The organism is Glycomyces sp. NPDC021274 (genome assembly GCF_040641195.1).
Classification (GTDB): domain Bacteria; phylum Actinomycetota; class Actinomycetes; order Mycobacteriales; family Micromonosporaceae; genus Glycomyces.
In genome coordinates, this window is the sequence record NZ_JBFADC010000007.1 from 1 (window position 1) to 112732 (window position 112732).

Below are 112732 nucleotides of genomic sequence, written 5' to 3' on the forward strand. Positions count from 1 at the left end.
CCCCACCCCCTCCCCCCCCCCCCCGCTGTACCTCTCCCCGCTCTCGTTTGGCTATTTATCGCCCCGGGGCGGCGGGCCCACCACCGCCCCCGCCCCCCCGCGCCTCGACCGGTCATCGCAAAGGGCGTTGAACTGCCCGAAGGGGAGGCCTTGAAAGAGCCCAGTTGAACAGGCGATCGGCCCTGGATTTGGCTCTGCATGCGAAAGCCCCGGCTCTATGGCCGGGGCGTTTTACGTGGTGGTCGATACTGGGATCGAACCAGTGACCCCTCGCGTGTGAAGCGAGTGCTCTCCCGCTGAGCTAATCGACCGGGACGAGGCATAACTGTACCGGAGTCTGTTGCGGGGGAGCCTTGTGGGGGGTCGGGCGTACCGGCGGTCACAGGGGGCGGGTTTGGGAAGCGCTTGACAGGCGGGGATGAGGTCGATAGTCTTCGATGCGTTAAATCGTTTCAATTGAGGTCTGAGCGCGTCCCCTCCAAGACTTCGACGCGTCTTCGCAGGCCTCACGCGCTTTCGAGGAGCCCCTTCATGAGTCCTCCCTCCATGTTTCGCAAGGTCGTAGCCGCCTCGCTCGTCGGCGTGCTCGCCGGGGCCGGGGTCACCGCCTCGGCGCAGGCGCACGGCGGCGGCCGCCATGACGACATCCAGCTCGAACGGCTCGACCGCGGCCTCGTCGCGGCCGTGACGGACGACGGCGTGTTCCTCAGCTGGCGCCTGCTCGCCGGTGAGGTGACCGGTTATAACGATTCAGGCCTGACCGGCGCGAACTTCAAGGTCTACCGGGACGGCAAGAAGATCGCCACCGTCACCGACTCGACCAACTTCCTCGACACCGGCGGCGACGCCGACGCCGAGTACCGGGTCGTCGCCGTCAAGCGCGGCTGGCCCACCGACATCTCCGACGAGGTCACGCCCTGGTCCGAGGGATACCTGGACATCCCGCTGCAGAAGCCCGCCGACGGGGTCACCCCCGCCGGCGAGGCGTACACCTACCGCGCCAACGACATCAGCCCCGGCGACCTCGACGGCGACGGCGACTACGAGTACATCGTCAAGTGGGACCCCTCGAACTCGAAGGACGTCTCCCAGGTCGGCTACACCGGCCCGGTGATGATCGACGCGTATACCCAGGAGGGCGAGCTCCTTTGGCGCATCGAACCCGGGGTCAACATCCGCGCCGGCGCCCACTACACGCAGTTCCAGGTGTACGACTACGACGGCGACGGCATCTCGGAGGTCATGCTCAAGACCGCCCCGGGCAGCAAGTCCACCTCTTACGTGCGCGACAAGGAACGCTTCATCACCCTCCCCAAGGACGATGTGGCAGCGGGCGTCACCCACCAGGACGACTACCGCCTCTCCGCCGCCGGGTACTACGACCACCTCGTGCAGATCTTCATGGACTGGCACGAGCACCCCGAGGTCGTCAACGGCGACTGGCCCGCGACCATCGAGGCCGCGCTCGGCGCCGACGAGCAGTTCGACTTCGCCTACCCGCTCGCGCAGGAGGACGCCGAAGCGCTCGCCGACCACTTCATCGACGTCTACGCGCCCTCCCGCTCCAGCCGGAACCAGCTGCGCAACTTCGCCGGATTCGTCCTCACCGGACCGGAGTACCTGACGGTGTTCAACGGCCGCACCGGACTCGAGATGGACACCATCGACTTCCCGGTGCAGCGCGGCGACGACGGCCTCGAATGGGGCGACTACGCCATGGGCCGCATCGAGCCGGGCAACCGCGTCGACCGGTTCCTCTCGGGCGTCGCCTACCTCGACGGCGAGCACCCCACGGCGATCTTCGCGCGCGGCTACTACACGCGCGCGACGATCACCGCGATCGACTGGGACGGCAGGAACCTGGAGCAGCGCTGGCTGGCCGACTCCGGCCACGCCCCGATGTCCAACCCGTTCAACGACGGTCCGCACGGCGTCGAAGGACCCGACCCTGAGTGGGGCACGCTGACCACGCAGGGCGACCACTCGCTGAGCGTGGCGGACGTGGACGGCGACGGCAAGCAGGAGATCGTCTACGGCGCTGCGACACTCGACGACGACGGCTCGCTGCTGTACTCCTCGTACGCGACGATGCCGCCGAACGCCAACAACCCGGGCACGCTCGCGAAGCTCGGCCACGGCGACGCCGAGCACGTGGGCGACTTCGACCCGGACCGCGAGGGCCTGGAGATCTTCACGGTCCACGAAGGCGGCGCGTGGGCGCCGTACGGGTACGCGATGCGCGACGCCGAAACCGGCGAGGTCTTGTGGGGCGGCTACACCGGCCGCGACACCGGACGCGGCATGGTCGGCGACATCGACCCGTCGGTCCCGGGCTTCGAGGCCTGGGCCTCGCTCCCGCCCGGCGGGGCCTCCGAAGGGGTGTTCACCGCGACCGGTCAGCCGTACGCGGGGCCGACCCCCGGCACCAACATGAGCATCCGCTGGGACGCCGACCTGACGACCCAGCTCGTGCACGGCGCCGACGCCGCCACGGTCGAGGAGACCACGATCCGCGACTACCAGGACGGGGTCGTCCTGGACGCGGCCGGGACCCTCACGAACAACTACACGAAGGGCAACCCGGGCCTGGTGGCCGACGTGCTCGGCGACTGGCGCGAGGAGCTGCTGGTGCGCACCGCCGACTCCAGCGCGATCCGCGTCTTCGTCTCCACCGAGGTGACCGACCACAAGCTGTTCACGCTCATGCACGACCCGCAGTACCGGGTCGGCGTGGCGAACCAGCAGACCACTTACAACCAGCCGCAGTACCCGAGCTTCTACCTGGGCTCGGACATGGACTTCGGCGATGTCGAGGTGCCGGACTACTACACCCCCCGCTACCGGGGCTGACCGGGACGGATCGGGACAGGGGGCGGGCCGCTTTTCGCGGCCCGCCCCCTTCGTCGCGTGGGACGATGGAACCCAGCGCCTTGTGGAGCGCTCCCACAGCCCTTCGTTGCCACTGGAGTCAACTTGCGACGTTCCGCCCCCTTGGCCGCCGCGGCGGCCCTGCTCAGTCTGACCGCCTGCGCCCCTAGCGAACCCGAGCCCGAGCCGGTGCCGGTCCTCGAACTCGTGGCCGACGGCCTCGCCTTCCCCAACGACCTCGCCGACCTCGGCGACGGCCGCCTCCTCATCGGCGACCAGGTCGGGCGCATCAACGTCCTGAAGGACGGCGAGATCCTGGCCGAGCCGTTCCTGGACCTCACCGATGTCGTCCAGCGGTCCGGCAGTCCCGAACTCGGCCTCTCGGGCTTCGCGCCCCACCCCGGTTTCGCCGAGAACGGCCGGGTGCTCGTGTACTACACCGTGGACGCGGATGCGGACGCCACCGAGCACACCGCCATCACCGGCGTACTCGCGGAGTTCACCGTGGACGCCACGGGGGCCGCGCTCGACCGCGCCTCCGAGCGGGTCATCCTGCGCCACCACGGGGGCAAGGAGCACGTCGGCGGCCACATGGCCTTCGACGACGAGGGCCTGCTCTACCTCGGGCTCGGTGCCCCCACCTTCAGCGACTTCGCCCAGGACCCGTTCGACCTGCGCGGCAGCGTGATCCGCATCGACGTCGACAGCGCCACCGGCGACCCGTACGCGATCCCCGCCGACAACCCCTTCGCCGACGGCACTGCGGGGGCCCCGGAGGTGTACACCTACGGGCACCGCAACCCCTGGCGGATCCACTGGGACGCTGAGGTCGGCCTGCTCATTCCCGAACCGATGTGGACGGACAAGTCCCAGGAGGTGAACCTCGCCGCCCCGGGCGCCAACTTCGGCTACCCGCAGGACATCGTCGAGGACAGCTGCTACGACAACGACGCCGCCGAGCCCCGGCCGATCTGCACCGAGCCCTTCACTCCGCCCGTCGTCGAGTACGGCACCGGAGCGATCTGCGCGGGGGCCGTGATCTACCGGGGGAGTGAGCTGCCGCAGTTCGCGGGGAAGGCGATCGTCATCGACTGGGCCGGTGCGGTCATGGTCGCCGAGCCGGGGGAGGGCCGCTGGAGCCATGAGGAACTGGACCTCCCCTTCCCCGACGAGGCACCGCTGCAAGGGCGGCTCTGGTCGATCGACGTGGACGCGGAAGGCGAGGTCTACCTGATGACTTCGGAGCTCGCGGCCGACGGCGCGGGAGCGGTCTACCGCCTCACGGCCGCATAGGGTCTCGCGGGGGACCGGCCGCCGCCGGTCCCCCTGGCGAAATAGACATGGGATGATACGAGGAATTCACTCTGAAGTCTTGCTTTCGACCCGCTGTTGCGGTTGAGTGAAGACCGCCCCCATCATTCGCCTCAGGCGCCCTCGCGCCGAGGTCCCGTTCGACAGCATTGGAGCCTTCCTGTGCGTTCCCTCAGACGTCGAGCCCGGCTCGCGGCGGCGGCCGCGGGCGCGGTCATCGTCGGCGCCTCCGGTTTCCTCTTCGCCTCATCCGCCTCCGCGCAGATCGACATCGTGCACATCGGTGCGGTCCAGGGCTCGATCGCCGACGGCGACACCGACTTCACCTCGCCCCTGGCCGGCCAGACGGTGTACGTCCAGGGCGTCGTCACGCAGCTGACCATGGAGGCCAACGGCAATCGGGGCTTCTTCATCCAGGAGCAGGCCGACGCGACGGACGGCGACCCGCTCTCCTCCGACGGCATCTACGTCTTCAACAACAAGTTCACCACCGTCCGCACGCTGAACGGCTCGCCCGCGCAGGCCGAGCTGGGCGCGAACTGGACGGTGAAGGCGGGCGACGAGATCGTCGTGCGCGCCGTGGTCGGCAACTACTTCGGGAACGTCCAGTTCAGCGGCGGCTCCACCTTCGTCTACGACGTGGTCGAGTCCGGTCTGGACCCGCTCGCCGAAGTCGAGCAGGTCGAGGTCGACCCGCCGAACGACGCGAAGGCCTCCACCGAGTACTTCCGCCGCCACCTGGGCATGCAGCTCACGGTTCCCGCCGACTCGGTGGTGACCGCCGGGCGCGACGTGTACTCCAGCGGCGGCGAGGTCTGGGCGATGCGCGGCGACAGCGAAGCGGCCCAGCAGGACGGCTACGCCTCCCGCGCCTACCGCGACGCGCACCCGCTCGACACCGTCGAAGGGCACTTCGACGACGGCAACGGCTACCTGTTCGTCATGGGCGACATGGGCATCCGCGCCACCGAGGGCACGAACGAGACGATCATCGCCCCGGCCAAGACCTACGATGTGATCACCGAGGCCAACACCGGCGGCGTGTACCTCTCGTTCGGCAAGTACGGCATCCAGGTCGCGAACGACTTGGCGCTCGAAGGCGGGCTCGAGCCGGCCGAGAACGAGCCGGTCGAGCCCGCGGGCCGGAACGAGGCCGTGATCGCCTCGTACAACATCGAGAACCTCTACGACTTCCGCGACAACCCGAACTCGGGCTGCGACTTCACCGGGAACGCCGGCTGCACCGACGCCGAGGACCCCGAGGGCAACGTCAGGCCGCCGTTCAACTACGTGCCGGCCTCCCATGAGGAGTACGAGGCGCAGCTGCTGCGCCAGGCCGGGCAGATCATGAACGACCTGCACAGCCCCGCGATCCTGATGACCCAGGAGGGCGAGGCCCAGGACGTCTGCTCGGTCAACCCCGCGTGGACGAAGCGCTCGGACCTCGACGCCGACCGGCTCGTGTGCGACCTGGTGAACACCGGCGACGCCAACACCGGCGGGGACGGCGCCCCGGACTCGATCCAGGAGCTCGCGCTCGTCATCGCCGAGAACGGCGGCCCCGTCTACACGGCCGTGGGCGACCTCGACTCGGCCGACACCCGCGGCATCATGACCGGCTTCCTGTACCAGCCCAAGCTGGCCGGGCTCTCGAAGGTGAAGAGCTGGGACCCGGTCTTCGGCGCGGCGCCGGCGATCGAGTACCCGACCGAGGCCGACGCGATCAACGCCGACGTGCAGAACCCGAAGGCCCTCAACGCGGCGCTGCCGCAGGAGGTCATCGACCAGTGCACGAGCTCGGGCGTCTACGCCTGCAACGGCTTCGACGTGTACAGCCGCCCGTCGCAGGTCGCGAAGTTCCACCTCAAGGACAAGTGGGGCTTCAAGGCCTCGGAGATCTTCCTGATCAACAACCACTTCTCCTCGGTCCCGAACACCCGCGTGCTGCACCGCACCGAGCAGGCGAACTACCTGGCCGCCATCAGCTCGGCGATCCTCGACCACGACCGCAAGGCGAAGGTCCTGGCCGGCGGCGACCTCAACGTCTTCCCGCGCCCGGACGACCCGTTCGCCGAGGGCCAGACGATCGCCGGGGACTGGGTGGGCCCGTCCGACCAGCTCGCGGCCCTCTATGAGGACTCCGGTCTCTCGAGCATGTACGACTACATGGTGGAGGAGCAGCCCGAGGCCGCGTACTCCTACACGTTCATGGGGCAGACGCAGACGCTCGACCAGATGTTCGTCTCGCCGCGGCTCATGCGCGAGGTCGAGTCGGCGGTGTCCGCGCACATCAACGCGGACTACCCGGCGGACGCCTACGAGTTCGGCGAGGAGCCCGCTTACGGCGACTACGGGGTCTCCGACCACGATCCCTCGGTGATCACGATCGACATCAGGTAGCACAGCGCACAACGAAGGGGCGGACCGAACGGTCCGCCCCTGCTCACTCTGCAGTCTTCAGTCGCGGGTCTCTAGGAGAGCTTCGCGGCGTTCTGGATCGCGGTGGCCAGGGCCTCGATGGAGGCGGCGGCGAGGCCGTAGCCGTACATCGGCTCGGCCTCCCAGCCCACGATCTGCCCTGCCTGGACGGCCGGGAGGGCGGCCCAGGTCGGGTACTCGGTGAGCTGGTCGGGCTGGAGCGACTGGACGCGGTTGTCGAGCAGCAGGACGTCCGCGGCGTACTTGTCGACGTTCTCCCACGAGAGGATCTCGTAGTAGCCGCCGCTGGCCTCGTCGAGCGCGTCCGGGATGATGAGGTCGACGCCGAGCTCGGTGAAGAACCGCAGGTCGTTGCCCATGAGGGGGCTGGAGGCGTAGAACGTCTCCGCGGCGGCGGCGCAGGCGAGCACCCGCACGGGGTTCGCGGCGGCCGCGGCCTTGAGGGCCTCCACGGCGGCGTCGTACCGCTCCTTGTTGGCGGCGTTGGACTCTGAGTCGAGGTCGGCCCCGAGGGATGCGGCGAGCTCGGCGTGGCGGGCGATGACCTGGTCCTGCGTGTTCGCGCCGTCGTCCACATTGAGGGCGGTGAGTTCGGTGAGGCCGGTGATCTCGGCCTGGCTCTCCGCGGGCACGTACCACAGGCTCGCGGGGTCGTAGTAGTAGTACGTCATGAGCACTTCGGGGCCGTAGGCGGCGAAGGCCTCGACGTCGAACTCGCCGTAGACGTTGCCGAAGACCTCGAGGTCGGCGACGGGGAGGTTCCCGGCCTGGGTGGTGGCGGAGCCGTCCTCGTTGGTGGTGGGGCCGAAGACGGCCGGGATCTCGATGCCGAAGTCGTACAGCGCGGCGGCCATGCCGGTGAACGCGACGATCTTGGTGGGCGTCTGGTCGAGCGCGACCGTGGCGGGCTGGTCGTCGGTGAACTCCCAGGGCTGCGACTCGGCCGCTTCGCCCGAGTCCGCGTCGTCGCCCGATCCGCAGGCGGCGAGCACGCCGGTCAGTCCGAGGGCGCTGCCGCCCGCGAGCAGGCCGCGGCGGCCGATCTTGACGCTGTCGGCATCGAAAGCCATGTGGTGTCTCCTTCGTGAAGGGGTGGTGAGGGCCGGACTGCGAACGGCTCGCGCACGCGGCCCGGCCGATCGAAGGTTAGGCTAACCTAATGCGATTCCGGTTCGCTGAGCTGGGGTCCTCACGTGGCGTCAGCCACTGGCCCCGCGGCTAGGGGGCTACGCGAGGGGCTGCGCCGCGGCGAGCCCTTCGGTGATCCGCTCCAGCTCGACCGCGCCGCCGATGTGCGAGTACACCGGCTCGCCGTTCCAGCCGTACACCTGCCCGGCCTGCACCGCAGGAAGCGCCGCCCAGGTCGGGTAGTCCGCGAGCAGCGTCTCCGGCGCGATGTTCCCGGTGCGGATGTCGAGGAAGATCGCGTCGGCCTCGTACTTGTCGATGTTCTCCCAGGACAGCAGTTCCCAGTAGTTGTTCTGGTCGGGGTTCTCGGGCACGACGAAGTCGACGCCGAGCTCGACGCATTTGGCGAGCACGTTGAAGGTGGGCGGGTTCGCGATGTACAGCCCGTCAGGCCACGCGCCGACCGCGACCGCCTTGAGCGGCTTGTCGGCGACCGCCGCGGCCACGCCGCCGGCGGCGCTGCCGAACCGCTCCACTCCGGACGCGTTCTGCTCCGACTCGAGGTCCGCGCCGAGCGCTTTCGCAAGGGCCGCATGGCGGTCGATGATCTCGTCGATGGTCGGCTCGGAGACCTCGATGCCGATGCCCGGCGCGAGCGCCTGGACCTCCTCAAGCCGCTCCTCGGGCACGAACCACAGGTCGAAGCCCTCGTAGTAGTGCGAGACGATGAGTTCGGGGTTCAGCTGCGCGAACTTCTCGACGTCGAACTCGCCCCAGGCGTTGCCGAGGACCTCGAGGCCTTCGACGGGCATGCGCCCGGCCTGGATGTCGGGGGAGCCGTCGGCGAGCGTCGTCGGCCCGAACACGGCCGCGACCTCCACGCCGTAGTCGTACAGGGCCGCAGCGAGACCGGTGAACGCGACCACTGTGGTCGGGACGCTCGCCAGCTCGACCTCGGCTTGGTCCCGCTCGTCGAGGAAGCTGAACGAGCCCGACGCGCCGTCGCCTTCGGTGGCCGGCTCCTCTTCGGAGCCGCACGCTGCGAGCAGCGAAGCGGCGCCGAGGCCGCCGCCGGCGGCGAAGAGGCCGCGGCGGCTGAGACCGGCGGGAACGAGCACGGGGCGGGCGCGGAGTGGCACGGGGAACTCCTTCAGAGGGAGAGCGACGATGGCAGGGGTGTCGGGGTTAGGTTAGCCTAAACAAAACCGCAGCCACTATCCCTCCGGAGACCGCACTTGTCAACCGCCCAAAGCGCCAGGGAGCAGGCTCCGGCGCTCGATTCGACACGGGACGAGGGCAGTGCCGCACCGCCCTCGCGCACCGCCCGCCGAGTCCTCGGCCTCCTCGTCCTCGTCGCGCTCCTGGCCGCCCTCGCGGTGCTGAGCGTCGCCGTCGGGTCCCGCGCGATGGACCTCGGCCAGGTCTGGGACGGCCTCACCGACTCCGGCTCCGAGTCCTACCCCGTGGTCACCGAGCTGCGCCTGCCCCGCACCGTGCTCGGCCTCGCCGCCGGTGCCGCCCTCGGCCTCGCCGGGGCGCTCATGCAGGCCATGACCCGCAACCCGCTCGCCGACCCCGGCCTCCTCGGCGTCAACACCGGCGCGGCCGCCGCCGTCGTCACCGCCTCCTTCTTCATCGGCTCCTTCGGTTTCGGGCAGACCATCGCCTTCGCGTTCCTCGGCGCGGCCGTCGCTTCCGTCGCCGTGTACCTCATCGCCGGAGCCGCGACCGCGACCCCCGCGCGGCTCGCGCTCGCCGGTGCCGCCGTGACCGCCGCCGGGTACGCGTACGTCTCGGCGGTCCAGCTCATGGACGCGGCCACGCTCGACCAGATGCGGTTCTGGTCGGTCGGTTCGCTCGTCAACGCGCACGTCGCGCCGATGCTGCCGGTCGTGCTGCTCATCGGCATCGCCGCCGCGGGCGGGGTGCTCCTCGCCCGGCCGCTCAACGCCCTCGCCCTCGGGGACGCGACCGCCACGGGGCTGGGCGTCGACCCGCGCGTGCTCCGCGTCGCCGGGATCCTGGCGATCACGGTCCTCGCCGGCACGGCGACGGCCGTGTGCGGCCCGATCGTCTTCGTCGGTCTGGTTGTGCCGCACGTGGTCCGGTCCTTCACCGGGCCCGACCAGAACTGGGTCCTGCCGTACTCGATGCTCTCGGGCGCGGTGTTCCTCCTCGCCGCGGACGTCCTCGGCCGCGTCGTCGCGCGCCCCGCTGAAGTGCAGGTGGGCATCGTGTGCGCCGTCGCGGGCGGCCCGTTCTTCCTCTACCTGGTCAGCCGCAGAAAGGTGGCCCGGCTGTGAGCACCCTGACTTCCGGATCGACGATCCTGCGCATCGGCGCAGCCTCGATCCGCCTGCGCCACCGCACGATCGCCGCGATCCTCGGCGCGCTCGCGATCCTCATCGCCGTGAGCCTGTGGTCGGCCGCGACCGGCTCGACCGCGCTCGGCCTCGACCGGACCTGGGCCGCCCTGATCGACCAGGGCACCAAGGGCGACGAGTTCATCCTGTGGGAACTGCGCCTCCCGCGCCTCGCCACGGGCCTCGCCGTGGGCGCGTGCATGGGCCTGTCCGGCGCGCTCTTCCAGAACCTCACCCGCAACCCCTTGGGCAGCCCCGACATCCTCGGCCTGACCCAGGGCGCGACCTCCGGGGCGCTCATCGCGATCATCCTCACCGACGCCACGCTCGAGCTCACCGCGGGATTCGCGGCGCTCGGCGCGCTCGCCACCGGCTTGGTCATCTGGTCGCTGACGCGCGGCGGCGATCCTTCGGGGTACCGGCTCGTGCTGGTGGGCATCGGGGTCGCGGCGATCCTCGCGGGCGTCAACGGCTATCTCCTCACCCGCACCACCATTGTGGACGCGTTCCGGGCGGTGTACTGGCTCACCGGCGACCTCTCTGGCCGCAACTGGGAGCAGGCCGCCGTCGTCGCCGTCGTGCTGTTCGCGGGCGCGGTGAACGTGGCGCTCCTGTCGCGCGGCCTCGACGCCCTGCGCCTTGGCGAAGCGAGCGCGACCGGGCTCGGGGTGCGCGTCACCGGGACCCGCGTCGCCGCGCTCGTCACCGCCTCGATCCTCACCGCCGGGGCCGTGGCCGTCGCCGGGCCGCTCGCGTTCGTCGCGCTCGCCGCGCCGCACATCGCGGCCCGCCTCACCGGCTCCACCAGGAGTTTCATGCTCTCCGCGATCATCGGCGCCCTCATCGTGACCGGTGCCGACATGGTCGCGGTCGCCGGGCTCGGCGACCGCCAACTGCCCACAGGGGTCGTCACCGGCGTCGTCGGCGGCGGCTACCTCATCTGGCTGCTCATCGCTCAACGCAAGAAGGGGGTCATGTCGTGACCGCAGGTCCACTGGTCGTAGAGGACGCCACCATCGGCTACGGCCGCATCGCCATCAGCGAAGGCCTCAGCGTGAACATCCCCGAGGGGGAGTTCACCGTCATCCTGGGCCCCAACGCCTGCGGCAAGTCCACCCTGCTCAAAGCCTTGGCGCGCATGCTGAAGCCCTCCGCCGGGCGCGTGCTGCTCGACGGCAAGGACATCCACTCCCAGCCCACGCGCGCCGTCGCGCGCCGCCTCGGCCTGCTCCCGCAGTCCCCGATCGCACCGGACGGCATCACCGTCGCCGACCTCGTCGCGCGCGGCCGCTACCCCCACCAGGGCATCCTCAAGCAGTGGTCGGCCGAGGACGAGCGCGTGGTCGCCGAGGCCATGGCCGCCACCGACATCAGCGAGCTCGCCGCGCGCGGCGTGGACGAGCTCTCCGGCGGCCAGCGCCAGCGCGTGTGGATCGCGATGGTCCTCGCCCAGCAGACGCCGCTGCTGCTGCTCGACGAGCCGACCACGTTCCTCGACATCACGCACCAGATCGAGGTCCTCGACTTGTGCGCGAAGCTCCACCACGAGGGCCGCACCCTCGTCGCGGTCCTCCACGACCTCAACCAGGCCGCCCGCTACGCGACGCACCTCATCGCGATGCGCGCGGGCGAAGTGGTCGCCGAGGGCGCACCGGCCGACATCGTGACCGCCGAGACCGTCAAGCAGGTCTTCGACCTGCCCTGCCGGATCATCGACGACCCCGAGTCCGGGACCCCGTTGGTGATCCCGAGCGCTCGCGCGAGGGACTTTGTGTAGAGCCCGGGTGCTCGCGCGAGGGACTTTGTGTAGAGCCCGGGCGCTCGCGCGAGGGACTGTGTAGAGCCCGAGCGCTCGCGTAAGGGACTCGGTGTAGACCCCGAGTGCTTTCTCCTGGGACAGGGGCCGGGGCGCTCGCGGGCTACTCGAGCCGCGCGATCGGCAGGCGTACCTCGATGGTGGTGCCTTGGCCGGGTTCGCTGTCGAGGCGGATCTCGCCGCCGTGCGCGGCCACTATGGACGACACGATGGAGAGTCCGAGCCCGGAGCCGCCGGTGGCGCGCGAGCGCGACGGGTCGGCCCGGTAGAACCGGTCGAAGACCTTCTGCCGGTGCTCGGCGGGGATGCCGGGGCCGTGGTCGTGGACGCGCAGGACGGCCCAGCCGGCGTTCTCGGCGACCGAGACCTCGATGGCGGTGCCGCGCGGGGTGTGGACGCGGGCGTTGGTCAGGAGGTTCACCAGCACTTGCCGCAGCTGGCCCTCGTTCGCGACGACCGTGAGCGGTTCGCGCGCGGTCAGGCTGATCGGGTGCGTCGAGTCGGCGACCTCGGCGTCGTCCACGGCGTCCTGCGCGAGCTGGGTGAGCTCGACCAGCTCGCGGTCGCCGCCCACCTCCTCGTCGAGTCGGGAGAGGACCATGAGGTCGTCCACGAGCTTCGCGAGGCGCGCGTTCTCGCTGCCGATGCGGCTCATGGCCCGGTCGAGCTTCTCGCCGGGGGGCGTGGCCCCGGATTCGTAGAGCTGGACGTAGCCGCCGATCGCGGTGAGCGGGGTGCGCAGTTCGTGGCCGGCGTCGGCCACGAACTGGCGCAGGCGTTCGTGCTGGCGGTCGCGCTGCGTGATGGCGTCGGTGAGGCGCGAGACCATCCGGTTGAGCGCCAAGGACAACCGGCCCATCTCGGTGCGCGGGTCGGCGGCGGTGATGCGGTGTTCGAGGTTGCCGGAGGCGACGTGCTCGGCGTCGGCCACCATGTGGTCGACCACGCGCAGGCCCCTGCGGGTGATGGCCCAGGCGATGAGGATGCCGAGCGCACCGACGACGAATCCGGTGATGAGGACGGTCTTGGTCAGGGTCGCGATCGTGGCCTCGACGCCTTCCATGGAGGTGGCGACGACGATCGTGTAGGTCCCGGGGATCCCGTTGTAGCTGAGTTTCTCGTCGGCCAGGGTCACGGCCCGGTAGGTCATGTCACCGTCGGTGCTGTCGACGATGGAGTACCCGCTCGCATCGGGCGGTGAGGTGATGCCCGGCAGCGGGTAGGGGCTGTCCTTGTAGCCGGCGGCCATGCCGTCGATGATCTGGCCGGACTCGTTGAAGACCAGGACCGCGAACTCGTTGTAGGGGACTGCGCCGGTCGCGGCGCTGCCGGGGGCCGAGCGGATGCCGCCCTGCTCCAGCACGCCGTGCAGCTTGTGGTCGAGCTGGTCGATCAGGTGGCCGGAGACGGTCTGCACGGTCACGAACCCGATGATGCTCACCGCGACGATGAGCAGGACCGCCATGGCCGCGGCGATCTTCGTTCTGATGGCCATGTCGGGCTAGGCCTGCGGCGGGCGCAGCATGTAGCCGACCCCGCGGACGGTGTGGATGAGCCGCGGGCCGAGCTTGTCGAGCTTGCGGCGCAGGTAGAACACGTACGTCTCGGCGAGGCTGGACTCAGTCTCAAAGTCGTAGCCCCAGACCTGCCGCAGCAGCTCCGATTTGGACACTACGCGGCCGGTGTTCGCCGCGAGGTAGCGCAGGAGCCGGAACTCGGTGGGGGACAGGTCGATCGTCTTGCCGTCGCGGGTCACCTGGTGGGCCGAGAGGTCGAGGATGAGGTCGGCGACGGCGACCGTGTCGCCGCCGCGCGTCGAGGCCGACTCCTTGCCGATGGTGCGGCGCAGGACGGCCGAGACGCGCAGGGACAGCTCTTCGAGCCGGAACGGCTTCATCAGGTAGTCGTCGCCGCCGGAGCCGAAGCCGTCGCGCAGGTCGCTGGGGGCGGTGCGGGCGGTCAGGAAGATGATCGGGGTCTCGTCGCCGGAGGCGCGCATCCGGTCGGCCACGCCGAACCCGTCGAGGCCGGGCATGTTGACGTCGAGGATGACCAGGTCCGGGCGCACCTTCTCGAGGGAGGCGAGCGCCTCGGTGCCCGAGCGGGCGGCGGTGACGTCGTACCCCTGGAAGGACAGGGCTTCGACCAGCAGGTCGGCCAGGCTCTCCTCGTCATCCACTACGAGAAGCCGCGCCGGGGACCCGTCGCCCCTGAGCGGCACCGCTGGCGGTGTAGCCCCGGCTGGCCCGCTGGTCGAAGTCATCCACCGCTCCTCAGTACTCGTGCCGGGCCCCGGTTGGTTGTCCGCGCACCCGCATCGTTCGGCCAGCTTATTGCACCCTCTGCGGCACTGAAAGGGTTCAGCGGCGTTTCCAGGGGAGTTCTGGACGCGCTCTCAGCTGGCGTTCAGCTATGGAACGGAGGTCCTTCGGAGTGTCGCGGCGAGCGGCCTTCCGCCTGAAGTTACTGACTAGTAGTATTCGGGTGACACCGAACACTTGGAGGCAGAGCAATGGAGCCAGCCATCACAGCGCCAGCAGAGACCACGCCGAACCTGAGCGGCCGGGCCGCGTTCGTCACCGGCGCCAGCCGCGGCATCGGCGCGGCCATCGCCGTCGCGCTCGGCGCGGCCGGGGCCAAAGTGGCGCTCTTCGCCAAGACCGGCGAACCCCACCCGAAACTCCCCGGCACCCTCTACGAGACCGCGAAGCTCATCGAGGACGCGGGCGGGCACGCCCTCCCGATCGTGGGCGACCTGCGCGACGCCGAATCCGTGGGCGAGGCCGTCGACACCGCCGCCGCCGCGTTCGGCGGACTCGACATCTGCGTGAACAACGCCTCCGCGCTCGACCTCACCGGCATCGGCGAGCTCAGCCTGAAGAAGTTCGACCTCATCACGGGCGTCAACATGCGCGGCACCTTCGCCACCATCAGCGCCGCCCTCCCGTACCTGCGCGGCTCCGACCACGCCCACCTGCTCACCATCAGCCCACCGCTGAACACCGACCCCAAGTGGTTCGCGGGCGGGCCGTACACGGCCACCAAGTACGGCATGACGATCATGACCCTCGGCGCGTCCGAGACCGAACCGGGCGTGGCCGCGAACTGCCTGTGGCCCAAGACGACCATCGCCACCGCTGCCGTCGCGTTCGCCCTCGGCGGGCAGCCGATGCTCGACCGCAGCCGCAAACCCGAGATCGTGGCCGACGCGGCGCTGGCGATCCTCGCGAAGGATCCGAAGGACTACACCGGCAACGCGGTGATGGTGGAGGACGTGCTCGCCGCCGAGGGCATCACGGACCTCTCCGGCTACGCGGTCGTACCGGGCCAGGAAGACTTCCAGCCCGACATCTACGTCGACTAGCGGGCCTGGCCCCGGTCCTCGTCGGACATGAACTCCCGCGCGGTCTCCTGCTCCTTGCGAGCGGCTCTGACCTGGGCGGGAACCCCGGCGAGGACCACGATCGCCAATGCCGCGAGCACGCCCGCCGCGATGGCGGCGGGCACGACCCAGCCCGTCTCGCGCGTTGCGAACTCGCCGAGCTCGGCACATGCGCCCTTGACGGGTTCGCCGTCGGGCCCGGTGGTCTCGCAGATCGCGGTGGCGCTGACCTCGTGGCCGTCGTAGACGAGCACCCGCTCTTCGCCCGGCAGGGCCACGATGAAGAGCACCACGGCGAGCGCCAAGGTGACGAGCGCAGTGAAGACTGCGACCCCGGGGGTGTCCGGGACGAGCCGGCGCTTGCGCTGCGCGCCGCCGCCGAGCCCGAGGTCGGCCTCCGAGAAATCACGATCACGCCCGAAACGTTTTGCCACGTACCTGATGGTACTGCTGCGGTTCGGCGCCGGGTGTTGCTCGGTACTGATGCGATCCGTTCGGCCTGCGGACCGCGGATGGCCCCGCGGCCAAAGCGGCGGCGAGGAGGCGGGGGCGGGGCAGTGCCACGGCATCGCGGTCTTGTCGGGTCGGCGTTCAGGCGGGCGGCGACGAGGAAGCGGGGGCGGGGCCGGATCGTCGGGTGGCGGGTCCGGATAGGGCGCGGTCTGGGGCATTGTCTTTGGGACGCAGCCTGATCGGGTAGGGGCGGCGCGGAAGATGAGTGTTCTCCACGCTTGTGGGTGATGACGATCGAGGTTGTAGCGCGGATAATTGAGGTACGTACAGGGATACGGAATCCGTGTAGGTGAACGAGATGGTGGTAAGCAGACTACGACATAAGCCTCTGGCCATCTGCCTGCATTGCACGGACGTCGAGACCGGTGCTGGAGCCGCAATGAGTTCCGGTGTCACTCGGCCACGGCCCTTGCGAGACCAGCCGGTGGGCTGTCCTGGTTTTGGAGGGCCACCGGGGTGCTGCTGGCCTGGGTAATGCCGGGTCGATAGCGGCTTCACGGTACGCGGCTTGCGCTCGCCTGCCCGCGAAGAGCCACCATGCGATACCAGTGGCCGTTGCGAGCAGTCCGGCGGTAATGCCGAGGGTGGTGAGGGCGGCCCAGCCGAGGGCCGCACCGAGCACCGCCAGTGAGAGGCGGGCTGTGGCGCTGTAGGTGGTCACGTGGATCGAGGTGACCCGGCCGCGGAACTCGGCCGGGACGGTCTCCAGCAGGATCGTCGTGTCCAGGGCGATGATGATGCCGCTGGCGAGGCGCATCACCGCCAGGCAGGACACGGCACCGGCCAGACCGGGGGCGGCGAAGAACCCCGCCCACGCGAGGCCTTGCACCGCATAGCAGAAAGCCCATATCGGGAGGTGCGCCGAGCGGCGCAGACGGCCCGCGAGGACGGTTCCGGCCAGGACCGCCAGGCCGTCGCAGACGAACACGGCAGCCACGGTCGCGGCGTCGCCGCCGAGGCCCTCGACCACATGGCCGCTGAGCATCACCGAGTAGCCGCCGCCGATGAACCCCCAGGCGATCCCGATCCAGATCACCGAGCGGGCGAGCGGATAGCGCCGGGTGGCGCCGAAGCCCTCGCGGAGACCGGCCGCGAAGGCGCGCACGCGGGTGTGCAGTCGCTCGCTTGTCGCTGCCGCTTTGACCGGGGCGGTCTCGCGGACTCCGGCCATGAGCACCGCGCCGCCGGCCATGAGGGCCGCAGATCCGCCGATCGCCGCGACCGGCGACCACGCCGAGACGAGACCGGCGGCGATCGCGCCGACGATCGTCATGATCCCGCCGATCGACCCGAACGCCGCGTTCGCGCGCTGGCGCGACTCCGGTGCGACGAGGCCGTACAGCCACTGCTGCCGGGCCGCGGGCCAGAACGCCATCGCGAAGCTCTGCGCCGCATAGCAGGCCGCGAGCGCCGCGATGCTCCCCGCCGCTGCCGCAACGGCCATGGCGGCGACCGCGGCCGTCTGCGCGGTCACGGCCCACAGCAGCAGGGGGCGCAGGCGCATCCGGTCCGCCGCCAGTCCCGCCACCGGCGTGAGCAGCAGCGCAGGGAGGACGCCGGCCAGTTGGACCGCGGCGAGGGCCGCGGTCCCGGCGACCGCGAGCACATGGAGGGCCACGCTGATCTGGAGCATCCAGAACGCACCTGAGAGGCAGGCCGTAGCCGTCCACAGGAGCCTGACGTCGCGGTCGCCGCGGTGCCGCTTGCACGGCCGGCCGCGCCTCATGCGATCAGATGGACGTCGCCGAACTCGTGCCACAGGTACCGGGCCTCGATCGCCGCGGCGTACGAGTCGCGCAGCAGGTCCGTGTCGACGATGGCCTCCAGCATCGAGAGGTGGGTCGAGCGCGGCTCGTGGAAGCCGGTGAGCAGGCCGTCGACGGCCTCGACCGGGTTCGCGGGGGAGATGATCCGATCCGTGTGGCCCGAGGCTGCGGCCACGCCGCCCTCGACCACCGCGCTCTCCAGCGCCCGCACCGCGGTCGTGCCGACCGCGATGACCCGGCCGCCGGACTCCTTGGCGGCGTTCACACTCCGGGCCGTGTAGGCGCTCACCTCGAACCACTCCGGGTACGGGTCCTCGTCGCTCTCCAGCGAGGCCACGCCCGTGTGGAGGGTCACCGGCGCGATCCCGACCCCGGCCGAGACCAGGCGCGTGACGATCTCCGTCGTGAAGGGCCTTGCCGCACTGGGCATCTCGGCCGAGCCGGGCACCGTCGCGAACACGGTCTGGTAGGCGTTCAGCGGCTGGTCACGGTCCACATAGGAGTACCTGATCGGCTTGCCGTACCGCGCGAGGTAGTCGGGCACCGACTCGATCGCGGGCCGGGTCACCCACAGCCGCTTGCCGAACCGCCGCTCCAGGCGCAGCGGCACCTTCCCGGGCAGGTCCACGATCCCGCCGGGGACCTCGGCGAGGAACGGCCGGTCCCGGTCGCGCAGCTCGACCAGCCACGAGCCGTCCGGCCGTGTGGACGAGAAGTGGACGCGCAGGCCCTGGCGGGTCGGCACGGCCGCCGGGAGGGTCGCGGAGTTGTTGACCACGAGCAGGTCGCCGGGGCGGACGAGCGCCGGGAGGTCCTCGAAGTGGTGGTGGCGGATATCGCCGTTCGCCTTGTCCGACACCAGGAGCCGCACGTCGGAGCGGGACGTGCCGCGCGCCTCGGCGGGCTGGACCGCCTCCAGGGCGGCGTCCAGGGCGAACTCGAACGGGGAGGTCAACGTCGTGCTCATGCCCTCGCCTCCTCATGGGTGTGCCGGTGCAGTTTGTCGAAGTCGCGGGCCGCGTACCGGCCGCTCTCAGGGGCCTGCCATTCGCAGGTGCACCAGCGGGCGCCCGCGAGCGAGTAGATCGCCGCGGCGGCCAGCGCGGGCGGGTCGGCCTCGGCGGCGTCGGCCTCGCCGACCGCGTCCGCGAGCATCGCCGTGGCCATCTCGCCGGGGTCGATCGCCCAGACCGCGACGGCCGGCTCCTCGGCGGCGAGCACGTTCGACAGCTGGTCGAGGGCGGCCTTCGTCGACCCGTACGGGCCCCATGTCGCGTACGGCCCGGTAGCGGCGTCGGAGGAGATGTTGACGATCGCCCCGCCGCGCTCGCGCAGCGCAGGCAGTGCCAGCTGCGCCAAGGCCATCGGGGCCCACACGTTCATCTCGAACAGGCGCGGCCACACGGTCAGGTCGGCTTCGGCCAGGTGCGGCAGCGGCACCTCGCCGAGTGTCGAGGCGTTGTTGACGAGGAGGTCGAGCCGGCCTCCGGCGAGCGCGACGAGCGCTTTGCGGTGCACGGCATCGGTCACGTCCCCGGCGAGGTAGCGGGCGTCGAGCCGTTCGGCGACGCGGGCCAGGCGCTCCTCGCCGCGGGCGGTCAGGATCAGGTTCCAGCCGGAGGCGGCGAGGCGTTCGGCCAGGGCTTCGCCGAGGCCCGCGGAGGCCCCGGTGACGATGGCGGTGCGGTCGTCGACTTGCGGCAGCGGTGCTTCACTCATGGCCCCACGCTATTTCCGGAGCGGGCCGGGCGCATCGGGCCGAGGTCGCGGTCGCGCCTGCGGCGCTGGTCCTAGGACCAGCGACCGAGGCCCGGACGGCGCCGGGTGGACTAGATTGGCAGCGTGACCGCCTCCGAGAACGCTGATCCCGCGCAAGCGGCGACCGCCCTGCTGCACGAGGTGTCGGCGGCCGTAGGCGCGATCACCCGGCACCTGTCCGTGCACCAGGTGCTCGAGGTGATCGTCTCCTCGGCCCGCCGCCTCGTGGGCGCGGACTACGCCGCCATCGGCATCCCCGACGACGAGGGCGGGTTCGCCGAGTTCATCACCGACGGCATCGGCGAAGAGCAGCGCCTCGCGATCGGCCCCCTTCCGCGCCAGCACGGGATGCTGGCCGCGATCCTCGCCGAGAGCGAGCCGATCCGCCTTGACGACCTGCGCCGGGACCCGCGCTTCCAGTGGTGGCCGAAGGCGCACCCGACCATGGCCGCACTGCTCGGCGTCCCGATCCGCGACTGCGCTCCGGATCTCGGCACCCGCACCGAATGCCTGCGCACGATCGGCATCGTCGTGCTCACCAACGACCTCGGCAAACCCGGGTTCAGCGAGTCCGACACGGAACTGATCGAACTGCTCGCCTCCCACGCGGCCATCGCGATCACCAACGCCCGCTTGTACGAACGCAGCCGCGAGCTCACCGTCGTCGAGGAGCGCAACAGGCTCGCCCGCGAACTCCACGACGCGGTCATGCAGCGACTCTTCTCCCTGCGGCTCTCCGCGCGGGCCGCCCGCAAACTCGCCCCCACCGACCCTGAGGCCGCCGCAGACCGCCTCGGCGAGGTCGAGACGCTCGCGGCCGAGGCCATCGCCGAACTGCGCGCCGTCATCGTCGAACTGCGCCCCGCCGACCTGGACGCGCACGGCCTGGTCGAGACCCTCCGGCGGCACGTCACGCTCCTGGACCGCCTGCACGACACCGAGGTCACCTTCGAAGTCCGGTCCCCAGTGGACCTCTCGCGCGACGGCGAGGTCGAGGTGCTCCGGCTCGTGCAGGAGGCCCTGAGCAACGCCTTCCGCCACGCCCGCGCCCGCCATGTCGCCGTCACCGTCGAAACCGAGCGCATCACCATCGCCGACGACGGCAGCGGCTTCGACGCGGCCGAGGCCGCCACCCGCGGCCTCGGACTCCTCTCGATGCGCGAACGCGCCAAGGCACTCGGCGGCGACCTCGTCCTGCAGACCGCCCCCGGCGAAGGCACCGTCGTCACCCTCGAACTCGAGGACCCCGCCGACCCCGAAGAGGCCGACCGTGACTGAGATCCGACTCCTCCTCGTCGACGACCACCCCGTGGTCCGCCGCGGCCTGCGCGGCTACCTCGAACTCGAAGCCGACTTCACCGTCGTCGGCGAAGCGGGCGACGGCGAGGAGGCCCTGCGCGCCATCGAGGAGACGCGCCCGGACGTGGTCCTCCTCGACCTCAAGATGCCGGGCCTCGACGGCCAGGGCGTGCTCGACCGCCTGGACCAGGACGACGCCCCCCGCGTGCTGGTCCTCACCTCGGCCACCGACGCCGAACGCGTCCCGAACGCCATCGCCGCCGGCGCGGCCGGGTTCGTGTACAAGGACATCGACCCCGACGCGCTGGCGAGCGCCATCCGCACCGTCCACGCCGGACAGCTCCTGTTGTCGCCGGTCGCCATGCGCGGCTTGATGAACGGCAACGGCAGCAGTCCGTCGGCGCCGTCCCTCACGCCGCGCGAGAGCCAGGTTCTCGGCCTCATCGCCAAGGGCCAGACCAACCGCCAGATCGCCCGCGCCCTCGGCGTCTCGGAGAAGACCGTGAAGACGCACGTCACGAACCTCCTGCGGCGCATCGGCGCCGCCGACCGCACGCAGGCCGCCTTGTGGGCGGTTCGCCATGGTATCGGCTGAATCGCAGATTGTGACCGTCTATTGAGTCATCACCAGAGGTAATCGTCTAGGGTCCCGGTGTGCCCCCATCACACAACAACACAATGAAACCCCTCATCGCACTGGCCGCATTGGCGCTCACCGCCACCGGATGCTCGGCCATCCCCTTCCTTGAGCGGACCGACGCACACGAGCTCGTCACCGGCGCCACCGACACCGCCTGGTGCGCCAACGGCGACGACTCCTGGCTTCTCGGCGGCGCGGCCGACCTCACCGGTCCGCACTTCGGGCTCTCGATCCTGTGCCACTTCGAGGGCACGACCATGCCCGAGGAGGCCGCAGATCACGCGACCGAGCTCGCGGAACTGCCGGAGCTCGCCGACGACACGGAGATCCTGGTCAACCAGATCGCCTTGGGCCCCAACTACGCCGCAGAGTTCGAGGACGACCCGTCCCAGGTCACCGCGTGGATCGAGTCCGGCGACGAGCGCTTCGACCTGGACGCCATACCCGCCCCCGGCGACTTCCTCGCGCTCACGGTCCCCGCCGGTGAGAGTGCGGTGCTGTGGATCGAGGACGACGGCCGCGCCCAGGGCCTCGACCTGCGCACGGGCGAGCAGGTCGAACCCGTCGCCGCCTACTACAACGGGCTTGCCACGAACGTGGTCCAAGGCGACAGCTTCGCCGCCGAGGTCACGGTGCTCAACGACGCCCAGGCCTGGGACCTCTCCTGCCACAGCGACTTCCTCGAAGGCGACCGGAGCGTCTGGCGCGAGGACCTGGGCTGGGCTGCGGAAGGGTCGGTCTTCCTGCAAGTGACGTTCAACTGGTGCACCTACGAGGACAATCTCATCTGGCACCTCGACCCGGACGCATCGCTGGCGGCGCAGCCGGACGGCGAGCCCCTCGCGCCGCTCTCCATGAGCGCCGAGGAACTTCCCGATACGGGCGGCACGCTCCGGTACACCGCCGTCTTCAGCGTCCCCGAGAACAGCGAATCCCTGAAGTTGATCCTGACCCCGGTCGGCGACCTGGAGAACATTGTCGACGGGGACGACTACGCCTTCCTCGACACCCCCGAACCCAGCGAACGGGAACTGACCTTCACCTGACCTGTCTCGACAGCTCGCCGTGCTCGGCGGTGTCCCCTGGACGCCGCCGAGCACCGTATCCCCAAAGGACCCCTCGCCGATGCCCCGCATACTCGCCCTCGCCGCACTGCCGCTCCTGGCAGCGGCTTCACTCACGGCCGCCGGCAGTGCCGACGCTGATTCCTTCCTGCGCACCGAGCCCTACGAGCTGATCGTCGGGAGCGGTGGCGATCCCTGGTGCGAGGAGGGCGGCGCCGCCGGCGACCTCGCCGCACCGGCGGACCTTCGCGGCGCCCACTTCTCGTTCTCGCTGGATTGCCTCTTCAGCGCGCCCAAGGTGCCGGCGGACCTGGCCGCCTCGATCCCCGCGCTGGAGCACGTGCCGCCCGCGCAGGACGGCTCCGAATTCCTCTTCGTACAGCTCGCACTCTCGAGCGAGTACAGCCCCGAGCACACCACCGAACCGTCGTTGCTCGCCTCCTGGATCGAGGTCGGCGAGGAGCGGATCAGCCTCGCGGCCGCACCGCGCTCGAGCGACCACTACGTGGTGAGTGCGCCCCGAGACGCCCGAGCGGTGCTGTGGGTGTCCGACGCGGACCGAGCCCAAGGCATCGACCTGCGCACCGGTGCGCAAGTCGAGCCGGTCGCCGCCTACTACAACGGCCTTGCTTTGCGCTCATACAATCTCGGCGGCTTCGAGGACGATGATCCCTTCCGCATCGTCAACGAGCGCCGCAGCGGGACGGCCACATGCTCGACCGAGTATGCAGAGGGGACCCGGGCGCTGTGGTTGGAGGACCGCGGTTGGGCGCCGGAAGGCACGGTGTTCATAGAGGTGAGGACCCGATGGTGCTCCAGGTACAACGACATCACTTGGGAGCTCGACCGGGAGCGGGCATTCACGATCGACGGCGAGGCGCCGATGTCCTGGACCGCGACTGAGCGCAACGCGTACTGGGACGATCTCGTCTTGGTCTTCACGATTCCTGCCGACGTCCGCGAGGCCACGATCGACTTCAGCCCGGTGGGCGACATCCGGTTCAAGGAGACCGGTGAGGAGCTCTTCACCGACGATCTCCCGAACTTCGCCTGGAAATTGGCCTTCTAGTCCGAGCTGCGTCGAAGCACTGGGCTTCGGCGCGCTGAACGGCCGGGGAACCGGCGGCACCTTGCGGTGCCGCCGGTTCACGTTCGCTAGTGCACTTCGAGGGGGTCGCCGCCCTGGCGGATGCCGGTGTCGAGGGCGTCGATCTCGGCGAGGTCCTTGTCGGACAGGGCGAAGTCGAGGACTTCCCAGTTCTCGCGGATGCGCTCGGGGGTGACCGACTTGGGGATGACGACGTTGCCGCGCTGGAGGTTCCAGCGGAGCACGACCTGTGCGGGCGTGCGGCCGTGGGCCTCGGCGACGGCCCGCACCGCGGGCTCGTCGAACAGGCCGCCCGCGCGGAGGCCGAGCGGTCCCCAGGACTCGGTGACGACGCCGTGCTCGTCGTGCCAGGCGCGCAGTTCCGGCTGGCTGAAGTACGGGTGGAGCTCGACCTGGTTGATCTCGGGGGCCGTGCCGGTCTCGGTCTCGCAGCGGTCGAGGTGATCGATGGTGAAGTTCGAGACGCCGGCCGAGCGGAGGAGGCCTTCCGAGCGGGCGTCCAGGAGCGCCCGCCAGGACTCGACGTACTTGCCGACCTGCGGGCGCGGCCAGTGGAGGAGGTACAGGTCGAGGTAGTCGGTGCCGAGCCGTTCGAGGGACTCCTCGAGGTTGCGGCGGACATCGTCGTAGCCGTGCTCCCAGGTCTTGCTGGTGAGGAAGATGTCGCCGCGGGCGACGCCGGACTCCTTGATCGCCTGGCCGACGCCGGCCTCGTTCTTGTAGCCGACCGCGGTGTCGATGAGCCGGTAGCCGGTCTCGATGGCGGTCGCGACCGCGGACCGCACGTCGGTGCCGTCGTCGATCCTGAAGGTGCCGTAGCCGTAGCGGGGGATCTGGGCGCCGCCGGACATGGTGATCGCTGTGCTCAGTTCGCTCATGCGCGCGAGCCTACTCACTTGGCACGCGATTGCACAGCATCGCAGCGCCGAAAACTTGCCGTTATGGAAAGTCTCGACTTGACGCGATGGAAAGTCGTGGGTTAGACTTTCCGCTATGGAAAGTCAACTGAGCCCCCAAGAAGCCCAGGCCGCCCTCGCCGCCGTGGACGAGTCCCGTTCCGACATCGCCGACCGCCTCGTCACCCCGTGGTGGTACCACCCGATCCTCGGCGTCCTCGTCGGCGGGCTCATCACCGTCGCGACGATCGGCGTCGCGTTCCCGACCCTGATAGGCGTGCTCGCGGTCTACGCGGTGGGCATCTACCTCCTGATGAGCGCCTACCGCCGCAAGACCGGCGTGTGGATGAACGGCTTCGGCGGCGGCCCCAGGGCCCGCCGCAGCCTGGCCCTCCTGTTCGCCGTCACCCTCGCGATCACTATTGCGGGCTCGGTGTTGAGCATGGGCCTGGAGATCCGCTGGGCCGCACTGCTCACCGGTCTCGCGGTCGCCCTGACCATGACGCTCTGGGGCCGCCACTACGACAACGTGCTCCGCGCCGAGTTGCGCGAGACCTCATGATCGAGCCCCGGTTCGACGAGATCGTCCACGCCCCCAACCGGTTGCGGATCTGCTCGATGCTCTCGGCGACGGACGAGGTCGAGTTCGCCGCACTGCGCGAATCCCTCGGCGTCAGCGACTCGGTCCTCAGCAAGCAGCTCAAGGCACTGGAGGACGCCGGGTACGTCACGGTCAAGAAGTCTCCTATGGACGGACGCACCCGCACCTGGGCCGCCCTCACCCCCGCGGGGAAGGCGGCCTTCAACGGCCATGTGGCCGAACTCCGGCGACTCGCGGCGGGCATCACGGTTGAACAGCCGGTCGAATAGCATCGCCGGCGAACAGCGAGTCGAACAGCACCGAGACGCGACGGGGCGGGTGGCCAGGCCACCCGCCCCGTCCACGATATTCAGCGTTCGTTGCTCCCCGGGTCGATGCCCTGGCGCACACCGGTCTCCAGCGCGTCGATGGCCGCCATCTCGTCCTCCGAGAGCGCGAAGCCGAACACGTCGAAGTTCTCGGCGATGCGGCTCGCCTTGGAGGACTTGGGGATGACGACGCAGCCGTGCTGCAGGTGCCAGCGGATCACGACCTGCCCCGGGGTCTTCCCGTGCGCCTCCGCAGCGGCCGTGACGGCGGGCTCGGCGAGCACCGAGCCGGTGCGCTGGCCCAGCGGCCCCCACGACTCAGTGGCGATGCCCCGCTCGGCCTGCCAGGCCCGCAGCTCGGGCTGGTTGAAGTACGGATGCAGCTCGACCTGGTTCACCGAGGGGTACACGCCCGTCGCCTCGTTGACCGCCTCGAGGTGCTCGGGCAGGAAGTTCGAGACGCCCGCCGAGCGGATCAGGCCCTCCTCCTTGGCCTTGAGCAGGGCCTCGAAGGTCTCGACGTACAGGCCCTGCTTGGGGGAGGGCCAGTGGATCAGGTACAGGTCGAGGTAGTCGGTGCCGAGGCGCTCCAGCGAGGCCTCGAGCGCGGCGCGGGCGGGCCCGGCGCCATGGTGGTCGTTCCAGACCTTCGTGGTGAGGAAGACCTCCTCGCGCGGGACGCCCGAGGCGGCGACCGCGCGGCCGACGCCGACCTCGTTGCCGTACATCTCGGCCGTGTCGATCAGGCGGTAGCCCGCGGCGAGCGCGGCCTCGACGGCCTGCTGGGCCTCGTCGTCGCCCACCTTGTAGGTGCCGTAGCCGATGCGCGGCATCGCGACGCCGTCGTTCAGTTCCATCTGGTCGGTCGGAGCGCTGGGATCTGTCATGCCCCGAGGGTAACCACTTCACAGGGCCTTGCGGTCGGCGTCGACCATGATCCGTGCCAGCTCGTCCCAGTGGACGCGGGCCTTCCAGCCGATCTCGCGCTCGATCTTGGCCGGGTCGCCGATGAGCGCCGGAACCTCCGCCGGGCGCTCGTAGCGCGCGTCGTGCTCGATGTGGTCGCGCCAGTCGAGCCCGGCGTGGCCGAACGCGGCCTCGGCGAACTCGCGCACCGTCGCGGGCCTGCCGGTGGCGAGCACGTAGTCGACCGGCTCGTCGTGCTGGAGCATGAGCCACATCGCCTCGACGTACTCGGGGGCGTAGCCCCAGTCGCGCACGGCGTCCATGTTCCCCAGGAAGACCTTCCGCTCCAGGCCCGCCGCGATCCGGGCCACCGCGCGCGTGATCTTGCGGGTCACGAACGTCTCGCCGCGGCGCGGGCTCTCGTGGTTGAAGGCGATGCCGTTGACGGCGAACATGCCGTAGGACTCGCGGTAGTTCACGGTGGCCCAGTGCGCGTAGACCTTCGCGACCCCGTAGGGGCTGCGCGGGTGGAAGGGCGTGGACTCGTCCTGCGGGGGCGCGGCGGTGCCGAACATCTCCGAAGTGGACGCCTGGTAGATCCGGGTGTCGATGCCGCTGGCGCGCACGGCCTCCAGCAGCCGGATCGCGCCGAGCGCGGTCACGTTCGCCGTGTACTCGGGCAGGTCGAAGCTGACGCGCACGTGGCTCTGGGCGGCGAGGTTGTAGATCTCGTCGGGGCGCACGTCCCGCACGAGGTTCACCATCATGCCCGCGTCCGTCAGGTCGCCCTTGTGCAGGAAGAGCTTTCGCTCGGTCTCGTGCGGGTCCTGGTAGACCGCTTCGAGCCGCGAGGTGTTGGCGATGAGGGACGACGCGTGCCGGACGATCCCGTGGACCGTGTAGCCCTTGGCGAGCAGCAGCTCGGCGAGGTACGAGCCGTCCTGCCCGGTGATCCCGGTGATCAGGGCGGTCTTGCCGGCGGTGCTCGTCATGCGCGGTCCTTCACTGTCGTACTCGGGAGGTGCTCGGAGCGGTCGATCCAGTCGGCGCACAGCCGCAGGCCCTGGACGCGGGCGGCGGCGAAGTCGCCGCACTCGGCCAGGCGCAGCACCCCGTCGGCGACGCCGGCCGAGTAGGCGACCGGGTCGACGACGGAAGTGTGCTCGAGGCGGGCCAGGATCACGCCCTCGACCAGGCCGAAGACGAGGTGCGCGCGCTGGGCGAGGCCGCCGGGCGGGTAGTCGCGGGCCGCGCCGGTGCGGCCGAGCAGTTCGCGGTAGGACTCGCGCAGGCGCTCGCGCATCTCGCGGAACGGCGCGAAGACCTCCTGCCGCACCTCGGGCAGCAGGTAGAGCGCGCCGAGGTTGTAGCGGGCCCCGGCGAGCTGCGCGGTGTCGATGCGGGCCAGCGCCCACAGCCGCGCCTCCGCGGAGGCGTCCTGCTCGGCCAGCGCCCATTCGGCGAACTCGAGCGAGGGGGCGACAGTGGTCTCGAGCAGGCTGCTGAGCAGCGCTTCCTTGCTGGGGAAGTGGTAGTACATGCTGGCCTGGCGCATCCCGGCGCTGGCGGCGATGGCGCGCGTGGAGGTGGCGGTGTAGCCCTGGACCGTGAAGAGCTCGGCCGCGGCGGCGAGGAGCTGGTCGCGGGGGTCGGCGGCGTGCGCGGTGCCATCGCCGGGCTCCGGGACGGCCCTGGGGCGGCCGACCCGCCGCTTGGGCCGGTCCGCCGGGGACTCCTTCGCTGCGGTGGGCATCGGTACGCCTTCCTGTCCTGTGTGCGCGCACCAGTCTAGTTCGCGGGCTTCTGATCCGGTCGGCGAGCGCGGTTCGCGGTGCGGGTCCCGCATTCGCGTGTTGCCGTTGTGCGGGGGTGTTCATGCCCGCGAAACGGTTGCTGTCAACTGATCGAAATACCCGGGCGGTTGATTTCTATCGACTGATAGAAATCAACTCGGAAGGTGCCCGATGATACTCCTCGGTGTAGGGCTCTCAATCGTCGTCGTCCTGGTCATCGGCCTCGTCGTCGCCAAGAAGGTGGACGGCGACTCCGGCCGCTACCTCGTCGCGGGCCGCACGCTCGGCATCCCGCTCGTCGCCGCCGGGCTCATGGCCCAGGCGGTCGACGCCAACGCCACCCTCGGCAACACGGACCTCGCCTACGGCTTCGGCTTCTGGGCCGGCGCCAGCCTCCCCATCGGGCTCGCCCTGTGCCTGCTCCTGACCGGCCTGTTCTTCGCCCGCCGCATGAACGCCGCCAAGCTCCTCACCCTCCCCGACTGGTACGCCCGCCGGTACGGCCGCCGGATCGAACTGGCCGCCTCGGTCGCGATGATCGCCGCGTACGTGCTGCTCCTCGCCGGGAACCTCGTCGCGGGCGGGTTCCTCTTCGAGCACTTCCTCGGCATCGACTACACGCTGGGCGTCCTGCTCATCGTCGCCGTGGTCATGACCTACACCGTGGCCGGAGGCATGTTCTCCGACTCCTACACCGCCGCCGCCCAGATGGTCATCACCATCATCGGCACCGCCTGCCTGTTCACGTGGGTCGCCGTCACGCACGGGATCACGGTGCCGGAAGGCATGGGCGCCTTCGACCTCGGCCAGCTGACCGACCCGGCCCAAGGCGCGCCCGTCAACTGGGCCACCCTCATCGCCCTGGGCGTCGGCGACATCGTGGCCATCGACTTCATGCAGCGGATCTTCTCCGCCAAGAGCCCCTCGGTCGCCCGCCGGGCCTGCTTCCTCGGCGCGGCAGGGACCCTTCTCATCGGCATCCCCTTCAGCTTCGTGGCCCTCTCCGCGGTCGACATCGTGGGCCCCGACGCCGGCTCCGCGGTCCTCTTCACACTGCTGGAGGACCACGCTCCGGCCTGGCTGGCCATGCTGGTGCTCGCCGCCGTCGTGGCCGCCTCCTGCTCGACCGCGAACGGCGCGATCCTCGGCACCGGCGCCGTGGCCGCCCGCAACATCGCGGGCATCCGCGAAACCGACGGCGGCAAGCTCCCCGAGCTGAAGGTCTTCGGCGCCGGCAAGGATCCGCTGCTGCGGGCCAGCCGGATCGCGATGTTCCCGATCGTGGGTCTCGCCGTCCTCGTGGCGGTGCGCGTGCCGCAGACCGGCATCCTCCTGACCCTCGCGTTCGACCTCATGCTCGCGGGCCTGGTCGTGCCGTTCGCCCTGGGGCTCTGGTGGAAGCGCGGCGGTGCGGTCGCCGCAGCCGCCGCGATCGCGGTGGGCTTCACCGTCCGCCTCGCGTTCTTCGTCGTCACCCCGACGGTGTACGGCGTCCCGAACGACCTCCTGTACATCGAGAACGACGTGGTCACCGCGTCCTTCGACGGCTGGACCACCTTCATCGCGTTCCTCGCCGGCACCTCGGCCTACATCGCGGCCGCGCTGCTGCGCCCGGCCAAGGCCTACCGGGCCGCCGCGCCCGCGCCCGACCTCGTGCGCGAACCGGTGGCCGCGCAGGCCTGATCACCCGGAAGGCTCCCGCGAACGACCGTTCGCGGGAGCCTTCGCGCCCCGGACCCGCACGCGCCCAAGCGGTTGTGCGCGCCATGCAACGAAGCCGAAACGCGGAGGTCACCGCTCCGAACACTCGCGGCGTTAATTTCTGTCAGTCGACAGAAATTGATCGGAGCGGAGGCCGCCATGACCGAAACCCCTGAACCGCAAGCCGAACCATCGGCCACCGGCAGCACCTACGCCGCCCGCGACCACGCCCGCGCCCAAGAGGCCGCCGCCACGGCCACCGAACGCGCCTGGATCCCCGCCACCGCCCACCCCGACACCCCCGCGGGCATCGACCCCGAAGCGCTCCTCTGGGCCGAGACCGTCGGCGCCGGCGGCTACGCCCACCAGGTCATCGCCCCCGGCACCATGGTCGAACTCACCGACCTCGACGGCGACGCCTGCGTCCACCTCGCCCTCGCCTGGGCCGGCACCCCCTGGGAACGCCTCTGCGTCCCCGACACCCTCAAGGTCCAGTGGAACGCCTACCTCGGCCAAGGCAGCCTCCTCCTCTCCGACCAGGGCCGCGCGCTGGCGAGCCTGGTCCTCGACGAGTCCGGCCGCCACGACGCGTTCTGCGGCGCGCCCACGGCCGCGCAGCACGAGGAGCGCTACGGCGACGGCACCCCGTGGGGCCCGACCCCGGCAGCCCGCGAACTGCTCAAACTGGCCGCCGCCAAGCACGACCTCACCGCCCGCGACCTGCCGCAGACCATCGCGCTCTTCAAGGGCCTCAAGGCGGACGCCGAGGGCCGCCTGCACTGGCTGGGCGGCGCCGGGCCCGGCCGCCGGGTGCGCCTCCTCGCCGAGGCCCCGCTCCTGGTCATGCTCGCCAACACCCCGCACCCGCTCGACCCGCGCGAGGCCTATACCGCCACCCCGGTCCGGGTCCTCGCCTGGCGCGAGCGCCCCACCGCACCCGGCGACGCCCGCTGGGACGCCACCCCCGAGGGCCGCCGCGCCCTCGCCAACACCGCCGCCCGGATCGGAGCCGCCGCATGACCGCCGCACACGAGCACCTCGTGGGCCCGCGCGGGCCCTGGTCCGGCCTCGTCGCCGCCGGGCAGACCCTCCGGATCACCGACCTCGAAGGCAACCAGGCCGTCGACTTCCTCCTCTTCGACGCCGCCGACACCACCCTGCGCTACAGCGCCCAGAACACCATCGCGGCCGCCGGAGCGCTGTTCCTCACCACCGGCTCGGTCCTGCGCGACGTCGAGCACCGTCCCCTTGCGACAGTGACCGCCGACAACTGCGGCCGCCACGACACCATCGGCGGCGCGTGCTCCAAGGAGTCCAACACCCTCCGCTACGGCCACCAGACCTGGGCCCAGCACGCGTGCGTGGAGAACTTCCTCCACGAGGGCGCCAAATGGGGCCTGGGCAAGCGCGACATGACCGGCAACATCAACTGGTTCATGAACGTGCCCGTCGAGGACGACGGCTGCCTCGGCATCGTGGACGGCATCTCCGCGCCCGGCCTGGAAGTCGCCCTCCGCGCCGAGCGGGACGTCATCGCCCTCATCTCGAACTGCCCCCAGATCAACAACCCCTGCAACGCGTTCAACCCGACTTCGATCCGCGTCACCGTCACCGCGCCGATCGAGGACTCGCAAGCTTCGTCGAGAGTGGAGTCCTGACGTGGCCTTCGACACCCTGCTCGTCGCCAACCGAGGCGAGATCGCCGTGCGCGTCATCGCCACCGCCAAGCGCATGGGCCTGCGGACCGTGGCCGTCTACTCCGACGCCGACCGGGCCGCGGCCCACGTGGACGCCGCCGACACCGCGGTGCGCATCGGCGGCCCGGCCCCCGCCGACTCCTACCTGCGGTCCGAGACGATCCTCGAGGCCGCCGCCGCGACCGGCGCGGGCGCGATCCACCCCGGGTACGGGTTCCTCTCCGAGAACGCCGCGTTCGCGCGGGCGGTCGAGGACGCCGGGATCGCCTTCGTCGGGCCCGCCCCCGAGCACCTGGAGCTGTTCGGCGCCAAGCACACCGCGCGGGACGCCGCCGAAGCCGCCGGTGTCCCGCTGCTGGCCGGGACCGGCCTCCTGGACGACGCGGCGCACGCCCTCGCCGAGGCCGAGCGGATCGGCTACCCCGTGATGCTCAAGGCGACCGGAGGCGGCGGCGGCATCGGGATGCGCCCCGCCGCGAACCCCGCCGAGCTGCGCGAGGCCTGGGGCAGCGTCAAGCGCCTCGCCGAGAGCGGTTTCGGCGACGCCGGGATCTTCCTGGAACGGCTCGTGCGCCGCGCCCGCCACGTCGAGGCGCAGGTCTTCGGCGACGGCCTCGGCGCGGTCACCGTCCTCGGCGACCGCGACTGCACCCTCCAGCGCCGCAACCAGAAGGTGATCGAAGAGGCCCCCGCGCCCGACGTCCCGGACCACCTGAGCGAGCGCTATCAGCAAGCGGCGCAAAGGCTCTGCGCCGACGTGCGCTACCGGTCCGCGGGCACCGTCGAGTTCCTCTACGACACCGAACGCGACGAGGTCGCGTTCCTCGAGGTGAACACCCGCCTCCAGGTCGAGCACCCCGTCACGGAAGCGGTCTACGGCGTGGACCTGGTGGAGTGGATGCTCCGCCTCGCCCAAGGCGACGCATCGCCGATGCGGCAGCCGTTGCGCGCCGGCGGCCACGCCGTGCAGACCCGCCTGTACGCCGAGGACCCCGCCCAGGGCCACCGGCCCTCCACCGGCACCGTCACCCACCTCACGCTGCCCGCGCACGTCCGCGTCGACACGTGGATCGAGGCCGGAGCCGAGGTCGGCCCCCACTACGACCCGATGATCGCCAAGGTCATCAGCCACGGCCCCACCCGCGCCGACGCCATCGCCATCGCTGCGAGCGCCTTGGGGGAGCTGCGGATCGCCGGTGTCGAGACCAACCAGGGCCAGCTCGCCGCCGCACTCGCCCACCCCGAGTTCACGGCCGCCCGCCACACCACCGCGACCCTCGCCGACGTGCGCGACCCGCGCCCCCGCATCGACGTCCTCACCGCCGGGACGCAGACGACCGTCCAGGACTGGCCCGGCCGCACCGGCTACTGGCAGGTGGGCCTGCCGCCCTCGGGCCCGATGGACGACCTGTCGTTCCGGCTCGGCAACCGTGCCCTCGGCAACCCCGAAGGCGCCCCGGGCCTCGAATGCGTCGCGCAGGGGCCGATCCTGCGGTTCAGCCACGACACCACCGTGTGCGTCACCGGCGCGCCCGCTCCGGTGACCCTGGACGGTGCGCCTGCGCCGCAATGGGAACCGTTCACCGTCCCCGCCGGGGCCGCGCTCGCGATCGGCGCGCCCGAGCACGTCGGCATCCGCACCTACCTGCTCGTGCACGGCGGCCTCGACGTGCCGCACTACCTCGGCTCGGCCGCCACCTTCACCCTCGGCGAGATCGGCGGCCTCACCGGAGGCGCGCTCAAACCGGGCGACGTGCTCCGCGCCGCCCCCACCGGATCCCGGTCGCCCACGCCGGTGCCCGCAGCGGACCGGCCGCAGTTCGCGAACCTCTGGGAACTCCCCGTGGTGGAGGGCCCGCACGCCGCCCCCGAGTTCTTCACCCGCGAGGACATGGACGACTTCTACAGCGCCCGTTGGGAAGTGCACTTCAACTCCGCCCGCACCGGGGTGCGCCTCACCGGACCGAAACCGCGCTGGGCCCGCCCCGACGGCGGCGAGGCCGGGCTCCACCCCTCGAACATCCACGACAACGCGTACGCGATCGGCGCGGTCGACTTCACCGGCGACATGCCCGTGGTGCTCGGCCCCGACGGGCCGAGCCTCGGCGGGTTCGTCTGCCCCGCAACGGTGATCGCGGCGCACCGCTGGCGGCTCGGGCAGCTGCGGCCCGGCGACACCGTGCGCTTCGTCCCTGTCAGCGACGCGGGCGTCCCGGCCGCCCGGCGGGGGCCCGCGCTAGCCCCGGCCCCCGACCGCGCTGCGGTCGCGGACGGCGGCGTCCTGGAGCGGCTCCCGGCCCGGCCCGACGCGCCGGCGGTGGCATACCGCCGCTCCGGCGACGACAACGTGCTGATCGAGTACGGCCCCAACCTGCTCGACCTGGCACTGCGGATGCGCGTGCACGCCCTCGCCGAAGCCGTCGTCTCCCGCCTGGGCGACGACGACGTGCTGCTCGACCTCACCCCGGGCGTGCGCAGCCTCCAGGTGCACTTCGACCCGGCCCGGATCGGCCAGTCCGCGCTCGTCGAGGCGCTGACCGACATCGAGTCCACGCTGCCGTCCACCGAAGCGCTCGCCGTGCCCAGCCGCGAGGTCTGGCTGCCGCTCTCCTGGGACGACCCGGCCACCCGCGAGGCCATCGACCGGTACATGAACGGCGTGCGCGACGACGCGCCCTGGTGCCCTTGGAACATCGAGTTCATCCGCCGCATGAACGGCCTGGACACAGTGGACGACGTGTACCGCACGGTCTTCGACGCCGAGTACATGGTGCTCGGCCTCGGCGACGTGTACCTCGGTGCGCCCGTGGCGACTCCGCTCGATCCGCGGCACCGGCTCGTCACCACCAAGTACAACCCGGCGCGCACCTGGACGCCGCAGAACGCGGTCGGCATCGGCGGCGCCTACCTCTGCATCTACGGCATGGAGGGCCCCGGCGGCTACCAGTTCGTCGGCCGCACCGTCCAGGTCTGGAACACCCACCGCCAGCGCGGGCCGTTCACCGGCGGCAAGCCGTGGCTGCTGCGGTTCTTCGACCGCATCCGCTGGTGCCCGGTCGGCACCGAGGAGCTGGCGGAGCTGCGCGCCGAGATGGACGCGGGCCGCTTCGTGCCGCGCACCGCCGAAGGCGAGTTCCGGTACGCCGACTACCGGCGCTTCCTCGGCGCGAACGCGGCCGGCATCGCGGCTTTCAAAGCGCGCCAAGCGGAGGCGTTCGCCGCCGAGCGGGCCGCCTGGGAGGCCTCGGGCGAGTTCGACCGCCAGCGGGCCGAGCCGCCCGCGGCTCCGATCGAGGACGTGGCCGCGCCGCCGGGCGGGGCCGTGGTGGCCGCGCCGCTGGCCGCGGCGGTGTGGAAGGCCCTGGTCGAGCCGGGTCAGGAGGTCGCGGCGGGCGACACGCTGTTCGTGCTGGAGGCGATGAAGATGGAGACGCCGGTCCTCTCGCCGCAGTCCGGGCGTGTCCTGAAAGTACTCGTCGGACCGGGCGATCTTGTGGCCCAGGGGAATCCGCTGGCGGTGCTGGAGCCGAGCTGATCCCGCGGTGCCGGCGGCGGGGCCGGAACGGGAGGGGTGTTCACGTCGCGGTCATCGAGACATCACCGATCCGTCCCGTCGAGTTGCCACGCCGAACGTCTCCGATTCCCTACGGTGTGTGGGCAAGCGATCCCCCCCCCCATCAGTTCGCCCGCAAAGGAACCGCTCATGCACCGACGCAACGTACTGCGAGCCGCCGTGGTCGGCACCGGCTCCGTCGCCTTCGGCTTCACCATGACCCGCCCCTCGTTCGCCGCCTACCCCGTCCAGACCGGACCGAGCCCCTACGGGTCGCTCCAGTCCGCCGACGCCAACGGGGTGATGCTCCCGCAGGGCTTCACCTCCCGCATCGTCGCCCGCTCCTCCCGGACCGTGCCCGGCACCTCCTACACCTGGCACGGCGCCCCCGACGGCGGCGCGTGCTTCGCCGACGGCAACGGCTGGATCTACGTGTCCAACGCCGAGCTCTCCACCGGCGGTGGCGCGGGCGCGCTGCGCTTCGACGCCTCCGGGAACATCGTGGACGCCTACCGCATCCTCAGCAACACCCGCACCAACTGCGCCGGCGGCGCGACCCCCTGGCACACCTGGCTCTCGTGCGAGGAGGTCGACCGCGGCTACGTGTACGAGACCGACCCGTTCGGCGTGAACGCCGCGACGCAGCGGCCCGCCATGGGCCGCTTCAAGCACGAGGCCGCCGCGTGCGACCCCGACCGGGGCGTCATCTACCTGACCGAGGACGTGTCGGACGGCGCGTTCTACCGCTTCAAGCCCACCACCTGGGGGAACCTCGCCTCCGGGCAGCTGCAGGTCCTCACCGAAGCGAGCGGGACGCTCACCTGGCGGAACGTGCCCGACCCGGACGGCTCGCCGACCGCCACCCGCAACCAGGTGTCGAACACCAAGCGCTTCAACGGCGGTGAGGGCTGCTACTACGCCGACGGCGTCTGCTTCTTCACCACCAAGGGCGACAACCGGGTCTGGGCCTACGACGCGGTGAACAACACGATCGCGATCGCCTACGACGACAACCTGACCTCCAGCGCGCCGCTCACCGGCGTCGACAACATCACCGGCGCCGCCGCCGGCGGCGACCTCTTCGTCGCCGAGGACGGCGGCAACATGGAGATCTGCATCATCACGCCCGACGACATCGTGGCGCCGTTCCTGCGCCTCTCCGGCCACGGCGCTTCCGAGATCTGCGGCCCCGCCTTCAACCCCGCCGGGAACCGGCTCTACTTCTCGTCCCAGCGGGGCACCACCGGCTCCAGCTCGGGCGGCATCACCTTCGAGGTGACCGGCCCGTTCCGCACGGCCTGAACCGAAGGGGCTTCGCGGCGGCCGGCCGCCGCGAAGCCCCACGGGGCCCGTCGCCTGGCTAGGATGTCGAGACGTGTCCCTACAACGGAGTCGGTGATCGTCCATGCCAGTCCTCACCGTCGACCTCGCGATCGTCGGCGCCGGCCCCACGGGTCTCTTCGCGGCCTACTACGCGGGCTTCCGCGGCCTGCGGACCGCGGTCATCGACGCGCTTCCCGAAGCGGGCGGCCAGATCACGGCCATGTACCCCGAGAAGCAGATCCTCGACGTCGCCGGATTCCCCTCGATCAAGGGCCGCGACCTCGTCGCCAATCTGCTGCGCCAGGCCGCCCCGTTCGCGCCGCAGTACCTCCTCGGCCGCCAGGCGAGCCGGCTCGAGCACCGCGACGGCATCCCGGTGCTGGAACTCGCCCCTGAGGACGGCGCCGCGGGCCGGCAGGTCGAGGCGCAGGCCGTGCTCATCACCGGCGGGCTCGGCAGCTTCGCGCCCCGGCCCCTGCCCGCGGCCGCCGACTTCCACGGCGCGGGCATCGTCTACTTCGTCCCCGAACTCGCCGCCCACGCCGGGCAGGACGTGGTGATCGTGGGCGGCGGCGACTCCGCGTTCGACTGGGCGATCGCTCTGCACGGCATCGCCGGCAGCATCACGATCGTGCACCGCCGCGAGAAGTTCCGCGCCCACCAGGCCACCGTGGATCGCGTGCGGGACCTCGGCGTGCCGGTGCTCGTCAACGCGCAGGTGACCGCCGTGCACGGCACCGAGGCGGTCAGCGGGGTCACCGTGGAGGTGAAGGACGAAGGGGCGCGGGAGCTCCCTGCCGACGCGATCGTGGCGGCCCTCGGCTTCACCGCCGACCTCGGGCCGCTGGGGGAGTGGGGCCTCGAACTCGACCGCCGCACCATCGCGGTGGACTCCACGATGGCCACCAACCTGCCGCGCGTCTACGCCGCCGGCGACATCGCCGCGTACCCGGGCAAGGTCAAGCTCATCGCCACCGGCTTCGGCGAGGCCGCCACGGCGGTGAACAACGCCGCGGTCGCGATCGACCCCGAAGCGCACCTCTTCCCTGGACACTCGAGCGAAAATCCCTGATTCCTTGCAGCACAAAGGATCTCGCCGATCCAAACGGGACTAACGTGACGTACTGACGGGTATCACGCCGGGGGCTCCGACCCGGGTCATACTATGCGGAGATGCTTGCCATGACCGTCGCCGACGGCCGCCTCACCGCCGCCCAGGTGTCCGAGCCCGCGCCCGGCCCCGATGAAGTCCTCATCGAGGTCGCCGCCGCCGGCGTCAACCGCGCCGACCTCCTCCAAGTCGCCGGCCACTATCCGAGCCCGCCCGGTGCGCCCGCCTGGCCGGGCCTCGAAGTCTCCGGCACGATCGTCCACGTCGGCAGCGACGACAACGCCTCGTTCCTCGGCGCCGAGGTCTGCGCGCTCCTCCCCGGCGGCGGCTACGCCCAGTACGTCACCGTCGACGCCGGACTCGTGCTCCCCAAGCCCGAGAACGTCACCCTCGTCGACGCCGCCGGACTGCCCGAAGTCGCCGCCACCGTCTACTCCAACCTCGGATACCTCCTCACCGCGGACGCCGACCGCAAGCGCCGCGTCCTCGTGCACGGCGGCGCGGGCGGCATCGGCACCTTCGCGATCCAGTTCGCGAAGAAGCTCGCCGCCGCCGAGACCTGGACGACCGCACGCGCCGAATGGACCCAGCGGCTGCAGGCACTCGGGGCCGACCGGGTCATCGACTACCGCAGCGAGGACTTCGCCGCGCTCGCCATGGAAGCCGGCGGCGCAGACGCCATCCTCGACGTCATCGGCGCCGCCTACTTCGAGCCGAACCTCAAGGCCCTCGCCCAGGACGGACGCCTCGCGATCATCGGCCTGCAGCAGGGCACCGCCGCCCAGATCCACCTCGGCGGCCTCCTCGCCAAACGCGCCCACATCACCGGCACCACCCTCAGGGCGCGCCCGCTCGAACAGCGCCGCCAGATCCTCGCCGAAGCCTTCGAACACGTCTGGCCCGCCCTCGACTCCGGCGAGATCGAACCGGTCGTCACCACCCGCATGCCGCTCACCGAAGCGGCAGAAGCCCACCGCCTCATGGGCGCGGGCGGCCACTTCGGCAAGATCGTCCTCACGGTGAAATAAGCAGCGGTCCGGGGTCCGGTCGGCCGGGCCTGTCGGACCCCTCGGGAACCCTTGAGTTCGGGGGCCCACCGAATGTCCGATACGCGCAGAACCGCCGAGACGCGCCCAGACGATCGGCGACGTGTCGGCCCCGGCTGCGACCCTTGACTCGGGGGCGCCTCGGGACGCCCGATTTGCGAAGACCCTCCGTGACACGCCGAAAAACGCGCTCGCCGCGGCCCCGAACCGGGACCGCGGCGAGCGCGGCTTTCCATTCCTTGGCCGCTACTTCTCGCAGCAGCCGTGGCAGCACGCCTCACCGGCGCACTGGCACGCACTGTCGTTGCAGCAGGTGCAGCATTCATCGGTCATCATCATTCGCACTCACCTCCATCGTCGATGTTCGGGGGACACCAGTTCTCGGGGAGCGGCGCGTCGCAGCTCCCCGCGTCGACCGCCCGCAGCATGTCCGTCAGCTGGCTCCGCAAGCCCTCCAACCGCACGATCTCGGCCGTGATCTCGCCGATCCGCCGCTCCAGGTGCTGCCCGGCCGGCTCGCACGGGCACGAGCCCGTGTCGCGCACGGCCAGCAGGTCCCCGATGTCGGCCAGGCGCAGCCCCGCGCGCTGGCACGCCCGGATGAACCTGGCCCGGTCCAGCGCCTCGGCCCCGTACCGGCGGTACCCGGCGGCGCTGCGCTCGGGCGCGGGGAACAGGCCCTCGCGCTCCCAGTGGCGGATGGCGTCGGTCGAGACGCCCACCGCTTCGGCGAGTCGTCCGACCGTGAAGGTGGTGGCGGTTGCTGCGGTCATGTACCGACCGTAAACCTTGGTGTCAGGACCAAGGTCAAGTCCGGACCCGAAGGAATTTCCACCACGCCTCCCGCGACCTAATGCGATGGAGTCCACAACGCCGCGGCTACTACCATGGACCCGTTATCCCGACATCGGAAACTCCGATGACCAGCACCGAACGAGGAGCACCGTGGCACCCGCAGCGCCGAACCACAGCAACCCAGCCGACGTCGTGAACGCGACCGAACCGCTGTGGGTGACTGCCGGCACCACGTGCGCTGCTGCGGTGGCCGAGGCCGGCCTCCCCGGCAACGGGCCGAACGCGATCGTCGTCGTCCGCGACGCCGAAGGACAGCTCCGCGACCTCTCCTGGGCGCCCGAGGCCGACACCAAGGTCGAGCCCGTCCCGCTGAACAGCCCCGACGGGCTCAACGTCATGCGCCACTCCGCCGCGCACGTCATGGCGCAGGCGGTGCAGGAGCTGCACGAGGCCAAGCTCGGCATCGGCCCGCCGATCACCGACGGCTTCTACTACGACTTCGACGTCGCGGAGCCGTTCAACCCCGACGACCTCAAGGCCGTCGAGAAGCGCATGCTCCAGATCATCAAGCAGGGGCAGACCTTCCACCGCCGCAAGTACGCGTCCCTCGACGAGGCCCGCGCCGAACTCGCGAACGAGCCCTACAAGCTCGAGCTCATCGAGACCAAGGGCGAGGGCACCGACGCCGACGAGGTCATGGAGGTCGGCGGCGGCGAGCTCACCGCGTACGACAACCACGACCGCAACGGCGAGCGCGTCTGGGGCGACCTCTGCCGCGGCCCGCACCTGCCCTCGACCAAGCTCATCGGCTCGGTCAAGATCATGCGCTCGGCCGCCGCGTACTGGATGGGCTCGGAGAAGAACCCGCAGCTCCAGCGCATCTACGGCACCGCCTGGCCGACCCTCCAGGATCAGAAGGACTACCTCGCGCGCCTCGCCGAGGCCGAGAAGCGCGACCACCGCAGGCTCGGGCAGCAGCTCGACCTCTTCTCGTTCCCCGACGAGCTCGGCTCCGGGCTCCCGGTGTTCCACCCCAAGGGCGCGATCATCCGGCACGAGATGGAGTCCTACCTGCGCGAACGCCAGCGCGAGGCCGGCTACGAGGTGGTGAACACCCCGCACATCACCAAAGAGGGACTGTTCCACACCTCGGGCCACCTGCCGTACTACGCGGACACCATGTTCCCGCCGATGGAGCTCGAGGGCGCGAACTACTACCTCAAGGCCATGAACTGCCCGATGCACAACCTGATCTTCCGCTCGCGCGGGCGCTCCTACCGCGAGCTGCCGCTGCGCCTGTCGGAGTTCGGGACCGTGTACCGGTACGAGAAGTCCGGGGTGGTCCACGGCCTGACCCGCGTGCGCGGCCTGACCCAGGACGACGCGCACATCTACTGCACCGAGGAGCAGGCCCCTGGCGAGATCAGGAGCCTCCTGGAGTTCGTGCTGCAGCTGCTGCGCGACTACGGGCTCAACGACTTCTACCTGGAGCTCTCCACCAAGGGCGACTCCGACAAGTTCATCGGCGACGACGACGTGTGGGAGTCCGCGACCGCGACCCTGCGCCAGGTCGCCGAGGAGTCGGGTCTCGACCTGGTCCCGGACCCGGGCGGCGCGGCCTTCTACGGTCCCAAGATCTCCGTCCAGGCCAAGGACGCGATCGGCCGCACCTGGCAGATGTCGACCATCCAGCTGGACTTCAACCAGCCCAACGGGTTCGGCCTCGAGTACTCGGCGGCCGACGGCACCCGCAAGCAGCCGGTCATGATCCACCGGGCGCTGTTCGGCTCGATCGAGCGGTTCTTCGGGGTGCTCACCGAGCACTACGCGGGCGCGTTCCCGGCGTGGCTGGCCCCGGTGCAGGCCGTCGGCATCCCGGTGCGCGACGAGAACGCCGACTACCTGGAGGCGTTCTTCACCCGGCTCCGCGCGGCGGGCATCCGCGGCGAGGTCGACCACTCGGACGACCGCATGCAGAAGAAGGTCCGCAACGCCCAGCTGCAGAAGATCCCGTTCATGATCATCGCCGGAGACGACGACCAGAACGCGGGCACCGTCTCGTTCCGCTACCGCGACGGCTCCCAGCGCAACGGCGTCCCGGCCGACGAGGCCATCGCCCACGTCGCGGACATCGTCAAGTCCCGGGTAAACGAAGGCCCTAGCGCCGCAACCGAAGAGGCCTAAGGCCCCAACCGCTCAGCGCTCGAAACGCCCGGTCAGGCATCGCCTGACCGGGCGAATTTCTTGTGCACACCGCGTGTCGCTGCTACGCTTGCCATGACTAAAACATTATGTTCTGAGGGTGCGATGGAAGATCAACATTCACCCCGAAGTCGCGGCGTGGCTTCGCCTGCTCGAAACCGACGAGCCTGTGAGTGCCGCCCTGATCCGGCAGGCGATCGACCAGCTTGCCGACGAAGGTCCGACCGCCAAGCGCCCGCTTGTCGATCGGGTAAAGGGCAGCCGCTACCACAACATGAAGGAACTGCGGCCAGGCTCGTCGGGCCGCTCGGAGGTTCGGATTCTGTTCGCCTTCGACCCGAAACGCGCGGCGATCCTCCTGATGGCAGGCGACAAGGCCGGACAGTGGCAAATCTGGTATCGAAAGGCGATCCGCATCGCGGATGATCGGTATGCCGAGCATCTTGAGTCGTTGGAAACGGAGGACGGCGATGTCTAAGTACGTGGACTGGGAGGACCTCAAGGCGGAGCTGAGGGCTAGTAGCCCCCTCAGCGATGCCGAGTACGAGGCGGCGGAAGCCATGGCGAAGGAACGGCACCAGGCGTACCTTCGTGGTTACCAGCTCGCCGAGATGCGCAAGACCGCGCAGATGACTCAGGCGGAGGTCGCCCGCATTCTGGGGGTTACCCAGGCGAGAATCTCAAAGATCGAGTCCGGCGAGATCTCGGGCATCGAGAACTACCGTGCGTATGTTGCGGCGCTCGGCGGCAAGGTCGAGACCGTGGCGACGATCGGCGATCATTCCTGGCGGGTCGCCTGATCGGCGAAGGGTTCGGCCCGTTGTTCGGTGCGTTCGACGGCTTTCGTGAGCGCTTGGCGCGCGTACTCGGATTTTGAGATCCCGAGGGCCTTGGCGAGCTCACCGACCTCTTGCCAAAGCTCCTCGGGAAACCGTGCGGTCACTCGTTTCATGCAACCTATCGTCCCACATGTAAGTCTTTGCCGGTTTCTCCGAGCCAGCGGGCGAGCCTTCCGGCCCTGGCCAATGCTGTTAGGCGCTGTTCGGTGGCCTCGCGCAGGGTCGGGGTGGTGACGACGAGGAGTTGGTCGCTCGAACGAAGGCGGTCGGCCTTGGCGGGGACGAACAGCCGGTCGCCTCTGACGACTCCGGCGATGGCGCTGCCTTCCGGCAGCCGCAGCTCGAAGATCCTGATGCCGGCCAGGCCCGAGCCCTTCTGCACGGTGACCGTCAGGACCTCGCCGTCCACGGCGTCGAGCGGCGCCGTCTCGATCTCCACCTCCTGGACGACCCGCTCCTGCGAGAGGCCCAGCTTCCTGGCCACCCACGGCAGGGTCGGCCCCTGGAGCAGGGTGAAGACCACCACGAGCACGAACACGATGTCCCAGAGCTGCTGCGCGCCAGGCAGGTTCGCGGCATGCGGAATGGTCGCCAGGACGATCGGGATGGCCCCGCGCAGGCCCGCCCAGGACAGGAGCACCTGTTCCTTCAGCGCGAACTTGAAGGGCAGCAGCGAGAGCCACACCGCGAGGGGCCGCGCCACCAGAGTCAGCACCACGCCGAGCACCAGGCCCGGCACGATCGCGTCGAGCAGGTTCGAGGGCGAGGCGAGCAGGCCGAGCATGACGAACATGCCGAGCTGCGCCATCCAGCCCAGGCCCGTCGCGAACGACTGCGTAGCCGCGCGGTGCGGCAGATGGGAGTTGCCGAGGACGAGCGCCGCCAGGTAGGCCGCGATGAAGCCGGAGGCGTGCAGGGTCCCGGCCGCCGCGAACGCCGCGAGGCCGAGGCTGAAGACCGCCAGCGGGTAGAGGCCCGAGACCGGCAGTGCCAAGCGCCGCAGGAGCCACGCCCCGCCGAAGCCGACCGCGACGCCGATGAGCGAGCCTGCCGCGAGCTCCCACACCAGCACGCCCAGCAGGTGCGCCGGGTCCGGGATGCCCGCCGCGGCCGAGAACGCGAGCACCAGGATCACCGCGGGCGCGTCGTTGAAACCCGACTCGGCCTCGAGGGTGCCGCTGAGCCGCTTGGGCAGGCCGATGCCGCGGAGCACGGAGAAGACCGCCGCCGCGTCGGTCGAGGCGACGACCGCGCCGATCGTGAGCGAGAGCTGCCAGTCGAAGCCGAGCAGGAAGTGGGCGCCGAGCGCGGTCACCGTGACCGAGACGCCGATGCCCACGGTCGCGAGCATCCCGGCCGGCGCCACCTGCTTGGCGATCGCCTGCCAGCGCGTCGAGAGGCCGCCCTCGATGAGGATGAGCGCCAACGCGAACGTGCCGAGCGCCTGGGCGAGGGCGAAGTCCTCGAACGGGATGCCCACGCCGTCCTCGCCGAGGACCAGGCCCGCGCCGAGGAACACCAGCAGCGCGGGGAGTCCGAGCCGCTGTGTCGCACGCAGGGCCGCGATGGAGAGCAGCACGGTGACGCAGCCGATCAGCACTACGAGGTACAGCTGGGGCAACGTCACGTCCGGAGCTTAACCGACACGGCGTGTCACGGTGTTTTCGTCGGGTTTCCGGCTCGCTCGCGCAGTGGCCTAGGATCGTTCCGTGGAAGAGCGCGAAGGCGAAGGCGTCGGCGTCCCCGACGGGTACGAGCGGCTGTGGACCCCGCACCGCATGTCCTACATCCAAGGCGAAGGCAAGCCCACGGGCGACGACGCGGACGTGGAGGGCTGCCCGTTCTGCGAGATCCCGAAGCTCGACGACGCGGACGGCAACATCGTCGCCCGCGCCGTGCACATGTACGTGGTCGTGAACAAGTACCCGTACAACAACGGCCACCTCATGGTCGTGCCCTTCCGGCACGTCCCCGACTACACCGACCTCGACGCCGACGAGATCGCCGAGATGGGCGCGCTCACCCAGCACGCCATGGCCGTGCTGCGCGCCGTGATGGGCGCGCACGGGTTCAACATCGGCATGAACCAGGGCCAGGTCGCGGGCGCAGGCATCGCCGGGCACCTGCACCAGCACATCGTCCCCCGCTGGGGCGGGGACGCGAACTTCATGCCGATCATCGGCCGCACCAAGACCCTCCCGCAGCTGCTGAAGGACACCCGTGCGGACCTCGCGGCCGCATGGGAGCGGGTGTGACCGGCCGGACCCCGTTAGAGTCAAGACAGCGCCCCTCCCGGCCCGATCGGGGGCGGGCACCGCACCCACGCCGCCCGAACACCCACCCGGGCCCGCCCAGAAAACAGGAGACCATGGCGAAGTTCCTTCGGACCTCCGGCCGAGCGGGCGTACGCCGTTACGTCGACGCCGCCGCGAAGGTCCTCATCCGCGCAGGCGTGTCCGCCAACGCCGTCACCGTGGCGGGCACCGCCGTGGTCGTCGGCGCCTCAGTGCTGCTGCTCGCGCCCGGCCACCTGCTGGCGGGCCTCCTCGTGGTCGCGGCCTCCGTCCTCACCGACATGCTCGACGGCGCGATCGCCCGCGTCAAGGGCACCGCCAGCCGCTTCGGCGCGCTCCTCGACTCCACTTGCGACCGCTTGGCGGACGGCGCGATCTTCGCGGGCCTGGCCTACTTCCTCCTCGCGGAGGACCGGGGCCTGGGCGGCGCGCTCGCGCTGTGGGCGCTCATCGCCTCGCAGATGGTCTCGTACGTGCGGGCGCGCGCCGAGTCGCTCGGCGCCGAATGCAATGTGGGCATCGCCGAGCGCCCCGAGCGGCTCATCATCGCCGCCGCCGCGGTGCTCGCCGAGGTCCTGGGCGTGCCGTGGGCGCTGGAGGCCGGCATGGGCCTGCTGGCCGTGCTCGCTTCGATCACCGTGGTGCAGCGCCTGTTCCACGCCCGCGCGGTGCTCGCCGCGAGTGAGGGGCGCGTCGATGTCTGAGCGCCTCACCGAGCTGGCCTACCTGGCCGCCTGGCGCGGCGTGCGGCTCCTCCCCGAGGGCGCCGCGCGCGCTCTGGGGAACCGCTTCGCCGACCGGGCCCTGCGCAAGAACGGCCGGGGCGTGCGCCAGCTGCGCAAGAACCTCGCCCGCGTCGTCGACGGCGAACCGGACGAGGCGCTGATGCGCCAGGCGATGCGCTCGTACGCCCGGTACTGGCTGGAGGCGTTCCGGCTCCCGTCGATGAGCACCGCGCAGCTCGAGCGGAAGTTCGAGATGAACGGCTACGAGCCGGTCCACGAGCGCGCCCGGCAGGGCCTGGGCTCGATCGTGGCGCTGCCGCACAGCGGGAACTGGGACTTCGCGGGCGCCTGGGTCGGCGCGGTCGCGAAGGACCGGCTCACCACCGTCGCCGAGCGGTTGAAGCCCGAAGGGGTCTACCGGCGCTTCCTGGAGTACCGCGAGTCCCTCGGCATGCAGATCATCCCGACCTCCGGCGGCGACCGCAATCCGCAAGCGGCCCTTGGTGAAGCACTCGACGCCGGGCACGTGGTCGCGCTCGTCGCCGACCGCGACCTCGGGCGCGGGGGCACCGAGGTGAAGTTCTTCGGCGAGGCCACCACCTTCCCCACCGGCCCTGCCCTGCTGGCCATCCGCAACAAGGTGGAGCTGTTCACCGCCGCCATCCACTACGAGGACGACCGCGCCGTCTGCCATATCTCGGGGCCGGTCGACCTCGGCTCCGGGTCCTTCCGCGAGCGCGTCGCCGGCGCGACCCAGCGGATGGCCGAGGCCTTCGAGGAGGGCATCCGCGCCCACCCCGCCGACTGGCACATGCTGCAGCGCTTCTGGTCCGCCGATTTCGACGCGCCGCGGGAAAGCGCCGACTGACATGGGGGACCTGCGGATCGGGATCGTCAGCCCGTACTCCTTCGACGTCCCCGGCGGGGTCCAGTTCCACATCCGCGACCTCGCCGAGACCCTCATCGACGCCGGGCACGACGTGTCGGTCCTCGCCCCCGCCACCGAGACCGCGAACCTGCCCGACTTCGTGGTCCCCGGCGGCAAGGCCGTGGCGGTGCCCTACAACGGGTCGATCGCGCGGCTCGCGTTCGGGCCCCGCTCGGCCGCGCGCGTGCGCAAGTGGTGCGCGGAAGGCGACTTCGACGTCATCCACGTGCACGAACCGCTCACTCCGAGCCTCGCGTGCCTGGCGGTGCTCAACGCCCGCTGCCCGGTCGTCGCCACGTTCCACACCGCGATGACCCGCTCGCGCATCCTCGCGGCCGGGAAGCACATGGCGCAGCTGGTGCTCGAGAGCCTCTCCGCGCGCATCGCCGTGAGCCCCTACGCCCGCAAGGTCCAGGTCGAGCACCTCGGCGGCGGCGCCGTCGAGATCCCCAACGGCGTCTCGGTCGCCTTCTACCGCAAGGCCGCTCCGCTCCTCGGCAAGCCCGACGGCCCCACGATCGGCTTCATGGGCCGCTACTCCGAGCCCCGCAAAGGCTTCCCGATCCTGCGCGACGCGTTCGCGTCGCTCGCCGCCGAACGCCCCGACCTGCACCTGCTCGTGGTCGGCCGCGGCGACCCCGAGGCTGCCGTCGCCGGGCTCGACCCCGCGATCGCCCGCCGCATCCGCTTCCTCGGCGCCGTCGACGACGAGGAGAAGGCCTCCATGCTCGCGGGCGTCGACCTCTACGTCGCCCCCAACACCGGCGGCGAGTCCTTCGGCATGATCCTCACCGAGGCCATGGCCGCCGGGACCTGCGTCCTCGCCTCTGACATCGAGGCGTTCAGCTCGGTCCTGGACGACGGCCGGGCAGGGGAGCTGTTCGCCGTCGGCGACAGCGCCGACCTCGCCGCGAAAGCCGGCCGCCTCCTCGACGACCAGCAACTCCGTACGGCGTACGTCGAGCGTGCGAACGAGTGGGTCAAGCGCTTCGACTGGCCCGAGGTCGCCGCGCGCCTCCTCGAGGTCTACCGCGCCGCCATCGAAGCGGGCACCGAGCGGCGCCGCTGAACCCTACAAAGAACGTGATCACCTCTTTACTCTGCGTGCGCAGCGGGTCCATAATGAGGCGAAGGGTCCGCGTAATCCCGTGCCGGAACCGCACGCGCGCGGACCGCACGGAGGGCAGTTCGATGGCCGAAATCTCTCACCGGGGCGAATCGATGACAGCGCACCCGGACGTCCACGAGATGCGGGCCCGGTACGACAAGATGCTCAGCCGGAGGGACGTGGCGTTCATCGACGCCCCCGTCTTCCTCGTCGGCCTGTACTGCATCATCTCCCCATGGGTGGTCGGATTCTCGGCCGCGCAGGCGGACTTCGCGACGCACAACCTGATCATGGGCATCGCGATCGGCCTGCTCGCGCTCGGATTCACCGTGGCCCCCGAGCGCATGTACGGCATGAGCTGGGGCCTGTGCGCCATCGGCGTCTGGCTCGCCGTCTCGCCGTGGGTCCTCATCACCGACCCGGGGACGAGTCTCGCCTGGAACAACATCATCGTCGGCGCCCTGACCTTCCTCCTCGGCCTCATGGCCGCCTGGCAGGTCCGCGGCACCCGCGAGACGACGACCCCGCCGGCAGGGGCCGAGATGTAAGCACCGAACCCGCACACCGCCCGCCACCGGAACACCGGTGGTGGGCGCTCCACCGTAAGATCAGCCCGATGTGGTGGTTGGCGGTGCTCGTGGCGATCGTGGCCGTCGTCGGCGCGTACGCGACGTGGACGGTCACCCGCGTCGAACGCCTGCACCGCCGCGCCCACGCCGCCGAAGGCGCCCTCCTCGCCAAGCTCGACGACCGCGCCGAGACCGTCCTCAAGTTCGTCGGCAACCCCGGCTTCGAAGAGGTCGTCGCCCTCGCCCTCTCCGTCGTCGCCGTCCCCGCCGACACCCAGCGCCAGCGCGAACTGCGCGAGTACGCCGAGAACGACCTCACCCGCGCCCTGCGCGAACTCGCCGCGAACCCCCTCTGGTCCGACGACCTCGAGGCCGCCAACCGCCGCGTCGCCCTCGCCCGCCAGATCCACACCGACTTCGTGCGCGACGCCGTCGCCTCGCGCTCCCTCCCGATGTCCGTCGTGCTCCGCCTGCACCACCGCCTGCCCCGCCCGGAGTACTGGGACATCGAGGACCCGGTGCACTGAGACGCCCCGATCACCCCCTTTGTATCAACAGGCTTGTGAGGCGGGTCGCGGCGTAGAATCGGCCAGGTCAGCACCCCTTATGGCGAAGCGTGCGAGCCATACATTTGCCCAGCAGTTGGCGACTACCTCAGATGGAGCCGGGAACCGTGTCACAGACCCAGAAGACCGAGGCCGAGATCGGGACCGCCCGCGTCAAGCGCGGCATGGCCGACATGCTCAAGGGCGGCGTCATCATGGACGTCGTCACCCCCGAGCAGGCCCGGATCGCCGAGGACGCCGGGGCCGTCGCGGTCATGGCGCTCGAGCGCGTCCCCGCCGACATCCGCCGCGAAGGCGGCGTCTCGCGCATGTCCGACCCCGACATGATCGACGGCATCATCGAGGCCGTCTCGATCCCCGTCATGGCCAAGGCCCGCATCGGCCACTTCACCGAAGCGGCCGTCCTGGAGTCCCTCGGCGTCGACTACGTGGACGAGTCCGAGGTCCTCACCCCCGCCGACGAGGCCAACCACATCGACAAGTGGCAGTACAACGTGCCGTTCGTGTGCGGCGCGACCAACCTCGGCGAGGCCCTGCGCCGCATCTCCGAGGGCGCGGCGATGATCCGCTCCAAGGGCGAGGCCGGCACCGGCAACGTCGTCGAGGCCACCCGCCACATGCGACAGATCCGCCAGGACATCGGCCGCCTCACCACCCTCGACTCCACCGAGCTGTACGCCGCCGCGAAGGAACTGCGCGCCCCGTACGAGCTCGTCGCCGAAGTGGCCCGGCTCGGCAAGCTCCCGGTGGTGCTCTTCACCGCCGGCGGCATCGCCACCCCGGCCGACGCCGCCATGATGATGCAGCTCGGCGCCGAAGGCGTGTTCGTCGGCTCCGGCATCTTCAAGTCCGGCGACCCGGCCAAGCGCGCCGCCGCCATCGTCAAGGCCACCGCCTTCCACGACGACCCGAAGGTCATCGCCGAGGTATCCCGCGGCCTGGGCGAGGCCATGGTCGGCATCAACGTCGACACCCTCGCCGAGGACCAGAAGCTCGCCAAGCGCGGCTGGTAAGTCCCGAATGCGAAAGGGGGCCCGGGCGTCATCGCCCGGGCCCCTTGTCGTCGGTCCGATCAGAAGTCGAGCAGGCTGCCGCCGGTGGCGAAGACCGCCTCGCAGTGGTTGCTGTACTGCTTCATGAAGAACTGGCCTTCGCCGTGCCAGTGCCCGGTCACGAGCACGCGCACCGGCGCGTACTCCTTGGTGCACATGCCGTCGGCGGGCGCGATCGCGCCGATCTGCCCGCGCGCCTCCTTGAGCTGGCCGCACACGGCGGCCGCGTTCGGGTGCTCGCTCCACTCCTGCGGGCACGACAGGGTGATCGAGTCGGTCCTGCCGTCGCCGGCGGTAACGCTGATGTCGAACGTGCTGTGCGGGCCGGAACCGTCGCCGATGCCGGGATCGACCGGGATCGGCTCGTACGGCTGGAACGCCGCTTGGGCCGGAACCGAACCAGCGGCGACGAATGCGGCGGCCGCGAAGGCGCCGACGATGAGCTTTCTCATGGCCCGATCCTAAGGAGCGGGACGCACCCGAGCGCGCTTCGACACTCCGCACCGGAGAGTGAGGGCCTGTCCCGGCCGCGCCCGGATCCGCGGCGCAGGCCCTAGGCTAGGAGCCATGGACGCAAGCGACCTCGACCGGTACTCGACCTCCGACCTCCAGCACCGCGCGTTCGCGCTGGCGCGCGAGCGCCGCGACTGGCGGTTCTTCATCGACCTGTTCCGGCACACCCCGACCGCGCTCGAAGCCGAGGACCTCGACCCGGACGTGTCCGAGATCGGGGTGGCGATCGACGACCTGCTGAGCATGTGGCGGGAGGGCACGAAGGGCGACTGGGGCTCGGCCGAACCGCTCGCGCGGGCGGCCTTCATCGACTACATCCAGCGGCACGGCGGCGAGGACGGGCCGACCGGCTAGTCCTCGGCGCCGCGCTTGGCGGACTTGTCCAGCCAGTGGCGGATGTCGCTGGAGAAGAGCCACCAGAGGGCGAGCACGGAGGCGAACACCCACGGCGCGACGATGATCCCGACGCCGGGGGACATGAGCATGCCGATGACGAAGAGGACCGCGGTGGCGGCGACCGCCGACCAGCGGACCACCTTGAGGCGGGACTTGAACCGGATCGCGGACAGGGCGGCGACGATCGCGGTGATGATCGTGATGCCCGCGATCGTCATGTACACGGCCAGATATTCGGTCGACTGGAAGTAGTCGAAGTCCCCCTGGGGCGTGCCGCTCGGGCTCAGGAAGTCGGGGTTCTCGTGCATCTCCTCGACCTCGGCCAGGCTCGCGGAGCGGGTGCTGATCGCGGCCATCGCCAGGAAGTTGCCGGCGAGCACGGCAGACGCCACCTGCACCCACATCGCGATCTGCAGCCGCAGGAGCTTCTTGCGGGGCATCTCGTCCTCGCCCTGCTCGTCCTTGGCGGGCTCTATCGGGCCCTTGTCGCGGCCGAAGTTCGGTTGCGGAAGCATTATGTGGCCTTTCAGCGGTGGCGGCTGGGTCGCCCGCCGGAGCGGCGTCCTAGTGGTTGAACCAGCGTCGGGCGAAGCGTTCGGTAAGCGTTCCCATGATCGTAATCGGCACGATGACGAGGCCGATGCACAGCGCCCAGTAGAGCCCGCCGGTGAACAGCAGCCAGGCGAGGCCGACGACCGCGGCGGCCTGCACGAGCAGGATCAGGATCCACAGGATGCGCCACTGGAAGTGCAGCAGGGCGATGGCGAGGACCAGGAACAGCGCGAGGCCGCCGAGGCCCACCGCGGCGCGGTAGACGTCGTGCACGGCCGCCGGGGGCACGAAGTCGTTCGCCTTGTGGTGCAGGAGCACGATGAGGCCGCCGGTGACGAGGGCGATCAGTGCTTCGATCCACATGGTGTTGCGTCCGGCCCGGACGGCACGGGGCATCGGGTTGCGCTTCGAGGTCTTGGCCATCTTGTTCTTACTCCCGGGCATGAAGGGGTGCGTCACGTTCGATCGCAGACTTTAACGGATCGTCGCCTGTCGGCCGAGTTCAGGCCGCTTTCGGTCACAGGGACGATCTGCAGGTAGGCACCGGAGGGAACCCGAATTACGCTTGTGGCGCCCGTAGACGCGAGACTTTTGGAGTTCTCTGATGACCGCTGTGCCCCAGATCGGTGTGCTCGCCCTGCAAGGCGACGTCGTCGACCACATGCGCGCGCTCGAGGCCGCCGGGGCCCGCGCTGTGCCGGTGCGCCGCGCCTCCGAGCTGGACGACGTGGCGGGCCTGGTGATCCCCGGCGGGGAGTCGACCACGATGAGCAAGCTCCTGGAGATCTTCGACCTGTTCGAGCCCGTCAAGAAGCGCCTCGACTCGGGGCTGCCGGTGTTCGGGTCGTGCGCGGGCATGATCATGCTCGCCGACGAGGTGCTCGACGGCCGCCCCGACCAGCGCTCCTTCGGCGCGATCCCGATGACGGTGCGCCGCAACGCGTTCGGCCGCCAAGTGGACTCGTTCGAGACGGAGATCGCGATCGAGGGCATCGCGGGCGACCCGTTCCGGGCGGTGTTCATCCGCGCCCCGTGGGTCGAGCGGGTCGGCGAGGGCGTCGAGGTCCTGGCCCGAGTGGACAGCGGTGCAGGGCCCGGTGGGGAGCAGGGCGGTAGGATCGTCGCCGTACGTGCGGGCGCCTGCCTGGCCACCTCCTTCCACCCGGAGGTGACTTCCGACGCGCGGGTGCACGAGTACTTCGTGGATATGGTCCGAGGCGCAGACGCCGGACCGGTCGAGTAGTAGGAACGAGGAACGCCGGTATGAGTGGCCACTCCAAGTGGGCGACGACCAAGCACAAGAAGGCCGCGATCGACGCCAAGCGGGGCAAGATCTTCGCGAAGCTCATCAAGAACATCGAGGTCGCGGCGCGCACCGGCGGTCCTGACCCGACCGGCAACCCGACGCTCTTCGACGCGATCCAGAAGGCCAAGAAGAGCTCGGTCCCCAACGACAACATCGACCGCGCGGTAAAGCGCGGCGGCGGCCTCGACGGCGGCGGCGTCGACTACGAGACCCTCATGTACGAGGGCTACGCACCGGGCGGGGTGGCGGTGCTCATCGAGTGCCTCACCGACAACCGCAACCGCGCCGCGGCCGAGGTCCGCGTGGCGCTGACGCGCAACGGCGGCTCCCTCGGCGAGGCGGGCTCGGTCGGCTACATGTTCTCCCGCAAGGGCACGATCATCGTCTCGCCCGACGAGAAGCTCACCGAGGACGACATCCTCATGGCGGTCCTCGACGCGGGCGCCGAAGAGGTCAACGACCTCGGCGAAGGCGGCTTCGAGGTGCTGTGCGAGCCCACCGACCTGGTCGCGGTGCGCACCGCGCTCCAGGAGGCCGGGATCGACTACGACTCGGCCGAGGCCGGCTTCCAGGCCTCCATGCACATCGCGGTCGACGTCGAGGGCGCCCGCAAGGTGCTCCGCGTGGTCGACGCCCTGGAGGACTCCGACGAGGTCCAGAACGTGTGGACCAACGCGGACATCAGCGACGAGGTCTTCGCGCAGCTCGACGCGGAGTAGCGCAGACGTGGAACGGGGCCCGGAGCGGATGCTCCGGGCCCCGTTCGCCTTGCCGTCTAAGCGATGCCGGGGACCGGGTTCTTGCGGTAGACCACGATCGTCCACGCCACCGCGGCGGCCGTCGCCAGTGCGTACACGCCGATGCCCAGCGTCATGCTCGCGAGCGTCACGCCGCCGACCGTGGCCAGCGCCGGCAGGACCCCGCCGGCCGCCATCTGGAGCGAGCCCATGAACGCGGAGGCGGTGCCGGCGATCTGCGGCGGCTGCGAGGACATCGCCGCGGCGCCCGCGTTCGGGAAGACCACGCCGCAGCCGAACATCATGAGGATGATCCCGGCCGGGACCGTCCACAGGTTCTCGGCGCCCGCGAACTGCACGCCCGCGAGCCAGGCGACGCCGGCCAGCGAGACGACCATGCCCGCGATCATGCGGCTGCTCGACTTGGAGCGGTCGATCAGGAGCATGTTGAGCTGGTTGCCGGCCAGGAGCGCGAGCGTGCCGAAGGCGAACAGCAGCGAGAAGAAGCCGGGGGAGGCCCCGAGCTCCTCCTGCGAGATGAAGCTGAACGTCGACACGTAGGTGAACAGCATCGAGAAGTTCATCAGGACCGCGATCGTCGGCGCGATGAAGTGGGCGTCGCGGACCAGCGTCACCAGGGCCGAGCCGAACTCGCGGCCGGTCATCGTGCGGCGGTCCTCCGCGGGCAGGCTCTCGGGGAGGAACTTCCACACCAGGAACGTCGACAGGGCGGACAGGACCGCCATGAACACGAACACGGTCTGCCAGGGGCCGAAGCGGATGAGCTGAGCGCCGACGATCGGGCCGAGCATCGGCGCGAGCATGGTGACGAACATCATCTTCGCCGTGAACCGGGTCATGTCGTCCCCGGAGAAGTGGTCGCGGATGACGGCGCGGGCCACGACCACGCCGGCCGCGCCGGAGAGGCCCTGGAGGAAGCGGAGGCCGACGAGCAGGTCGGCGCTGGTCGCCACCGCGCACAGCAGCGACGCGAGCGTGAAGACCGACATGCCGATGAGCAGCGGCTTGCGCCGTCCGAACCGGTCCGAGAGCGGGCCGATCACGGCCTGGCCGAGGCCCATGCCGATCATCATCGAGGTGAGGGTGAGCTGGATGCGGCTCTCGGGGGAGCCGAGGGCGTCGGCCATGGCCGGGAACGCGGGGAGGTAGAGGTCGATCGCGATCGGCGCGGTCGCCGAGAGCGCGCCGAGGACGAACACCATCGTGGCGATGAAGCGTCGTGAGTGTCCGGTCGCGGCGACGGGCGGCATGAAGGCAGCAGCAGACACAGTGATCCCAACAGGTTCGCAGAGCGGAGAAGGACAGCAGGGGAGCCGGGATCGCGCTCCGCACTGCTCGCCGATGGGAGGCGGGCGCGACCGGTCCGGCCTCATAACAGCCAAGCACGTTACTAGCCGACCGGCAAGTGGTTTATGGGCAAGGCCACCGGTCTGATTTCCGACTGCGCGCGATCGGTCGGCGGCGCCCCTGCGGACGTGCTTGGGACCGAACGTCGGTACGGCCGGATAAGCTGACGCGAACCGAGCGACAGGAGGAACGCGTGCGCGTCATGGGGATCGACCCGGGCCTGACCCGGTGCGGCGTCGGCATCGTCGACGGCCGCCCCGGAGCACCCGGCACCATGATCGCCGTCGGCGTCGTCCGCACCGATCCTGAAGCGCCCCTTGCCGAACGGCTCCTCGCACTCGACGACGGCCTCCGTGCCTACCTCGAAGAGCACCAGCCCGAGGCCGTGGCCGTCGAACGCGTCTTCAGCCAGCACAATGTGGCCAGTGTCATCGGCACCGCGCAGGCCTCCGGCATCGCGCTCCTCGCCGGCGCCCGCCTCGCCCTGCCCACCGCGACCTACACGCCGTCCGAAGTGAAGTCCGCGGTGTGCGGCAGCGGCACCGCCGACAAGCGCCAGGTCACCAGCATGGTCACCCGCATCCTGCGCCTCAAGGAGGCGCCCCGGCCCGCCGACGCGGCCGACGCCCTCGCCATCGCCATCTGCCACCTGTGGCGCGGCGGCGTCAAGGCCCGGATCGCCGCGGCCGTCAAGAAGGAGAGCGCCCGATGATCGCCCAGCTCACCGGCACCATCGCCTCCGTCAGCGAGTCCTACGCCGTAGTCGACGTGCAAGGCGTCGGCTACGCCGTCCACGCCGGCGCCCACACCCTCGCCAACCTCAAGGTCGGCTCGCAGGCCGTCCTCGCCATCTCCACCATCGTCCGCGAGGACTCGATCACCTTGCACGGCTTCAACACCGCCGAGGAACGCGACCTGTTCGAGCTGCTCCAGAACGCCCAGAAGATCGGCCCGCGCATCGCCCGCGACGCCGTCGAAGTGCTCCGGCCCGACGCGATCCGCCGCGCGATCGCCACCGGCGACACCGCGACCCTCACCCGCATCCCCGGCGTGGGCCAGAAGAGCGCCGAGCGCATCGTCCTCGACCTCGCCGACAAGATCGGCCCCGTCGACCTCGGCGGCGTCCCCAAGCAGTCCGGCAGCCGCCCCGGCGGCTGGAGAACCCAAGTCAGCCAAGGCCTCCAGGCCCTCGGCTGGTCCGCCAAGGAGGCCGAGACCGCCATCGAGAAGCTCGACGCCGAAGGCGCGGACGGCACCGACATGCCCTCGCTCCTCAAGCAGGCCATCCGCCTCCTCGGGAAGCGATAGGCGATGGAACGACCGGACGACTACTCCGCAGAGGAATGGACCGCGGCCCTCACCGCCGCCGAGGCCACCGAGCTCGACCGCCTCGCCGAAGAGGGCATCCGCCCCGGCAAGCTCGACGACGTCATCGGCCAGACCCGCGTCCGCGAGCAGATCAGCCTCCTCCTCGAAGGCGCCCGCCGCCGCGGCGCCTCACCGGACCACCTCCTGCTCTCGGGCCCGCCCGGCCTCGGCAAGACCACCCTCGCCATGATCGTCGCCGCCGAACTCGGCGTCGGCATGCGCCAGACCTCCGGCCCGGCCATCGAGCGCTCCGGCGACCTCGCCGCGATCCTCACCAGCCTCGGCCCGAACGAAGTGCTCTTCATCGACGAGATCCACCGCATCGCCCGGCCCGCCGAAGAACTCCTCTACACCGCCATGGAGGACTTCCGCGTCGACGTCATCGTCGGCAAGGGCCCCGGCGCGACCGCCATCCCGCTCGAACTCGAGCCGTTCACCCTCGTCGGCGCCACCACCCGCGCCGGGCTCCTCACCGGGCCGCTGCGCGACCGCTTCGGCTTCCTCGGCCAGCTCGAGTTCTACAACGACGCCGAACTCGAAGCGATCGTCACCCGCTCCGCCGGGATCCTCGACGTGGCCATCGACCCCGCCGGGGCCGTCGAGATCGCCGGCCGCTCCCGCGGCACCCCCCGCATCGCCAACCGCCTCCTGCGGCGCGTCCGCGACTTCGCCCAGGTGCGCGCCGACGGCGTCATCACCGCCAAGGTCGCCGCCGACGCGCTCGCCCTCTACGACGTCGACGAGCTCGGCCTCGACCGCCTCGACCGCGCCGTGCTCCGCGCCCTCTGCGGCACCTTCAACGGCGGCCCCGTCGGCCTGACGACCATCGCCGTCGCCGTGGGGGAGCAGCCCGACACCGTCGAAGAGGTCTGCGAGCCGTTCCTCGTGCGCGCCGGACTCCTCGCCCGCACCCCTCGGGGCCGCGTCGCCACCGCCGCCGCCTGGCACCACCTGGGACTCAACCCCCCGAGCGCCGAAGGGCTCTTCGGATCAGGCGACGCGTAGGGTGGGCCACGGGGACAGGCCGTCACGCCCATCGGGATAGACTCCGCCCACGTCACCTACCGAAACAGTGACCGAACGCGACGAAAGGCTCCACCGTGGAGAATTACACCTTCCTCATCATGATCGTCGGCTTCATCGCGCTGATGTACTTCGTGATGATCCGCCCGCAGAAGAAGCGGCAGAAGGAACAGCAGGACATGCAGTCCAACGTCGCCCCCGGCGCCCGCGTCATGACCATCGGCGGCCTCTACGGCACCGTCGTCGACTCCGACGACGAGACCGTCACCCTCGAAGCCAGCGACGACAACTTCCTGGTCTTCGCCCGCCAGGCCATCGCCAAGGTCATCACCCCCGCCGAGACCGCCGAGACCACCGAAGAGGCCCCCGCCGAGGAGATCGCCGAAGCGGACGCCACCCTCTCTGACGAGGACCTCGACAAGCTCCGCGCGACCGACGAGGCCACCGGCGAGGACGACAAGGACAAGCACGCGGGCAAGCCCGACCGCAAGGAGTACTAGGCCCCACCCCCGGGCCCTGCACCGCCTTTGAGGCACCCGTCCTAGAATGAGGCCCGCCGAGGGTACGTGTGCGAGAGCACAGCCGCGGCGCGCTCCCCGCGCGCCGGCGGCGTCCTCGCGCCCGCCCCTATTCGAGTTCTGAGGAAGAGACCGACCATTGGCTTCAGTAACGGGCGCTGACCGCCCACGGAAGAAGATCCAGCGCAAGCGCCTGCCAGTCGCCCCCTACTTCGTGGCGCTGTTCCTGGTGCTCGCGATCCTGTGGGTCGCCGCGCTGGCGGGCTCCGGATGGAAGTTCCCCACGCCGAAGCTCGGTCTCGACCTGCAAGGCGGCCTGTCGATGACGCTGTCGGCCTACCAGCAGGGGAGCGATGAGCCCCCTTCGCCGGAGACGATGGAGCAGGCCCGCCAGATCATCGAGGGCCGCGTCAACTCCACCGGCGTCTCCGAGCCCGAGGTGTACGTCGAGGGCGCCGAGAACATCGTCGTGAACGTCGCCGGCGACGACATCGACGAGCAGGCCCTGCGCGACGTCGGCGCCCCCGCCGAGCTCCGGTTCCGCATCGTCACCAACTCCGTCGCCGACACCTCCGCGCTCGAAGAGCAGCTCACCGAGGAGACCCCGACCGAGGAGCCCACCGACGGCGCCACTGAGGAGCCCACCGCCGAGACCACCGAGACGCCCGCCGAGGACGCCTCCGCGACGCCCAGCGAGGACGCCACCAGCGAAGCCGGTTCGGGCCAGGCGCCCACCACCGACGAGGTGGCCACCTCGCTCGAGGAGGTGCTGGCCAAGGTCGGCCCCGACGCGGCCGCGGCCGCGCAGGCGCTCACCGCCGCCCCCGACGAGGCCACCAGCGCCATCCTGGAGCCCTTCGGCGCGCTCGAGCCCGAAGAGGTCGCCTTCCTGCCGGCGGAGGCCCAGTTCTACATCCCGCAGATCACCTGCGAGACCCTCGACTCGCGTCCGCCCGGCTCGGTCCAGAAGGCCGAGGACCCGGTCACCGCGTGCTCGGCTCCCGAGGCCGCCGCCGCCGACGACCCGTCGCTGACCTTCCAGTACAAGTACCTGCTGCAGCCCGCGACCGTGCTCGGCTCGGACGTCACCTCCGCCGACGTCGGCACCGACCAGGCGAACCTCAACCAGTTCGTGGTCAACGTGCAGTTCTCCACCGCAGGCGCCGAGAAGTGGAGCGCCCTCACCACCCAGAACCTGCAGTCGCAGGTCGCGATCGTCCTCGACAACGAGGTCGTCAGCGCCCCGACCATCCAGGAGGTCTCGTCGAACTCGACGCAGATCTCCGGCGACTTCACGGCGGCCGAGGCCAACCAGCTGGCCGACCAGCTCAACTTCGGCTCGCTGCCCACGAACTTCGTGGTCGAGACCGTCAACGAGGTCACCGCGACCCTCGGCGTCGACCAGCTCGAGGCCGGCGTGTTCGCGATGGCCATCGGTCTGCTCCTGGTCGTCGTCTTCTGCTTCGCCTACTACCGCGTGATCGGGTTCGTCGTCCTCGGCAGCCTCGTCGTCGCGGCCGCGATCCTGTATCCGACCGTGGCGCTCCTGGGCTCCCAGATCGGGTTCACCATGACCCTCGCGGGCATCGCGGGCTTCGTGCTCGCGGTCGGCATCACCGCCGACTCGTTCGTCGTCTACTTCGAACGGATCAAGGAGGAGATGGCCGGAGGCCGGTCCGTGCGCTCGGCCGTGCCGCGCGCCTGGGTCCGCTCGCGGCGCACCATCCTCTCCGCCAGCGCCGTCTCGATGATCTCCGCCGTGGTCCTGTACATCCTGGCCATCGGCCCGGTCCGGGGCTTCGCCTTCACGCTCGGCCTGTCCACGCTCGTCGACCTCCTGGTCGTGTTCGTGTTCACCCACCCGATCGCCGAATGGCTGGCCCGCGGCAGGATCCTCAGCAACCACCACCTCTCGGGGCTCCACTCCAAAGCGACCCCGGCCACCGCCGATGCGGCCGCGAAGGCATAGGGAGATCCGATGAGCAACAAGCAGACCGAGCGCGGCGAGAAGCGCCTCAACGTCTTCAGCCGGCTGTACCGCGGCGAGACGGACTTCCAGTTCGTCGCGCACCGCAAGAAGTTCTACATCGCCTCCGCCGTGGTCATCGCGGCCCTCGCGGTCGTCATGCTCACCAAGGGCTTCGTCCTCGGCATCGACTTCGCCGGCGGCGTCCAGTACAACGTCCCCGCCGGTGAGACCTCCGCGTCCCTCGAGGACGTGGAGGGCGCGGCCGCCTCCGCCGGGGCCGACGTGGCCTCCGGCCAGGTCGTGGGTTCGGGCGAGGACCAGTCCTACATCGTCCGCATCGGGGAGCTCTCCACCGACGAGGCCGCCTCCATCCGCGACGCCATCGCGGCCGAGGCCGGGATCGGCGCCGACGCCATCTCGGTCTCCGAGGTCTCGGCGACCTGGGGCGAGTCGGTCTCGCGGCAGGCCCTGATCGCCCTCGCGGTCTTCCTGGTCCTGGTGGCGGCGTTCATCTGGATCCGGTTCGAGCGGCGCATGGCCATCGCGGCCATCGCGGCGCTGCTCCACGACCTGGTGCTGACCGCGGGCGTCTACGCCCTGGTCGGCTTCGAGATCACGCCGTCGACCATCGTCGGCATGCTGACGATCCTCGGCTACTCGCTGTACGACACGGTGGTGGTGTTCGACAAGGTCCAGGAGAACACGGCGCAGCTGCTCCAAACGCGGAGCAAGACCTTCGCCGAGGGCGTCAACGACGCGATCAACCAGACGCTCATGCGTTCGATCAACACGTCCATCATCGGTGTCCTGCCGGTGGCGGCCCTGCTGTTCGTCGGCGTGGGCCTCCTCGGCGTCGGCACGCTGAAGGACCTGGCGCTGGTGCTGTTCGTCGGCATGCTCGTGGGCGCCTACTCCTCGATCTTCCTGGCCGCGCCCTGGGTGGTCGACATGGCCGAGCGCGGCGCCGTGGTGCGCCGCCACAACCAGAAGGTCGCCAGCAAGCGCGCCGGGACCGACGACGAGAAGCCCGCCCGCAAGGCCGCGAAGCCCGACGAGGACGACGACCGGCTCGTGCTCGCCAAGAGCGACGACCTCCCGCTGGAGCTGCTGGAGGAGCCTGAGAAGGCTTCGAGCGGCTCGGGCGGGGGCAACCGCTCCGGCGGCGCGAAGAAGCGCAAGCGCCGCTGAGGCTGCACAGCACACGAATCGGCGGGCGGACCTGGTAGGTCCGCCCGCCGATTCGCGCTGGTGGCTCTTCGTGAACCGGCGGCGCGAGGCCGCGTGCGTCAGGGCCCGCCCTTACTCGGGGCGGTCGCCCTTCATCTTGCCGCGCATGCCTTGCGCCTTCTCTTTCGCCTTGTCGGCGTATTCGTCCATCTTATCGCCCATGGGCGATTCCTTGGCCTTGTTGTACAGATCCTCGGCCTTGTCTTTCATGTCGTCCTTGTTCTCCGAGAGCTTGTCCTTGGCTTCGTTGAACTTGTCCTGCATCCCCACGATGAACCCCTCCTGTGTGAGTCGGTTTCACTATAGGGGCGGTTGAGGCGGCTCGCCGGGATTCGCGATACATCCCAGGTCGATGCCCGAACGCTACCGGAGGATGACGCGGCGCGGGCCGCATGCGCCGTACGGTCGGCCCATGAACGACATGGAACGCACCGGGCGGGCCCGCACCGCGATCGTCATCGGCGGCGGCGTGGCCGGTCCCGTGGCCGCGCTGGCCCTGCTCAAGGCCGGTATCGAAGCCACCGTGTTCGAGGCTCACCATCCCGGGTCGGGCTCGCGCGGAGGGCCCCTCACACTCGCCTCCAACGGCCTGAGCGCCCTGCGCGTGGTCGGCGCGGACCAGGTCCTGGCCGGGGAGGGCATCCCCACGCCTCGGATGACGATCCACTCCGGGTCGGGCAAGGTCCTCGGCACGATCGAGTCGGCCCCCGGCCTCCCGGCCAACACGACCCTGCCGCGCGGGCGGATGTCCGAACTGCTGCAAGCGCACGCGGCGGCGGCCGGGATTCCGTTCGTGCACGGCAAGCGGTTCGTGGACGCCGTGGACACCGGGCGCAGCGTCATCGCCCAGTTCGACGACCACACCACCCACGAGGCGGACCTCCTGATCGGCTGCGACGGCATCCGCTCGACGGTGCGGGGGCTCATCGACCCCGCCTCGCCGAAGCCGCGCTACACGGGCCTCATCGGCCTGGGCGGGTTCGACGACGCGCCGCTCGGCGTCAGCGACACCGGAGGGTCGTTCCACATGGTCTTCGGCCGCAGGGCGTTCTTCGGGCACGTGTCGGACGGCGAGCGCGTCGGCTGGTTCGCGAACCTGCCGTACAAGTCCTTCACCCGGGAGCGGTTGCAGGGCACCACCTTCGAAGAGTGGATCGCGTTGATGCGCGCGCTGTTCGCGGACGACCGGAGCGCGGCGCTCCGGATCCTCGACCATGTGACGCCCGAGGCGTTCATCCCGGCGTCGCCCCTTGAGGACCTGCCGCACGTGCCGGTCTGGTCGAAGGGCCGGATGGTGCTCATCGGCGACGCCGCGCACGCCACCTCGCCCTCCTCGGGCCAGGGCGCGAGCCTCGCGGCCGAATCGGCGGTGGAGTTGGCGCGGTGCCTGCGCGACCTGCCCGTGCCGCAGGCGTTCGCGGCCTACGAGCGGGCCCGCAGGGGCCGGGTGGAGCGGGTCATCGCTGCGGCGGCGCGCACGAACCAGTCGAAGGCCGCCGGTCCGGTCGCGGCCCGCTTCAGGGACGCGCTCATGCCGTTCTTCATGGCGCGCTTCACGACTCCGGAGAAGACGGCGTGGCAGTACGGCCACACCATCGACTGGGACGAGCCGGTGCCCGCGCGCTAGCGGCCGAGCGCCTGCGCGAGCTGCTCGAGGAAGACCCGCTCGCCTTCGGAGATCGCGACCTTCTTGCTGAAGAAGCCGCCCTCCTTGGTCTTCACGGACTCGGCGATCACGGTGGCGATCCGCAGGAGCCAGTCGGCGTACGCCTCGGCGTCGTCCGCGTCGGCCCGCTCCCGCAGGAGCGCGGTGGCGTCCTCGGCCTGCTTGAGCGCCTGGGTCATCGCCTCGTCGTCGAACGGCAGCTCGCGGTCGTCCTCGGCGGGGTCGGTGCCGCGTTCGCGCAGCTTGGTGGCGACGGCCTTCACGAAGGCGTTCTCGTGGCGCTGCGCGGCACGGAACTCCTTGGCGCCGGCGGTCACCTCTTTGAGGAACACGAGGGCGTTCTTGTGGCCGTCGGCGACGATCGCGCCCTTCATGACCACGCCCGGGGTGTCGAGGAGCAGGTCGAGGTCGTCACCGGCGAAGGCCGAGAGCTCTGTCATGTCAACGCTTTCCGTTGGGGTCGATACGTGAACGGCCTCAACCTACCGCTCGGTCCCGAAGCGCGCTCAGGAGCGTTCGGAGCCGGTGAGGCGGTACGCGTCGTACACGCCGTCGACCTTGCGGATCACCTTGATGATGTGGTCGAGGTGCTCCGGGTTGGCCATCTCGAACGTGAAGCGCGACAAGGCGACCCGGTCGCGCGTCGTGGTCACCGTGGCCGAGAGGATCGAGACCCGCTCGCCCGAGAGGACCTGCGAGACGTCCGCGAGCAGCCGGTGCCGGTCGAGCGCCTCGACCTGCACGGTCGCGACGAACGTCGCCTGGTCGTCCTCATGGGACCAGTGCACCTCGAGCACCCGGTCGGGCTGCAGCTCGATGCGCTCCTCGGCGTTCTCGCAGTCCCTGCGGTGCACGGAGATCACGTGGTAGCGGGTGGCGAAGCCGATGATCGGGTCGCCCGGGATCGGGTTGCAGCAGTGGGCGAGGCGCACCGGCATCTCGCCCTCCTCCATGCCCGCCACGGTGACGGCGGCGTGGATGTCGCCGTGCGCCTCGGGCACGATCCGGGCCGGCTGCGTGGGCGCGGTGGCCTCGGCCATGTCCTCGGCGGCGCCCTCGGCCCCGCCCTGGACGTCCAGGAGCCGCTGCACGACCTGCGTGGGCGAGACGTGGTGCTCGCCCAGGGCCGCGTACAGCGCCTCGACGTCCTTGAGGTTGAGGTCCTTCGCGAGCGACGTGAGGTTGTCGTGGGTGAGCATGCGCTGCAGCGGGAGCCGGCGCTTGCGCATGGCCCGCGTCAGCTCGTCCTTGCCCAGCTCGATCGCCTCTTCGCGGCGCTCGCGCTTGAAGTGCTGCTTGATCTTGGTGCGGGCGCGCGGGCTCTTGACGAAGCCCAGCCAGTCCTCGCTCGGGGAGGCGTTCTCGGAGTTCGAGGTGAAGACCTCGACCACGTCGCCGTTCGACAGGGTCGACTCCAGCGGCACGATCTTGCCGTTGACCTGCGCGCCGATGCAGCGGTTGCCGACCTCGGTGTGCACGGCGTACGCGAAGTCGACCGGGGTCGAGCCCGCCGGGAGGGCGACCACGTCGCCCTTGGGCGTGAACACGTACGCCTCGGAGGAGGCCAGGTCGAAGCGGAGCGCGTCCAGGAACTCGGACGGGTCGGCGGCCTCGCGCTGCCAGTCCAGGAGCTGGCGCAGCCAGGCCATGTCGTCGATGTGCGCCGGGGGACCGGCCACAGTGGAGTTCTTGGTCTCCTTGTACTTCCAGTGCGCGGCGATGCCGTACTCGGCGGTGCGGTGCATCGCCCACGTGCGGATCTGGATCTCCACGGGCTTGCCGTTCGGACCGATCACCGTGGTGTGCAGCGACTGGTACATGTTGAACTTCGGCATCGCGATGTAGTCCTTGAAGCGTCCCGGCACCGGCTGCCAGTTCGCGTGGATCACACCGAGGGCCGCGTAGCAGTCCCGTTCGCTCTCGACGAGGATGCGCAGGCCCACCAGGTCGTAGATGTCGTTGAAGTCGCGGCCGCGAACGATCATCTTCTGGTAGATCGAGTACAGGTGCTTCGGCCTGCCCGAGACCTCGGCCTTGATGCGCGAGTTCTTCAGGTGGTCCTTGACCTGCGCGATGACCTGCTGCAGCAGCATCTCCCGCTGCGGGGAGTGCTCCGAGACCAGGCGCGCGATCTCGGAGTACCGCTTCTTGTACAGCGTCGCGAAGGAGAGGTCCTCCAGCTCCCACTTGATGGTGTTCATGCCCAGGCGGTGGGCGAGCGGGGCGAGGATCTCGAGCGTCTCGCGGGCCTTCTGCTCCTGCTTCTCGGGCGGCAGGAACGTCAGGGTCCGCATGTTGTGCAGGCGGTCGGCGAGCTTGATGACGAGCACCCGCGGGTCCTTGGCCATCGCCACGACCATCTTGCGGATCGTCTCGGCCTTCGCCGCGTCGCCGAGCTTCACCTTGTCGAGCTTGGTGACGCCGTCGACGAGCAGCGCGACCTCGCCGCCGAACTCCTCCGACAGCTCCTCGAGCCGGTAGTCGGTGTCCTCCACCGTGTCGTGCAGCAGCGCGGCCACCAGCGTGTTCGTGTCCATGCCCAGTTCGGCCAGGATCGAGGACACCGCGAGCGGGTGCGTGATGTACGGGTCGCCGGACTTGCGGAACTGCCCGTTGTGCAGCTCCTCGGCCCGCGTGTACGCCTGCTGGAGCAGCCGCACGTCGGCGCGCGGGTGCGCGGCCCGGTGGGCGGCCACCAGCGGCTCGAGGACCTCGGGGAGCTGCGCGGACTGCCAGGGCGCGTTGAAGCGCGCCAGCCGGGCCCGCATCCGCCGCCCGGTCGGGGGCCCGATCGGGCCGCCCGAGGTGGGCGCGGCGTCAGCGGACTTGCCGGACGCGGCTCGCTCGGTCACCACGCACGCCTCCTCGGTGTCAGCACGGTTCGACGACTTCGCAAATGATCAACAAAGCCTCGAGCTCCATCCTAGCCGCGCCGGGTGGTGTGATCGGCCGCCGATGCCCGGAGTGAGACCCGCCCGGCGTGCTACATGCCCGGAACGGTCACCTCCATGGCGCCGGCGGCGGCCACCTGCTCGACGATGTCGAGGCCGGCGGTCACCTGGCCCAGGATGGTGTAGTCGGCCGGAAGCTGCGTGTCCTTGTACACGATGAAGAACTGGCTGCCCGTGGTGCCGGGGCCGGCGTTCGCCATCGCGATGGTCCCGGCCGGGTAGTTGCCCGCGGCCTCGACCGGCAGGTTCTCCTCACCGTACGAGTAGCCCGGGGAGCCCTGGCCCGCCATCTCGGGGGTGCCGGCCTCGATCGCGGCGCGCGCGTCGGGGTCGCCGCACTGGAGGACCCAGATGCCGTCGATGACCAGGCGGTGGCACTGCTGGCCGTCGAAGTACCCCGCCTGGGCGAGGTGCGTGAAGGACCCGGCGGTGCACGGGGCTTCCGCGGTGTCGATGTCAGCGGTGATCGTGCCCAGGTTGGTCACGATCGTCATCTCCTGCTTGCCCGCGGCGGGCTCGGTCCCCGCCGGGGTCGGGCTGGTGCCGTCCGCCGAGGTGTACATGCAGTCCTCGGTCGCGGAGCCGTCGGGCGTGCTCATCTGCACGCACTCGAGGTAGACGTCCTGGGCGGGCTGCCCGTCCGTGACGCCCTCAGTGGGGGTGCCCAGGGCTCCCTCACCGCTGGGCTCGACGCCGGCGCAGCGGGTCGAGGCGGCCTCGGCGTCGTCCAGGAGCGCCGCGATGTCGGCGTCGGGCGAACCGCCGCCGTCGTTGCCGTCACCGCCGAACACGGCGACGGCGCCCCAGGCGGCCAGCGCCAGGGCGACGAGGGCGGCCACGCCGCCGACGCTCCACGCGACGGTCCGCCTGCGGGCCTCTTCCTCGGCCTTGACGGACATGCGCTGCTGCAACTGCTGGCGGGCGGCCAGGCGCTGGGCTTGTTTCGACGCCACCGTCGATCTCCTTCGTCGCGCGTACGGGGGTACTTACTCGGTCGTTTCGGAGGGGCTCTCGGAAGGGGCTTCGGACGGCTCGGTGCTCGCGGTCGGGTCCACCGACGCGCTCGGGTCGACCGGGGCGTCGGTGACCTCGGAGGTGGGGGTCTCCTCGGCCGCGGGCTCCTCGTCCTCGAAGAACCCCGACTGCCACAGGTAGGCGAGGGTCAGCACCGCGGCGATCGCGAGGAGTCCGCCCAGCGCCTGCAACTGCCGGCGGCGGCGCAGCTTGGTCGCGAGGCGCGCGTTCTTCTTCGCGTTCGCGATGCGCTGCTTGCGCTGCTCCATGTGCTTGGACTTGGCGGGCACCTGGCCTCCTACGTATGACCGGTCTCGGCGATGCCTGCGAACCGTAAGTACGCACACCGCCCGTTTCAGGGGTTACGAGTTCCGCAGTTTAGCCGGGTCACGTCAGACGCGTCACCGCAGGATGCCCGGTGTATCCTGACCCGGCGAAGGGAGGGGGAGCGGTTGCTCATCGAGACGCTGGTGGCGGATGCGTTCGGCACGAACTGCTATGTGCTGTCGGCCGGTCCCGGATCCGAGTGCGTGGTCGTCGACCCCGGCATCGGCATCGCGCCCCGCCTGGAGGACCTGCTGGCCGAGCGCGGCCTCAAGCCCGTCGCCGTGGTCCTCACCCACGGGCACCTCGACCACACCTTCTCCGTGACCCCGGTGTGCGGCGCGAGCGACATCCCCGCCTACATCCACACCGCGGACCGCCACCTCCTCGCCGACCCCGCCCAGGGCTTCAGCGCCAACATGATGTCGCTCGTGGGCACCGGCCTCGAATGGACCGAACCCGACGACGTGCAGGCCCTCGCCGACGGCGGCGTCTTCGACCTCGCCGGGATGCGCTTCACCGTCGACCACGCCCCCGGCCACACCGCCGGCTCGGCCATGTTCCACACCGGCGACGACGAAGGCCGCTACACGATCACCGGCGACGTCCTCTTCCGCGGCGCGATCGGCCGCACCGACCTGCCCGGCGGCAGCGACGCGGCCATGCAGCAGACCCTGCGCGACAAGGTCCTCCCGCTCGACGACACGACGATCGTCCTCCCCGGGCACGGCCCCAGCACCACCATCGCGGCCGAACGCGCCCGCAACCCGTACCTCAAGCGCGCGGCGCAGCTCGACCATTAGCCGCGCCCTCGCGCGCGCATTCCGCTCCACTGAACAACGCCTTCACCGGACAACGCTAGGAGACCGCCATGTCACGACCCCAGCCGCTCTCGGGGTTCCCCGAACTGCTGCCCCGGCAGCGGATCGTCGAGCAGCAGGTCGTCGACCACCTCCGCCGCGCCTTCGAACTCCACGGCTTCGCCAACCTCCAGACCCGCGCCGTCGAACCCATGGACCAGCTGCTGCGCAAGGGCGAGACCTCCAAAGAGGTGTACGTGCTGCGCCGCCTCCAGGCCGACGACACCGCGACCACCGGCGACGACGCACTCGGCCTGCACTTCGACCTGACGGTGCCCTTCGCCCGCTACGTCCTGGAGAACGCCGGGAAGCTCAACTTCCCGTTCCGCCGCTACCAGATCCAGCCGGTCTGGCGCGGCGAGCGCCCCCAGAGCGGGCGCTACCGCGAGTTCTGGCAGGCCGACATCGACATCGTCGACCTCGGCGAACTGCCCGCGCACTACGAGGTCGAGGTCGCCCTCGTCGTCGCCGACGCGCTTCGCGGGCTGCCGCTGCCGAAGCTGCGCATGCACGTCAACAACCGCAAGCTCTCCCAGGGCTTCTACCAGGGCCTCGGCATCAGCGACACCGAAGAGGCGCTGCGGATCATCGACAAGCTCGACAAGATCGGGCACGACGCGGTCGCCAAGCTCCTCATCGACACCGTTGACGCGACCCCCGAGCAGGCCGAGGCCTGCCTCAAGCTCGCCTCGATCAGCACCGCGGACACCTCGTTCGTGGAGGAGATCCGCGCGATGGGCGTCAGCGACCCGCTCCTCGAAGAGGGCCTGACCGAACTCGCCGCCGTCGTCTCGGCCGTCGCCGCGGAGGCCCCCGGCTTCGTCGTCGCGGACATGAAGATCGCACGCGGCCTCGACTACTACACGGGCACCGTGTACGAGGTCTTCATCGAAGGCCAGGAGCACCTCGGCTCGGTCTGCTCGGGCGGGCGCTACGACAAGCTCGCCTCCGACGGCAAGCACACCTATCCCGGTGTGGGCCTTTCCATCGGCGTCTCGCGCCTGCTGGTCCCGCTGCTCCAGACCGGCGCGCTCGACGCGACCCGCGAGGTGCCCACCTGCGTCCTGGTCGCGCTGGCCAACGAGGACGAGCGCCCCGCCGCGAACGCGCTGGCCCAGCGCCTGCGCGCCCGCGGCGTCCCGACCCAGGTCTCGCCCTCGGCCGCGAAGTTCGGCAAGCAGATCAAGTTCGCCGACAAGCGCGGCATCCCGTTCGTGCTCTTCAGGAACGAGGAGGGCACCCAGATCAAGGACATCCGCTCGGGCGAGCAGACCACTGTGGACGTCGACACCTGGGAGCCCCCGGCCGAGGACCTCCACCCGCGCATCGTTTCCGCCTAGCGAGTGACGACGAGGCCGTGCCGGTCGCCGGCCCGGCCCCGTCGCCTACGCTGCCACGGCGACCCGGCCTGGCCTGCCCGCGGGCAGGTCGCGGGCGAAGCTCCACACCGCGATCCGGCACAGCGCCTCCTTGTAGCGCGCGGCGGCCGCGCCGGTCAGATAGCCGCGCCTGGGCCGGTCGTCGGCCGTCACGAACTGCACGACCGCGTTCCGGCGGCCGAGGCTGATCGCCTGGTGGAAGTACCGCACCCGCAGCGCAGGCGGACGCCGCCCGGCGACCGCGGCGGCGAGGTGCCCGGCGGCCAGCCAGCCCGTCGGCATCCCCGACGAGCACGACATCCGCAGGGGCCGCCCGCCGGGCCCCGCCGCGAAGGCCGTGTCGCCGATCGCGAAGACCTCGCGGTGCGAGACCGAGCGCATCGCCGCGTCCACGACCACCTGCCCCCGCGCGTCCACCTCCAGGCCGGCGTGCGCCGCGATCGGATGCGGCGCGAACCCGGTCGCGCCGATCACGATGTCGGCCCCGAGCGACGTCCCGTCCTCGGCGACCGCGCCCGCTTCGACGAGCCGCCGGACTCGGACGCCTTCGCGCACTTCGACACCGAGTGCGGCGAACCCTCGGCGCAGGTGCGCCCGCGCCCCCGGGACGAGCCGGTCCCCGAGCGCACCCGAGGTGGCCAGCGCGACGGACAGGTCCGGCCGCGCTTCGGCGACCTCCGCGGCGACCTCCAGACCGGTCAGGCCGCCGCCGACCACGAGGACCCGTTCGCCTTCCACCGCGCGGGCGAGCCTGCCGCGCAACCGCATCGCGGCGGCGGGGGAGGCGGCGCTCCAGGCCTCCGCACCGCCCGGCAGCGGCACGCCCGCGCTGCCCAGGGCGAGGACGAGCGAGTCGTACCCGATGCGCTCGCCGTCGGCGACGACGGTGCGGTTCCCGGCGTCCACCGCTTCGACCCGCGCGCAGTGGAGCCGCACGCCGGTCCCGCGCAGCAGGTCGGCCAGCTCGTAGCGGGGCAGGTCCTGCCCGGCGGCGACTTGATGCAGGCGCAGGCGTTCGACGAAATCGGTCCGTTCGTTGACCAGGACGATCTCGGCGTCCTCGCCTCGCAGCAGGGTTCCGAGTCTGCGTGCGGCGGTCATGCCGGCGTACCCGGCTCCCAGGATGACGATGCGGTGCGGCATGTCGGTGCTTCCTCTCCGTGGTCGGTGATGCGACTTGACGAAGTGGGAGGGCCGGTTCCTGACAGCCGGGGTCCGATCGAGACCGGCCTCACAACGGGGTTTCACCAGGCGTTGATCAGCGGCTCGCTGTGCGGCTGCTCCTGCCACTGCTCGGTCAGGCGTGCCAGGCGGTCGGGCGCGGCGTAGCTGCGAAGGGCGGTGATCCTGCCGTCGTCGCCGTGCGCGATGGTCATGACGCCGACGACGCGGCCGTCGAGGACTGCGACGGCCGCCGGAGCGCCGTCGACGAGCGCCGCATAGACGGCGGGCGCGCCGCCGAGGAGCCGGTGCTTGGCGGGCGTCGGCTTGTACGCGGCCCGCAGGTACGCCGCGACCGCCGCCGCGCCCACGTGCCGGATCGGCTCGGCGAGCAGCCCGGCGGTGTCGGAGACCGCGGTCGCGTCGTCGGCCAGCAGCGCCACCAGCGGCTCGGTGCGGCCGGTCGCGGCGGCCTCCAGGAAGGCCTCGACCATGCGGCGCGCGTCGTCCCGGTCGGCCGCGAGCCTCGGCGCCCCGGACATGCGCGCCTTCGCACGGTGGAAATGCTGCTGGCTCGCGGCCTCGGAGACACCGATCATCTCGGCGATCTCCTTGTGCGCGTAGCCGAATGCCTCGCGCAGCACGTACACGGCCCGTTCGGTCGGCGTCAGCCGCTCCATGAGCCGCAGCATCGCCAGTGACACGGACTCGCGCTGCTGGGCGGTCTCGGCGGGACCGAGTACCGGGTCGCCGTTGAAGACGGGTTCGGGCAACCGCTCGAACGACCGCTCCCGCCGGACCCGCGCCGAGCCGAGCCGGTCCATGCACAGGTTCGCCAGGGTCGTCGTCAGCCACGCCTCCGGCACCTCGATGCCTGCTCGGTCGGCTCCCTGCCAGCGCAGGAATGCGTCCTGCACGGCGTCCTCGGCATCGGCCGCCGACCCGAGCAGCCGGTACGCGATCGCGGTCAGCCGCGGCCTGCAGGCCTCGAACCTGTCCGCAGCGGCGGCATCCATAGGCACTCCGATGGTGTTGGCGGACGTCACCTCCACCGCGCGTCGCCGTGGCAGAGGTGACGTCGTTGGCGCTCTAGGCGATCGCGTTCACGGTCGTTTCGTCTGCAGTTGCGGTCTCGGCGAGGTGCTTGCGGCGCACCGGGAGTCCGATCGTCGGGTGGGCCGTGCCCCAGGCCGCGCCCTTGCAGATGAACTCCTTGTAGAGCGCGGCGGTGCGGCCGCGCAGCGAGGTGCTCTTGGCGCGGTCGTCGGCGGTGACGAACTGGATCAGGCCCTCCCTGCGGCCCAACGAGATGCACTGCTGCGCATAGGCGAGCGGCACTCTGCCGCGCTTGCCGCCGGTGAGGCGGGCCGCGATCGCGTCGGCGGCGATCCAGGCCATCGGGATGCCCGAGGCGCATGACATGCGCAGGGGCTTGCCGGTGTCGCCCATGGCGAAGCCCGCGTCGCCGACGGCGTACACGTCGGGGTGCGAGACCGACCGCATGTCGCCGTCCACGACGATCTGGCCCCGGTCCGTGACCTCCATAGTGGTCGCTGCGGCGATCGGGTGGACCGCGAAGCCGGTGGTCCACACGGTGACCGCGGCCGGGATGGTCGCGGTCTCGGTCACGACCGCGTCGGCGCGGACCGCCGTGACGGCCGCGTGCTCGTGGACGGTGATGCCGAGCTTTGCCGCGACGGCGCGCAGGTGCTCGCGGCCCTTGGGCGAGAGCCAGTCGCCGAAGCCGCCGCGGACGGCGATCGACACGTCCAGGTCGGGCCGGGCCTCGGCGATCTCGGTGACCGCTTCCACACCGGTGAGGCCGCCGCCGACGATGACGACGCGCTGCCCGGCGTCCATGCGGGCCAAGCGCTCCCGGAGTCTCAGGGCGCCGGGGCGGCTCGCGATCTCGTAGGCGTGCTCGGCGGTGCCGGGGACGCCCATGTCGTTCCAGGCGCTGCCGAGCGCGTAGACGAGGGTGTCGTACTCGAGCTCGGCAGCGCCGTCCGCGTCGGTGACGGCGACGGTCTTGCGGTCGGCGTCCACCGCGGTCACCTTCGCGAGGCGCAGCTCGACGCCGGTGCCCGCCAGCATGTCCGCGAGCGGGCGCACCTTGAGGTCCTGGCCGGCGGCGACCTGGTGCATGCGGACCCGCTCCACGAAGTCGGGCTCGGCGTTGACGAGGGTGATGGCGACGTCCTCGGGGTGCAGTCGGCGGGCGAGGCGGCCGGCGGCGGTGGCCCCGGTGTAGCCGGCGCCGAGGACGAGGATGCGGTGCTGCATGTTGTGCTTCTGGCCATGGAACATGGCGTGCTCCTGTCTGGTTCGGGTTCGCCACTTGAACCGGGCGGCCCCGCGATTCCTGACAGGAGTCGGCGGTGAAGTGCTTCACACGGGGTTAGAAGGCGGCCACCACGAGCGGCTCGCCGTGGTCGAGCAGGGCCCACTGCGCCGTCGCGCGCTCGAGCTTGTCCGGGTTGACCTGGTTGCGGAACGCGAGGATGCCGTCCGCGCCCACTTCGATGCACATGACGCCGACGACCCGGCCGTCGAGGACCGCGACCGCCGCGGGCTCCCCGTTGGCGGTCCAGGCGTAGACCTCCGGGGAGCCGCCGAGCAGGGTGCGCTTGGCCTGGGCGGGCCGGAACAGGCCCCACAGGAACTTCGCGACCGCGGTCGCGCCCTGGAACGGCTTGGTGCGGGCGGGGATCTTCCCGCCGCCGTCGCCGATCGCCGTGGCGTCCTCGGTGAGCAGCCGCACCAGCGGCGCGACCGAGCCGCCCGTGGCGGCGGCCAGGAACTCCTCGACGATCCGGCGGGCGTCCGCCTCGTCGATCTGCTTGCGGGACCTGCCGTCCGCGAGGTGCTTCTTGGCGCGGTGGAAGATCTGCTGGCTCGCCGCCTCGGTGAGGTCCAGGAACTCGGCGATCTCGCGGTGCGGGTAGTCGAACGCCTCGCGCAGCACGTACACGCCGCGCTCCACCGGAGTCAGCCGCTCCATGAGGGTGAGCACCGCGTAGGACACCGATTCGCGCTGCTCGGCGGTGTCGGCCGGGCCGAGCATCGGGTCGCCCGCGAACAGCGGCTCCGGCAGCCATTCGCCCACATAGGTCTCCCGCCGCGCCCGCGCGGAGGTGAGCTGGTTGAGGCACAGGTTGGTGAGCACCTTCGTCAGCCACGCCTCGGGCACCTCGATGCGGTCGCGCTCGGCCGCCTGCCAGCGCAGGAAGGCCTCCTGGACGGCGTCCTCGGCCTCGCCCGCCGAACCGAGGAGGCGGTAGGCGATGGCCTCCAGGCGGGGCCTGGAGGCCTCGAACCGGTCGAGTTCGGTCGCGGTGACGGACATGGTCCGATCGTAACCCGCAGGAGGGCGCGCCGGTCGAGACCGGCTGCGGCCCTAGACCTCCTTCACGCAGTAGACCGCGGTGATCGAGTCGAGCTCGGGGTCCCAGTCGCGGCCGGCCGTGAGCGCGGTGTCCACGTAGTAGTAGTTGGTGTTGCCGCTGCCCTCGCAGGCGTCGGTGGCGGCGACCGAGTGGGCCGGGTCGGTCGGTTCGGGGTCCTCGGGGCTGTGGACGACCCGCAGGACCTCCCAGTAGGCCAGGTCGGAGTCGCAGTCGACGACGTAGAAACCTGCGGGGTTGTTCTCGATGCACTCGCCTTCGGCCGGAGCGCGGTAGACCGATTCGCCCTCGGTGGTCGCCTCCTCGGTCGGCTCGGCGGCGCTGGTCTCCTCGACCGCTTCGCTCGTCTCCGCCGCGGCGGAGGTGGAGGGCTCGGTCGGATCGGGGTCGTCGTCGCCGCTCATGCTGAGGCCCAGCATGATCCCGCCGCCGATGACGGCGATGACGACCACGACGAGGGTGATGATGAGCGGGGTGTTCGAGTTCCCGCCGGGCGGCGGGGGCGCGGCCTGGCCGGGCTGGAACGCGCCTCCGGGCGGGCCCACCGGGGGCTGCTGGTAGCCGGCGGTCTGCGGGTACGCGGGACCGGGGGAGTAGGGCTGCCCGGGCGGGGCGCTGCCGGGGTGGCTCGGGGCGGTCTGGTAGCCGGCGCCGGGACCGTACGGGTCGGGGCGGGAGTACGGGTCGGCGTCGGTCGTGTAGTGCTGGGGTGCGGGCGAGGGCTGGCCGTATCCAGGCGACTGGTTGGGGTCGTAGGGGTTCGGCGGGGGGTAGGTCATGGGGTTCTCCGTCGCGTGGCCGGGCTCGAGCGTCAGGGATGCGCTTGGGTTCCATCATATTGCTCGCTTGCGACGCACTGCTCACTTACATCTCCGCAAGCGTTCGACGAGGGTGCACGGCGAAAGGGCCGCCCCCGATCGGGGGCGGCCCTTTCGCCGAACGCGAATCGACCGGGTGAGGCTAGTACGAGTAAGCGCCGCAGAGGATGCCGGTGACGGGCTCGGTGCCGGTGGCCGTGGTGGCCGTCGGGTCCGTGACCTGGTACAGCGTCCAGTAGTAGTCCTCGGCGCCGCACTGGCCGTCGAGCTGGGCGAGGATCTCGTCCTCGGTCATCGCGGCGGGCGGGTCGATCGGAATGGTCTTGGTGACCTCGTAGGAGGCCGAGGCGCAGTCCGTGACGTACCAGCCGCTGATGGGCTCGTTGAAGCACTCGCCGACGTCGGGCATGCGCGGGGTGCTGCCGGTCGAGTCGGGCTTGTCGAGCGACTCGACGCAGATCAGGTAGTCGAGCATGCCGCCGGTGGAGTCGACGACGTAGTTGAAGTCCTTCCAGGTCTGGCCGAACTGGTAGCTGAGGACCTCCTCGCCGCAGATCGCGGTGATCGGGGCGAGGTCTTCGGCGTAGCCGCTGCCGTCGGCGCGGATGTCGTCGACGTCCTCGTGCACCGAGGTGACCGACCAGAGGGCGTCAGCGGAGTCGCACTCGACCTTGAGGTCCGCGAGGGGGTCCGCGGAGGTCGCGAACGAGAACTCCCACGACGAGAGGCAGTCGCCCTGAGCGACGCCCGCCGAGGTGTCGTCGTCGCCCATGTCCTGGAGCGCCTGGCCCGCGTCGCCGTCGGCGCCGGCGAGCCGGACGAGGAAGTAGATGCCGAGGCCGATGACGGCCAGGACCGCGGGAATGATCTTCCACAGGAGGCCCTTGCCGGTCTCCTTGGCGAAGTTGCCGAAGCCGCCTCCGCCGCCCGCGCCGGGCGGCAGCGGGGGCGGGCCGTAAGGGTTGCCCGGCTGCTGGGGCGGGTAACCGGGCTGGGACGGCTGGCCGTAGGGCTGCTGCGGCGCGCCGTAACCAGGCTGGGACGGCTGGCCGTAGGGCTGCTGCGCCGGCGGGGGGGCGTACCCGCCCGGCTGCTGCGGCGGGTAGCCCGGCTGCTGCGGCTGCTGTCCGTAGCCAGGGGGCGGGGGATAGCTCATTGGTGCATTGCTCCTTGCGAACGTACTGTGGAAGGGGTGTCCCTGCGCGGGGGATGGGCACCGCGCGAAATATCGGTTCACTCTAACGACCGGCCGCCACCGGTTCGCGCCGCCTGCCCCGCGTGCGCGAAGGCGTTACGCGCCCATTACGAAGCGGTTGCGCGGTTCCGGCCGTACACGTGAGAAAAACCGCTCGACCTGCTCGGATCGTAGGACGATGGTGTCCATCAGATGAGCGATGCATTACACTCGTCTGACACTTTGCATTCTCTCGGGCCGACGTCGTCCCGTATGAAACACCGTAGTGCTCCGCGCCCCCACCTGCTGCTGGAGCCCTCGACGACGAAGGAGGCCACGGTTGCGTTCTGCCCTGAACTCAGAGCCCGGTCTTTACCGCCCCGCTTGGGAACACGACGCCTGCGGTGTCGCGTTCGTCGCGGACATGCAAGGCAGGCCGGCCCATAGCGTCATCGAGCAGGGTCTCTCCGCGCTCGTGCGCATGGAGCACCGCGGTGCGACCGCCCCCGACCCCGATTCGGGCGACGGCGCGGGCATCATGCTGCAGATCCCCGACGCCTACTACCGCGCCGTGGTCGGCTTCAGCCTCCCCGCGGCCGGGCACTACGCCGCCGGCCTGGTCTTCACTCCCGAAGACGACGACGCGACCGCGCGCGCCCGCGCGATCGTGGAGAAGTACGCCGTCGCCGAAGGCTGCACGGTCCTCGGCTGGCGCGACGTGCCCACCGACGCCTCCGGCCTCGGCGCCGCCGCCCTGGCCTCCAAGCCGCGCGTCTCCCAGGTCTTCCTCGCCGCCGAGGACGGGGCCGCCGCCGGACTCGACCTCGACCGCCTCGCGTACGCCGTGCGCAAGCAGGCCGAGCGCGAACTGCGCGAACGCCACCTCGACGGCTCCGCGATCGTCGGCCTCTCGGCCCGCACCATCGTGTACAAGGGCATGCTCACGCCCGCGCAGGTCCCGCAGTTCTACCCCGAGCTGGCCGACGAGCGCCTCCAGAGCGCCATCGCGCTCGTCCACTCCCGGTTCTCCACCAACACGTTCCCGTCCTGGCCGCTCGCCCACCCGTTCCGGATGGTCGCGCACAACGGCGAGATCAACACCATCCGCGGCAACCGCAACTGGATGACCGCGCGCCAGGCCGAGCTCGCCACCGAGGCCCTGCCCGGCCGCCTGCGCCGCCTCTTCCCGATCAACACCCCGGGCGGCTCGGACTCCCTGAACTTCGACGAGGTCGTCGAGCTCCTGCACCTGGGCGGGCGCAGCCTGCCCCACGCGATGCTCATGATGATGCCGGAGGCCTGGGAGCACAACGCGACCATGGACCCCAAGCGCCGCGACTTCTACCGCTACCACGCCTCGATCATGGAGCCGTGGGACGGCCCCGCCGCGGTCTGCTTCACCGACGGCGTCCAGATCGGCGCGGTCCTCGACCGCAACGGCCTGCGCCCCGCCCGCTGGTGGCGCACCACCGACGACCTCGTCGTGCTCGCCTCCGAGTCCGGCGTGGTCGACATCGAGCCCTCCAAGGTCGCCCAGAAGGGCCGCCTCGAGCCGGGCCGCATGTTCCTCGTCGACACCGGCGCCGGCCGCATCCTCGACGACGAAGAGGTGAAGGACGCCCTCGCCAAGGAGCACCCGTACGGGGACTGGCTCCACGCCGGGCTCATCCGCCTCGAAGAACTGCCCGAACGCGAGCCCGTCGCGCACGACCCCGAGTCCGTGCGCCGCCGCCAGCTCACCTTCGGCTACACCGACGAGGAGCTGCGACTCATCCTGGCGCCCATGGCGTCCAAGGGCGAAGAGCCGCTCGTCTCCATGGGTACGGACACGCCCATCGCGGGCCTCTCCAAGCGGCCCAAGCTCCTGTTCGACTACTTCACGCAGCTGTTCGCGCAGGTCACCAACCCGCCGCTGGACGCCATCCGCGAGAAGCTCGTCACCGCGCTCGGCACCACCGTCGGCCCCGAGGGCAACCTGCTCGAGCCCGGCCCGCACTCGTGCCGCCAGATCGAGCTCGCCCGCCCGATCCTCGGCAACGAGGAGCTCGCGAAGATCCTCCACATCGACGAGGACGGCGACATGCCCGGCTTCAAAGCCGTGCGCGTCTCCGGCGTCTACAAGGCCCGCCACGGCTCGCGCGGCCTCAAGGACCGCCTGGTCGAGATCTGCCGCCACGTCTCCGAGGCCATCGAGGACGGCGTGCGCATCCTCGTGCTCTCCGACCGCGACTCCACCGCCGACCTCGCGCCGATCCCGTCGCTCCTGCTCACCGCCGCCGTGCACCAGCACCTCGTGCGCGAGCAGACCCGCACCAAGGTGGCGCTCCTGGTCGAGACCGGCGACTGCCGCACCGTGCACCACGCCGCGGTGCTCCTCGGCTACGGCGCCGCCGCCATCAACCCGTACCTCGCCTTCGACTCCATCGAAGAGCTGTGCGCCGAAGGCGTCGTCGACCTCGACCCGGCCCAGGCCGTCGAGAACTACATCAAGGGCCTGTGCAGCGGCGTGCTCAAGGTGATGTCGAAGATCGGCATCTCCACCGTCGCCTCCTACACCGGAGCGCAGATCTTCGAGGCCGTCGGCCTCGACGCGGACTTCGTCGACCGGTACTTCACCGGCACCGACTCCGCGATCGGCGGCATCGGCCTCCAGACCCTCGCCAAAGAGGTCGCCGAACGCCACCGCGCCGCCTACGAGCGCAGGATCGAGACGTCCGAGCCGCTGCCCCCGGGCGGCGACTTCCAGTGGCGCCGCGAAGGCGAGGTGCACCTGTTCAACCCTGAAACGGTGTTCCTCCTCCAGCACGCCACCCGCTCGGGCCAGTACGACGTGTTCAAGCGCTACACCGAGAAGGTCAACGCCATCGCCGCCGACTCCGGTCTGCTGCGCGGCATGCTCGGCTTCGACGACGCCCGCGAGGCCGTCCCGCTGGACGAGGTCGAGCCGGTCGCGTCGATCGTCAAGCGCTTCCACACCGGCGCGATGTCCTACGGCGCGCTCTCTGCGGAGTCCCACGAGACCCTCGCGATCGCCATGAACCGCCTCGGCGGACGCTCCAACTCCGGTGAAGGCGGCGAAGACGTCGACCGCCTCTACGACCCGCTGCGGCGCAGCGCCATCAAGCAGGTCGCCTCCGGCCGCTTCGGCGTCACCTCCGAGTACCTCGCCACCGCCGACGCCATCCAGATCAAGATGGCCCAGGGCGCCAAGCCCGGCGAAGGCGGCCAGCTGCCCGGCTACAAGGTCCACCCGTGGATCGCCGAGACCCGCAACGCCACGCCCGGCGTGGGCCTCATCAGCCCGCCCCCGCACCACGACATCTACTCCATCGAGGACCTCGCCCAGCTCATCCACGACCTCAAGCACGCCGGCGGCGGCGACGCCGAGGTCCACGTGAAGCTCGTCTCCGAGACCGGCGTCGGCACCGTCGCCGCCGGCGTCTCCAAGGCCAAAGCGGACACCATCCTCATCTCCGGCTACGACGGCGGCACCGGCGCCTCCCCGTCCAACTCGATCAAGCACGCGGGCACCCCGTGGGAGATCGGCCTCGCCGAGGCCCAGCAGACCCTCATCCGCAACGGCCTGCGCGACCGCGTCAAGCTCGAAGTGGACGGCGCCATGAAGACCGGCCGCGACGTCGTCGTCGCCGCCCTCCTCGGCGCCGAGGGCTACGGCTTCGCCACGGCCCCGCTCGTCGTCACCGGCTGCGTCATGATGCGCGTCTGCCACCTCGACACGTGTCCCGTCGGTGTCGCCACCCAGGACCCGCGCCTGCGCGAGCGCTACACCGGCGAACCCGAATTCGTCGAGAACTTCTTCCGCTACATCGCCGAAGAGGTCCGCGAGCTCCTCGCCGCACTCGGCTACCGGTCCCTCGACGAGGCGATCGGCGCGGTCGAGCGCCTCAAGCAGATCCCCGGACCCGGCCGCAAGGCCTCCCGTGTGGACCTGTCGAACGTCATCGCCGCCCCGGTCGCGGGCCCGCGCACGCAGGCCACCGTCCAGGACCACGGCGTCGAGTCGACGCTCGGCGCCCGCATCGTCGACATCGCCCGCCCCGCCATCGAGCAGGGCGAGCGGGTCACGGCCGAGCTCGAGATCCGCAACACCGACCGCTCCGTCGGCGCCCTCCTCGGCGCCGCGGTCTCCCGCGCGCACCGCGAAGGCCTCGCCGACGACACGGTGAACCTCACCTTCCGCGGCACCGCCGGGCAGTCCTTCGGCGCGTTCCTCACCCGCGGCGCGAGCTTCAAGCTCGTGGGCGACGCCAACGACTACGTCGGCAAGGGCCTCTCGGGCGGGCGCCTCGTGCTCACCCCCGACGCCGGAGCCCCGTTCAAGGCCGAGGAGAACGTCATCGCCGGCAACACGCTCCTCTATGGAGCGACCTCCGGCGAGGTCTTCATCCGCGGCAAGGTCGGCGAGCGCTTCGCCGTCCGCAACTCCGGCGCGGTCGCCGTCGTCGAAGGCGTGGGCGACCACGGCTGCGAGTACATGACCGGCGGCACCGTCCTCGTCCTCGGACCCACCGGCCGCAACTTCGCCGCGGGCATGTCCGGCGGCGTCGCCTACGTGTGGCGCCTGGACGAGTCCCGCACCAACACCGCGCTGGCGGACCTGGACCCGCTGTCGGCCTCCGACATCGACCTGGTCCACTCGCTGCTGCTGCGCCACGGCCGGGCCACCGGCTCCACCGTGGCCGCGGACCTGCTGGCCGAGTGGCCGCGGGCCGCGAGCGGCTTCACGAAGGTCATCCCCCGCGAGTACAAGGCCGTCCTCGCCCGTCAAGCCATTGACACGATCACGACCCGCACGCTCGTCCTGACCGAGAAGGAGGCCGCCAATGCCTGATCCGAGCGGATTCCTCGAGCACGGCCGCGCGGTGCCGAAGAAGCGCCCCGTGCCGGTGCGCATCCTCGACAACCGCGAGGTGTACACCCGCGCCACCAAGGAACTGGTGACGGCGCAGGCCTCGCGCTGCATGGACTGCGGCATCCCGTTCTGCCACAACGGCTGCCCGCTGGGGAACCGGATTCCCGAGTGGAACGACCTGGCCCGCACGGGCCGGTGGGGCGCGGCGATCGAGCAGCTGCACGCGACGAACAACTTCCCGGAGTTCACCGGGCGGCTCTGCCCCGCCCCGTGCGAGGCGGCGTGCGTGCTGGGCATCGGGGACGACCCGGTGACCATCAAGAACATCGAGGTCGAGATCATCGACCGCGCGTTCGACGACGCGAACGTCCGGCCGCAGCCGGCCGAGGGCTCCAGCGGCAAGTCCGTCGCGGTGGTCGGCTCGGGCCCGGCGGGCCTGGCCGCGGCCCAGCAGCTGGCCCGCGCGGGCCACGCGGTCACGGTCTACGAGCGCGACGACGCCCCCGGCGGCCTGCTGCGCTACGGCATCCCGGACTTCAAGCTGGAGAAGCACCAGATCGACCGCCGCGTCGAGCAGATGGCGGCCGAGGGCGTCGAGTTCGCGTGCAACGTCAACGTCGGCGTGGACATCACCGCCGAGGACCTGCGCGAACGCCACGACGCGGTGATCCTGGCCGTGGGCGCGCTCGAAGGGCGCGAGACCGAGCAGCCGGGCCGCGAGCTCGCCGGCATCCACCAGGCGATGGAGCACCTCGTGGGCGCCAACCAGGTGGTCGCGGGCAAGGCCCCGTTCGCCCCGATCGACGCCAAGGGCAAGCACGTCGTCATCATCGGCGGCGGCGACACCGGCGCGGACTGCCTGGGCGTGGCCCACCGGCAGGGCGCGGCCTCGGTGCGCCAGCTCGACCTGTACCCGACCCCGCCCGAGATCCGCGACGCCGGCCGCGACCCGTGGCCGACCTGGCCGGTCATCGTGCGCAACTACCCGGCGCATGAAGAGGGCGGGGAGCGCAACTACGCGTCCGCGGCCGCGGAGTTCGTCGGCGACGAGCACGGGCACGTGCGCCAGATGCGCTTCAGCGAGGTCCGGGTCGACAAGTCCCAGGGCCGCCGCGACATCATCCCGGTCGAGGGCACCGAGCAGGTCGTCCCCGCCGACCTCGTCCTGCTGGCCATCGGCTTCGCGGGCACCGAGGACCAGCCGCTGCTGCGGCAGTTCGGGATCGAGCGCTCGCGCCGCAACGTGATCGACTGCGGCGAGGACTGGCAGACGGACGCGCCCGGCGTGTTCGTCGCGGGCGACGCGCACCGCGGCGCCTCGCTCATCGTGTGGGCGATCGCCGAGGGCCGCGCCGCGGCCGCGGCCGCGCACAAGTTCCTCGGCGGGCAGACCGCGCTTCCGGCGCCGGTCGAATCGAACGCACAGGCACTCGTCGCGTAAGTGCGAATAGGCGGAATTGAGCGCAGTGAATCTGTGCTTTTCGGCACGGCTCGCAAGCGTCGCCGTGGCGAGCTGCGCTCAATTCCGCCTATGCTCGTATTGCATTCCGGCAGCGGTGAATTCCACCTCTCAACTGCGGAGACCCTGCGAGTGCGAGTAGGCGTCCGATATAAGCTCGCAGGGTGACTCGTAGAGCAAAAATCGTCTGCACCATCGGGCCTGCAACGGCCACGCCCGAGCGTATGGCCGGCCTGATCGACGCCGGCATGAACGTCGCCCGCATGAACTTCTCCCATGGCGCCCAGTCCGACCACGAGGCCGTCTACCAGATGGTCCGCGAGGCCGCCGACGCCGCCGGCAAGCCCGTCGCGATCCTCGCCGACATGCAGGGCCCCAAGATCCGCCTGGGCACCTTCGCCAACGGCTCCGAGCAGTGGGACGCGGGCGACCGCATCCGGATCACCTCGGAGGACGTCGAGGGCACCCACGACCGCGTCTCCTGCACTTACAAGAAGCTGCCGGCCGAGGTCACCAAGGGCGACCGCCTCCTGGTCGACGACGGCAAGCTGGCGCTCGAAGTGCTCAGCGCCGACGACACCGACGTCGAGTGCCTCGTCGTCGAGGGCGGCCCGGTCTCCAACAACAAGGGCCTGTCGCTGCCGAACGTGAACATCTCGGTCCCGGCGCTGTCGGAGAAGGACATCTCCGACATGAAGTTCGCGCTGAACCTCGGCGTCGACCTCATCGCGATGTCGTTCGTGCGCAGCCCCGACGACGTCCGCCTGGGCCACAAGGTGATGGACGAGGTCGGCGTGCGCCGCCCGATCATCGCCAAGGTCGAGAAGCCCGAGGCCGTCGCGCGCCTCGAGGAGATCGTCCGGGCCTTCGACGGCGTCATGGTCGCCCGCGGCGACCTGGGCGTCGAGATGCCCCTCGACGAGGTCCCGATCGTGCAGAAGGAGATCGTGCGCCTCTGCCGCGAGAACGCGAAGCCCGTCATCGTGGCGACCCAGATGCTCGACTCGATGATCGAGAACGCCCGGCCCACCCGCGCCGAGGTCTCCGACGTCGCCAACGCCGTCCTCGACGGCACCGACGCCGTGATGCTCTCCGGTGAGACCTCGGTCGGCAAGTACCCGATCGGCACCGTCCGCACCATGGCCAAGATCGTGGAGACCACCGAGTGCGGCCCCATCGGCCTGCGCGAGCTGCTGCACGACCCGAAGACCAAGTCCGGCGCGGTGACCCACGCCGCCGCCGACATCGCCGACGCGATCGGCGCGAAGGCCCTCGTCGCGTTCACCCAGACCGGTGACACCGTCAAGCGCCTGGCCCGCCTCAAGCCGAACCGCCCGATCTACGGGCTCACCCCCATCGAGAGCGTCCGCAACCAGATGGCGCTGTCCTGGGGCACCGACTCCTACCTGGTCGAGCACGTGGACCACACCGACCAGATGTTCCAGCTGGTCGACAAGACCATGCAGGAGCACCACCTGGCGGAGCCGGGCGACCTCGTCGTCATCGTGGCGGGCACCCCGGCCGGGACCCCCGGCTCGACGAACACCGTCCGGGTCCACAAGATCGGTTCTTGATCCCTTGCACACCTCAGGGCGGGAAGTCCTCGTAGGCCAGGACGCCGTGGACTCGCTCCTCGGCGTCCTCGACCTGGAGGAGATCGACAAGGGGCTCTTCCGGGGGCCGCGCGCCGAGGCGGGCCTCCAGCGGGTCTTCGGCGGCCAGGTCGCCGGGCAGGCGCTCGTGGCGGCCGGCCGCACCGTGCCGGGCGACCGGCGCGTGCACTCGCTGCACGGCTACTTCGTGCGGCCCGGCGACTCGCAGAAGCCGATCGCCTACCAGGTGGAGCAGATCCGCGACGGCCGCTCGTTCTCCGTACGGCGTACGGTGGCGTTGCAGAACGGTCAGCCGATCTTCTTCATGTCGGCCTCGTTCCATATCGGCGAGCAGGGTCTGGAGCACGCTGAGGCCGCGCCGACCGATGTCCCCGCCCCCGAGGACGTGCCGTCGATCGCCGAACGGCTCAAGGCCGACCCGGACCGGCTCAGCATGTGGGCCCGCATTCCCAGGCCGATCGATGTGCGCTACCTCGGCGGCTCCGGCTACCTCCGCTCAGGCGAGCGCACGGCCGAGCCGCGTCAGCGGGTCTGGATGAAGGCCGACGGGAAGCTCCCCGACGATCCGCTCATCCACGTCTGCGTCCTCACCTACGCCTCCGACCTGACGCTGCTCGACACGGTCCTGTCCGCGCACGGCGCGGTGTGGGGCCCCGGCGGCTACCTGGGCACGAGCCTCGACCACGCCCTGTGGTTCCACCGGCCGTTCCGCGCCGACGAATGGATCCTCTACGACGCCGAGTCCCCGACCGCCTCCGGCGGGCGCGGGCTCGCGCAGGGCCAGTTCTTCGACCGTGACGGACGCCTCATCGCATCGGCCACCCAGGAGGGCCTGCTCCGCCAGACCCCTGAGACCCCGGGCATTCCCTAGGGGTACGGACTCATGCGAAGAGGGCGCACCCGCATTGCGGGCGCGCCCTCTTCGCGTTCCGCGTGATGCAACCACTCCACTACGCGGCGATTGAGTGGTATATCACCGGATTAGAGGGGGTAGATCCCATTGAGCGGGCAATGTTATGGTCGGCCTCGTCCCCGGTAAGACCCCGACCCCCAGTCAGCCCAGCCGTGCCCGGCTGGGAGTCCGATGCCCGGTGAACCGTTCGGAGACCGATCACTCATGCGTCTGACCAACGCGACAACACCGGCGAAGACGTCTGCGGACGCCGCCGCCCGCATAGCACCAGAGCGGGATCCCGAAACCGTCCAGATCCAGCGGATCGGCCGGCGGGACCAGGAGAACCAGCAGCCGACCAGTGCGCGCCCCAGCCATTGGCGGCCCGACATCGAAGGCCTCAGGGCCCTGGCCGTGGGCGTCGTCATCGCCGCCCATATCGGCTTCCCTTACATGGCAGGGGGATTCGTCGGCGTCGACGTCTTCTTCGTCATCTCCGGCTTCCTCATCACCTCGCTGCTCCTGCGCGAGATCGACAAGACGGGCACCGTGTCCATCGCGGGCTTCTACGCCCGCCGCGCCGTGCGGCTCCTGCCCGCAGCCGCCACGGTCCTGCTCGCGACGCTCGTCGCCTCCTGGATCTGGCTGCCGCGCACCAGACTCGGCGACATCTCGGCCGACGCGGCCACCGCCGCGCTCAACGTCATCAACATCCGCCTCGCGCAAGAGGGCACCGACTACCTCAACGCCACAGTCGACCCCTCACCACTGCAGCACTTCTGGTCGCTCGCGGTCGAGGAGCAGTTCTACATCGTCTGGCCGCTCGTGCTCCTCGCGATCGCCTTCCTGGGCACAAAGTTCGGCAGGCCCGGCAAGTTCACCGCCGCCCGCCACCGCCACAGGGGACCGGGCCGCACTGCGGCCATCACGGCGTTCCTCGTCATCGCCGCCGGCGTCTCGTTCTGGATGAGCGCCAGCTGGACCCAGTCGGACCCGGTCTGGTCCTACTTCGGCATCCACACGCGCGCGTGGGAACTCGCCGTCGGCGCGCTCATCGCCGTCGCCGCCGGGAGCATCCGCGCGTTCGCTCCCAAGTGGGCCGCCGCACTCGCCTCCTGGGCCGGGCTCGCGCTTATCACCGCCTCCGTGTTCCTCCTCGACGAGCGCACCGTCTTCCCCGGCACCGCAGCGCTGCTGCCCGTCGCCGGCACCGCCCTCGTGATCGCCGCCGGGTGCGCCCCGCACCGCTTCGGCGCGACGATGCTCCTGGGCGTCAGGCCCGCCCAGTTCATCGGCAAGATCTCGTACGGCCTCTACCTCTGGCACTGGCCGCTCATCATGATCGGCCCCGCCGTGTGGGGCCTCGACGACGTGCGCGTGCGCCACTACCTCGTCCTCATGGGCGTCGCGTTCCTGCTCACGATCGCCACGTTCTACCTCGTCGAGAACCCGATCCGCACCCGCCGGCCCCTCGTCCAGGTGCCCTCCCGGGCGCTCGCCATGGGCGGGGGCCTCATCGCCACCGCCCTCGCGGCCTCGCTGTTCATGGCCGCGCAGCCGCTGCCGGAGCAGTCGAACGAAGAGGCCGCCGAGATCACCGGCAACGACACCACCGTCTGGGAGCTCCTCGGCGAATCCTCCGACGTGAACACCGTCCCGGCAAACCTCACGCCCACACTGGACGGCGCCGCGGACGACGTGCCGGCGCTCAACGACGACGGGTGCCAGGTCGACCGCGACGACCCGGACATCAACAAGGACTGCTGGTACGGCGACCCCGAGGGGGACAAGACCGTCGTCCTCTACGGCGACTCCCATGCCGGCCAATGGTTCCCGGCCCTCAGGCAGACCGCCGAAGCCTCCGGCTGGCGGCTGCTCGTGATGACCAAGGCGAACTGCTCCGTCGCCGACGTCCGCGAACACGACTCGGTGCTCGGCCGCGAGTACACCGAGTGCCGGGAGTGGAAGGACGACGTCATCGACTACCTCGGCGAAGTCGAACCCGACGTGGTCGTCGCCGCCGCATTCGACAAGAAGGACGTCATCGCCGACGACCCCGACAAGGCCTGGATCGACGGCTGGGTCGACACCGTGGACCGGCTCCAGGACGTGGCCGGCGAGGTCTACTACATGGCCGACAACCCCGACATCGGTGAAGACGTGCCCGGCTGCCTGGCCGAGAACCCGCACGACGCCAGCGTCTGCGTCGGCGACCTCGAGGACTCGGTCGTCGAACCCGAACGGCGGGAGCAGCTCATCGAGGCCGTCACCGACGCGGGCGCCAACGTCGTCGACTCGACCCCGTGGATCTGCGACGTCGACCAGGGCACCTGCCCCGTCGTCGTCGGCAACCTCCTCGTCTACCGCGACGGCAACCACCTGTCCGCGAGGTTCGTCGCCGAACTCGCCCCGCAGATCGCCGCCGCGATCCCGCTCGAGGTGCAGCCTACTGAGCGGTAGTTCCACGACACACTGGACCGCACTGAGGTGGGCCCGCATTCGCACCTGAATGTAGGCTCACCTCAATTCTCAAGCGGGACAAAAGGAGTGGTCGGGTTGGAACGGGTCTCACCCTGGCTCAAGGCCGTCAACAGCGTGCTCACCCCCGCGATCGCCGGACGCCGGAAGAAGATCGACCGCCTCCTCGACCGCGCCGTGCGCGAAGCCGAGCACCGCACCGGCTCCACCGCCCACGGCGAGGAGGCCTTCGTCGAGGACATGCGCGTCCTCCTCGCCGGCTACGCCGACATCGACGGGCTCACCCTCACCGGCTGGGTCGGCGTCCAGCAGGAGGTCACCGACCGCCTCGAGAACCGCCTGCGCATCCGCAAACTCCACGCCCTCAGCCCCGAGATCGCCGACGAGCCCATCAGCCGGCCCATCGTCGTCACCGGCGTCCCGCGCACCGGCACCACCATGCTCCAGCGCCTCCTCGCCGTCCCCGCGACCCACCGCTCCCCGCTCATGCACGAGCTCATGCACGCCGACCTCGCCCACGCCGACCACGTGCGCCGCGCCGAACGCGCCACCGACTTCCTCGGCAGGGCCGTCCCCACCTTCGGCGCCGTCTACGACATGCACCCGCAGAAACCCGACGCCGACGTCTGGGTCCTCCCGCACGGCATCGGCCACCTCGTGCGCGCCCAACCGCCCGGGTACGTCCAGTGGATGCTCGAACGCGACTACACCCCCGACTACCGCTACCTCAAGCAGACCCTCCAGGTGCTCCAGCACGGCCGCCCGCGCCACCGCTGGGTCCTGCGCGCACCCGCGCACCTCTGGAACCTGGGAGCGCTCATCAAGGCCTTCCCCGACGCCCAGATCCTGTGGACCCACCGCGACCCGGCAACCGCCCTCGCCTCGCTCTGCTCCATGACCGAGACCGCCACCGGCATGAACAGCGCCCACACCGACCCGGCCGAGATCGGCCGGACTTGGCTGGGGCTCTTCGTCACGGGCATCGAACGCGCCCGCGCCGCCCGTGAACGCCTGCCCGCCTACGCTGTCGTCGACGTGCCCTACCGCGACCTCACCGACGACGCCCGCGAGCGCCTGCCGCAGCTCTTCGACCACCTCGGCGCGCCGTGGGGGCGCGCCCAAGCGGACGCGCTCGATGCGGCCCTGGCGAGCCGGCCGACGGAGCACAAGTACGACCTGGCCCGGTACGGCCTCAACGAGGGCGAGGTCGACCGGGCGCTCGCCGACTACAAGCGGGCGTACGGCGCCCTGCTCTAGAGCTCGAGGCGAAAGCCCCACAGGCGCACGTCCGGCAGCGGGAACCAGTCGAGGTCGGGCGCGCGCTCGAACCCCAGGCGCGCATAGAGGCGGTGCGCGGTCGTCATGGCCTCCTGGGAGCAGAGGACGACCCGCTTGACGCCGGGCTCGGCACGGGCCCGCTCGACGCACGCGGCCGCGAGCGCCGAACCGACGCCGCGGCCCTGCGCGGCGGGATCGACGGCGAGCATCCGGACCTCGGCCTCGCCCGGCCCGGCCAGCTGCGCCATGGCACTGCCGTGGAACGCGAGCGTGACACCGCCGAGCAGCACCGGGCCGCCTTGGCGCGCTTGCTCATTCGCGCCGGAACGCTGCTCACGGCTCGCGCTGGCGCGCTCGCCTCCATCGTCCTGCCCCGTCACGCCGGCACGCTCCCCGCTACCGCCCTGCGCATTCGCGCCGGCGCGCGCCTCGACGGCGACGAGCACCGTAGCGGCGGCCGCCCGGACGGCCACGTCGCGCAGATTCGGCGCGTACGGGTCGTCGAGGCCGCCGAGCAGCAGCCCGCCGTCGAGGTAGGTGCGGACCGACAGCTCGCCGAGCGCGTCGTGCTCGGCGGGGAGGACGGGGCGGATCTGGAAGTCGCTGGAAGTCACCACAGGATTGTGCCTCGCGCCCTCCGAAGGCGCCTCGCACGCCCGTCGCCCCCATCCTCACGGGTGACGTCGCAGTCGACTCAGGCCGGACCGAATTCGCTTCCGCCGCATGCGGAATCGACGGCCGCTACCGACCGTCCCCGGACCGGGACAGGTCCCGAGGGTGAACGATATCGTCTAGGATCGATGCCACACCTCACGACGACGTGACATCCCTGCCTCACCCCAGGCCACCCCGAAGGGAACCCCCATGCCTTCAGCGACCCTTGAGGACGAATTCGAGAAGGTCAAAGCACTCCTCGGCCGCCCCTCGGCCCCCGCCGAGCACTACGTGGAACTCTCGGCATCGGCCCCCGCCGACCTCCTCGACCGCATCGCCGCCGCCCTCGACGGCCGGGCGCCGCACGTCGTCATCGACTGCGGGGAGTTCTCCGACGAGAACCTCCCCAAACTGCTCGCCGCCGCAAAAGCCCGCCTCGCGATGCCCTGCCCGAACTACCCGCGACTGTGGTTCCGCCGCCTCGAAGTGGGCCTCGTGGTCATCGAGCGGCGCATCGACGAGACACCGCAGATCGCCTACACCAAGGCGTTCAAGGAAGCGGCACGGAACATCATCGCGCCGCCCGCGACCGCGAAGCGCCGGGCCCAGGGATTCGTGGCACTCCTGGCCCAGATCGGCCCGAGGATCGCCCTGATGGGCGCGATCGGCGCATGGCTGTTCGAGCGCCGCTACCCCTCGCTGTACGAGTTCTACAAGTGGTACGGGCACCGCGACCGGCCCGGGCCGCGCCACGTGCCCGAATCCCGCCTCGGCGAACTCAACAACTGGGCCCATCCCGCCGGCGAGCACGGCACACCCAAGCGCCGCCTCCGCGACCGCCAGCTCATCGAGGCCATGCTCGCCGACCTGCGCCACGCCTACAACCGCGGACGCCTGTCCAAACACGACTGGTACCGCAGCGTCATCCTCCTGCGGAACTCCCACACCCGGGCCGGCGCGGTCTTCCGCGAGCGCCTGCGATCCGAACTCGCCGAACTCGAGCGGCTCGGCGTCCCGCCGCCCCCGCTGCTGGTCGTGGCGGACGGACGCACCTCGACCAGCGACGCAGGAGACGACGAATGACCTCGACATCGACAGGCGACCGCGCCGGCAGCGGCGCGGCCCTCTACCTCCCGCCCAGCGACGGCGCGCTCCGCTGGGCCCGCAAGCGGCGCCGCATGCGCCGCCTCTCGCTCCTGACGGCCGCCGCCGTCCTCATCGCCGCCGTCGCCTACCTCGGCCCCATCGGCTGGTCGAACTTCCAATGCGGCGGCCTCCGCAGCATCGGCTCCGACATCCGCGAGATCGACGGCGAATGCGTCGGCGTCACCGACGGCTCCTTCGTCTTCCAGGACCAGTTCGCCCACGTCCAAGAGAACATCAGGGCCGAGAACGAATGGGCCGCAGCGCAGGCCGCGGCCGAAGGCCTCCCGCTCGTGCGGATCGCCATGCTCACCACCATGACCACCACCGCCGACAGCGCCATGAGCGCCGACAAGATCCAGAGCGCCCTCGAAGGCGCCTACGTCGCCCTCCACCGCGCCAACCGCACCCCCGAACTCGGCGACCGCACCCGCTACGTCCAACTCCACCTCGCCAACGAAGGCGCGCGCCAGACCCACTGGGAGTACACCGTCGGCCGGCTCGAGGCCATGGAGGACGACGACGTGCCCCTCGTCGCCGTCATGGGCCAGGGCATCAGCAGCGACCGCACGGTCGCCGCCGCCGAACGGCTCTCCGCCGCCGGCATCCCCATGGTCACCGGCGTCACCACCGCCGACGGCATCGACCACGACCACATCGACGGCCTCATCCGCGCCGCCCCCAGCAACACCGACTTCGCCGTCGCCCTGCGCCGCCACCTCGACGCCCGCGGCGACATCGGCTCGGCGATGCTCGTCTACGACAGCACCGCCGAAGACCGGTACACGACCACCCTCCGCACCGCCTACGAAGCCGAACTCGGCGAGTACATCGCCGGCTCGCACCAGCCGTTCCCCGGCCGGTCCATCGCCACCGGCGGACCCGAGGTCTTCGACCCCATCACCCGCAACATCTGCGCGGCCGCATCCGAAGCGGTCCTCTTCGCCGGGCGCGAACCCGACCTCAGGGTCTTCCTCGACGCGCTCAGCGTCCGCGCCTGCGTCGACCGGCCCCTCACGGTCCTGTTCGGCGTCACCGGCACCGACATGCAGCAGGACGAGGAGCTGGGCGAGCGCATCGGCGCCGCCAACCTCGACGTCCGGTACGCCGCCGGCTCCGACCCCGGCTGGGCCACCGGCGCGACCGAGGCCCCCGCCGACTTCGCGGCCTTCCACGCCCACTACTCCCGGCTGGTGGACCCCGACCCCGCGGGCCTGTCCGACGGCTACGCCGTGACCTACCACGACGCGCTGGCGACGGCGATCGGCGCGGTGCGGATCACCAACCCCTGGGAGGTGGAGGCGCCGCTGCCCGAGGACGTGCGCGAGCATCTGCTGCTGCTCAACAGCGAGCAGGTGGTGCGCGGCGCGACCGGTTCGCTGAGCTTCGCGAGCAACCGCGGCGGCAATCCGGGCGGCAAATGGGTGCCGGTCGTGTCGCTGCCGTACCCGCAGGACCCGCCCGCGGAGGCCACGTACGTCACGCCCGTGGAGTGACCCGGCCCTGACCTGGGGAAGGTGTGGCCGGGCCCCGAATGGGTACACCCATGGAGCCAATCACCGTTCGAGAAAGGACGGATAGTCATGGGTGGTTTTGACAAGGCGAAGGACAAGGCCGAACAGCTCATCGGGAGCGCCAAGGAGAAACTCGGCGACGCGACCGACAACGAGAAGCTCGCGAACGAGGGCCGCGGTGAAGAGCTGAAGGGCAAGGCGAAGGAGGAGTGGCACGACCTCAGCGAGAAGGGGGACGACAAGCTCCACGACGCCAAGGAACGCCTCACCGACGATGACGAGGGCCGGCGCTAGACCGTTCGGCACCCAGAACCAACGGGGCCGGGCCGCTGCAAGCGGCCCGGCCCCGAAACGTGTGCGTCCCTGTCCTCGGTGTCAGTTTCGGCGCGGCGGCGGGGCGACGCTCTCCCGCACCACGATGTGGGTGCCGAGGACGACCTGGTCGGGCGCGGACGCCTCGCGGCGCAGCCCCAGCCGTACCGCCTCGCGACCCAGTTCCTCATGCGGCACATGCACGGTGGTGAGCGCCGGGGTGAGGTCCGAGGCCAGCGGGATGTCGTCGAAGCCGACCACCGACATGTCCTTCGGGACGTCGATCCCGGCGTCGCGCAGCGCCTTGAGGACGCCCGCGGCGACCATGTCGGTCGCGGCGAAGATCGCCGTCACGTCGTCGCGTTTCGCCAGGAGCCCGCGGGTCATGTCGATGCCGCTCTGCTTGGAGAATTCGCCGGGGATCAGCAGGGACTCGTCGACGTCGATGCCGTAGTCGGCGTGCGCACGCCGGAAGCCCCGCAGCCGTTCGTCGGTGGTGGAGTGGCCGATGCCCGTGCCCATGTACGTGATGGTCCGGTGCCCGGCCGACAGGAGGTGCGAGGTCATGGCGTACGACCCGCCCTCGTTGTCGTAGTGGACCACGGTGGCCGGGACGTCCTCGCCGAGCGAGGGCCGGCCGCACAGCACCAGCCGCGAGCCCGAGCGGTCCAGGGCCGAGGCGAAGTAGCGCATCCGCTCGTTGTACTTCCCGTCGTCCCAGGCGCCGCCGACGACGATCACGGCCTCGGCGTGCTGCTCGCGCATGAGCTCCACGACCGCCAGCTCGCGCTCGGGGTCGCCGTGCGTGGTGCACAGCAGGCAGAGCCGCCCCTCGGAGGCGGCCTGCTGCTCGACGCCGCGCGCGATGTACGCGTAGAACGGCCCCGTCACGTCGTCGACCACGAACGCCACGGTCTTCGTCGTCGCCCCGGCCAGCGCGCGTGCGTGCGCGTTGACCACGTAGTCGAGTTCGCGCATGGCGCGCAGCACCTTCGCGCGGGTCGCGGGGGCCACCGGGTAGTTCCCGGCGAGGACCCGCGAGACCGTCGGCACCGACACGCCGGCGCGGGCGGCCACGTCCCTGATCGTGGGGCGCTTGCCGGTCTCCGCATTCGACTTCTTGGGCACTGGGGCCTTCTCTCACCGTTTCTCGGGGGATGCGACGGGTCCGCACCCAGGGTAGTGCACGCTCGCGTACTCCTTTGTGAGCACGTCATTGTGCGCGAACCCGTCGCATGGTGCTCACTCGGTCGCTTCGAATCCCAGTGTGAACGCCGTTGCCGCGGGCAGCAGCCGGTGCTCGGGCAGGACGCCCGGGCCGCACGCGGCCGAGCCCATGCCGTGGAGTCCGGCGTCGAGGTTGACGTAGAGGCGCTCGCCCTCGACCAGGTCGTACGTGTGCCTTGCCGCTTCGAGCTGCTCGCTCGTCCACGGCCGCACGGTGAACGCGAACTCCGGCGCGCCGATCATCGTGAGCGACCGGCCGCCGCCGGAGAGGCGGGCCCAGCGCACGTCGATGCGGGAGCCGTTCTCCTGCGGGAACACGTACGGGGTCTGCATCCGGGCCGCGGTCGACTGGAAGCGGCCGATGCGGGCGGCCGCGCGGGTGTCGGCGTAGGCCTCGCCGGGCCCGCCGCCGAACCACTCGACCTCGTTGAGCGCCTTCGGCACTGAGGCTCGTACGCCCAGGCGCGGCAGCGGGAGGTCCCACGTGCCTTCGGGGTTCACTTCGACGGTGAGCCACAACCGGTCGCCGTCGCGCCGCCACCGGTAGACGGCGCCCATCGCGATCTCGGCGCCGCCGGCGCCCACGCGGGTGGCCACGGTGAGGCCGTCCGCAGTGGACTCGATGTCGAGGACCTTGTGCTCCAGGCGGTCGAGGCCCGCGTTGCGGTCCTTCCACTTGGCCGCCACCTGGGCGTAGGCGTGCCAGCCGAGCAGGTCGTTGTCGACGGGGGCCCGCCACAGGTCGAGGCGGGGGCCTTCGATGTCCAGCCCGCCGATGGCGGTGAGGCGGCCGAGTGCGTCGAAGACGGCGTCGCCGAGGCGGTAGCCGCCGCTTTCGGCGACGGGCGCGGTGCGCCCGCTGGTGCCCGTCTGCGTGCCGGCGGCGAGTTGCGCTTGGCCCCAGGCGATCTCGTGGCCGGCTTCGGCCCACGCCTCGTCCTTGGCGAGGACGGCGCGGACGGTCAGCCAGCGTTCGCCGTCCGCCTGCCCGAGGGCGGCGATGTCGGCGGGGAAGGCGACGATCGCGGATTCGCCGGCGGCGACGGCGCGGACGTCGAGGTCGCCTTCGGCCACGGTCCGTCCTTCGTCCTCGACGGTCCAGGTGAACGCGAGGTCGCCGGTGTCGGCGAAGTCGCGGAGGTTCGCCACGCTGATGGCGCGCGAGCCGGGCTGGACGGTGATGCGGACGGGTTCGACGACCTTCTTGAACTCGACGAGGCCGGGGGAGGGCTCGCGGTCGGGGAAGACCAGGCCGTCGACGACGAAGTTGCCGTCGTGGAGGGGCTCGCCGAAGTCGCCGCCGTAGGCGAACCACTCGCGGCCGTCCTCGGTGTGCATGCGCACGCCGTGGTCGATCCACTCCCAGATGAACCCGCCCTGGCAGCGCTCGTGCTGCTCGAAGAGGCGCTGGTACTCGCTGAGGCCGCCGGGGCCGTTGCCCATGGCGTGCGCGTACTCGCACAGGATGAAGGGGAGGTTGCGGCGGTGCTCGTCGAGCGCGGGGTCCTTGGTGGGCTCTTCGGCCTGCTGGCCGATGCGGTCGGTCTCGGCGGTGTCGGCGTACATGCGGCTGTACACGTCGACGTAGCCGGAGTCCCAGTCGCCTTCGTAGTGGACGGGGCGGCCGGGGTCGCGCTGCTTGGCCCATTGGGACATGGCGGCGAGGTTCTCGCCGGTGTGGCTCTCGTTGCCGAGGGACCACATGATGACCGAGGCGTGGTTCTTGTCGCGTTCGACCATGCGGGCCATGCGGTCGAGGTAGGCGTCCTTCCACATGGGAACGTCGCTGGGGTTGTTCCGCCACTCGTGGTGGACGAAGCCGTGGGTCTCGAGGTCGCATTCGTCGATGACCCAGACGCCGAGCTCGTCGCAGAGGCCGAGGAAGCGCCGGTCGGGCGGGTAGTGGCTGGTGCGGACGGCGTTGACGTTGTGCCGCTTCATGATCTCGAGGTCGCGGCGCATGGTCTCGACGGTGAGGGTGCGCCCGTTGTCGGGGTCCCACTCGTGGCGGTTGACGCCGCGCAGGAGGATCCGCTTGCCGTTGACCTTGAGGAGGCCGTCCTCGATCGCGACGGTGCGGAAGCCGATGCGCAAGGACACGCGCTCGGCGTCGGTGGCGACGACCGCGTCGTAGAGGCGCGGGGTCTCGGCGGTCCACGGCTCGACCGGCACGGTCGCGGTCTCGCCGGCGGCGATGTCGATGCCCAGTTCGGGGACGGTGACGCGGGCGCCCTCGGGGGCCTCGACGCGGAGGGTCCCCGCGCCGGTGGCGTGGTCGTAGCCGGCGTGGGCGAACACGTCCTCGATGCCGCCTTCGGGGCGGTGCACGAGCGCGACGGGCCGGAAGATGCCCGAGAGCCACCACATGTCCTGGTCCTCCAGATAGGACGCGGCGGACCACTGGTGGACGCGGACGGCGACGGTGTTCTCGCCGGGGACGAGGTGTGCGGTGGCGTCGAACTCGGTGGGGAGGCGCGAGCCCTTGCCGTCGCCCAGGAGGGTGCCGTTGACCCACACGGCGAACGCGGAGTCGACGCCTTCGAAGCGCAGGACCGTGCGGCCGGTGGCGGGCCAGTCAGCGGGGAGGGTGAAGGTGCGGCGGTACTCGCCGGTGGGGTTCGCGTCGGGGACCCGGGGCGGGTCGACCGGGAACGGGTAGTACGTGTTGGTGTAGGCGGGCTTGCCATAGGGGGCGTCGCCGTCGAGGTCGTGCATCTGCCACATCGAGGGGACGGCGAGGGTGTCCCAGTCCGCCGCGTCGAAGCCCGGGTTCTCGAAGCCCTCGGTGGTGTCGTGGAGGCCGGCGGCCAGGTTGAAGCGCCACTCGCCGTCGAGGCTGAGCGCGGCGGCGTCGGAGGCCAGCGCCGCCCGCGGATCGCGCCGCCCGCTGCCTGGGCTAACGCTTTCCACATAGGTGTAGTCGGTTCGGCTCATCGCCAGGTTCCCTTTCCGGTGTGCGATCGGTCCGGTCGGCGCAGGGGCCGGCCGGACTGCTGGCCCGCGCCCGCCGAGCTGCCGCGCGTTCGCGCGGCCGCCTCGTCTCGGTTCGGCGGTGCGGGCTCGATCATTGTCCGCCATGGCGCGGACGCCGCTACCGCGCCCGGCCCGCCGTCGCAAACGGCAGGCCGACGGATAGATACCGGTTTCTATCTTAGGGGCGGCCGCTGAGGAGTCAATACCCGGGAGGCATTCATGTTCAAGGAGTGAACATAGATGTCGGACCCCCGGAGTACTTTTGCGCCAGGGGTCCCTAAGGGTGGAAATATCACCTTAAAATGCGATACGTCCCTATTCCAACGGCTTCAGCATCGACGAGAACGCCACCGTGTCCGCCGGGTAGTGCTCGGCCGCGTACGCCTCCAGCTCCGGCGTCACCAGCAGCGCGTCGATGAGCGCGACGCCGTTCTGCTCGTCGGCCCAGCCGCCGTAGACGTACCGCGGGAACTCCGCGGTGATCTCGTCCGCGATCGCCTGCAGCTCCGCCGCATTCAGGTCCTCGGCCGGGTCGCCGATCTCAGGCTCCTGGTACTGGAGGTGCGGGTAGTCGGCCATGTCGATCGCCGACGTCGGCACCGGGTCCTCAGTGAGCACGAACGACTTCCCGTCGAACGTCCCCGTCACCAGGTACGAGCCCCACCGGACCCCTGACGCCTCCTCGTGCTCGACCGCGCCCCAGTCCCAGCCCGTCACCGGCAGGCCCCCGCACTGCGGCGGATACGACTCCGCCACCGCGCCGCACAGCTCCGCCGCGTCCCGCTCGACGCCCTGGAGCACCGTCAGCGCCCCCTGGTAGACCCCCCCGCCGGACGGCACCGTCGGCGCCTCCGACTGCGTGTCCCCCGACTGCGAGGTGTCCGCGGCCGAGCCGGCCCCGTCCGAGCCCGCGTCGCCCGTGCCCTGACCGCACGCCGCCAGCACCAGCAGCGCCGCGACCGGGATGAACCGTTGCATAGTCTTGTGTCCCATCATGTCCCTTCGACGCCGCCCGCCCCGATCGGGTTCCCGGCGCGAGGCATTCGGAACCCCGAGAACACGGCCCGCAACGACCTCGGCTCGGGGCAGCGCAACCCACGTCCTAGAAGGACCCCGCCGGAGAACACCGTCGAATAACGGATAACCGGAACCGCACCTCCGATGTTAGGTTTACCCCCGGCGCCACCAGCGCCCCAGGCCGGAGCCGCCCGCCCACCTAAGGCGCTCCGCCCGCCCCACCGTGAGGAGCCACCGCCCGTGAGCGACAAGTTCAACCCCCGCGCCGCCATCGCCATCGGCATCACCGTCCTGTGCTGGGCCTCGGCGTTCGTCTCCATCCGCGACGCCGGCCGCCACCTCGACCCCGGCCCGCTGACCCTCGGCCGCGCCGGCATCGCCGCCGTCATCCTCCTCGCCGTCTGGGCCATCCGCCGCGAAGGCCTGCCCAAACGCGCCGCCTGGCCCGGCATCCTCACCGCGGGCATCCTCTGGTTCGGCCTCTACATGATCGCCCTCAACTGGGGCGAGCAGCTCGTCGACGCCGGCACCGCCGCCCTCATCGTCAACATCGGACCCATCCTCATCGCCCTCCTCGGCGGCTGGCTCCTCAAAGAGGGCTTCCCGCCCCGCCTGTTCCTCGGCATGGCCGTCTCCTTCGCCGGCGTCGCAGTCGTGAGCCTCTCCATGTCCCGCGACGGCGCCGCCTCAGTCCTCGGCGTCCTGCTCTGCCTGGTCTCGGCCATCACCTACGCCATCAGCGTCGTCGTCCAGAAGCCGACCCTGAAGCACTGCACCTCGCTCCAGTTCACCGCCTTCGGCAACGCCATCGCCGCAGTGCTCTGCCTGCCGTTCGCCCCGCGCCTGTTCGCCGAACTCGACGCGGCCCCGACCTCGGCGACGCTCCACGTGCTCTACCTCGGCCTGTTCCCGACCGCGCTGGCATTCCTCACCTGGGGTTACGCCCTCCGCTTCACCACCGCCGGAAAGCTCGGCGCGACGACCTACGTGGTCCCGGCGATCGTGGTCGGCCTCTCCTGGATCTTCCTGGACGAGATCCCGACCTGGCTGACCCTCGCGGGCGGCGCACTGGCGCTGGTCGGCGTCGGCATCTCGCGATCGAGAGGCCGCAAGCAGTCGAACCGGGCCCCGAAACCGCCGGTCGAGGCGACCGACGCCGCCGCCCCGGCGGCGAAGTCCTAGTCGGGAAGTACTGGTCGCGAAGCCCTAGCCGGCCAGGCGCTCCGCCAGCCGTTCGAGCCGGGTCTTCCAGTCGACCTTCGCAGCCGCGATCTCCTCGGCCGAGCCGAGCTTGGCGATCTCGACCTGCACGGCGGTCTTGCCCTCGCCCTTCGCGCTGAGGTTCGCGAGGACGCGCGTGCCGTCCGAAGCGTCGAACCGCACCGACTTCGGCGGGGACGCGCTGCGCTGCGTCAGCTCGATGTCGCCGAGCCAACCGGCCTGCGCGGCCGGGTCGGCGAGCTGCTCGAAGACGTCGGTGATCGAGGCGGCCACGGTCTTGGACGCGTTGGCGCTGAACGTGCCGTCAGGCCGCTGCCCAGGCTCGCGCATGCCGCGCTCCTGCTCGTAGCCGACGGTGATGGACTGGGCCCACCAGCCGTCGACCTCGAACTCCTGCACCAGCATCCGCGCGATGGCGGTGTGGTCGAGCGCTGCCGCTCCGCGCTCGTCGAGGAGCGCCAGCCAGGTCTTCCAGTCTGCACCGGTGCCCTCGATCAGGGCCTGGTCGGACATGGTCTGGCGGCGCGGCGACGTCGATGCACCCATGGCTCCAGCGTAGGGGAGGACCGGGACGCCGGCGCCCCAACCGGCGGAAGGACCCGCCACAACACCCGGCTGCGCAACAGCCCACGCGTCGGGTCTCTGACAGTTTCGCCGTTTCCAGCGGTTTCCGCCCGGAATGCGGCTGTTCGGGCGCTACCGTTCCTCGACTGACCCGATCGGAACGGAGTCCGCATGATCCCTGCCCGCCTCGCGGCCGCGGTCCTCGCCGCCGCCACCGCCTTCCTCGTCCTGCCCGCCGCTTCGGCCCAGGCCCGGTACGAGCCGACTCGCTATGCGGCCCTGGGGGACTCGTACTCCTCAGGGACCGGCACCGGTGACTACTTCGACCAGGCGTGCCTGCGTTCGAGCAAGGCCTACCCCCAGCTCCTCGCCGACAGCCTCGGCGCCGAGCTCGCCTTCGCCGCCTGCTCGGGGGCGACGACCAGCGACCTCCTCTCCGAGCAGCTCGGCGCACTCGACGCCGAGACCGACCTCGTCACGGTCACCATCGGCGGCAACGACATCGGCTGGGCCAAGGCCGTCAAAGCCTGCATCACGCCCCTCACGAACTGCCTTGACGAGATCGAGGACTCCGAAGCACTCGTCCAGGACCGGCTGCCCGGCCTACTCGACGGCGCGTACAGCGCGATCGCGAACCGCGCACCGAACGCCGCCGTCTACGTGCTCGGCTACCCGCGCCTGTTCAACGGCGAGCGCACCTGCGGCGCACTCAAGCAGCCCAGCGTCGCCGAGCAGGTGCGGATGAACGCGGCGGCCGACCGGCTCGCCGGGGTCGTCCGGAACAAGGCCGAAGAGTACGAATTCACCTATGTGGACGTACGCGACGCGTTCAAGGGCCACGCGATCTGCGACGACGTCGCCTACCTGAACGGCCTGGCGTACCCGCCGGCCGAGTCGTACCACCCGAACGCCATGGGCCACCTCAACGGCTACTACCCGGCGCTGGCCCGAATGATCGACTGACCCGAGTCGGCGACGCACCACGAGACGAAGACGGGCCCGGTGGTGATTCGCCGGGCCCCTCGCACGGGCAGGCGTTCCGGCTGTCGGAGAGCGCGCGGCGGCACGGGCACGTCCGCCGCCGCGGGCACTCAGGCCTGCAGGGCGAGCGCGAGCGGGTACACGGCCGTCGCGCCGGCCTCGCGCAGCCGCATGGCCGCCACGGTCATCGACCAGCCGCTGTCGCGCACGTCGTCCACCAGGAGCACGCTCGCCGCGGGCACCGGGAAGTCCACAGTGAACGCGTGCAGCACCTGCTGGAGGCGCTGCGCGCTGTTGGCGCGGTGCGCTCCACCGCCGGTGTCGTTCGCGCGGCCGAGGGCGCCCAGGTACTCCATGCGGCCCAGTTGCGCCAGGCGCTGGGCGAGCCCGTCGACCAGCCTCGGGCGCGAGAGCGACCCCATCGAGACGACCGCGGCGGGCCGCTGCGCCCAGTCCCAGGACGCCAGGACCTGCACCACCGCCTTGAACACGTCCTCCGGGACCTCCCGGTCGGCACCGTCGGCGAGCAGCTCGCGCAGCGGGCCGCCCCAGCCGATGTCCGACAGGCGCGCCAGCGCCCGGCCCGGCTCGGCGCCCGACTCCACCGGGATCTTCCCCTTCAGGTCGATCCCGATGGCCTGCAACCCGGTGGGCCACATGCGCTTCGGGTCGAACGGCACCCCCGGCTTCGACAGCGCCGCCGCCGCGCCCGCGGCCGCTTCGGCCGAGACGCCCGCCTCGGTGCGGGTGCCGGTGCAGTTGTCGCAGCGCCCGCACGGCGCGGCCTCGGCGTCGTCGAGCTCCTTGCGCAGGAACTCGAGCCGGCAATCTGTTGTGGCCTCGTAGGCGAGCATCCGCCGCTGCTCGTGCGTGCGGGCCGCGGCGACCTTCGCGTACCGGTCGGCGTCGTAGACCCACGGCTTGCCGGTGGCCTCCCAGCCGCCCTTCACCCGGCGCACCGCACCGTCCACATCGAGCACTTTGAGCATCATCTCGAGCCTGGTGCGGCGCAGGTCGACCCGCGTCTCCAATGCGGCGGTCGAGAGTGCGCGGCCTTCGGCGGCGAGCACGTCGAGGGTGCGGCGCACCGCCTCTTCTGCCGGGAACGAGAGCGACCCGAAGTACTCCCAGATCGCCCGGTCCTCGCTGCCGGGCAGGAGCACCACCTCGGCGCGGTCGCGGGCGCGGCCGGCGCGGCCGATCTGCTGGTAGTACGCGACGGGGGAGGACGGCGCTCCCAAGTGGACGACGAAGCCGAGGTCGGGCTTGTCGAAGCCCATGCCGAGCGCGCTGGTGGCGACGAGCGCCTTGATGCGGTTGCCGAGCAGTTCCTCTTCGCGCTCAAGGCGTTCGGCGTTGTCGGTGCGGCCGGTGTAGGAGCCGACGGCGTGGCCGCGTGAGGCGAGGTAGTCGCTGACCTCTTCGGCGGCGGCCACGGTGAGCGTGTAGACGATCCCGGAGCCGTCCATGCGGGGGAGCTGCTCGTCGAGCCAGGCGAGGCGGTGGGCGTTGTCAGGCATGTCCACTACGGACAGTCGCAGGGATTCGCGGTCGAGGCTGCCGCGGAGCACGAGCGTGGCGGCGTCCCGCTTGTCCAGTTGCTCGGCGATGTCGTCGGAGACGCGGGCGTTCGCGGTGGCGGTGGTCGCCAGGACCGGGACGCTGTCGGGCAGGTCCTCGATGAAGGTGGCGATGCGCCGGTAGTCGGGCCGGAAGTCGTGGCCCCAGTCGGAGATGCAGTGGGCCTCGTCGACGACGAGCATGCCGCACCCGGCGGCGAGTTTGGGCAGCTGGTAGTCGCGGAACGCGGGGTTGTTGAGGCGCTCGGGGCTGATGAGCAGCACGTCGACCGCGTCTTCGGCGATGGCCTCGGCGATCGCGTCCCAGTCCTCGGGGTTGGCCGAGTTGATGGTGCGGGCGCGCACCCCGGCGCGCTCGGCGGCCTCGATCTGATTGCGCATGAGCGCGAGCAGGGGCGAGACGATCACCGTGGGGCCGGCGCCGCGGCGGCGCAGGAGCGAGGTGGCCGTGAAGTACACCGCGGACTTGCCGAATCCGGTGCGCTGCACCAGGAGTACGCGGCGGCCGCTGTCGCCCGGTTCCTTGTCGCAGAGCGCCTCGATCGCCCGCCATTGGTCTTCGCGGAGCCGCGCGTGCTCGCCCGCGAGGGCGCGCAGCAGTGTCTCGGCTTCGTCTCTGAGCGTCGCTGTTCCTGCCATAGGGACCGTTGTACCGCACTGGTGTGACGGCCCGTGACGACAGTAGGCTCGGAGCGATGGACGATGTGGCACTGATCGACAATCCGGCGGCTGCGAAGCTCGCGGGTCGTGAACTGGCGTGGAAGTCCGGCGCGTGGACGACGCTGCCGGTCGCGGCGCAGGAGTCCGAGGGCGGACTGCTGGTCACCGCGGCCGAGGGCAGCGACGCGTGGCGGCACACCGGGTACGGGTTCGTCCATGAGGACGAGCACGCGCTCCTGGACGACTGGGACCGCGGCAGCGCGGTCGAGGTGCGTTTCGTCGCGGCGTTCGAGGCGCAGTTCGACCAGGCCGGCCTGATGGTCCGCGTCGACGCCGAGCACTGGATCAAGGCCGGGGTCGAGTTCGCCGACGGCGCGCCGCAAGTGGGCGCCGTGGTCACCTCGGGGAAGTCCGACTGGTCGGTCGCGCCGGTGCCCGACTGGGCCGGCCGCGAGGTCACCATCCGGGCCAGCCGCCTCGAGGACGCGGTCGTCATCCGCGCCCGCGTCGACGAGGAGCCCTGGCGACTCGTGCGCCTCGCCCCGCTCGATCCCGCCGCCGCGGCGAAGGCGGGACCCTACTGCTGCGCGCCGAGCCGCGCCGGCCTCACCGTGGCCTTCACGTCATGGCGACTCACGGAAGCGGACGCGGCGCTGCACTGAAGCTGAGCTTCGTTCTCATCTTGTTCGAGGGATCGATGGTCACACCCGCCCGGTACTTTTGCGCCAGGGGTCCCTAAGACCGGAAATATCACGATATAGGGGTTATTTCCAGTCTTCCTCATCGTCTGGTGTCGGCTCGTCCTCGTCGAGTTCGGTCGCGAGGAGCTTCAGGTCGTAGACCGACATGCGCTGGGAGCGGTCGGCGCGGCCCTTCGCGCTCACCGTCACGCCGTCCGACCGCAGGAGGTCGGGCACATCACGGCCGCTGCGGCCGTCGGCCCAGCGGAAGCCCTCCGAGACCGTGCCGCCCGCCGTGAGGACCCGGTACGCCTGCGGCACATCACCGTCCCGCATGTACGCCCCGACCTGCCGGGGGCCCGTGCCGATCAGCTCCGCGAGATCACCGTACGAAGTCCAGGTGCCCTCCGGCAGCGCCGCCACGACCCGCCGCACCCGCTCCCAATCCCGTTCAGTCGTCACCACGGCAATCTACCCAGCCCGGCCGACGCCCCCGCCCCCGATCTCGCCCGGGCGGCGGGCGCCACCTGTCGGGATCGCCTCGGGTCACGAACCGTCGCCTGGTGTTAACGTCGGAAGCGACAGGGGAGCCGATTGGCTGAGAGTGCGGAACCGACCGCAGACCCTCACACCTGATCCGGGTAATACCGGCGTAGGAAGTCGTCGCCGCTGTCGCGCAATGCCCGCATACCTCGAAAGGCAAGCCCATGCCCGACAGCACTGCCCTCGCCCACCCCGGCCGCTGGCGCACCGTCGACATCCTCACCTGCGCCGTCCTCGCCGTCGCCTTCGGCGTCGTCTTCTGGGCCTGGGGATTCGTCTGGAACGGCCTGGACCCCGTCCTCGCGTTCTACCCGCCCCTCAAGTCGATCCTCAACGGCGTCTGGCTCATCCCCGCCGTGCTCGCCCCCCTGATCGTCCGCCGCGCCGGCGCCGGACTCCTCACCGAAGCCCTGGCCGCCACCGTCTCGGCGCTCCTCGGCTCCTTCTGGGGCGTCGCCGTCATCCTCCAAGGCCTCCTCCAAGGCCTCGGCGGCGAACTCGCCTTCGCCGCGACCCGCTACCGCCGCTTCGGCACCCCCGTCGCCCTCGCCGGCGGCGCCCTCGCTGCCGTCGCACTCGCCTGGTTCGACGTCCGCAACTACTACCCCGGCGCCGACCTGTGGGCGTTCAAGGTCCCGTACTTCGCGCTCGCCATGCTCTCAGGCGCCCTCGTCGCCGGCCTCGGCTCCAAAGCCCTCGTCAAAGCCATGCTCCCCACCGGCGTCCTCGACCGCTTCCCCGCCGGCCGCGAACGCCAGCGGATCTGACCCCGCCATGATCCCGGTCGAATTCCGCGGCTTCGCCTGGCGCCACGCAGGCCGCCGCGCCCAGGCGGTCGCGGACGTCGACCTCCGTGTCGAACCCGGCGAGCGGGTCCTCCTGCTCGGCCCCTCCGGGTCCGGCAAGTCCACCCTGCTCGCCGCGCTCGCCGGACTCCTCACCGAGGACTCCGGCGAGCAGGACGGCGACGTCCTCATCGCGGGCTTGCCCGCCGCAGAGCAGCGCGACCGCGTCGGCATCCTCTTCCAGGACCCCGAAACGCAACTCGTCATGGCCCGCAGCGGCGACGACGTCGCCTTCGGCCTCGAGAACCAGGCCGTGCCCCGCGACCAGATCTGGCCCCGCGTCCACGAAGCCCTCGCAGCCGTCGGCTTCCCCTACGGCCCCGACCGGGCCACCCACGCCCTCTCCGGCGGCGAGCAGCAGCGCCTCGCCCTCGCCGGCGTCCTCGCCCGCCGCCCCGACCTCATCCTCCTCGACGAGCCCACCGCGAACCTCGACCCTGAAGGCGCCCAAGACGTCCGCGAAGCACTGCGGTCCGCGCTGGCCGAAAGCCAGGCCACCTTGATCGTGGTCGAGCACCGCGTCGCCGAGATCCTCGACCTGGTCGACCGCGTCATCGCCCTCGGCCCCGGCGGCACCCTCCTCGCCGACGGCCCCGCCGCGGCCGTCCTCGCTGAGCACGGCGATCACCTTGCCGCCCAAGGCGTCTGGGTCCCCGGCGTACCGCTGCCGACCCGACCGGCCCGCGCCGCCGGAGACCCGGCGCTCCGCGGCGACGCCCTGGCGTACGTGCACCCGGGCGCGGATCGGCCTGCCCTCGACGACGTCTTCTTCGAACTGCGCCAAGGCGAACTGCTCGCCGTCACCGGATCCAACGGCTCCGGCAAGTCCACCCTGGCGCTCCTCGCAGGCGGCCTCGCGAAGCCCACCCGCGGCGCCGCCACCGTGCCCGGTGAACCCCGGCCCCTGCACAAACTGCCCGCCCGGCGCCTGGCGACCCGCGTCGGCTCGGTCTTCCAGGACCCCGAGCACCAGTTCGTGACCGCGAGCGTCCGCGACGAACTCGCCTTCGGACCCCGCCAAGCGGGCTGGCCCAAGGACCGCATCGAAGCCCGCGTCGCCGAACTGCTCGAACGGCTCCGCCTCGCGCCCCTGGCCGACGCCAACCCCCACACCCTCTCCGGCGGCGAGGCCCGCCGCCTCTCCGTCGCCGGCGCACTCGCCGCCGCACCCGGCGTGCTCCTGCTCGACGAGCCCACCTTCGGCCAGGACCGGCGGACCTGGGGCGAACTCGTCGACCTCACCGCCGACATCCGCGACGAAGGCACCGCGCTCCTCGCCGTCACCCACGACCGCGACTTCGCCGCCGCCCTCGCCGGGCGCGAACTCGTCCTCGAACGCGGCCGCGTCGCCCAGGAGCGCCGCCGATGAGTCTGACCCTCGCGCCCGTCTGCGACGCCCAAGCGCCCATCGCCCGCGTCAACCCGGTGGCGAAACTCGCCGCCGCCACCGTCATATCGATCACCGCTCTCGTCGCCGCCGACTGGCTCACCCCGCTGCTCCTGCTCGCCGCGCTCATCGCGGCGGTCCCGTTCACCGGCATCCGCATCGCCGAACTCGCCCGCCGACTGCGCTGGCTCTGGTTCGCGGCCGCAGCGGTCGTTATCGTCAACGCGGTCTTCGCCGCCGAGCAGACCGGCCGCATCCTGATCGACTTCGGCCCCTTGACGATCAGCACCGGCGCGCTCCTCGACGGCACGGCCATCGGCCTGCGCGTCTGCGTCGCCGCCACCGCGGGCGTCCTCGGCTTCGCGACCACCGACCCGACCGATCTCGCGGACGCTCTGACGCAGCAGCTCCGCGCCCCCGCCCGGTTCACGCTCGGCGCGCTCGCCGCCCTGCGGCTGCTGCCGCTGCTCGGCGCAGAGTGGCAACAGATCACCGGCGCCCGCCGCGCGCGCGGCCTGGAAGGCGGCTGGAATCCGGTGCGGCGCGTGCGGCTCTTCGCCTCGACGATGTTCGCGCTCCTGGTCGGCGCGATCCGCCGGGCGGGCCGCCTCGCGGCCGCGATGGACGCGCGCGGATTCGACTCGGAGATCCCCAGAACCCATGCGCGCGAACAGCGAATGCGCCCGGCGGACTGGGTCGTCCTCGCGGGGGCGCTGCTCGTGTGCGGGGCGGCGATCGGTGTCAGCGCCGCCTACGGCGTCTTCACGGTCTTCAACTGAGCATCGCCGCAGCGTGAGTGCCGACATGGTCGTGAAGATCGTGGTCTGGGCCGCCGGCCGGGTCCGCTCCTGGTGCTCCGGGGAGGGGCTGCAAAGTCCTAAAGGGACACAAGTCGGTGCTGCGCGCGGGTGTCGCGGGCGATGCGTTCTCTTCGGGCCGGTGTCGGCTCGGCTGGAGGGCACGCCGCAAGTCGACCTGAGCCGGATTTTCGGGCCCCCGATGACAAGGGTGGGACGGGGGTACGACATCGCGGAGCGGTCCGACCTGGGTTACGTGTCGAACCGCCGGGTCCGGGGTCTCAGATGGTGACCGTCTCGCCGTCGGTGAGGCGCTGGAACGGGTCGCCGATGAGGTTGGTGAGCATGCGGTCGACGAGGACCATGCCGTCCTTGCTGAGGATCGCGTCGTGGATGGGGTGCACGACCGGGGCGTCGACCGTCCGGATGAAGTCGATGGCCTCGGAGAGCTTCATCCAGGTCGCGGCGACCGGCGCGAGCAGGACCCGGACGGGTTCGTCGGGGACCGTGAAGGCGTCGCCCGGGTGGAAGATTCCGTCCGCGAGGTAGCCGACGTTCGCCACCGCCGGAAGGTCCGGGTGGATCACTGCGTGCTGCCGACCGATGACCTTGACCTCGGTGCCCGCCACGGGGATCGTGTCGCCCTCGCTCACCACCGTGAACGGAAGCCTGCCGAGCACCTCGTTGAGGGATCCGGGCCCGTAGATCGTGGTCTCGGGCTGATCATCGAGGAGCCGACGCAGCTCCGGGTCGTTGCAGTGGTCCGGGTGCTGGTGGGTGATGAACACGGCCTCCGCGCCGTCGAGCGCCGCGGGATCGGAGAAGACGCCCGGATCGATCACGAAGGCACCGCCGTCGGTGTCGAATCGGACGCAGGAATGGCCGAACTTGGTGAGTCGCATGCCCTCACCGTAAAACGCCTGCGAGCGGTGAACCGCTCCTCTCGGAAAAATGCGACCGCTAATCCGGTTCTTTGCACTGGGAGCGTTTGCGATGCTGCGTCGCGTGAGCCGTGAGCCGTGAGCCGTGAGCCGTGAGCCGTGAGCCGTGAGCCGTGAGCCGTGAGCCGTGAGCCGTGAGCCGTGAGCCGTGAGCCGTGAGTTTGCGGGCGTCGTGGGCCGTGGCCGGTCGGCTGGACTTTCGCCCCGCCCGACCGGCCACGCCTCCTGGTTTCCTCGCCTTTCGCCGTTGCCTCGGCGAGCGCGCAGGTTACTTGCCGGCCGGCTCCTCCTCGATCGCGGGCTGCGCGAACTGGGCCTCGTAGAGGCGGGCGTACGCGCCGCCGGAAGCGAGGAGTTCGTCGTGGTCGCCTTGCTCGACGACGCGGCCATGCTCCATCACCACGATCACGTCGGCGTCGCGGATGGTCGAGAGCCGGTGGGCGATCACGAAACTCGTGCGGCCCTGCCGCAACGCGACCATGCCCTGCTGGACGAGCATCTCGGTGCGGGTGTCCACCGAGCTCGTGGCCTCATCCAGGATCAGGATCGACGGGTCAATGAGGAACGCCCGCGCGATCGTCACCAGCTGGCGTTCACCCGCACTCAGGCTGCCCTCCTCGGCGCCGACCACCGTGTCGTAGCCCTCAGGAAGGGTCCGGATGAAGTGGTCCGCGTGCGCCGCCGAAGCGGCCGCGACCACCTCCTCGCGGGTGGCCTCGGGCCTGCCGTAGGCGATGTTCTCGGCGATGGTGCCGTCGAACAGCCAGGTGTCCTGCAGGACCATGCCGATGCGCCGCCGCATCCGCTCGCGCTCGACCGTGGAGACGTCGATCCCGTCGACGGTGATCCGGCCCGCGTCGAGGTCGTAGAAGCGCATGAGCAGGTTGACGAGGGTGGTCTTCCCCGCGCCGGTCGGACCGACGATCGCCACGGTCTGACCCGGTTCGGCCGAGAGCCACAAGTGCTCGATGAGCGGCTCGTCCTCCAAGTAGCGGAACGAGACGTCCTCGAACGCGACCCTGCCGTGCACCGTGTCCAGCGCGGTGCCGGTGCCGACCGGGTCGGGCTGCTGCTCCTCGGCGTCGAGGAACTCGAAGACCCGCTCGCCCGAGGCGACCGCGGACTGGATCTGGCCGAACATGCCCGCGAGCATGTTCAGCGGGTTCGAAAACTGCCCGGTGTACTGGATGAACGCCTGGATCTGCCCGAAGGTGAGCACCGCCGCGGCCACCTGGAGCCCGCCGACCACGGCCACGAGCACGTACGTGACCGAGCCGAGGAAGCCCATCGCCGGGCCGAGCAGGCCCGCCACCCACTGGGCGCGCACGGTGTTCTCGTACAGCTCCTCGTTGTGCTCCTTGAACCGGGCCGCACCCTGGGCCTGACGGCCGAAGAGGGTCACGAGCTGATGCCCGGTGATCATCTCCTCCACGTGCCCGTTGAGCTTCCCGGTCGTCGCCCACTGCTTCGCGAACCGCGGCTGGCTGCGCTTGCCGATGACCCTCGCCGCGATCACCGTGAGCGGCATCGTCAGGAGCACCACGAGGGTGAGCAGCGGCGAGATCGTGAGCATCATGATCGGCACGCCGATGAGGAACAGCAGGCCCTGCACGACCCGCTGGGTCACCTGCCCCACGGTCTGCGTCAGGTTGTCGATGTCGTTGGTGACCCGCGAGAGCACCTCACCGCGCGAGCGGGAGTCGAAGTATCGCAACGGGAGCGCCGAGATCTTCCGATCGGCCTCCGCACGCAGCTCGAACGCCATCTCCTGCGCGAGCTTCGCGATCGTGCGGCCGTTGAGGACCGTGATTGCGAAGGTCGCCAGGGCCAGCACCACCGCGAGCCCGAGCAGCCGGGCCAGGCCCGTGAAGTCGAGGCCGGCGCCCGAGGTCGCGCCTTGGATCACGAGGTCAGTGGCGCGTCCGAGCACCGTGGGGATCGACAGCATTCCGGCGACCATGAGGACGCCGAAGCAGATCACCGAGGCGAGTCGCAGCGGGTTGCGCCGCAGGAGGTCGAGGATGCGGCGGACGGTGCCGCGGAAGTCCTCCGCCTTGGTCGAGCCCGGTGCGCCGGGCCTGGCTCCCATCATGGTCACAGCGCCTCCTGAAGGGTGAGTTGGGAGTTGACGATCTCGGCGTACACCGCATTGCCGGCGAGCAGTTCCTCGTGGGTGCCGGTCCCGGCCACGCGCCCGGCGTCGAGCACGACGATGCGGTCCGCGTCGCGGATGGTCGAGACCCGCTGGGCCACGATGACCTGCGCGGCGTCGGCGATGTCGGTGGCGAGCGCGGCCCGCAGCGCCGCGTCCGTGGCGGTGTCGAGTGCGGAGAACGAGTCGTCGAAGAGGTACACCTTGGGCCGCGCCACCAGGGTGCGGGCGATGGCCAGGCGCTGGCGCTGGCCGCCGGAGACGGTCGTGCCGCCCTGGCCGATGACGGTGTCGAGCCCGTCGGGCATGGCGCGCACGAACTCGGCCGCCTGAGCGGTCTCGAGCGCGCGCCAGAGGGCCTCGTCGCTCGCGTCCGGGTCGCCGTAGCGCAGGTTGGAGGCGACGGTGCCGGAGAACAGGTAGGCGCGCTGGGGGACGAGCCCGATGGTGCGGGCGATGAGGGCCCGGTCCATGTCGCGGACGTCGACGCCGTCGACGCGGACGTGCCCGGCGTCGACGTCGAAGAGGCGGGGGATGAGGTGGAGCAGGGTGGTCTTGCCCGCTCCGGTGGAGCCGATGACGGCGGTGGTCTGGCCGGGGCGGGCGATGAGGTCGACGCCGCGGAGGACGGCCTCTTCGGCTCCGGCGTACCGGAAGGTGACGCCCTCGAGTTCGAGTTCGCCGAGTCCGGCGAGTTCGGTGACTGGTTCGGCCGGGTTGGCGATGCTCGGGTCGGTGTCGAGGACTTCGCGGATGCGGCCGGCGGCGACTTTGGCGCGCGGGGCCATCATGAAGACGCCCATGGACATCATGACCGCGCCGAGGATCATCCCGGCGTAGGTGAGGAAGGCGATGAGGTCGCCGATCTGCATGGTGCCGTCCGCGATGCGGCCGGCGCCGATCCAGACGATGGCGATCGAGGTGAGGTTCCCGAACATCATTGCGGTGGCGCCGAAGAACGCTTGGACCCGGCCGACTTTGAGGGAGGCCGCGGTGAGTTCGGCGTTGGCCTCGCTGAAGCGCTGCTGCTCGTGGCCGTCGCGCACGAAGGCGCGGATGACGCGGATGCCGGTGATGTGCTCGCGCATGACGCGGTTGATGCCGTCGATGCACCGCTGCATGACGCGGCTGGCCGGGATCATGGCGATGACGATGAAGGCGATGGCGACGGCGACCACGGGGATGGCGGCGAGGAGCACGCCGGTCATGGGCACGTCGAGGCTCAGCGCCAGCGCGAGGCCGCCGAAGGCGGCGATGGGCGCGGTCAGGAGCAGGGTGAGGGCCATGACGAGCATGGTGACGATCTGGGTGATGTCGTTGGTGGCGCGGGTGATGAGGGAGGGGGCGCCGAAGCGGTCCATCTCGGTGGCCGAGAAGCGCTGGACCTGGGCGAAGAGGTCGGCGCGGAGGTCGCGGCCGAGGCCCATGGCGGTGCGGGCGCCGAAGTAGACGGCGAAGCCGGAGGCGGCGATCTGGACGACGGTGACGGCGAGCATGAACGCGCCGTGGCGCAGGACGTAGGCCGTGTCGCCGGTGGCGACGCCGTGGTTCACGAGGTCGGCGTTGAGGGTCGGCACGTAGAGGGACGCGATGGTGCCGAGGATCTGGAGCACGACGGTGAAAGCGAGGGTGCGGCGGTGGGGCCGGAGGTATTCGGCGAGGAGCCGGACGATCGAGCCCTCCGGTGCGGCCTCCTCGCCGTCGGCCGCCTTCGGGGCCGGGGGTGCGGGTGGTTTTCCTGTCATGTGGTCGAGGATAGCAGTGGAATTTGACCCGGTACAAGTTTTTTCCAAGTGTATTTTTTGGCTCAGTAGATTTTGATCTGGTACAGTTCAGGGGTGGAGCACAAGGCGGGACTGCGTGAGCGCAAGAAGAACGCGACCTGGGAGCTGTTGAAGAAGACCGCGCTCGAACTGTTCGAGGAGAGCGGCTTCGAAGACGTGTCCGTGGTCGAGATCGCCGCCGCGGCCGAGGTCTCCAAGGCCACGGTGTTCAACTACTTCCCGTCGAAGGAAGACCTCGTCATCGGCGGCATGAAGCACCACACCGGCGACGCCGCCCGGATTGTGCGCGAACGCCCCGCCGGGCAGACCCCGCACGAGGCCCTGTGCGGCCACTACCGCCGCCTGCTGGAGCGCCGCGCGCCCCAGGTCGGCCTCTCGGACAACCCGGTGTTCCTGCGGGTGCAGCGCCTCCTCATCGCCACGCCGTCCCTGCTCATCAGGGCCATGGACTACCGCCGCCAGTCGGCGGTGCTGCTGGCCGAGGCGCTCATGGAGGAGGGGAACGCCCCGCTCACCTCGCGGCTCGTCGCCTCGCAGCTGCTGCACACCCAGCACATCCTCGTCGAGGACAACGTCCGGCGGCTCCTGGCCGGCGATTCGGTCGACGAGATCCACGCGGCCGCCGTCGAGGCCGCCGAGCACGCGTTCGGGCTGCTCGAGCACGGCATCGGTGACCTCATGCGCCGCGAGACCCCGCCGCCCCCGCCCGACGCCGCGTACGGCCCGGACGGCTGCCGCGTCGACTACCTGCATCATGTGGAGACGGCGGAGGAAGAGGTCGAGAAGGCCGCGGCGAAGGTCCTGGCCGAGCCCGTGGACGACATGCTGCAGACGCTCACCGATCCGGGGCGCCGCTGAGGCGCGAGGTGTGCGACACCGGTTACGCGAGTGGCGTTCAGTGACTAAACTGCGGCCTATGTCGTCACTCGACCATCTTGTCTTGGCCACGCCCGATCTTGCCGCCACGGTCGCTGAAGTCGCGCGCCTCACCGGGACCCGACCGGTCCCCGGCGGGGCTCATACCGGCCTGGGCACCAGGAACTTCCTGCTCGGCCTCGGCGAGGGCGGCTATCTCGAGATCATCGGCCCCGATCCCGAGCAGGGCGCGCCGGAAGCGCCGCGCCCCTTCGGGATCGACGGCCTCAGCGAAGCCCGCCTGGCGACCTGGGCCGTGCGCGTCGACGGCATCGACGCCGCGGTCGCGGCCTCCCGCGAGGCCGGCTACGACCCGGGCGAACCGCACGTGATGTCGCGGCAGGGACACGGCGGGGAGCAGCTCTCCTGGAAGCTCACGCTCGACGTCGAGCGCGGCCAGACCGGCCTCGTCCCCTTCCTCATCGACTGGGGCCGGGCAGCGCACCCGTCCGCGAACCTGCCGGTCGTGCCGCTGGTGGGCCTCGAAGGCGTGCACCCGCACCCCGAGCGGATCGAGCCGCACCTCGCGGCCGTCGGCGCGAAACTGCCGGTCAAGGCCGGGAACCGGCCCTCACTGGCGGCCACCGTCTTCGGCGAGACCGGACTCGTCGTCCTGCACTGAGATACGCGAAAGGCCGCTCCCGTCGCGGGAGCGGCCTTTCGCGTCCTAGCCGTCGTTCGCGGGCGGCTCTCCGGAGGGCATCCCGCCCGAAGGCGGCTCGCCCCCGACACCGGACTGCGCGCTACCGCCACCGCCGCCTACCTCGGTCGCGGTGTCCACGCCCACCGCCAGCGCGACGGTGTAGCCGCTCGCGACGTCGCCGGACACGGTCCCCAGCTGGGACTCGCCGCCGTCGTCGCTGAAGATGCCGTCGGTGTCGAGCGAGACGGCCGCGAGGTTCGCCACCGAGTCCTCGTAGCCGCTTTCGGCGTACACCGTCTCGCAGACGTCCTGGGGGAGTGCGACCTGCGAGGTCGCGATGACGTTCGCGCTGTCGGTGATCGACTCGACGTCGGGATAGACCTCGAAGTGGAGGTGCGGCCACCGCCCGG

General features: G+C 70.8%; 100 protein-coding genes, 1 tRNA gene and 1 riboswitch (1 of these 102 cut by a window edge). Of the genes, 59 read left to right on the forward strand and 42 right to left on the reverse strand.

Going from position 1 to position 112732, the window contains the following annotated elements; genetic code table 11:
- Positions 1-236: 236 nt before the first annotated feature.
- Positions 237-311 (reverse strand) — tRNA-Val (locus tag AB0I03_RS16470).
- A gap of 220 nt (positions 312-531) precedes the next feature.
- On the opposite strand from AB0I03_RS16470, the gene AB0I03_RS16475 reads away from it, so the two are divergent.
- The 3 genes from AB0I03_RS16475 to AB0I03_RS16485 all read left to right on the forward strand — a co-directional run bounded on the left by AB0I03_RS16475 (position 532) and on the right by AB0I03_RS16485 (position 6579).
- Positions 532-2850, forward strand: coding sequence for a rhamnogalacturonan lyase (locus AB0I03_RS16475; RefSeq protein WP_360413105.1), 2319 nt, complete (start codon positions 532-534; stop codon positions 2848-2850).
- 123 nt (positions 2851-2973) lie between these two features.
- Positions 2974-4161, forward strand: coding sequence for a PQQ-dependent sugar dehydrogenase (locus AB0I03_RS16480; RefSeq protein WP_360413108.1), 1188 nt, complete (start codon positions 2974-2976; stop codon positions 4159-4161).
- Positions 4162-4341: 180 nt separating this feature from the next.
- Positions 4342-6579, forward strand: coding sequence for a hypothetical protein (locus AB0I03_RS16485; protein ID WP_360413111.1), 2238 nt, complete (start codon positions 4342-4344; stop codon positions 6577-6579).
- A 71-nt stretch (positions 6580-6650) separates the two neighbouring features.
- On the opposite strand, the gene AB0I03_RS16490 is transcribed toward AB0I03_RS16485, so the two are convergent.
- Positions 6651-7688 carry an ABC transporter substrate-binding protein gene (locus tag AB0I03_RS16490; RefSeq protein WP_360413114.1) on the reverse strand — a complete coding sequence of 346 codons (1038 nt, stop codon included), beginning with the start codon at positions 7686-7688 and terminating at the stop codon, positions 6651-6653.
- 156 nt (positions 7689-7844) lie between these two features.
- Positions 7845-8885, reverse strand: a complete 1041-nt coding sequence (locus AB0I03_RS16495; protein WP_360413117.1) for an ABC transporter substrate-binding protein — start codon at positions 8883-8885, stop codon at positions 7845-7847.
- 96 nt (positions 8886-8981) lie between these two features.
- On the opposite strand from AB0I03_RS16495, the gene AB0I03_RS16500 reads away from it, so the two are divergent.
- From AB0I03_RS16500 to AB0I03_RS16510, 3 genes are read left to right on the forward strand one after another with little or no spacing between them, the layout of a single operon-like run.
- Entirely contained in the window at positions 8982-10049 is a 1068-nt protein-coding gene (locus tag AB0I03_RS16500) for an iron ABC transporter permease (RefSeq protein ID WP_360413120.1), read from the forward strand.
- A complete protein-coding gene (locus AB0I03_RS16505; RefSeq protein WP_360413123.1) occupies positions 10046-11092 on the forward strand; it encodes an iron chelate uptake ABC transporter family permease subunit in 1047 nt (348 codons plus the stop codon). The genes AB0I03_RS16500 and AB0I03_RS16505 overlap by 4 nt, the downstream gene beginning before the upstream one ends.
- The gene (locus tag AB0I03_RS16510) at positions 11089-11886 is read left to right on the forward strand and encodes an ABC transporter ATP-binding protein (RefSeq protein ID WP_360413126.1); all 798 of its coding nucleotides are present in this window, start codon (positions 11089-11091) and stop codon (positions 11884-11886) included. The genes AB0I03_RS16505 and AB0I03_RS16510 overlap by 4 nt, the downstream gene beginning before the upstream one ends.
- Positions 11887-12028: 142 nt before the next feature.
- On the opposite strand, the gene AB0I03_RS16515 is transcribed toward AB0I03_RS16510, so the two are convergent.
- Both AB0I03_RS16515 and AB0I03_RS16520 read right to left on the reverse strand, forming a co-directional pair.
- Entirely contained in the window at positions 12029-13420 is a 1392-nt protein-coding gene (locus AB0I03_RS16515) for a HAMP domain-containing sensor histidine kinase (RefSeq protein ID WP_360413129.1), read from the reverse strand.
- Between the two features lie 6 nt (positions 13421-13426).
- Positions 13427-14188 carry a response regulator transcription factor gene (locus tag AB0I03_RS16520; RefSeq protein ID WP_360413132.1) on the reverse strand — a complete coding sequence of 254 codons (762 nt, stop codon included), beginning with the start codon at positions 14186-14188 and terminating at the stop codon, positions 13427-13429.
- Positions 14189-14437: 249 nt separating this feature from the next.
- On the opposite strand from AB0I03_RS16520, the gene AB0I03_RS16525 reads away from it, so the two are divergent.
- Entirely contained in the window at positions 14438-15289 is an 852-nt protein-coding gene (locus AB0I03_RS16525) for an SDR family oxidoreductase (RefSeq protein ID WP_360413135.1), read from the forward strand.
- On the opposite strand, the gene AB0I03_RS16530 is transcribed toward AB0I03_RS16525, so the two are convergent.
- The 4 genes from AB0I03_RS16530 to AB0I03_RS16545 form a co-directional block, all read right to left on the reverse strand.
- Positions 15286-15741, reverse strand: coding sequence for a hypothetical protein (locus AB0I03_RS16530; protein ID WP_360413138.1), 456 nt, complete (start codon positions 15739-15741; stop codon positions 15286-15288). The two genes, AB0I03_RS16525 and AB0I03_RS16530, sit on opposite strands and share 4 nt — an antisense overlap.
- Before the next feature lie 392 nt (positions 15742-16133).
- Entirely contained in the window at positions 16134-17546 is a 1413-nt protein-coding gene (locus AB0I03_RS16535) for an MFS transporter (RefSeq protein ID WP_360413141.1), read from the reverse strand.
- Positions 17543-18553: an S-adenosylmethionine:tRNA ribosyltransferase-isomerase gene (locus AB0I03_RS16540; protein ID WP_360413143.1), complete on the reverse strand. Its 1011-nt coding sequence runs from the start codon at positions 18551-18553 to the stop codon at positions 17543-17545. The genes AB0I03_RS16535 and AB0I03_RS16540 overlap by 4 nt, the downstream gene beginning before the upstream one ends.
- Positions 18550-19305, reverse strand: coding sequence for an SDR family NAD(P)-dependent oxidoreductase (locus AB0I03_RS16545; RefSeq protein ID WP_360413146.1), 756 nt, complete (start codon positions 19303-19305; stop codon positions 18550-18552). The genes AB0I03_RS16540 and AB0I03_RS16545 overlap by 4 nt, the downstream gene beginning before the upstream one ends.
- A gap of 123 nt (positions 19306-19428) precedes the next feature.
- On the opposite strand from AB0I03_RS16545, the gene AB0I03_RS16550 reads away from it, so the two are divergent.
- From AB0I03_RS16550 to AB0I03_RS16565, 4 genes are all read left to right on the forward strand, one after another.
- On the forward strand, positions 19429-20622 hold the full coding sequence (locus AB0I03_RS16550) for a GAF domain-containing sensor histidine kinase (RefSeq protein ID WP_360413149.1): 1194 nt from the start codon (positions 19429-19431) through the stop codon (positions 20620-20622).
- The gene (locus AB0I03_RS16555; protein WP_360413152.1) at positions 20615-21238 is read left to right on the forward strand and encodes a response regulator transcription factor; all 624 of its coding nucleotides are present in this window, start codon (positions 20615-20617) and stop codon (positions 21236-21238) included. The genes AB0I03_RS16550 and AB0I03_RS16555 overlap by 8 nt, the downstream gene beginning before the upstream one ends.
- An 83-nt stretch (positions 21239-21321) precedes the next feature.
- Entirely contained in the window at positions 21322-22329 is a 1008-nt protein-coding gene (locus AB0I03_RS16560; protein WP_360413155.1) for a hypothetical protein, read from the forward strand.
- A 79-nt stretch (positions 22330-22408) separates the two neighbouring features.
- Positions 22409-23416, forward strand: coding sequence for a hypothetical protein (locus tag AB0I03_RS16565; RefSeq protein WP_360413158.1), 1008 nt, complete (start codon positions 22409-22411; stop codon positions 23414-23416).
- Between the two features lie 86 nt (positions 23417-23502).
- Here the strand turns inward: AB0I03_RS16565 and AB0I03_RS16570 are convergent, their stop codons facing one another.
- Positions 23503-24333 (reverse strand): aldo/keto reductase, encoded by an 831-nt coding sequence (locus AB0I03_RS16570; RefSeq protein ID WP_360413161.1) that lies wholly within the window; start codon positions 24331-24333, stop codon positions 23503-23505.
- Positions 24334-24448: 115 nt separating this feature from the next.
- Between AB0I03_RS16570 and AB0I03_RS16575 the strand changes: the two genes are divergently transcribed.
- Together AB0I03_RS16575 and AB0I03_RS16580 are read left to right on the forward strand one after the other, a co-directional pair.
- Positions 24449-24913, forward strand: a complete 465-nt coding sequence (locus tag AB0I03_RS16575; protein WP_360413164.1) for a hypothetical protein — start codon at positions 24449-24451, stop codon at positions 24911-24913.
- Entirely contained in the window at positions 24910-25221 is a 312-nt protein-coding gene (locus tag AB0I03_RS16580; RefSeq protein WP_360413167.1) for a transcriptional regulator, read from the forward strand. Before AB0I03_RS16575 ends, AB0I03_RS16580 begins: the two co-directional genes overlap by 4 nt.
- Before the next feature lie 80 nt (positions 25222-25301).
- On the opposite strand, the gene AB0I03_RS16585 is transcribed toward AB0I03_RS16580, so the two are convergent.
- Genes AB0I03_RS16585 through AB0I03_RS16595 form a run of 3 tightly spaced genes read right to left on the reverse strand, consistent with a single transcriptional unit; the run spans position 25302 to position 27919 of the window.
- Positions 25302-26147, reverse strand: a complete 846-nt coding sequence (locus tag AB0I03_RS16585) for an aldo/keto reductase (protein ID WP_360413170.1) — start codon at positions 26145-26147, stop codon at positions 25302-25304.
- 18 nt (positions 26148-26165) lie between these two features.
- Positions 26166-27158 carry a GDP-mannose 4,6-dehydratase gene (gmd, locus tag AB0I03_RS16590; RefSeq protein ID WP_360413173.1) on the reverse strand — a complete coding sequence of 331 codons (993 nt, stop codon included), beginning with the start codon at positions 27156-27158 and terminating at the stop codon, positions 26166-26168.
- The gene (locus tag AB0I03_RS16595; RefSeq protein WP_360413176.1) at positions 27155-27919 is read right to left on the reverse strand and encodes a helix-turn-helix domain-containing protein; all 765 of its coding nucleotides are present in this window, start codon (positions 27917-27919) and stop codon (positions 27155-27157) included. The genes gmd and AB0I03_RS16595 overlap by 4 nt, the downstream gene beginning before the upstream one ends.
- 211 nt (positions 27920-28130) lie before the next feature.
- Here AB0I03_RS16595 and AB0I03_RS16600 point away from each other — a divergent pair, with 211 nt between their 5' ends.
- From AB0I03_RS16600 to AB0I03_RS16630, 7 genes are all read left to right on the forward strand, one after another.
- Positions 28131-29642 (forward strand): sodium:solute symporter family protein, encoded by a 1512-nt coding sequence (locus AB0I03_RS16600; RefSeq protein ID WP_360413179.1) that lies wholly within the window; start codon positions 28131-28133, stop codon positions 29640-29642.
- Between the two features lie 177 nt (positions 29643-29819).
- Positions 29820-30680 carry an urea amidolyase associated protein UAAP1 gene (locus AB0I03_RS16605; RefSeq protein ID WP_360413182.1) on the forward strand — a complete coding sequence of 287 codons (861 nt, stop codon included), beginning with the start codon at positions 29820-29822 and terminating at the stop codon, positions 30678-30680.
- Entirely contained in the window at positions 30677-31318 is a 642-nt protein-coding gene (locus AB0I03_RS16610; RefSeq protein WP_360413185.1) for an urea amidolyase associated protein UAAP2, read from the forward strand. The genes AB0I03_RS16605 and AB0I03_RS16610 overlap by 4 nt, the downstream gene beginning before the upstream one ends.
- A gap of 1 nt (position 31319) precedes the next feature.
- Entirely contained in the window at positions 31320-34892 is a 3573-nt protein-coding gene (gene uca, locus AB0I03_RS16615) for an urea carboxylase (protein ID WP_360413188.1), read from the forward strand.
- Positions 34893-35060: 168 nt separating this feature from the next.
- On the forward strand, positions 35061-36212 hold the full coding sequence (locus tag AB0I03_RS16620; protein WP_360413191.1) for an alkaline phosphatase PhoX: 1152 nt from the start codon (positions 35061-35063) through the stop codon (positions 36210-36212).
- A gap of 103 nt (positions 36213-36315) precedes the next feature.
- Positions 36316-37305: an NAD(P)/FAD-dependent oxidoreductase gene (locus tag AB0I03_RS16625; RefSeq protein ID WP_360413194.1), complete on the forward strand. Its 990-nt coding sequence runs from the start codon at positions 36316-36318 to the stop codon at positions 37303-37305.
- A gap of 101 nt (positions 37306-37406) precedes the next feature.
- Entirely contained in the window at positions 37407-38372 is a 966-nt protein-coding gene (locus AB0I03_RS16630) for an NAD(P)H-quinone oxidoreductase (protein ID WP_360413197.1), read from the forward strand.
- Positions 38373-38725: 353 nt separating this feature from the next.
- On the opposite strand, the gene AB0I03_RS16635 is transcribed toward AB0I03_RS16630, so the two are convergent.
- A complete protein-coding gene (locus tag AB0I03_RS16635; protein ID WP_360413200.1) occupies positions 38726-39163 on the reverse strand; it encodes a MerR family transcriptional regulator in 438 nt (145 codons plus the stop codon).
- Positions 39164-39335: 172 nt separating this feature from the next.
- Between AB0I03_RS16635 and thrS the strand changes: the two genes are divergently transcribed.
- The 3 genes from thrS (at position 39336) to AB0I03_RS16650 (ending at position 42187) form a co-directional block, all read left to right on the forward strand.
- Complete coding sequence (gene thrS / locus AB0I03_RS16640; RefSeq protein ID WP_360413203.1) at positions 39336-41369, forward strand: threonine--tRNA ligase; 2034 nt, start codon at positions 39336-39338, stop codon at positions 41367-41369.
- 118 nt (positions 41370-41487) lie between these two features.
- On the forward strand, positions 41488-41865 hold the full coding sequence (locus AB0I03_RS16645) for a type II toxin-antitoxin system RelE/ParE family toxin (RefSeq protein WP_360413206.1): 378 nt from the start codon (positions 41488-41490) through the stop codon (positions 41863-41865).
- Positions 41858-42187, forward strand: a complete 330-nt coding sequence (locus AB0I03_RS16650; protein WP_360413209.1) for a helix-turn-helix domain-containing protein — start codon at positions 41858-41860, stop codon at positions 42185-42187. The genes AB0I03_RS16645 and AB0I03_RS16650 overlap by 8 nt, the downstream gene beginning before the upstream one ends.
- Here the strand turns inward: AB0I03_RS16650 and AB0I03_RS16655 are convergent.
- Positions 42166-42339, reverse strand: a complete 174-nt coding sequence (locus AB0I03_RS16655) for a CopG family transcriptional regulator (protein ID WP_360413212.1) — start codon at positions 42337-42339, stop codon at positions 42166-42168. The genes AB0I03_RS16650 and AB0I03_RS16655 overlap by 22 nt on opposite strands.
- A gap of 5 nt (positions 42340-42344) precedes the next feature.
- Complete coding sequence (locus AB0I03_RS16660; protein ID WP_360413215.1) at positions 42345-43853, reverse strand: potassium/proton antiporter; 1509 nt, start codon at positions 43851-43853, stop codon at positions 42345-42347.
- 82 nt (positions 43854-43935) lie between these two features.
- On the opposite strand from AB0I03_RS16660, the gene AB0I03_RS16665 reads away from it, so the two are divergent.
- From AB0I03_RS16665 to pdxS, 7 genes are all read left to right on the forward strand, one after another.
- Positions 43936-44481 (forward strand): HIT domain-containing protein, encoded by a 546-nt coding sequence (locus AB0I03_RS16665; protein WP_360413218.1) that lies wholly within the window; start codon positions 43936-43938, stop codon positions 44479-44481.
- Positions 44482-44594: 113 nt separating this feature from the next.
- Positions 44595-45224, forward strand: a complete 630-nt coding sequence (gene pgsA, locus AB0I03_RS16670) for a phosphatidylinositol phosphate synthase (RefSeq protein WP_360413221.1) — start codon at positions 44595-44597, stop codon at positions 45222-45224.
- Entirely contained in the window at positions 45217-46113 is an 897-nt protein-coding gene (locus AB0I03_RS16675) for a phosphatidylinositol mannoside acyltransferase (RefSeq protein WP_360413224.1), read from the forward strand. Before pgsA ends, AB0I03_RS16675 begins: the two co-directional genes overlap by 8 nt.
- A gap of 10 nt (positions 46114-46123) precedes the next feature.
- Positions 46124-47242, forward strand: coding sequence for a glycosyltransferase family 4 protein (locus AB0I03_RS16680; protein WP_360413892.1), 1119 nt, complete (start codon positions 46124-46126; stop codon positions 47240-47242).
- A gap of 152 nt (positions 47243-47394) precedes the next feature.
- Positions 47395-47829: an SPW repeat protein gene (locus tag AB0I03_RS16685; protein ID WP_360413227.1), complete on the forward strand. Its 435-nt coding sequence runs from the start codon at positions 47395-47397 to the stop codon at positions 47827-47829.
- A 68-nt stretch (positions 47830-47897) separates the two neighbouring features.
- Positions 47898-48377 (forward strand): hypothetical protein, encoded by a 480-nt coding sequence (locus AB0I03_RS16690; protein WP_360413230.1) that lies wholly within the window; start codon positions 47898-47900, stop codon positions 48375-48377.
- Between the two features lie 131 nt (positions 48378-48508).
- Positions 48509-49429 (forward strand): pyridoxal 5'-phosphate synthase lyase subunit PdxS, encoded by a 921-nt coding sequence (pdxS, locus tag AB0I03_RS16695; protein ID WP_360413233.1) that lies wholly within the window; start codon positions 48509-48511, stop codon positions 49427-49429.
- A 59-nt stretch (positions 49430-49488) separates the two neighbouring features.
- On the opposite strand, the gene AB0I03_RS16700 is transcribed toward pdxS, so the two are convergent.
- Entirely contained in the window at positions 49489-49920 is a 432-nt protein-coding gene (locus tag AB0I03_RS16700) for an SSI family serine proteinase inhibitor (RefSeq protein WP_360413236.1), read from the reverse strand.
- 115 nt (positions 49921-50035) lie between these two features.
- Here AB0I03_RS16700 and AB0I03_RS16705 point away from each other — a divergent pair, with 115 nt between their 5' ends.
- Entirely contained in the window at positions 50036-50335 is a 300-nt protein-coding gene (locus AB0I03_RS16705) for a hypothetical protein (protein ID WP_360413239.1), read from the forward strand.
- Here AB0I03_RS16705 and AB0I03_RS16710 read toward each other — a convergent pair.
- Both AB0I03_RS16710 and AB0I03_RS16715 read right to left on the reverse strand, forming a co-directional pair.
- Positions 50332-50892: a hypothetical protein gene (locus AB0I03_RS16710; RefSeq protein ID WP_360413242.1), complete on the reverse strand. Its 561-nt coding sequence runs from the start codon at positions 50890-50892 to the stop codon at positions 50332-50334. The genes AB0I03_RS16705 and AB0I03_RS16710 overlap by 4 nt on opposite strands.
- Before the next feature lie 49 nt (positions 50893-50941).
- Positions 50942-51373, reverse strand: a complete 432-nt coding sequence (locus AB0I03_RS16715; RefSeq protein ID WP_360413245.1) for a hypothetical protein — start codon at positions 51371-51373, stop codon at positions 50942-50944.
- Positions 51374-51533: 160 nt separating this feature from the next.
- On the opposite strand from AB0I03_RS16715, the gene pdxT reads away from it, so the two are divergent.
- Both pdxT and AB0I03_RS16725 read left to right on the forward strand, forming a co-directional pair.
- A complete protein-coding gene (pdxT, locus tag AB0I03_RS16720) occupies positions 51534-52172 on the forward strand; it encodes a pyridoxal 5'-phosphate synthase glutaminase subunit PdxT (RefSeq protein WP_360413248.1) in 639 nt (212 codons plus the stop codon).
- 20 nt (positions 52173-52192) lie between these two features.
- On the forward strand, positions 52193-52954 hold the full coding sequence (locus AB0I03_RS16725; RefSeq protein ID WP_360413251.1) for a YebC/PmpR family DNA-binding transcriptional regulator: 762 nt from the start codon (positions 52193-52195) through the stop codon (positions 52952-52954).
- A gap of 56 nt (positions 52955-53010) precedes the next feature.
- Here AB0I03_RS16725 and AB0I03_RS16730 read toward each other — a convergent pair whose 3' ends face one another.
- Complete coding sequence (locus AB0I03_RS16730; protein WP_360413254.1) at positions 53011-54261, reverse strand: multidrug effflux MFS transporter; 1251 nt, start codon at positions 54259-54261, stop codon at positions 53011-53013.
- Between the two features lie 272 nt (positions 54262-54533).
- Here AB0I03_RS16730 and ruvC point away from each other — a divergent pair, with 272 nt between their 5' ends.
- The 6 genes from ruvC (at position 54534) to secF (ending at position 60406) form a co-directional block, all read left to right on the forward strand.
- Positions 54534-55052, forward strand: a complete 519-nt coding sequence (gene ruvC, locus AB0I03_RS16735; RefSeq protein ID WP_360413257.1) for a crossover junction endodeoxyribonuclease RuvC — start codon at positions 54534-54536, stop codon at positions 55050-55052.
- A complete protein-coding gene (gene ruvA / locus AB0I03_RS16740) occupies positions 55049-55648 on the forward strand; it encodes a Holliday junction branch migration protein RuvA (protein ID WP_360413260.1) in 600 nt (199 codons plus the stop codon). Before ruvC ends, ruvA begins: the two co-directional genes overlap by 4 nt.
- A 3-nt stretch (positions 55649-55651) precedes the next feature.
- A complete protein-coding gene (gene ruvB, locus AB0I03_RS16745) occupies positions 55652-56713 on the forward strand; it encodes a Holliday junction branch migration DNA helicase RuvB (protein WP_360413263.1) in 1062 nt (353 codons plus the stop codon).
- Between the two features lie 95 nt (positions 56714-56808).
- Positions 56809-57231: a preprotein translocase subunit YajC gene (yajC, locus tag AB0I03_RS16750; RefSeq protein ID WP_360413266.1), complete on the forward strand. Its 423-nt coding sequence runs from the start codon at positions 56809-56811 to the stop codon at positions 57229-57231.
- Between the two features lie 157 nt (positions 57232-57388).
- Positions 57389-59218: a protein translocase subunit SecD gene (gene secD / locus AB0I03_RS16755; protein ID WP_360413269.1), complete on the forward strand. Its 1830-nt coding sequence runs from the start codon at positions 57389-57391 to the stop codon at positions 59216-59218.
- Between the two features lie 9 nt (positions 59219-59227).
- Positions 59228-60406 (forward strand): protein translocase subunit SecF, encoded by a 1179-nt coding sequence (gene secF, locus AB0I03_RS16760; protein WP_360413272.1) that lies wholly within the window; start codon positions 59228-59230, stop codon positions 60404-60406.
- Positions 60407-60517: 111 nt separating this feature from the next.
- Here the strand turns inward: secF and AB0I03_RS16765 are convergent, their stop codons facing one another.
- Positions 60518-60715, reverse strand: a complete 198-nt coding sequence (locus AB0I03_RS16765; protein ID WP_360413275.1) for a YtxH domain-containing protein — start codon at positions 60713-60715, stop codon at positions 60518-60520.
- Positions 60716-60857: 142 nt separating this feature from the next.
- Here AB0I03_RS16765 and AB0I03_RS16770 point away from each other — a divergent pair, with 142 nt between their 5' ends.
- A complete protein-coding gene (locus AB0I03_RS16770) occupies positions 60858-62072 on the forward strand; it encodes an FAD-dependent monooxygenase (RefSeq protein ID WP_360413278.1) in 1215 nt (404 codons plus the stop codon).
- Here AB0I03_RS16770 and AB0I03_RS16775 read toward each other — a convergent pair.
- The 4 genes from AB0I03_RS16775 to AB0I03_RS16790 form a co-directional block, all read right to left on the reverse strand.
- A complete protein-coding gene (locus AB0I03_RS16775) occupies positions 62069-62551 on the reverse strand; it encodes a hypothetical protein (RefSeq protein WP_360413281.1) in 483 nt (160 codons plus the stop codon). The two genes, AB0I03_RS16770 and AB0I03_RS16775, sit on opposite strands and share 4 nt — an antisense overlap.
- A gap of 66 nt (positions 62552-62617) precedes the next feature.
- Complete coding sequence (locus tag AB0I03_RS16780; protein ID WP_360413284.1) at positions 62618-64966, reverse strand: bifunctional (p)ppGpp synthetase/guanosine-3',5'-bis(diphosphate) 3'-pyrophosphohydrolase; 2349 nt, start codon at positions 64964-64966, stop codon at positions 62618-62620.
- Between the two features lie 128 nt (positions 64967-65094).
- Positions 65095-66015 carry a peptidylprolyl isomerase gene (locus tag AB0I03_RS16785; protein WP_360413287.1) on the reverse strand — a complete coding sequence of 307 codons (921 nt, stop codon included), beginning with the start codon at positions 66013-66015 and terminating at the stop codon, positions 65095-65097.
- Positions 66016-66048: 33 nt separating this feature from the next.
- Positions 66049-66366, reverse strand: a complete 318-nt coding sequence (locus AB0I03_RS16790) for a hypothetical protein (protein WP_360413290.1) — start codon at positions 66364-66366, stop codon at positions 66049-66051.
- 162 nt (positions 66367-66528) lie between these two features.
- Between AB0I03_RS16790 and AB0I03_RS16795 the strand changes: the two genes are divergently transcribed.
- Positions 66529-67203, forward strand: a complete 675-nt coding sequence (locus AB0I03_RS16795) for an MBL fold metallo-hydrolase (RefSeq protein ID WP_360413293.1) — start codon at positions 66529-66531, stop codon at positions 67201-67203.
- Positions 67204-67271: 68 nt separating this feature from the next.
- Positions 67272-68600 carry a histidine--tRNA ligase gene (hisS, locus tag AB0I03_RS16800; RefSeq protein ID WP_360413296.1) on the forward strand — a complete coding sequence of 443 codons (1329 nt, stop codon included), beginning with the start codon at positions 67272-67274 and terminating at the stop codon, positions 68598-68600.
- A gap of 45 nt (positions 68601-68645) precedes the next feature.
- Here hisS and AB0I03_RS16805 read toward each other — a convergent pair whose 3' ends face one another.
- The 6 genes from AB0I03_RS16805 to AB0I03_RS16830 form a co-directional block, all read right to left on the reverse strand.
- Complete coding sequence (locus tag AB0I03_RS16805) at positions 68646-69782, reverse strand: FAD-dependent oxidoreductase (RefSeq protein ID WP_360413299.1); 1137 nt, start codon at positions 69780-69782, stop codon at positions 68646-68648.
- A 101-nt stretch (positions 69783-69883) separates the two neighbouring features.
- The gene (locus AB0I03_RS16810; RefSeq protein WP_360413302.1) at positions 69884-70816 is read right to left on the reverse strand and encodes a sigma-70 family RNA polymerase sigma factor; all 933 of its coding nucleotides are present in this window, start codon (positions 70814-70816) and stop codon (positions 69884-69886) included.
- 73 nt (positions 70817-70889) lie between these two features.
- On the reverse strand, positions 70890-72083 hold the full coding sequence (locus AB0I03_RS16815) for an FAD-dependent oxidoreductase (protein ID WP_360413895.1): 1194 nt from the start codon (positions 72081-72083) through the stop codon (positions 70890-70892).
- Positions 72084-72198: 115 nt separating this feature from the next.
- Positions 72199-73146, reverse strand: coding sequence for an RNA polymerase sigma factor SigJ (sigJ, locus tag AB0I03_RS16820; RefSeq protein ID WP_360413305.1), 948 nt, complete (start codon positions 73144-73146; stop codon positions 72199-72201).
- A gap of 51 nt (positions 73147-73197) precedes the next feature.
- Positions 73198-73983: a hypothetical protein gene (locus AB0I03_RS16825; protein WP_360413308.1), complete on the reverse strand. Its 786-nt coding sequence runs from the start codon at positions 73981-73983 to the stop codon at positions 73198-73200.
- A 181-nt stretch (positions 73984-74164) separates the two neighbouring features.
- Positions 74165-75178 (reverse strand): hypothetical protein, encoded by a 1014-nt coding sequence (locus AB0I03_RS16830; protein ID WP_360413311.1) that lies wholly within the window; start codon positions 75176-75178, stop codon positions 74165-74167.
- 358 nt (positions 75179-75536) lie between these two features.
- Here AB0I03_RS16830 and gltB point away from each other — a divergent pair, with 358 nt between their 5' ends.
- The 6 genes from gltB (at position 75537) to AB0I03_RS16860 (ending at position 87768) form a co-directional block, all read left to right on the forward strand.
- Positions 75537-80048, forward strand: a complete 4512-nt coding sequence (gltB, locus tag AB0I03_RS16835; RefSeq protein WP_360413314.1) for a glutamate synthase large subunit — start codon at positions 75537-75539, stop codon at positions 80046-80048.
- Positions 80041-81510 (forward strand): glutamate synthase subunit beta, encoded by a 1470-nt coding sequence (locus AB0I03_RS16840; protein ID WP_360413317.1) that lies wholly within the window; start codon positions 80041-80043, stop codon positions 81508-81510. Before gltB ends, AB0I03_RS16840 begins: the two co-directional genes overlap by 8 nt.
- A 182-nt stretch (positions 81511-81692) precedes the next feature.
- The gene (gene pyk / locus AB0I03_RS16845) at positions 81693-83102 is read left to right on the forward strand and encodes a pyruvate kinase (RefSeq protein WP_360413319.1); all 1410 of its coding nucleotides are present in this window, start codon (positions 81693-81695) and stop codon (positions 83100-83102) included.
- A gap of 4 nt (positions 83103-83106) precedes the next feature.
- On the forward strand, positions 83107-84012 hold the full coding sequence (locus tag AB0I03_RS16850; protein WP_360413322.1) for an acyl-CoA thioesterase II: 906 nt from the start codon (positions 83107-83109) through the stop codon (positions 84010-84012).
- A gap of 246 nt (positions 84013-84258) precedes the next feature.
- Positions 84259-86493, forward strand: coding sequence for an acyltransferase family protein (locus AB0I03_RS16855; protein ID WP_360413325.1), 2235 nt, complete (start codon positions 84259-84261; stop codon positions 86491-86493).
- Positions 86494-86589: 96 nt separating this feature from the next.
- The gene (locus AB0I03_RS16860) at positions 86590-87768 is read left to right on the forward strand and encodes a sulfotransferase (protein ID WP_360413328.1); all 1179 of its coding nucleotides are present in this window, start codon (positions 86590-86592) and stop codon (positions 87766-87768) included.
- On the opposite strand, the gene AB0I03_RS16865 is transcribed toward AB0I03_RS16860, so the two are convergent.
- A complete protein-coding gene (locus tag AB0I03_RS16865; RefSeq protein ID WP_360413331.1) occupies positions 87765-88403 on the reverse strand; it encodes a GNAT family N-acetyltransferase in 639 nt (212 codons plus the stop codon). The two genes, AB0I03_RS16860 and AB0I03_RS16865, sit on opposite strands and share 4 nt — an antisense overlap.
- A 250-nt stretch (positions 88404-88653) precedes the next feature.
- Here AB0I03_RS16865 and AB0I03_RS16870 point away from each other — a divergent pair, with 250 nt between their 5' ends.
- From AB0I03_RS16870 to AB0I03_RS16880, 3 genes are all read left to right on the forward strand, one after another.
- Entirely contained in the window at positions 88654-89526 is an 873-nt protein-coding gene (locus AB0I03_RS16870; protein WP_360413334.1) for a hypothetical protein, read from the forward strand.
- Positions 89523-91082 carry an ABC transporter substrate-binding protein gene (locus tag AB0I03_RS16875; RefSeq protein ID WP_360413337.1) on the forward strand — a complete coding sequence of 520 codons (1560 nt, stop codon included), beginning with the start codon at positions 89523-89525 and terminating at the stop codon, positions 91080-91082. Before AB0I03_RS16870 ends, AB0I03_RS16875 begins: the two co-directional genes overlap by 4 nt.
- An 87-nt stretch (positions 91083-91169) precedes the next feature.
- Entirely contained in the window at positions 91170-91394 is a 225-nt protein-coding gene (locus AB0I03_RS16880) for a CsbD family protein (RefSeq protein WP_360413340.1), read from the forward strand.
- Between the two features lie 81 nt (positions 91395-91475).
- Here the strand turns inward: AB0I03_RS16880 and AB0I03_RS16885 are convergent, their stop codons facing one another.
- The 3 genes from AB0I03_RS16885 to AB0I03_RS16895 all read right to left on the reverse strand — a co-directional run bounded on the left by AB0I03_RS16885 (position 91476) and on the right by AB0I03_RS16895 (position 96590).
- Positions 91476-92540, reverse strand: a complete 1065-nt coding sequence (locus tag AB0I03_RS16885; protein ID WP_360413343.1) for a LacI family DNA-binding transcriptional regulator — start codon at positions 92538-92540, stop codon at positions 91476-91478.
- Between the two features lie 114 nt (positions 92541-92654).
- Positions 92655-95573 carry a glycoside hydrolase family 2 TIM barrel-domain containing protein gene (locus AB0I03_RS16890; RefSeq protein WP_360413346.1) on the reverse strand — a complete coding sequence of 973 codons (2919 nt, stop codon included), beginning with the start codon at positions 95571-95573 and terminating at the stop codon, positions 92655-92657.
- 354 nt (positions 95574-95927) lie between these two features.
- Complete coding sequence (locus AB0I03_RS16895; RefSeq protein ID WP_360413349.1) at positions 95928-96590, reverse strand: hypothetical protein; 663 nt, start codon at positions 96588-96590, stop codon at positions 95928-95930.
- A gap of 279 nt (positions 96591-96869) precedes the next feature.
- Between AB0I03_RS16895 and AB0I03_RS16900 the strand changes: the two genes are divergently transcribed.
- Positions 96870-97811 carry a DMT family transporter gene (locus tag AB0I03_RS16900; protein WP_360413352.1) on the forward strand — a complete coding sequence of 314 codons (942 nt, stop codon included), beginning with the start codon at positions 96870-96872 and terminating at the stop codon, positions 97809-97811.
- Between the two features lie 24 nt (positions 97812-97835).
- On the opposite strand, the gene AB0I03_RS16905 is transcribed toward AB0I03_RS16900, so the two are convergent.
- Positions 97836-98396, reverse strand: a complete 561-nt coding sequence (locus AB0I03_RS16905; RefSeq protein WP_360413355.1) for a hypothetical protein — start codon at positions 98394-98396, stop codon at positions 97836-97838.
- Between the two features lie 189 nt (positions 98397-98585).
- Between AB0I03_RS16905 and AB0I03_RS16910 the strand changes: the two genes are divergently transcribed.
- A complete protein-coding gene (locus AB0I03_RS16910; protein WP_360413358.1) occupies positions 98586-99377 on the forward strand; it encodes an SGNH/GDSL hydrolase family protein in 792 nt (263 codons plus the stop codon).
- 128 nt (positions 99378-99505) lie between these two features.
- Here AB0I03_RS16910 and AB0I03_RS16915 read toward each other — a convergent pair whose 3' ends face one another.
- Complete coding sequence (locus tag AB0I03_RS16915; RefSeq protein WP_360413361.1) at positions 99506-101614, reverse strand: DEAD/DEAH box helicase; 2109 nt, start codon at positions 101612-101614, stop codon at positions 99506-99508.
- Between the two features lie 56 nt (positions 101615-101670).
- Between AB0I03_RS16915 and AB0I03_RS16920 the strand changes: the two genes are divergently transcribed.
- Entirely contained in the window at positions 101671-102297 is a 627-nt protein-coding gene (locus AB0I03_RS16920) for a DUF1349 domain-containing protein (protein ID WP_360413363.1), read from the forward strand.
- Positions 102298-102399: 102 nt separating this feature from the next.
- Here AB0I03_RS16920 and AB0I03_RS16925 read toward each other — a convergent pair whose 3' ends face one another.
- Positions 102400-102777 (reverse strand): MGMT family protein, encoded by a 378-nt coding sequence (locus tag AB0I03_RS16925; protein ID WP_360413366.1) that lies wholly within the window; start codon positions 102775-102777, stop codon positions 102400-102402.
- 111 nt (positions 102778-102888) lie between these two features.
- A riboswitch (TPP riboswitch) is annotated at positions 102889-102991 on the forward strand.
- Between the two features lie 31 nt (positions 102992-103022).
- On the opposite strand from AB0I03_RS16925, the gene AB0I03_RS16930 reads away from it, so the two are divergent.
- The 3 genes from AB0I03_RS16930 to AB0I03_RS16940 are packed head-to-tail and all read left to right on the forward strand — an operon-like array spanning position 103023 to position 105869.
- Entirely contained in the window at positions 103023-103625 is a 603-nt protein-coding gene (locus tag AB0I03_RS16930; protein ID WP_360413369.1) for an ECF transporter S component, read from the forward strand.
- A 7-nt stretch (positions 103626-103632) separates the two neighbouring features.
- Entirely contained in the window at positions 103633-105072 is a 1440-nt protein-coding gene (locus AB0I03_RS16935) for an ATP-binding cassette domain-containing protein (protein WP_360413372.1), read from the forward strand.
- Positions 105069-105869: an energy-coupling factor transporter transmembrane component T gene (locus tag AB0I03_RS16940; protein ID WP_360413375.1), complete on the forward strand. Its 801-nt coding sequence runs from the start codon at positions 105069-105071 to the stop codon at positions 105867-105869. The genes AB0I03_RS16935 and AB0I03_RS16940 overlap by 4 nt, the downstream gene beginning before the upstream one ends.
- Positions 105870-106168: 299 nt before the next feature.
- Here the strand turns inward: AB0I03_RS16940 and AB0I03_RS16945 are convergent, their stop codons facing one another.
- The 3 genes from AB0I03_RS16945 to AB0I03_RS16955 all read right to left on the reverse strand — a co-directional run bounded on the left by AB0I03_RS16945 (position 106169) and on the right by AB0I03_RS16955 (position 110725).
- Positions 106169-106789: an MBL fold metallo-hydrolase gene (locus tag AB0I03_RS16945; protein WP_360413378.1), complete on the reverse strand. Its 621-nt coding sequence runs from the start codon at positions 106787-106789 to the stop codon at positions 106169-106171.
- A gap of 307 nt (positions 106790-107096) precedes the next feature.
- On the reverse strand, positions 107097-108920 hold the full coding sequence (locus AB0I03_RS16950) for an ABC transporter ATP-binding protein (protein ID WP_360413898.1): 1824 nt from the start codon (positions 108918-108920) through the stop codon (positions 107097-107099).
- A 2-nt stretch (positions 108921-108922) separates the two neighbouring features.
- Positions 108923-110725 carry an ABC transporter ATP-binding protein gene (locus AB0I03_RS16955; RefSeq protein WP_360413381.1) on the reverse strand — a complete coding sequence of 601 codons (1803 nt, stop codon included), beginning with the start codon at positions 110723-110725 and terminating at the stop codon, positions 108923-108925.
- A gap of 93 nt (positions 110726-110818) precedes the next feature.
- On the opposite strand from AB0I03_RS16955, the gene AB0I03_RS16960 reads away from it, so the two are divergent.
- Together AB0I03_RS16960 and AB0I03_RS16965 are read left to right on the forward strand one after the other, a co-directional pair.
- Positions 110819-111622, forward strand: coding sequence for a TetR/AcrR family transcriptional regulator (locus tag AB0I03_RS16960; protein ID WP_360413384.1), 804 nt, complete (start codon positions 110819-110821; stop codon positions 111620-111622).
- A 58-nt stretch (positions 111623-111680) separates the two neighbouring features.
- Positions 111681-112301: a VOC family protein gene (locus AB0I03_RS16965; protein WP_360413387.1), complete on the forward strand. Its 621-nt coding sequence runs from the start codon at positions 111681-111683 to the stop codon at positions 112299-112301.
- Between the two features lie 45 nt (positions 112302-112346).
- Here the strand turns inward: AB0I03_RS16965 and AB0I03_RS16970 are convergent, their stop codons facing one another.
- On the reverse strand, positions 112347-112732 hold the 3' end of the coding sequence (locus AB0I03_RS16970; RefSeq protein WP_360413390.1) for an intradiol ring-cleavage dioxygenase. The gene runs 568 nt beyond the window's last position; 386 of the gene's 954 nt are visible here — the last part of the coding sequence; its start codon lies off the right edge, out of view; the stop codon is at positions 112347-112349.

What these genes read in the sequence shown, in the direction of transcription:
- AB0I03_RS16475 (WP_360413105.1), top strand. Translation starts at nt 532, where the DNA reads ATGAGTCCTCCCTCCATGTTTCGCAAGGTCGTAGCCGCCTCGCTCGTC.
- AB0I03_RS16490 (WP_360413114.1), bottom strand. Translation starts at nt 7,688, where the DNA reads ATGGCTTTCGATGCCGACAGCGTCAAGATCGGCCGCCGCGGCCTGCTC.
- AB0I03_RS16515 (WP_360413129.1), bottom strand. Translation starts at nt 13,420, where the DNA reads ATGGCCATCAGAACGAAGATCGCCGCGGCCATGGCGGTCCTGCTCATC.
- AB0I03_RS16520 (WP_360413132.1), bottom strand. Translation starts at nt 14,188, where the DNA reads ATGACTTCGACCAGCGGGCCAGCCGGGGCTACACCGCCAGCGGTGCCG.
- AB0I03_RS16525 (WP_360413135.1), top strand. Translation starts at nt 14,438, where the DNA reads ATGGAGCCAGCCATCACAGCGCCAGCAGAGACCACGCCGAACCTGAGC.
- AB0I03_RS16535 (WP_360413141.1), bottom strand. Translation starts at nt 17,546, where the DNA reads ATGAGGCGCGGCCGGCCGTGCAAGCGGCACCGCGGCGACCGCGACGTC.
- AB0I03_RS16540 (WP_360413143.1), bottom strand. Translation starts at nt 18,553, where the DNA reads ATGAGCACGACGTTGACCTCCCCGTTCGAGTTCGCCCTGGACGCCGCC.
- AB0I03_RS16545 (WP_360413146.1), bottom strand. Translation starts at nt 19,305, where the DNA reads ATGAGTGAAGCACCGCTGCCGCAAGTCGACGACCGCACCGCCATCGTC.
- AB0I03_RS16560 (WP_360413155.1), top strand. Translation starts at nt 21,322, where the DNA reads ATGAAACCCCTCATCGCACTGGCCGCATTGGCGCTCACCGCCACCGGA.
- AB0I03_RS16565 (WP_360413158.1), top strand. Translation starts at nt 22,409, where the DNA reads ATGCCCCGCATACTCGCCCTCGCCGCACTGCCGCTCCTGGCAGCGGCT.
- AB0I03_RS16570 (WP_360413161.1), bottom strand. Translation starts at nt 24,333, where the DNA reads ATGAGCGAACTGAGCACAGCGATCACCATGTCCGGCGGCGCCCAGATC.
- AB0I03_RS16575 (WP_360413164.1), top strand. Translation starts at nt 24,449, where the DNA reads ATGGAAAGTCAACTGAGCCCCCAAGAAGCCCAGGCCGCCCTCGCCGCC.
- AB0I03_RS16580 (WP_360413167.1), top strand. Translation starts at nt 24,910, where the DNA reads ATGATCGAGCCCCGGTTCGACGAGATCGTCCACGCCCCCAACCGGTTG.
- AB0I03_RS16585 (WP_360413170.1), bottom strand. Translation starts at nt 26,147, where the DNA reads ATGACAGATCCCAGCGCTCCGACCGACCAGATGGAACTGAACGACGGC.
- gmd (WP_360413173.1), bottom strand. Translation starts at nt 27,158, where the DNA reads ATGACGAGCACCGCCGGCAAGACCGCCCTGATCACCGGGATCACCGGG.
- AB0I03_RS16595 (WP_360413176.1), bottom strand. Translation starts at nt 27,919, where the DNA reads ATGCCCACCGCAGCGAAGGAGTCCCCGGCGGACCGGCCCAAGCGGCGG.
- AB0I03_RS16600 (WP_360413179.1), top strand. Translation starts at nt 28,131, where the DNA reads ATGATACTCCTCGGTGTAGGGCTCTCAATCGTCGTCGTCCTGGTCATC.
- AB0I03_RS16605 (WP_360413182.1), top strand. Translation starts at nt 29,820, where the DNA reads ATGACCGAAACCCCTGAACCGCAAGCCGAACCATCGGCCACCGGCAGC.
- AB0I03_RS16610 (WP_360413185.1), top strand. Translation starts at nt 30,677, where the DNA reads ATGACCGCCGCACACGAGCACCTCGTGGGCCCGCGCGGGCCCTGGTCC.
- AB0I03_RS16620 (WP_360413191.1), top strand. Translation starts at nt 35,061, where the DNA reads ATGCACCGACGCAACGTACTGCGAGCCGCCGTGGTCGGCACCGGCTCC.
- AB0I03_RS16625 (WP_360413194.1), top strand. Translation starts at nt 36,316, where the DNA reads ATGCCAGTCCTCACCGTCGACCTCGCGATCGTCGGCGCCGGCCCCACG.
- AB0I03_RS16630 (WP_360413197.1), top strand. Translation starts at nt 37,407, where the DNA reads ATGCTTGCCATGACCGTCGCCGACGGCCGCCTCACCGCCGCCCAGGTG.
- AB0I03_RS16635 (WP_360413200.1), bottom strand. Translation starts at nt 39,163, where the DNA reads ATGACCGCAGCAACCGCCACCACCTTCACGGTCGGACGACTCGCCGAA.
- AB0I03_RS16650 (WP_360413209.1), top strand. Translation starts at nt 41,858, where the DNA reads ATGTCTAAGTACGTGGACTGGGAGGACCTCAAGGCGGAGCTGAGGGCT.
- AB0I03_RS16655 (WP_360413212.1), bottom strand. Translation starts at nt 42,339, where the DNA reads ATGAAACGAGTGACCGCACGGTTTCCCGAGGAGCTTTGGCAAGAGGTC.
- pgsA (WP_360413221.1), top strand. Translation starts at nt 44,595, where the DNA reads ATGGCGAAGTTCCTTCGGACCTCCGGCCGAGCGGGCGTACGCCGTTAC.
- AB0I03_RS16675 (WP_360413224.1), top strand. Translation starts at nt 45,217, where the DNA reads ATGTCTGAGCGCCTCACCGAGCTGGCCTACCTGGCCGCCTGGCGCGGC.
- AB0I03_RS16685 (WP_360413227.1), top strand. Translation starts at nt 47,395, where the DNA reads ATGACAGCGCACCCGGACGTCCACGAGATGCGGGCCCGGTACGACAAG.
- AB0I03_RS16690 (WP_360413230.1), top strand. Translation starts at nt 47,898, where the DNA reads ATGTGGTGGTTGGCGGTGCTCGTGGCGATCGTGGCCGTCGTCGGCGCG.
- pdxS (WP_360413233.1), top strand. Translation starts at nt 48,509, where the DNA reads ATGGAGCCGGGAACCGTGTCACAGACCCAGAAGACCGAGGCCGAGATC.
- AB0I03_RS16700 (WP_360413236.1), bottom strand. Translation starts at nt 49,920, where the DNA reads ATGAGAAAGCTCATCGTCGGCGCCTTCGCGGCCGCCGCATTCGTCGCC.
- AB0I03_RS16705 (WP_360413239.1), top strand. Translation starts at nt 50,036, where the DNA reads ATGGACGCAAGCGACCTCGACCGGTACTCGACCTCCGACCTCCAGCAC.
- AB0I03_RS16710 (WP_360413242.1), bottom strand. Translation starts at nt 50,892, where the DNA reads ATGCTTCCGCAACCGAACTTCGGCCGCGACAAGGGCCCGATAGAGCCC.
- AB0I03_RS16715 (WP_360413245.1), bottom strand. Translation starts at nt 51,373, where the DNA reads ATGCCCGGGAGTAAGAACAAGATGGCCAAGACCTCGAAGCGCAACCCG.
- pdxT (WP_360413248.1), top strand. Translation starts at nt 51,534, where the DNA reads ATGACCGCTGTGCCCCAGATCGGTGTGCTCGCCCTGCAAGGCGACGTC.
- AB0I03_RS16725 (WP_360413251.1), top strand. Translation starts at nt 52,193, where the DNA reads ATGAGTGGCCACTCCAAGTGGGCGACGACCAAGCACAAGAAGGCCGCG.
- ruvA (WP_360413260.1), top strand. Translation starts at nt 55,049, where the DNA reads ATGATCGCCCAGCTCACCGGCACCATCGCCTCCGTCAGCGAGTCCTAC.
- ruvB (WP_360413263.1), top strand. Translation starts at nt 55,652, where the DNA reads ATGGAACGACCGGACGACTACTCCGCAGAGGAATGGACCGCGGCCCTC.
- secF (WP_360413272.1), top strand. Translation starts at nt 59,228, where the DNA reads ATGAGCAACAAGCAGACCGAGCGCGGCGAGAAGCGCCTCAACGTCTTC.
- AB0I03_RS16770 (WP_360413278.1), top strand. Translation starts at nt 60,858, where the DNA reads ATGAACGACATGGAACGCACCGGGCGGGCCCGCACCGCGATCGTCATC.
- AB0I03_RS16775 (WP_360413281.1), bottom strand. Translation starts at nt 62,551, where the DNA reads ATGACAGAGCTCTCGGCCTTCGCCGGTGACGACCTCGACCTGCTCCTC.
- hisS (WP_360413296.1), top strand. Translation starts at nt 67,272, where the DNA reads ATGTCACGACCCCAGCCGCTCTCGGGGTTCCCCGAACTGCTGCCCCGG.
- AB0I03_RS16805 (WP_360413299.1), bottom strand. Translation starts at nt 69,782, where the DNA reads ATGCCGCACCGCATCGTCATCCTGGGAGCCGGGTACGCCGGCATGACC.
- AB0I03_RS16810 (WP_360413302.1), bottom strand. Translation starts at nt 70,816, where the DNA reads ATGGATGCCGCCGCTGCGGACAGGTTCGAGGCCTGCAGGCCGCGGCTG.
- AB0I03_RS16815 (WP_360413895.1), bottom strand. Translation starts at nt 72,083, where the DNA reads ATGCAGCACCGCATCCTCGTCCTCGGCGCCGGCTACACCGGGGCCACC.
- sigJ (WP_360413305.1), bottom strand. Translation starts at nt 73,146, where the DNA reads ATGTCCGTCACCGCGACCGAACTCGACCGGTTCGAGGCCTCCAGGCCC.
- AB0I03_RS16825 (WP_360413308.1), bottom strand. Translation starts at nt 73,983, where the DNA reads ATGACCTACCCCCCGCCGAACCCCTACGACCCCAACCAGTCGCCTGGA.
- AB0I03_RS16830 (WP_360413311.1), bottom strand. Translation starts at nt 75,178, where the DNA reads ATGAGCTATCCCCCGCCCCCTGGCTACGGACAGCAGCCGCAGCAGCCG.
- AB0I03_RS16840 (WP_360413317.1), top strand. Translation starts at nt 80,041, where the DNA reads ATGCCTGATCCGAGCGGATTCCTCGAGCACGGCCGCGCGGTGCCGAAG.
- AB0I03_RS16855 (WP_360413325.1), top strand. Translation starts at nt 84,259, where the DNA reads ATGCGTCTGACCAACGCGACAACACCGGCGAAGACGTCTGCGGACGCC.
- AB0I03_RS16870 (WP_360413334.1), top strand. Translation starts at nt 88,654, where the DNA reads ATGCCTTCAGCGACCCTTGAGGACGAATTCGAGAAGGTCAAAGCACTC.
- AB0I03_RS16875 (WP_360413337.1), top strand. Translation starts at nt 89,523, where the DNA reads ATGACCTCGACATCGACAGGCGACCGCGCCGGCAGCGGCGCGGCCCTC.
- AB0I03_RS16880 (WP_360413340.1), top strand. Translation starts at nt 91,170, where the DNA reads ATGGGTGGTTTTGACAAGGCGAAGGACAAGGCCGAACAGCTCATCGGG.
- AB0I03_RS16890 (WP_360413346.1), bottom strand. Translation starts at nt 95,573, where the DNA reads ATGAGCCGAACCGACTACACCTATGTGGAAAGCGTTAGCCCAGGCAGC.
- AB0I03_RS16895 (WP_360413349.1), bottom strand. Translation starts at nt 96,590, where the DNA reads ATGCAACGGTTCATCCCGGTCGCGGCGCTGCTGGTGCTGGCGGCGTGC.
- AB0I03_RS16905 (WP_360413355.1), bottom strand. Translation starts at nt 98,396, where the DNA reads ATGGGTGCATCGACGTCGCCGCGCCGCCAGACCATGTCCGACCAGGCC.
- AB0I03_RS16910 (WP_360413358.1), top strand. Translation starts at nt 98,586, where the DNA reads ATGATCCCTGCCCGCCTCGCGGCCGCGGTCCTCGCCGCCGCCACCGCC.
- AB0I03_RS16915 (WP_360413361.1), bottom strand. Translation starts at nt 101,614, where the DNA reads ATGGCAGGAACAGCGACGCTCAGAGACGAAGCCGAGACACTGCTGCGC.
- AB0I03_RS16920 (WP_360413363.1), top strand. Translation starts at nt 101,671, where the DNA reads ATGGACGATGTGGCACTGATCGACAATCCGGCGGCTGCGAAGCTCGCG.
- AB0I03_RS16930 (WP_360413369.1), top strand. Translation starts at nt 103,023, where the DNA reads ATGCCCGACAGCACTGCCCTCGCCCACCCCGGCCGCTGGCGCACCGTC.
- AB0I03_RS16935 (WP_360413372.1), top strand. Translation starts at nt 103,633, where the DNA reads ATGATCCCGGTCGAATTCCGCGGCTTCGCCTGGCGCCACGCAGGCCGC.
- AB0I03_RS16940 (WP_360413375.1), top strand. Translation starts at nt 105,069, where the DNA reads ATGAGTCTGACCCTCGCGCCCGTCTGCGACGCCCAAGCGCCCATCGCC.
- AB0I03_RS16945 (WP_360413378.1), bottom strand. Translation starts at nt 106,789, where the DNA reads ATGCGACTCACCAAGTTCGGCCATTCCTGCGTCCGATTCGACACCGAC.
- AB0I03_RS16950 (WP_360413898.1), bottom strand. Translation starts at nt 108,920, where the DNA reads ATGATGGGAGCCAGGCCCGGCGCACCGGGCTCGACCAAGGCGGAGGAC.
- AB0I03_RS16955 (WP_360413381.1), bottom strand. Translation starts at nt 110,725, where the DNA reads ATGACAGGAAAACCACCCGCACCCCCGGCCCCGAAGGCGGCCGACGGC.
- AB0I03_RS16965 (WP_360413387.1), top strand. Translation starts at nt 111,681, where the DNA reads ATGTCGTCACTCGACCATCTTGTCTTGGCCACGCCCGATCTTGCCGCC.